This window comes from Accumulibacter sp. (assembly GCF_036625195.1).
In the GTDB taxonomy this organism is placed as follows: Bacteria; Pseudomonadota; Gammaproteobacteria; order Burkholderiales; family Rhodocyclaceae; genus Accumulibacter.
In genome coordinates this window covers 3430911-3545574 of record NZ_JAZKUG010000001.1, presented here as the reverse complement: position 1 = coordinate 3545574, position 114664 = coordinate 3430911, and the positions used below count along the sequence as shown (strand labels likewise).

At 68.1% G+C, this 114664-nt stretch carries 98 protein-coding genes and 2 pseudogenes (2 of these 100 only partly in view); 25 read left to right on the top strand and 75 right to left on the bottom strand.

Features of this window, described 5'->3' with window-relative positions; genetic code table 11:
• The 14 genes from V5B60_RS15630 to V5B60_RS15565 form a co-directional block, all read right to left on the bottom strand.
• Positions 1-1540, bottom strand: the 5' portion of a protein-coding gene (locus V5B60_RS15630; RefSeq protein WP_332347969.1) for a baseplate J/gp47 family protein. Its footprint begins 767 nt before the window's first position; only the first 1540 of its 2307 coding nucleotides appear in the window; the start codon lies at positions 1538-1540; its stop codon lies beyond the left edge, outside the window.
• Positions 1540-1938 carry a GPW/gp25 family protein gene (locus tag V5B60_RS15625; RefSeq protein WP_332347967.1) on the bottom strand — a complete coding sequence of 133 codons (399 nt, stop codon included), beginning with the start codon at positions 1936-1938 and terminating at the stop codon, positions 1540-1542. Before V5B60_RS15625 ends, V5B60_RS15630 begins: the two co-directional genes overlap by 1 nt.
• On the bottom strand, positions 1938-3716 hold the full coding sequence (locus V5B60_RS15620; protein WP_332347964.1) for a hypothetical protein: 1779 nt from the start codon (positions 3714-3716) through the stop codon (positions 1938-1940). The genes V5B60_RS15625 and V5B60_RS15620 overlap by 1 nt, the downstream gene beginning before the upstream one ends.
• Positions 3710-4396: a phage baseplate assembly protein V gene (locus tag V5B60_RS15615; protein ID WP_332347962.1), complete on the bottom strand. Its 687-nt coding sequence runs from the start codon at positions 4394-4396 to the stop codon at positions 3710-3712. The genes V5B60_RS15620 and V5B60_RS15615 overlap by 7 nt, the downstream gene beginning before the upstream one ends.
• Positions 4396-5487: a phage late control D family protein gene (locus V5B60_RS15610; RefSeq protein ID WP_332347961.1), complete on the bottom strand. Its 1092-nt coding sequence runs from the start codon at positions 5485-5487 to the stop codon at positions 4396-4398. Before V5B60_RS15610 ends, V5B60_RS15615 begins: the two co-directional genes overlap by 1 nt.
• Positions 5488-5500: 13 nt before the next feature.
• Positions 5501-5674, bottom strand: a complete 174-nt coding sequence (locus V5B60_RS15605) for a hypothetical protein (RefSeq protein WP_332347959.1) — start codon at positions 5672-5674, stop codon at positions 5501-5503.
• A 14-nt stretch (positions 5675-5688) separates the two neighbouring features.
• The gene (locus V5B60_RS15600) at positions 5689-6882 is read right to left on the bottom strand and encodes a hypothetical protein (protein WP_332347957.1); all 1194 of its coding nucleotides are present in this window, start codon (positions 6880-6882) and stop codon (positions 5689-5691) included.
• A gap of 8 nt (positions 6883-6890) precedes the next feature.
• Positions 6891-7355 carry a phage tail protein gene (locus V5B60_RS15595; protein ID WP_332347955.1) on the bottom strand — a complete coding sequence of 155 codons (465 nt, stop codon included), beginning with the start codon at positions 7353-7355 and terminating at the stop codon, positions 6891-6893.
• Entirely contained in the window at positions 7355-8917 is a 1563-nt protein-coding gene (locus V5B60_RS15590; RefSeq protein WP_332347953.1) for a phage tail protein, read from the bottom strand. Before V5B60_RS15590 ends, V5B60_RS15595 begins: the two co-directional genes overlap by 1 nt.
• A gap of 18 nt (positions 8918-8935) precedes the next feature.
• Entirely contained in the window at positions 8936-9379 is a 444-nt protein-coding gene (locus tag V5B60_RS15585; protein WP_034942934.1) for a phage tail protein, read from the bottom strand.
• A gap of 17 nt (positions 9380-9396) precedes the next feature.
• On the bottom strand, positions 9397-11154 hold the full coding sequence (locus V5B60_RS15580; RefSeq protein ID WP_332347950.1) for a phage tail sheath family protein: 1758 nt from the start codon (positions 11152-11154) through the stop codon (positions 9397-9399).
• A gap of 61 nt (positions 11155-11215) precedes the next feature.
• Positions 11216-12019 (bottom strand): hypothetical protein, encoded by an 804-nt coding sequence (locus V5B60_RS15575; RefSeq protein WP_332347947.1) that lies wholly within the window; start codon positions 12017-12019, stop codon positions 11216-11218.
• Positions 12016-12600, bottom strand: a complete 585-nt coding sequence (locus V5B60_RS15570) for a DUF4255 domain-containing protein (protein ID WP_332347945.1) — start codon at positions 12598-12600, stop codon at positions 12016-12018. The genes V5B60_RS15575 and V5B60_RS15570 overlap by 4 nt, the downstream gene beginning before the upstream one ends.
• A gap of 193 nt (positions 12601-12793) precedes the next feature.
• Positions 12794-13129, bottom strand: coding sequence for a hypothetical protein (locus tag V5B60_RS15565; RefSeq protein ID WP_332347943.1), 336 nt, complete (start codon positions 13127-13129; stop codon positions 12794-12796).
• Positions 13130-13277: 148 nt separating this feature from the next.
• On the opposite strand from V5B60_RS15565, the gene V5B60_RS15560 reads away from it, so the two are divergent.
• Together V5B60_RS15560 and V5B60_RS15555 are read left to right on the top strand one after the other, a co-directional pair.
• Positions 13278-13421, top strand: a complete 144-nt coding sequence (locus V5B60_RS15560; RefSeq protein ID WP_332347941.1) for a hypothetical protein — start codon at positions 13278-13280, stop codon at positions 13419-13421.
• Positions 13422-13568: 147 nt separating this feature from the next.
• Positions 13569-14660 carry a hypothetical protein gene (locus V5B60_RS15555; RefSeq protein WP_332347939.1) on the top strand — a complete coding sequence of 364 codons (1092 nt, stop codon included), beginning with the start codon at positions 13569-13571 and terminating at the stop codon, positions 14658-14660.
• Positions 14661-14727: 67 nt separating this feature from the next.
• On the opposite strand, the gene V5B60_RS15550 is transcribed toward V5B60_RS15555, so the two are convergent.
• Positions 14728-16659: a methyl-accepting chemotaxis protein gene (locus V5B60_RS15550; protein WP_332347937.1), complete on the bottom strand. Its 1932-nt coding sequence runs from the start codon at positions 16657-16659 to the stop codon at positions 14728-14730.
• 638 nt (positions 16660-17297) lie between these two features.
• The gene (locus V5B60_RS15545; protein ID WP_332347935.1) at positions 17298-18116 is read right to left on the bottom strand and encodes a fibro-slime domain-containing protein; all 819 of its coding nucleotides are present in this window, start codon (positions 18114-18116) and stop codon (positions 17298-17300) included.
• 329 nt (positions 18117-18445) lie between these two features.
• Here V5B60_RS15545 and V5B60_RS15540 point away from each other — a divergent pair, with 329 nt between their 5' ends.
• The 4 genes from V5B60_RS15540 (at position 18446) to V5B60_RS15525 (ending at position 25708) form a co-directional block, all read left to right on the top strand.
• Positions 18446-18814 (top strand): hypothetical protein, encoded by a 369-nt coding sequence (locus V5B60_RS15540; protein WP_332347933.1) that lies wholly within the window; start codon positions 18446-18448, stop codon positions 18812-18814.
• 544 nt (positions 18815-19358) lie between these two features.
• Positions 19359-20672: a hypothetical protein gene (locus V5B60_RS15535; protein ID WP_332347931.1), complete on the top strand. Its 1314-nt coding sequence runs from the start codon at positions 19359-19361 to the stop codon at positions 20670-20672.
• Positions 20650-23040, top strand: coding sequence for a tetratricopeptide repeat protein (locus V5B60_RS15530; RefSeq protein WP_332347929.1), 2391 nt, complete (start codon positions 20650-20652; stop codon positions 23038-23040). The genes V5B60_RS15535 and V5B60_RS15530 overlap by 23 nt, the downstream gene beginning before the upstream one ends.
• A 211-nt stretch (positions 23041-23251) precedes the next feature.
• A complete protein-coding gene (locus V5B60_RS15525; protein WP_332347927.1) occupies positions 23252-25708 on the top strand; it encodes a mechanosensitive ion channel domain-containing protein in 2457 nt (818 codons plus the stop codon).
• A gap of 45 nt (positions 25709-25753) precedes the next feature.
• Here the strand turns inward: V5B60_RS15525 and V5B60_RS15520 are convergent, their stop codons facing one another.
• The 12 genes from V5B60_RS15520 to V5B60_RS15465 all read right to left on the bottom strand — a co-directional run bounded on the left by V5B60_RS15520 (position 25754) and on the right by V5B60_RS15465 (position 34594).
• Positions 25754-26236, bottom strand: a complete 483-nt coding sequence (locus V5B60_RS15520) for an aminoacyl-tRNA deacylase (protein ID WP_332347925.1) — start codon at positions 26234-26236, stop codon at positions 25754-25756.
• Between the two features lie 24 nt (positions 26237-26260).
• Positions 26261-26710: a PilZ domain-containing protein gene (locus V5B60_RS15515; RefSeq protein ID WP_332347923.1), complete on the bottom strand. Its 450-nt coding sequence runs from the start codon at positions 26708-26710 to the stop codon at positions 26261-26263.
• A gap of 50 nt (positions 26711-26760) precedes the next feature.
• The gene (ahbB, locus tag V5B60_RS15510; protein WP_332347921.1) at positions 26761-27246 is read right to left on the bottom strand and encodes a siroheme decarboxylase subunit beta; all 486 of its coding nucleotides are present in this window, start codon (positions 27244-27246) and stop codon (positions 26761-26763) included.
• Positions 27243-27722, bottom strand: coding sequence for an Lrp/AsnC family transcriptional regulator (locus V5B60_RS15505; protein WP_332347919.1), 480 nt, complete (start codon positions 27720-27722; stop codon positions 27243-27245). The genes ahbB (V5B60_RS15510) and V5B60_RS15505 overlap by 4 nt, the downstream gene beginning before the upstream one ends.
• Complete coding sequence (gene ahbB / locus V5B60_RS15500; RefSeq protein ID WP_332347917.1) at positions 27715-28698, bottom strand: siroheme decarboxylase subunit beta; 984 nt, start codon at positions 28696-28698, stop codon at positions 27715-27717. Before ahbB (V5B60_RS15500) ends, V5B60_RS15505 begins: the two co-directional genes overlap by 8 nt.
• A 5-nt stretch (positions 28699-28703) precedes the next feature.
• Positions 28704-29867 carry a cytochrome D1 domain-containing protein gene (locus V5B60_RS15495; protein WP_332347915.1) on the bottom strand — a complete coding sequence of 388 codons (1164 nt, stop codon included), beginning with the start codon at positions 29865-29867 and terminating at the stop codon, positions 28704-28706.
• 140 nt (positions 29868-30007) lie between these two features.
• Positions 30008-30550 carry a TlpA family protein disulfide reductase gene (locus tag V5B60_RS15490; protein WP_332347913.1) on the bottom strand — a complete coding sequence of 181 codons (543 nt, stop codon included), beginning with the start codon at positions 30548-30550 and terminating at the stop codon, positions 30008-30010.
• A complete protein-coding gene (locus V5B60_RS15485; RefSeq protein ID WP_332347910.1) occupies positions 30537-31364 on the bottom strand; it encodes an ABC transporter permease in 828 nt (275 codons plus the stop codon). Before V5B60_RS15485 ends, V5B60_RS15490 begins: the two co-directional genes overlap by 14 nt.
• Positions 31365-31374: 10 nt before the next feature.
• Entirely contained in the window at positions 31375-31848 is a 474-nt protein-coding gene (locus V5B60_RS15480; protein WP_332347908.1) for a nitrous oxide reductase accessory protein NosL, read from the bottom strand.
• A complete protein-coding gene (locus V5B60_RS15475) occupies positions 31845-32717 on the bottom strand; it encodes an ABC transporter ATP-binding protein (protein ID WP_332347906.1) in 873 nt (290 codons plus the stop codon). The genes V5B60_RS15480 and V5B60_RS15475 overlap by 4 nt, the downstream gene beginning before the upstream one ends.
• Positions 32718-32729: 12 nt before the next feature.
• Positions 32730-33692 carry a NapH/MauN family ferredoxin-type protein gene (locus tag V5B60_RS15470; protein ID WP_332347904.1) on the bottom strand — a complete coding sequence of 321 codons (963 nt, stop codon included), beginning with the start codon at positions 33690-33692 and terminating at the stop codon, positions 32730-32732.
• On the bottom strand, positions 33692-34594 hold the full coding sequence (locus V5B60_RS15465) for a 4Fe-4S dicluster domain-containing protein (RefSeq protein WP_332347902.1): 903 nt from the start codon (positions 34592-34594) through the stop codon (positions 33692-33694). The genes V5B60_RS15470 and V5B60_RS15465 overlap by 1 nt, the downstream gene beginning before the upstream one ends.
• A gap of 495 nt (positions 34595-35089) precedes the next feature.
• On the opposite strand from V5B60_RS15465, the gene V5B60_RS15460 reads away from it, so the two are divergent.
• Positions 35090-49834, top strand: a complete 14745-nt coding sequence (locus V5B60_RS15460; protein WP_332347900.1) for a PKD domain-containing protein — start codon at positions 35090-35092, stop codon at positions 49832-49834.
• Positions 49835-49904: 70 nt separating this feature from the next.
• Positions 49905-50510: a cohesin domain-containing protein gene (locus tag V5B60_RS15455; protein ID WP_332347898.1), complete on the top strand. Its 606-nt coding sequence runs from the start codon at positions 49905-49907 to the stop codon at positions 50508-50510.
• 247 nt (positions 50511-50757) lie between these two features.
• On the opposite strand, the gene V5B60_RS15450 is transcribed toward V5B60_RS15455, so the two are convergent.
• From V5B60_RS15450 to V5B60_RS15435, 4 genes are all read right to left on the bottom strand, one after another.
• Positions 50758-51192, bottom strand: a complete 435-nt coding sequence (locus V5B60_RS15450; RefSeq protein WP_332347896.1) for a TA system VapC family ribonuclease toxin — start codon at positions 51190-51192, stop codon at positions 50758-50760.
• Positions 51193-51200: 8 nt separating this feature from the next.
• The gene (locus V5B60_RS15445; RefSeq protein WP_332347893.1) at positions 51201-51431 is read right to left on the bottom strand and encodes an antitoxin; all 231 of its coding nucleotides are present in this window, start codon (positions 51429-51431) and stop codon (positions 51201-51203) included.
• Between the two features lie 405 nt (positions 51432-51836).
• The gene (locus V5B60_RS15440; protein ID WP_332347891.1) at positions 51837-52601 is read right to left on the bottom strand and encodes an SIR2 family NAD-dependent protein deacylase; all 765 of its coding nucleotides are present in this window, start codon (positions 52599-52601) and stop codon (positions 51837-51839) included.
• Between the two features lie 120 nt (positions 52602-52721).
• Positions 52722-53081: a hypothetical protein gene (locus V5B60_RS15435; RefSeq protein WP_332347889.1), complete on the bottom strand. Its 360-nt coding sequence runs from the start codon at positions 53079-53081 to the stop codon at positions 52722-52724.
• Positions 53082-53356: 275 nt separating this feature from the next.
• Between V5B60_RS15435 and V5B60_RS15430 the strand changes: the two genes are divergently transcribed.
• Complete coding sequence (locus tag V5B60_RS15430; RefSeq protein WP_332347888.1) at positions 53357-55924, top strand: CHAT domain-containing protein; 2568 nt, start codon at positions 53357-53359, stop codon at positions 55922-55924.
• Positions 55925-55927: 3 nt separating this feature from the next.
• The gene (locus tag V5B60_RS15425) at positions 55928-57262 is read left to right on the top strand and encodes an alpha/beta hydrolase (RefSeq protein WP_332347885.1); all 1335 of its coding nucleotides are present in this window, start codon (positions 55928-55930) and stop codon (positions 57260-57262) included.
• Positions 57263-57482: 220 nt separating this feature from the next.
• Here V5B60_RS15425 and V5B60_RS15420 read toward each other — a convergent pair whose 3' ends face one another.
• The 10 genes from V5B60_RS15420 to V5B60_RS15375 all read right to left on the bottom strand — a co-directional run bounded on the left by V5B60_RS15420 (position 57483) and on the right by V5B60_RS15375 (position 66182).
• Positions 57483-58328 carry a PEP-CTERM sorting domain-containing protein gene (locus V5B60_RS15420; protein ID WP_332347883.1) on the bottom strand — a complete coding sequence of 282 codons (846 nt, stop codon included), beginning with the start codon at positions 58326-58328 and terminating at the stop codon, positions 57483-57485.
• Between the two features lie 292 nt (positions 58329-58620).
• Positions 58621-58827, bottom strand: coding sequence for a type II toxin-antitoxin system Phd/YefM family antitoxin (locus tag V5B60_RS15415; protein WP_332347881.1), 207 nt, complete (start codon positions 58825-58827; stop codon positions 58621-58623).
• Positions 58828-58953: 126 nt separating this feature from the next.
• Positions 58954-59970, bottom strand: a complete 1017-nt coding sequence (locus V5B60_RS15410; RefSeq protein WP_332347879.1) for an NADP-dependent oxidoreductase — start codon at positions 59968-59970, stop codon at positions 58954-58956.
• A 6-nt stretch (positions 59971-59976) separates the two neighbouring features.
• A complete protein-coding gene (locus V5B60_RS15405) occupies positions 59977-60654 on the bottom strand; it encodes an MBL fold metallo-hydrolase (protein ID WP_332347877.1) in 678 nt (225 codons plus the stop codon).
• Between the two features lie 7 nt (positions 60655-60661).
• A complete protein-coding gene (locus V5B60_RS15400; RefSeq protein WP_332347874.1) occupies positions 60662-60928 on the bottom strand; it encodes a hypothetical protein in 267 nt (88 codons plus the stop codon).
• Positions 60925-61722: a hypothetical protein gene (locus V5B60_RS15395; protein ID WP_332347872.1), complete on the bottom strand. Its 798-nt coding sequence runs from the start codon at positions 61720-61722 to the stop codon at positions 60925-60927. The genes V5B60_RS15400 and V5B60_RS15395 overlap by 4 nt, the downstream gene beginning before the upstream one ends.
• Positions 61719-62642, bottom strand: a complete 924-nt coding sequence (locus V5B60_RS15390) for an esterase/lipase family protein (protein WP_332347869.1) — start codon at positions 62640-62642, stop codon at positions 61719-61721. The genes V5B60_RS15395 and V5B60_RS15390 overlap by 4 nt, the downstream gene beginning before the upstream one ends.
• Positions 62643-62656: 14 nt before the next feature.
• Positions 62657-64264 (bottom strand): GMC family oxidoreductase, encoded by a 1608-nt coding sequence (locus tag V5B60_RS15385; protein WP_332347867.1) that lies wholly within the window; start codon positions 64262-64264, stop codon positions 62657-62659.
• Entirely contained in the window at positions 64264-64767 is a 504-nt protein-coding gene (locus tag V5B60_RS15380; RefSeq protein ID WP_332347866.1) for a hypothetical protein, read from the bottom strand. The genes V5B60_RS15385 and V5B60_RS15380 overlap by 1 nt, the downstream gene beginning before the upstream one ends.
• Positions 64764-66182, bottom strand: a complete 1419-nt coding sequence (locus tag V5B60_RS15375; RefSeq protein WP_332347865.1) for a coniferyl aldehyde dehydrogenase — start codon at positions 66180-66182, stop codon at positions 64764-64766. The genes V5B60_RS15380 and V5B60_RS15375 overlap by 4 nt, the downstream gene beginning before the upstream one ends.
• A gap of 111 nt (positions 66183-66293) precedes the next feature.
• Here V5B60_RS15375 and V5B60_RS15370 point away from each other — a divergent pair, with 111 nt between their 5' ends.
• Entirely contained in the window at positions 66294-67022 is a 729-nt protein-coding gene (locus tag V5B60_RS15370; RefSeq protein WP_332347864.1) for an FFLEELY motif protein, read from the top strand.
• A 511-nt stretch (positions 67023-67533) separates the two neighbouring features.
• On the opposite strand, the gene V5B60_RS15365 is transcribed toward V5B60_RS15370, so the two are convergent.
• Both V5B60_RS15365 and V5B60_RS15360 read right to left on the bottom strand, forming a co-directional pair.
• Entirely contained in the window at positions 67534-68259 is a 726-nt protein-coding gene (locus V5B60_RS15365; protein ID WP_332347863.1) for a lytic transglycosylase domain-containing protein, read from the bottom strand.
• On the bottom strand, positions 68249-69637 hold the full coding sequence (locus V5B60_RS15360) for an undecaprenyl-phosphate glucose phosphotransferase (protein ID WP_332347862.1): 1389 nt from the start codon (positions 69635-69637) through the stop codon (positions 68249-68251). The genes V5B60_RS15365 and V5B60_RS15360 overlap by 11 nt, the downstream gene beginning before the upstream one ends.
• A 411-nt stretch (positions 69638-70048) precedes the next feature.
• Here V5B60_RS15360 and epsA point away from each other — a divergent pair, with 411 nt between their 5' ends.
• The gene (gene epsA / locus V5B60_RS15355; RefSeq protein ID WP_332347861.1) at positions 70049-70852 is read left to right on the top strand and encodes an XrtB/PEP-CTERM-associated transcriptional regulator EpsA; all 804 of its coding nucleotides are present in this window, start codon (positions 70049-70051) and stop codon (positions 70850-70852) included.
• A 447-nt stretch (positions 70853-71299) separates the two neighbouring features.
• Here epsA and V5B60_RS15350 read toward each other — a convergent pair whose 3' ends face one another.
• Entirely contained in the window at positions 71300-71968 is a 669-nt protein-coding gene (locus tag V5B60_RS15350) for a PEP-CTERM sorting domain-containing protein (protein WP_332347860.1), read from the bottom strand.
• Positions 71969-72204: 236 nt separating this feature from the next.
• Between V5B60_RS15350 and V5B60_RS15345 the strand changes: the two genes are divergently transcribed.
• Complete coding sequence (locus V5B60_RS15345; protein WP_332347859.1) at positions 72205-73344, top strand: acyltransferase family protein; 1140 nt, start codon at positions 72205-72207, stop codon at positions 73342-73344.
• A gap of 198 nt (positions 73345-73542) precedes the next feature.
• On the opposite strand, the gene V5B60_RS15340 is transcribed toward V5B60_RS15345, so the two are convergent.
• The 21 genes and pseudogenes from V5B60_RS15340 to epsL all read right to left on the bottom strand — a co-directional run bounded on the left by V5B60_RS15340 (position 73543) and on the right by epsL (position 96737).
• Entirely contained in the window at positions 73543-73956 is a 414-nt protein-coding gene (locus V5B60_RS15340) for a serine acetyltransferase (protein WP_332347858.1), read from the bottom strand.
• Positions 73953-75311 (bottom strand): glycosyltransferase family 4 protein, encoded by a 1359-nt coding sequence (locus tag V5B60_RS15335; RefSeq protein WP_332347857.1) that lies wholly within the window; start codon positions 75309-75311, stop codon positions 73953-73955. The genes V5B60_RS15340 and V5B60_RS15335 overlap by 4 nt, the downstream gene beginning before the upstream one ends.
• A 150-nt stretch (positions 75312-75461) precedes the next feature.
• Positions 75462-76223, bottom strand: coding sequence for a WecB/TagA/CpsF family glycosyltransferase (locus V5B60_RS15330; protein ID WP_332347856.1), 762 nt, complete (start codon positions 76221-76223; stop codon positions 75462-75464).
• On the bottom strand, positions 76220-77380 hold the full coding sequence (locus V5B60_RS15325) for a glycosyltransferase (protein WP_332347855.1): 1161 nt from the start codon (positions 77378-77380) through the stop codon (positions 76220-76222). The genes V5B60_RS15330 and V5B60_RS15325 overlap by 4 nt, the downstream gene beginning before the upstream one ends.
• Before the next feature lie 37 nt (positions 77381-77417).
• Positions 77418-78683, bottom strand: a complete 1266-nt coding sequence (locus V5B60_RS15320; protein ID WP_332347854.1) for a phosphotransferase — start codon at positions 78681-78683, stop codon at positions 77418-77420.
• Positions 78680-79507 (bottom strand): glycosyltransferase family 2 protein, encoded by an 828-nt coding sequence (locus V5B60_RS15315; protein ID WP_332347853.1) that lies wholly within the window; start codon positions 79505-79507, stop codon positions 78680-78682. The genes V5B60_RS15320 and V5B60_RS15315 overlap by 4 nt, the downstream gene beginning before the upstream one ends.
• Before the next feature lie 163 nt (positions 79508-79670).
• Complete coding sequence (locus V5B60_RS15310) at positions 79671-80912, bottom strand: hypothetical protein (RefSeq protein WP_332347852.1); 1242 nt, start codon at positions 80910-80912, stop codon at positions 79671-79673.
• A 459-nt stretch (positions 80913-81371) separates the two neighbouring features.
• Positions 81372-82922 carry a right-handed parallel beta-helix repeat-containing protein gene (locus V5B60_RS15305; protein ID WP_332347851.1) on the bottom strand — a complete coding sequence of 517 codons (1551 nt, stop codon included), beginning with the start codon at positions 82920-82922 and terminating at the stop codon, positions 81372-81374.
• Positions 82923-83170: 248 nt separating this feature from the next.
• A complete protein-coding gene (locus tag V5B60_RS15300; protein ID WP_332347850.1) occupies positions 83171-84154 on the bottom strand; it encodes a hypothetical protein in 984 nt (327 codons plus the stop codon).
• Between the two features lie 9 nt (positions 84155-84163).
• Positions 84164-85540, bottom strand: coding sequence for an O-antigen ligase family protein (locus V5B60_RS15295; RefSeq protein WP_332347849.1), 1377 nt, complete (start codon positions 85538-85540; stop codon positions 84164-84166).
• A 67-nt stretch (positions 85541-85607) separates the two neighbouring features.
• Positions 85608-85763, bottom strand: a pseudogene (locus V5B60_RS22280) (DapH/DapD/GlmU-related protein); the annotation flags it as partial.
• Between the two features lie 355 nt (positions 85764-86118).
• Complete coding sequence (locus V5B60_RS15285) at positions 86119-87375, bottom strand: hypothetical protein (RefSeq protein ID WP_332347847.1); 1257 nt, start codon at positions 87373-87375, stop codon at positions 86119-86121.
• A complete protein-coding gene (locus V5B60_RS15280) occupies positions 87375-88760 on the bottom strand; it encodes a dTMP kinase (RefSeq protein ID WP_332347846.1) in 1386 nt (461 codons plus the stop codon). The genes V5B60_RS15285 and V5B60_RS15280 overlap by 1 nt, the downstream gene beginning before the upstream one ends.
• Positions 88761-88825: 65 nt before the next feature.
• Positions 88826-89566 carry a polysaccharide deacetylase family protein gene (locus tag V5B60_RS15275; protein ID WP_332347845.1) on the bottom strand — a complete coding sequence of 247 codons (741 nt, stop codon included), beginning with the start codon at positions 89564-89566 and terminating at the stop codon, positions 88826-88828.
• Between the two features lie 176 nt (positions 89567-89742).
• Positions 89743-90429 carry an exosortase-associated protein EpsI, B-type gene (epsI, locus tag V5B60_RS15270; RefSeq protein ID WP_332347844.1) on the bottom strand — a complete coding sequence of 229 codons (687 nt, stop codon included), beginning with the start codon at positions 90427-90429 and terminating at the stop codon, positions 89743-89745.
• Positions 90426-91337, bottom strand: coding sequence for an exosortase B (xrtB, locus tag V5B60_RS15265; RefSeq protein ID WP_332350585.1), 912 nt, complete (start codon positions 91335-91337; stop codon positions 90426-90428). The genes epsI and xrtB overlap by 4 nt, the downstream gene beginning before the upstream one ends.
• A 120-nt stretch (positions 91338-91457) precedes the next feature.
• The gene (gene epsG / locus V5B60_RS15260; RefSeq protein WP_332347843.1) at positions 91458-92327 is read right to left on the bottom strand and encodes a chain length determinant protein tyrosine kinase EpsG; all 870 of its coding nucleotides are present in this window, start codon (positions 92325-92327) and stop codon (positions 91458-91460) included.
• Between the two features lie 6 nt (positions 92328-92333).
• Positions 92334-93764 carry a chain length determinant protein EpsF gene (epsF, locus tag V5B60_RS15255; RefSeq protein ID WP_332347842.1) on the bottom strand — a complete coding sequence of 477 codons (1431 nt, stop codon included), beginning with the start codon at positions 93762-93764 and terminating at the stop codon, positions 92334-92336.
• A 26-nt stretch (positions 93765-93790) separates the two neighbouring features.
• The gene (gene epsE / locus V5B60_RS15250) at positions 93791-94597 is read right to left on the bottom strand and encodes a polysaccharide export protein EpsE (RefSeq protein WP_332347841.1); all 807 of its coding nucleotides are present in this window, start codon (positions 94595-94597) and stop codon (positions 93791-93793) included.
• Positions 94598-94611: 14 nt separating this feature from the next.
• The gene (locus tag V5B60_RS15245; RefSeq protein ID WP_332347840.1) at positions 94612-95529 is read right to left on the bottom strand and encodes an EpsD family peptidyl-prolyl cis-trans isomerase; all 918 of its coding nucleotides are present in this window, start codon (positions 95527-95529) and stop codon (positions 94612-94614) included.
• A gap of 44 nt (positions 95530-95573) precedes the next feature.
• A complete protein-coding gene (gene epsL, locus V5B60_RS15240; RefSeq protein WP_332347839.1) occupies positions 95574-96737 on the bottom strand; it encodes an XrtB/PEP-CTERM-associated polysaccharide biosynthesis outer membrane protein EpsL in 1164 nt (387 codons plus the stop codon).
• A gap of 619 nt (positions 96738-97356) precedes the next feature.
• On the opposite strand from epsL, the gene V5B60_RS15235 reads away from it, so the two are divergent.
• The 8 genes from V5B60_RS15235 to mnhG are packed head-to-tail and all read left to right on the top strand — an operon-like array spanning position 97357 to position 103933.
• Positions 97357-98442: a calcium/sodium antiporter gene (locus V5B60_RS15235; protein WP_332347838.1), complete on the top strand. Its 1086-nt coding sequence runs from the start codon at positions 97357-97359 to the stop codon at positions 98440-98442.
• Positions 98443-98446: 4 nt separating this feature from the next.
• Positions 98447-100720, top strand: a complete 2274-nt coding sequence (mbhE, locus tag V5B60_RS15230) for a hydrogen gas-evolving membrane-bound hydrogenase subunit E (RefSeq protein ID WP_332347837.1) — start codon at positions 98447-98449, stop codon at positions 100718-100720.
• Positions 100720-101151 carry an MnhB domain-containing protein gene (locus tag V5B60_RS15225; RefSeq protein ID WP_332347836.1) on the top strand — a complete coding sequence of 144 codons (432 nt, stop codon included), beginning with the start codon at positions 100720-100722 and terminating at the stop codon, positions 101149-101151. The genes mbhE and V5B60_RS15225 overlap by 1 nt, the downstream gene beginning before the upstream one ends.
• Positions 101148-101534: an NADH-quinone oxidoreductase subunit K gene (locus tag V5B60_RS15220; RefSeq protein ID WP_332347835.1), complete on the top strand. Its 387-nt coding sequence runs from the start codon at positions 101148-101150 to the stop codon at positions 101532-101534. Before V5B60_RS15225 ends, V5B60_RS15220 begins: the two co-directional genes overlap by 4 nt.
• A complete protein-coding gene (locus V5B60_RS15215) occupies positions 101534-102982 on the top strand; it encodes a proton-conducting transporter transmembrane domain-containing protein (protein ID WP_332347834.1) in 1449 nt (482 codons plus the stop codon). The genes V5B60_RS15220 and V5B60_RS15215 overlap by 1 nt, the downstream gene beginning before the upstream one ends.
• Complete coding sequence (locus V5B60_RS15210) at positions 102982-103320, top strand: Na+/H+ antiporter subunit E (RefSeq protein WP_332347833.1); 339 nt, start codon at positions 102982-102984, stop codon at positions 103318-103320. Before V5B60_RS15215 ends, V5B60_RS15210 begins: the two co-directional genes overlap by 1 nt.
• Positions 103317-103607: a monovalent cation/H+ antiporter complex subunit F gene (locus V5B60_RS15205; protein ID WP_332347832.1), complete on the top strand. Its 291-nt coding sequence runs from the start codon at positions 103317-103319 to the stop codon at positions 103605-103607. The genes V5B60_RS15210 and V5B60_RS15205 overlap by 4 nt, the downstream gene beginning before the upstream one ends.
• Positions 103604-103933 carry a monovalent cation/H(+) antiporter subunit G gene (gene mnhG, locus V5B60_RS15200; protein WP_332347831.1) on the top strand — a complete coding sequence of 110 codons (330 nt, stop codon included), beginning with the start codon at positions 103604-103606 and terminating at the stop codon, positions 103931-103933. Before V5B60_RS15205 ends, mnhG begins: the two co-directional genes overlap by 4 nt.
• A gap of 82 nt (positions 103934-104015) precedes the next feature.
• Here mnhG and V5B60_RS15195 read toward each other — a convergent pair whose 3' ends face one another.
• The 4 genes from V5B60_RS15195 to V5B60_RS15180 are packed head-to-tail and all read right to left on the bottom strand — an operon-like array spanning position 104016 to position 107851.
• Positions 104016-104522 carry a hypothetical protein gene (locus V5B60_RS15195; RefSeq protein ID WP_332347830.1) on the bottom strand — a complete coding sequence of 169 codons (507 nt, stop codon included), beginning with the start codon at positions 104520-104522 and terminating at the stop codon, positions 104016-104018.
• 12 nt (positions 104523-104534) lie between these two features.
• A complete protein-coding gene (locus V5B60_RS15190; protein ID WP_332347829.1) occupies positions 104535-105302 on the bottom strand; it encodes a DUF2092 domain-containing protein in 768 nt (255 codons plus the stop codon).
• Positions 105303-105333: 31 nt separating this feature from the next.
• Positions 105334-105858: a hypothetical protein gene (locus tag V5B60_RS15185; RefSeq protein ID WP_332347828.1), complete on the bottom strand. Its 525-nt coding sequence runs from the start codon at positions 105856-105858 to the stop codon at positions 105334-105336.
• 25 nt (positions 105859-105883) lie between these two features.
• Entirely contained in the window at positions 105884-107851 is a 1968-nt protein-coding gene (locus V5B60_RS15180) for an alkyl/aryl-sulfatase (RefSeq protein ID WP_332347827.1), read from the bottom strand.
• 151 nt (positions 107852-108002) lie between these two features.
• Between V5B60_RS15180 and V5B60_RS15175 the strand changes: the two genes are divergently transcribed.
• On the top strand, positions 108003-109061 hold the full coding sequence (locus tag V5B60_RS15175; protein ID WP_332347826.1) for a LysR family transcriptional regulator: 1059 nt from the start codon (positions 108003-108005) through the stop codon (positions 109059-109061).
• A gap of 70 nt (positions 109062-109131) precedes the next feature.
• Here V5B60_RS15175 and V5B60_RS15170 read toward each other — a convergent pair whose 3' ends face one another.
• From V5B60_RS15170 to V5B60_RS15155, 4 genes are all read right to left on the bottom strand, one after another.
• A complete protein-coding gene (locus V5B60_RS15170; RefSeq protein WP_332347825.1) occupies positions 109132-109443 on the bottom strand; it encodes a BrnT family toxin in 312 nt (103 codons plus the stop codon).
• Between the two features lie 193 nt (positions 109444-109636).
• Entirely contained in the window at positions 109637-110704 is a 1068-nt protein-coding gene (locus tag V5B60_RS15165; protein ID WP_332347824.1) for a metal-dependent hydrolase, read from the bottom strand.
• 343 nt (positions 110705-111047) lie between these two features.
• Positions 111048-111548 carry a GNAT family N-acetyltransferase gene (locus V5B60_RS15160; RefSeq protein WP_332347823.1) on the bottom strand — a complete coding sequence of 167 codons (501 nt, stop codon included), beginning with the start codon at positions 111546-111548 and terminating at the stop codon, positions 111048-111050.
• Positions 111545-111832, bottom strand: a complete 288-nt coding sequence (locus V5B60_RS15155; protein ID WP_332347822.1) for a DUF1778 domain-containing protein — start codon at positions 111830-111832, stop codon at positions 111545-111547. The genes V5B60_RS15160 and V5B60_RS15155 overlap by 4 nt, the downstream gene beginning before the upstream one ends.
• 53 nt (positions 111833-111885) lie before the next feature.
• Here V5B60_RS15155 and V5B60_RS15150 point away from each other — a divergent pair.
• The 3 genes and pseudogenes from V5B60_RS15150 to V5B60_RS15140 form a co-directional block, all read left to right on the top strand.
• Positions 111886-112209, top strand: a pseudogene (locus tag V5B60_RS15150) (DUF4172 domain-containing protein); the annotation flags it as partial.
• 339 nt (positions 112210-112548) lie between these two features.
• On the top strand, positions 112549-113505 hold the full coding sequence (locus tag V5B60_RS15145) for an N-acetylmuramoyl-L-alanine amidase (RefSeq protein ID WP_332347821.1): 957 nt from the start codon (positions 112549-112551) through the stop codon (positions 113503-113505).
• 374 nt (positions 113506-113879) lie between these two features.
• On the top strand, positions 113880-114041 hold the full coding sequence (locus V5B60_RS15140) for a hypothetical protein (protein WP_332347820.1): 162 nt from the start codon (positions 113880-113882) through the stop codon (positions 114039-114041).
• A 19-nt stretch (positions 114042-114060) separates the two neighbouring features.
• On the opposite strand, the gene V5B60_RS15135 is transcribed toward V5B60_RS15140, so the two are convergent.
• Positions 114061-114664 carry the 3' portion of a histidine phosphatase family protein gene (locus tag V5B60_RS15135; RefSeq protein WP_332347819.1) on the bottom strand. It continues 368 nt past the right edge of the window, so the window shows 604 of its 972 coding nt (coding positions 369-972); its start codon lies off the right edge, out of view; its stop codon occupies positions 114061-114063.

The window sequence follows — 114664 nt, the reverse complement described above, 5'->3', positions numbered from 1 at the left end:
CCAGCGTCTCGGCGTCCTCGCCGCCCTCGCTGGCGAGCGGCTGCAGGACCTTGATCGCCGGCAGCGGCCGCTGCGTGCCGACGAGGCGCGCCGTCGTCACCTCGCTCAGACTCGCCGGCGGCAGGTTGCCCGCGCGACCGCCCCCGAAGCGCCCGTGTGCGAGGCGGACCCGCATCTGCCGCTCGGGCACACGGCCGCGCACCCCGTCGCCGAAACGCAGGCTGCCGGCCTCGGCATCGACCTCGAACACCGCCGCCTCGCGCGCCACCAGCGGATCGGCAGCGATCGCGGCGAGGTCATCGACCCGCTGCCAGGGCTGGTAGCCACGACCCGGCTCCTCGACCTGGATCTGCAGCGTGTCGACATCGACCGAACCGGTCGGCAGACGGAAGACCTGGTCGGCGGCACCGGTCGACACGCCGAGCACGCGACTGCCGAGCGTGCTGCGCTGATCGACGGCAACGGCGTTGATGCCGACCCAGGCGAGGCGGAGGCTGGCGACGCCGCTTCCCGGCCGCGGCCGCAGGCGCAGCCAGCCGACCAGGCGCGCCGCCTTCTCCGGGTCGTCGATGCGCGGCGGATTGTCGCCGACACCGGCGCGCGGGTTCTCGCCGACGTCGTTGACCGGTGCCCAGAGCAGCGACTCGTCGGGCATCGGCAGGCGCAGCACGCCCGGCCGGGTCAGTCCTGCGGTCGTGTCGTTGACCTCGCCGGGCAGCGGCTCGACGCTGAGGTAATCGGCGTTGATGCCGTCGGCGGCGCGCGTCACCACTTCCCACAGCACCGGCACGCGGGCGCGCGGCCCGACTTCCTCGAACAGCGCCGGCGCCGCGATCGCCGGCACGACGCCGACCGACAGCAGTGCCGTCGCCCCGCTGTCACCGCCGCCGAGCGCCGCGCGCGCGGCGGCGTTGGTCGCCGCCTGCTGCTCGGGCCGCTGCGCGACCGGCGCCAGCAGCGCCAGCCAGAGCGCCCGGTCGACGCTGTCGGCGAAGACATCGACGCCGTCGCCGCTCGCCGCCTGGCCGCCGACGAAGAGCGGCGTCGCCAGGTAGCCCTTGGCGACCGTGTCGATGCGGTGCACCTTCTGCAGGCCGGCGATCACCGCCTCGAGACGCGCCGCCTCGACGTCGGCGAGCGGCTGCTTGCTCCACGCCTCGCCAGCCACCGGCAGCAGCGTCGTCTCGGCCAGCGTCTCGAAAGGCAGCGGCGCCTTGATGCGGGCGCCGGCGGCGAGCGTCAGCCCGCTCAGTTCGGTCGGCTGCGCGAACGCCAGGCTGACGATCGTCGCCGCCGGCCGCGCCGGCCGCAGGCCCTGGCCGAGCAGCTTGAGGAAAACCAGCCGCTGTCGTTCGGGAATCAGGTTGACGCGATAGAGCAGCGCATCGCCGAGCCAGGCGAAGAGCTCCAGCAGCGTCCGGCCGGGATCGCCGAGGCGCGGGTTGGTCCATTCCGGCGTGTGCGCCGGGATGCGTGCCAGCAGATCCTCGAGCAGATCGTCGAAGCTGCGGTCGTCGAGACGGGGTGGCAGGATCGGCATCAGCCCTCCTCCAGGCGAACGGTGACGGCCAGCGCCGCCGGTGTACCGGAACGGGCCAGTCGATAGGCGATCTCCAGCCGCAGTTCGGCGGGCTGTTCAGGTACCTCGAAAACCTCGACCCGGTCGAGCAGGATGCGGCGCTCCCAGCGAGCGAGCGAGTCCATCACCCAGTCGCGGACTTGGCGCCGCGTCGCCAGGTTGTTCGGGGCGTGCAGCAGGCGGTCGAGTCCGGCGCCAAATTCCGGGCGCATCAGTTGCTCGCCCGGACGGGTACTGAGGATGACGCGGATCGACTGCCGGACGCTCGCTTCCAGATCGGGCCAGTCGAGCCGCCCATGCTCGTCCGGCAGCGCGAACAGCGGCCAGCCGAGCAGCGGACGCGGCAACGGGCTGTTCATCACTCTCCCCCTCCCTTCTTCGGGAACGGGATGCAGATCTTGATGAACATCATCCAGCGGAAGAACAGGTCGAACAGCGAAAGGAAGATGTTCAGCACGATGAAGGCGCAGATGGTGATGATCGGGATGTTGAAGCTGCAGATCCAGCCCAGCTTGAGGCCGCTGTCGGCCGGCTTCTTGCCCTCCATGAGGTCGAGCGGATCGCCCGTCAGCAGGTTCTGCAGCGACGCCGGCACGGTGAAGGCGACGTTCGGCACCAGTTTCTTCAGCATCTCGCGATCGCTCGGGTCGGGCAGAGGCACCTGCACCGGCGGCGCGCCACCACCCTCGTACCACGGCGCGATGACGAACGGCGGGCTGTAGTCGCCCCACACCGTGCGTTGCGGGCAGTGCCCTTCGGGCTTGAGGCGAACGAAGGCGCGCAGGACATAGCGCGCAGCGGGGTCGTCGAAGCGGCCGGCGACACCGCTGACGGCGTCGAAGCGCCGCTGCAGGCAGGCCGACAGCGCGCCGGCCAGCGCCGCGCTGCGCGTGCCGTCGAGCCCCGGCCAGGCGGCCGGGATCGTCGGCGCTGGCGAGATCGACTCGCCATCGAGCAGGATGCGGCTCGCCGCCGCCAGAAAAACGCCCGCCGGCGTACTGCCCGGGATCGGCTTGCCGGCCGCATCGGCGAGCGGCAGCGCGATGCCGTCGAGCAGCGTCTGCAGCGCCTCGCCTTCGGCGTGGTCGCCGAAGGCGTCGAACTCCACCGCCAGCTGGCGCAGCAGCAGCAGCAGGCGCTTCATGCTGCTCTGGTCGCTGTCCGCGGGATTGCCGGCGATCGCCGCCAAGTCCGGCGTCAGCGAGCGCCCCGGCCGCGGCAGGCTGTCGGCGAGACCGCGCAGCGGGCCGACCAGGTGCGCCTTGAAGTCGCTGCTCGCCGCACCGAAGGCCTGCTCGTCGAAGCGCGGCGCACCGCCCTCCGCCTTCTCGCTGCTGGTGGTCGGCACCAGGCCGTAGAACAGCGTCGCGCCGGCGGCCGCGCAGACGTCGGGCGGCGCGAGGAACATCGGCACCACCGCTTCGTCGAGCAGCGCGTCCTCCTGCGCGGCGAGCAGCAGCCGCACCTCGTCGTCGAGCACCGGCTGCCCGGTGCCCGGCCGGTCCAGGCGGCGCAGCGCGGCGGGATCGTGCCGGTTGCCGCTGGCCGCGCCGTCGGCGGCGGCGCTGACGCGCGCCCAGCCGCGCAGGCTGTCGCCGGAACGCATCCAGCCCTGCTTCAGCTCGCGCCCGCCGGCGTCGCGCGCCAGGCGACGGATCACCAGGCCGGCGCCATCGACCCGTTGCGGATCGATGCGCGGTTCGCCCGGCGTATCGCAGCGCGCTTCCATCACCGCCAGGTGGAACTGCCTCTGGATTGGCTGGAACAGCTTCAGCACCTGCTCGCCGGCCGCCGCACGGCGGATCTCCTCGAGCCGCGCCGTCGCGTCCTGCGCGCTCGCCGCCGGCACGGCCGCCACCCGGCCGCCGGCGAGACCCAGCTTGCGGCTGGCGCCGCGCAGCGTGTTGAACAGGTCGCGGCCGCTCGCCTTGCTGCCGCGCGCTCGCGAATCGCTGCCGCTGGCGACGCTGGCGGGCTGTGCCAGGCTGGCACGCAGCGCGACACGACCGCCGGCGTCGCGCAGGCCGGCCAGCACCGCTTCGATGAAGTCCTCGTCGCTGCGCTGCAGGATCGCCGGCGCGCCGCCATCGGCGAGGTCGCGCGGCGCCGACAGGATCACCTCGTGATGCTTCACCATATGTTCCCCGCTCCGGGTGTGTAGCTGGTGGAAACCACCGAGGTCGCCTGCAGCACCTCGCACTTGACGATGCCCGAGAACTTGGCGAGTGCCGCATCGACCGTCACCATGCCGGCGCTGACCTTGACCTGCGGCGCATCGACCTTGACCTCGGCGCTGGCGGTGACGCTGATCCGCGCCGCCTCCATCACCACCTTGTTGCCGTTCGAGTCCTCGAGCGTGACCTTGCCGGGTCCGTCGGACAGGGTGAATTTCTGCCCGCCCGGCGTTTCGAGCTGCAGTTTCTCCTGTCCCTGCTGGTCGTCGAGGGTGATGGTGACGCCGTTCTTCGAGCGGATACGCTTGAAGCGGTTGCCCTCGTCGCCGAGATCGGCCGGCGACGCGCTGCTGCCGTTCCACAGCCCGCCGAGCACCAGCGGATGACGCACATCGCCCTGCACGAAGACCACCAGCACCTCGTCATCGACGTCCGGCATCAGGAAGGCGCCACGGTCGGCGCCGGCGAACGGACAGACGACGCGCGCCCAGAGCGGCGCGTCCTGCCCGTCGACACCGTCGAAGGCGAGCAGGCGAACCTGTACCCGGTTGCGCCGCTCGGGGTCGGAGAGGTCGACGACGCGCGCCAGTTGCGCGCCGTTGAGCCAACCGGCGGCGGGCTGGAAATGGCAGGCGCGGTCCATCAGCCGTCTCCCAGCCAGGCGCACTCGCCGACGAACTCGGTGCGATAGCCGGCGCGAACGTCGTAGAGGTGACGCGCTTCGACGACGTAGTAGCTGTTGTCCCAGCGGCCGGAGAGGCCGCTGACGCTGACCGTCGTGCCGACGCGCAACTGCGCATTGCCCTCGGCGACGCCTTCGAGGCGGACGAAGCGCCGCGCGCGCTGGTCGAAGGCCGCTTCGGCAACCGCCTGCGCCTCGGCGGCGCTCGCCAGGGCGAGGTTGGCGATGTGTTCGTGCCGCGGCGCCAGCGCCCGTCCGAGCCAGTCGGCGCCGCTGCTGCCGCTGCCCGGACCGCCGTGCGCCAGGCTGCTGGCCTCACCGCTGACCGCGCTGCCGCCGACCGGATCCCAGCCGGCGGTGCTGACGCTCGTCACCTGTTGCGCCAGGTCGGCCACGACGCGTGCGCGCGCCAGCTGGCCGTGCAGCTCGAGGTTCAGTTCGCCGCGCCGGACGTCGCCGCGCGGCGCCACCTGCAGCTCGTCGCCGACGATCTGCAGGTCGCCATCGAAACGGCCGAGCAGCCGCCGCAGGAAAGCGAGATCGCTCTCGTTGAGCTGTGCCCAGGTGCCGGTCGGTGCACTCAGTCCCTGCACCGAAGGCCGCAGTCCGAGTTCGCCGGCGACCGCGTTGACCACGTCGGCCGGCGACATGTCGCTGTAGACCTTGCTGCGGCGCGCCATGCGCGCCCGCCCGAGCGCGTCTTCGGCAAGCACCACCAGCTCCGGCGGCGCCCCCGGCGCGAAGTCGGCCTCGAGGCCGCTGACGACGCCACGGAAGAGCTCGCGCGGCTGGCTCTCGTCGCCGCTGTAGACCTCGATCGCCGTCCCGAGCGCGATCCGCGAACCATCCTCGAAGGCATACTCGGCGTTGCCGTCGGTGGTGCTCGCCCAGTTCGAGAAGCGCAGCTCGGCTCTCGTCATGCCGCCTTCGGACTCCTCGATGCGCATGCCGATGAGCAGTTCGGAGGCGCGCAGATCCTCCTGCCCGGCCAGCCGCAGCGTCGGCCGGGCACGATACACCGCAGCGCGGCTGACCGAGGTCTCGACCGGCATGCCGCCCTGCTCCCTAATCCGCCAGCCAGCGCCGCCGGCGCTCGTCGCGCAGCGCCAGTTCGCGCAGCAGGCCCGGCAGCAGCTCGTGCTCGCGCGCCGCCGCAGCCGCCGGCGCGCCGCTGTCCGCCGGTGCTTCCGGCCGCTCCGACCTGACTTCGGCCTGCATCTCTTCGATCCTGATCGGCATCCCCTTGCTCTCCGTTACTGACGCGCACCGATGACGAACTCGGCTTCACCACCGACATCGGCCTTCAGGCCGCTGCCACCGCCGTCGAGCAGGCGCCCGCCGACGGCCACCTTGCCGGCACTCGAGATGCTCGCCGACTCCTGCAGCAGCCGGCCGGGCGACAGGGCGCGCGCAGTCGGGTTGCTCTCGACCCGCAGCCCGGCAAAGGAGCCGCCGGCCGCGACGCCGGCTGCCGCACCGATGCTCAGGCTGGCGCCGCCGCCGATCCCCACCCCGATACCGCCACCGATCCCGACGCCGGCACCGCCACCGATTCCTGCCCCGGCCGAGGCACCGATTCCCACCCCGGCACCGCCACCAACGCTCAGTCCGGCGCCGCCACCGATGCTCAATCCGGCGCCGCCACCAGCGGCGAAGGCGGCCGCCGGCAGCAGGCTGACGCCGCCGCCCGCCGAGGCCGTCGCCCCGGCAGAAAAACCGGCCCCCGCCGAGGTGCCGATGCCGGCCGAAAAGCCGACGCCGACCGAGGCCCCGGCAGCGAAGCCGACGCTCGCGGAAGCGCCGACGGCGAGCCCGCCACCGCCGCCGAAGCGCAGGCTCGCGGCGCCATTGGCGGCAGCGATGCCGCGCGCGGCGCGCGGATCGCCGGCCCTGTTCGCCGCACCCTGCGGCCCGCCAAGCGGGCCCTCGTCGTCCGGCACGACGACCGGCTCGGCAGCGAGGTCGGCGTCGACCGAAGCCTGGTCGCCGCTCGTGCCGCCCTCGAAGCTGACCTCCTGGCTCGACAGCGTCAGGTTGATCGACGAGCGCAGCGGCAGACCACCGGCAGCGAAGAAGTCGATCGTCTCCTTGAACTGCTCGACCATGCCGGTAAAGGAATAGGCGCCCCAGCTGAACTTGACCAGCGGCGGCACCTTCTTGCTCTGCCCTTCCGGTACCGGCTGCAGCAGCTGCGCCATCTTGTTGGTCGTGATGCGCACGTCCTCGCCGGTGTCGGTGGTGTCGAAGATGACGTCCATCGTCAGCTTGGCGGTCGTCTGGCTGACGTACTGCTTCTTCTTCGCCCCCTGGCCCTCTTCCTTGAGCGTGTTCGACACCGTGTGCTGCAGGCTCGCCGGATTGAAATGCACCGGCACCGTCACCTTCGGGCCGGTCATCGTCTCGAAGGTGGCGGGCGTGTCGCTGAGGTCGTTGGGAAACTCGGGCATCGCCGGCCTCAGCTCACCAGGACCAGGCCCTCGTGGGCCAGGTGCAGTTCCTCGATGCCGATTTCGTTGCCCTTGGCATTGAGGTCGGCGGCCTTGAACTTGACCGGCATCGCGCGGCGCAGTGCCCAGCGCACCACCGCTTCGTCGGCGCTGTTGCGCATCTCGATCTCGACCTGCAGGCGATAGGCATAGGCGCCAGCGCCGACCTTGGAGAACCAGTTCCACAGGTCGCGCGTGTCACTCATGCCACGCTTGAGGACGACGGTGGCAAAGCTCACCGGGCCGGCACGCTGCACGGCGCCGTAGTTGCTGCCGCCGACCTTGATCACCTTCGGCTCCATCGTCGCCTCGAGTCCGGTGCACTCCGAGAACGCACCCTGGCAGAGCGGCACCGCGGCGCCGCTCGGGTTGGCCAGCGACTGCTGGCTGAAGCGGACATGGAAACGGAAGACGTGCAGCGGCAGGTCGTTCATCACGCCACCTCACGCAGCGGCTCGCTCGCCGCCGCGGCAACGCCACCGCCGGTGAGATCGAGAACGACCGTGATGCGCTCGACCGCCGCCAGCGGCAGGATGCTGATCTCGGCGCGCAGGCGGCCGCTGTCGAGATCGTTCTGGCTCATCGTGCTGCGGTCGCAGCGGACGCTGAAAGCCTCCTGCGGCGATGCGCCGCCGAGGCCACCCTCACGCCAGAAGGCGGTCAGCAACTGCCCGAGGCCCTGCTCGAGGCGCCGCCACAGCGCCGGCCCGCTGGCCTCGAAGAGCGCCGCCTCGCCGCTGCGCCGCGCGGCACGCAGCAGCGCGCCGAGCAGGCGGGTGACGCCACCGGCACGCCAGGCGAGGTCGCCGCTGGCGCTGACGTCGGAATGCAGCACCCAGCCATCGGGCGACGCAGCGACCAGGCAGACGCGTTGCGCCAGGCGGTCGGCCGGCGTCGCGGCGATGCCGCTGCACGAGAGTACCGGCTCGCTGCCGGAAACCGATGGCAGCCGGTTGCCGGCGACCGAGCGGAAGGTGCCGCGGGCGAGCGCGTTCGCCGCCAGCACGCCGGCGAACAGACCATCCGGCGGCTCGAGCGTCCCCGGCAGGTCGCTGCTGAAGCGGGTCCGCAGCCACGGCCAGGCGAGCTGGACGAAGGCGCTGCCGAGCGCGCGACCGCCGTTGCTGCTGTCGGGCGCGGCCAGCAGGCCGGCCGCGTCGAGATAGGCGAGGAAATCCGCCTGCGCCCAAGCGGCGGCATTGCGCGCATCGCGCAGCGGCAACGGCAACGCCGCCAGCAGCAGCATCTCGCGATGACGGCGCGCCAGTTGCTCGCGGGCGCTGCCGAGCGCATCGCGCCAGGCAACGAAACCGTCGTCGTCGGCACGCGGCGGCGCCAGGTCGCGCAGCCCGACGTCTTCCTCGACGGCCGGCGCCGTATCGACCGAGCACTCGACGAAGACCTCGGGCGAGTCCGGCGCTTCCACGGCGACATCGACGATCGCCGGTTCGGCGGCACAGATGTCGGCCAGATCCGGCAGGCAGACGAAGCTCACCTCGGGCACACCGGCGAGATGGCCGATGCCGCGCCAGGTCGTGGGGTCCAGCGGCGTCGCCGCCGGCGCCAGCAGATCGGACAGCCGTGCCGCGCGTTGCGCCGCGCGGCCACCGGCCGCTTCGAGGTAGGGCCAGGGATCGCCGCAGCGGACGACCACCGCCCGCCGCCCGCCGTTGGCGAAGAAACTGCGCACGGCGGCGCCGAGATAGCTCGCGCAGCGGCGAGTTCCGCTGCCCACCGGCCTCGCCGCCCAATCGTAGAGTGCGGCGAAGGCATTCCAGCTGTCGACCACCACCGGCACCTGCAACAAGCTTTCGATCTCCTCCGCCGGCCGCGCCCACGGTCCGCCGATCCAGCCGGCGGCCGCCAGCGCCGCCCGCACGCTGTCGGGAAGCGGCGTCGACCGCCGCCCGACGAAGCCGACGAAACAGGCGACGTCGACCCGGTTCGGGTCGGCTGCTGCCGCCGGCGGCGCGATTTCGAAGGAGAGCCCGTTCATCGTCTAGGCCACCCGGCCTCAGGCCTCGATCTCGAAGCCCTCGGCGGCGAGGACGATCTCCTCGAGGGCGACGTCGCCTCCGCCCTTGCCGGCCAGCGTCGGCCCGGTGTACTTCATCGGGATGCAGCCACGCAGCAGCCAGGTGCGCACCGGGTTGTGCGCCTCGTCGAGCAGGTTGATGGCGACGGTCTTCTGCGCCGCCGGGCCGGCGGTGCGGGTCTCGTTGATCCACGCCCAGAGGCTGTCGAAATTGACGATGCCGCGCTTCAGCGTCACGTCGCTGACCTTGTGCACCCCGGCCACCTTGCGCACGTGGTTTTCCTTGTCGTTGCCGGCACGGTACTCGGCGATGGTGACCTCGGTGCCGATTCCCGAGACGTCGGAGAAGCCGCCGAACTCCTCGCCGCCGTCGAAGCTGACGACGAAGTTGAAGGCGCCATAGGGTGTGATTCGCTCAGCCATTGTTCAGTCCCTCTCGCTCAGGCACGGGCATCGGCGGTCTTCTGGCCGATGCGGAAGATGACGAATTCGGCCGGCTTGATCACCGCCACGCCGATCAGGCAGACCAGACGACCGTTGTCGAGGTCGTTCTGGGTCATGGTGCTGCGGTCGCAGCGGACGAAATAGGCTTCCTCGGTCTTGCTGCCGAGCAGCGCACCGTTGCGCCACTCGTTGTAGAGGAAGTCGGCGATCGTCTGCCGCACGTTCGCCCACAGCCGCTCGCCGTTCGGTTCGAACACCGCCCACTGCGTGCCGCGGTCGATCGACGACTCGAGGTAGTTGAAGTAGCGACGCACGTTGACGTACTTCCACTCCGGATCGGACGACGCGAGGCGCGCGCCCCAGACGCGGAAACCGCGGCCGGAGAGATAGCGCAGGCAGTTCACGCCGAGCGGGTTGAGCATCTCCTGCTGCGCGAAGTTGACGTCGATCTCGAAGCGCAGCGCGCCGCGCACGACCTCGTTCGCCGGCGCCTTCCAGACGCCACGCTCGACGTCGTTGCGCGCATAGATGCCGCTGACGAAGCCCGATGGCGGCAGCGCCAGTTCGCGCGGGATGTCCTCGCGACCCGGCCGCGCCAGCGGGTTCGGCACCACCACCCAGGGGTAATACACGGCCGCGTAGCGCGAGTCGATCAGGCCCCGCAGCGTGCGCGCCTGGCCCGGCGTCTGGTCGCGCGGCAGGTCGAGCACCGCGATGCGGTAGGCGCGGCGCGACTCGGCGTGCGCGATCAGCAGGTTGTTGATCGCCTGCGTCTCGGCGTAGGCCGACGAACCCGGCGCGGCGACGATCGAGATGTCCTCGAGACCGGACAGTTCGCCGAGCGCCAGCGAGTAGTTCGCCGCCACCGGCGCCGCACCGTCGAGGCCGCCCGCGAGGGCGATGCTGCGCTCGAGCTGGCCGGCGGCGTTGGTCGTCGCACCGGTGAACAGCGCGGTGTGCAGTTCGAGTGCGCTGACGTTGCCGCCGATGGTGATGGCGAACATGTTCTGCAGATGATCGGCGCGGCGCGCCGGCGTCGCCGACATCACGTGCCCGACCCAGGCCGGATGACTGCGGTCGAAGCCGAGACCCTCGAAGCTCAGATCCTCGCCATCGGCATCGATCGCCACCACCAGCAGGCTGACGATGCGCGGCGTGTCGGCGGCGAGCGTCGCGGCGACTTCGGCGGCGGCCGCCGGATCGGTCGCCGGATGCCAGTCGTTGCCGACCTTGAGGTGAAAGGCGGTGGTGCCGCCGGTGCCGGTGACCAGCAGCGTGCCGGTCGGCGCGTTGGCCATCGCCGTCGCCGCGACCGGCGTCTGCACCTCGCGGACGACGACGACCCCGTTGCCGATGCTGCCCGGGAAGCGCGCGACGAAGGCCGCCGCCTCGGCCGCGGCCGTACCGGCCGGGGTGATCTCGCCGCTGGCTGTCGCTGCGCCAGCGCCGACGACGCGCGAGACGTAGAGCCGCGAACCGCCCTCGTTGAAGAAGGCGCGCACCGCGTGCGCCAGGAAGTTGGTGCCGGACGGACCGCCGGTCAGCGCCAGGTCCGAGATGCCACCGTAGATGCGCTCGAAGTCACCGAAGCTGGTGAGCATTTCGGGCACTTCCTGGGCATCCGTCGTGGCGCGGAACGGGCCCTTGCGGGTCGGCCCGACGAACGCGGTGGTGCTGGTACCGACGCCCTCGATTGACTTGGCGCGGAAGCTGGTTTCCTCGACATAGACGCCGGGAGCTAGGTACTCGGGCATGGCAGGTCTCCTTCGATCGAGCGTGCCGGGCGCTGTGCTGCCCGGATGACGGACTCGCTGCCTATGGCAGATCGAGCCCCAGGTTGAGATTCAGGGCGCCCCGCGCAGCGAGGCTGACGTTCTGCTGCGTCGTCGGCAGGGCGGCGCGACGTGCTTCGATGTCGGCCGGATCGACCAGCCGCAGCACCGCCGGCTGGCGGCCGGCGCGCACCTCGGCAGACGGCGTACGGCTACCGAGCGCCGGATCGAAATGGACCTCGACGGTGGCGGCGATGCTGCTCACCACCACCGCGTTCTCGTCCTCCGACCAGGTGGTGACCGGTACGCCGACCACCGGCACCAGCGCCTCGCCGCGCCAGTCGCTCATGCCGCGCGCGAGCACGCTGCCGCCAGCGACGACACGCAGCAGCGCGCCACCGAGCGCGGCCCCGTCGGCGTTGTCGCTGACGCGCACCCGCAGCTCGGTCCAGTTGGTGCCGAGCCCGGCGATGGCGCTCGGGTAGAGCGGCACATCGACCGCCGCGAAGAGCGAATCGGCGCCCGCCGCCAGCGGATCGCGCGGCAGGGCGATCGACACCAGTCGCGGCAGGTAGCGCCCGCTCGGGTCGCGCAGAGCGATCTCCAGCCGTTCGCTGCCGGCTGCCGGCAGCGACGGCGGCGCCGCGAAAGCGGCGGCATGGCTGGCGAGCCGCGTCCACTCGTGGATTACATAGAGTCCACTGCGGTTGCGGACGATGCGCGCACCGGCTGCGGAGACCTCGAGCGCGCCGCGCACGACGATGCCCGTGGTGCCGTCGACCGGCCGCAGCGCCCCGAGCACGCGCCATTCGACGCGTTCGAGCTCGTGCAGCGCCTGGTTGCTCACGCCGCGCCCCCGTAGGCGAAGCGCCCGGCGACCACCGGGCGGAACTGCGCGGCGTCGCTGTCGGGATCGACGCGCACGAGCCTTGCCACGTAGGACACCGACAGCCGGTACGAAGGCGTCAGCGCATCCCAGATGCGCATCACGTCCTCGGTCGCCAGTTCGGCCGGGATGATCTGGATCACCTCGTCGCTCGCCCAGCCGGCGTCGGGAGTCAGCGACGAGGCGTCGAGCACCGGGTACTCGTGCAACTGGCGCAGCGCCCAGGTCAGCGCCACCTGCTCGTCCTGCGCCGCCATCCCCCAGCTGCTCATCAGGTAGTGCAGGTCGAGCCCGAGCGGCCCGACGCCGTTGCCCGAGCCGCGCAGGTGGGCGCTCTGCCGCGAGTGCTCGTTTACCGTCAGGCGGTAGAGGAAGAGCGTGATGCGGTTGCGCTCCTCGCCCTCGCTGGCCATCTGGCCGCCGCTGACCAGCTCGAAGTCGCATTCGGGCAAGGCGCGGCCGCCGATCTCGGTCGGATAGGTGTTGCGCAGGAAGGTCACGATCGAACTGCCGACCGCGTGCACTGCGAACACATTTGCCATCAGCACCCTCCGGGAAAGCAGTCGCTACGCCCCCAGCACCGCGGGCACCAACTGCGCTGCAGCCATCGCCGGCTCCGCGGCCACCAACTGCCGGGCGTGGGGAGGCGCCAGATGGCACAGGCCGACGGGTTGCAAGCGGAAATCGATGAACCAACTCTATTTCCTGCGCCAGCGCACCGCAAGGCAAATCTTTTTATAAAGCAAGGCGCTGATCGCCAGGCGGCAGCCATACGGTGCCGTCGACATTCGACGCCGAGCGGGCAACTGACTGATTGGCAGATGGATTTCCGTCGCCTGGCCGGCCGACGGAAGAGCTGGTTCGCCGCTCTTCATTGATATCGCTTATGCCTGAAACCGGACGGGACGTGTTTTCGGCTGCGTCGGGCAGCATCTCATCAAATGCAAGCAATGGCTTGTCATCTTGTCTTCGAGGTCTTTCGAGATTTATTCGGCGCGTTGCCGTGCGACATCCATAGAGAAGGCTTTTCCATGCAAGCTTGAGCCCTTTCTCTGTTCTGTCATTCATCATGCTGTTTTGCATTGACTATTGACTCACTCAAAGAGGTCCGGACGAGGTCTCGCTGACGGCTCTGTCGGGCGGGTCGCTACGCCCGGCGGCCGGCCGCTGCGATCGCTGGCACGAGGAGCAAACGAGGGTCCGATCAGGAGTCCGGGCCATGTGTCATGCGCTGGTGCCGTTCGGCGACCGGATGGGTGGCGTGCTGGGCGGCCGGCGCGTCGGCGCTCCGCTGGCACGCAACGCGGCCTTGCGCGATGCCGTGCTGGCAGCGGCACTGCAGGCGGGCATCGACGCCGGCTGAACGACCACAGGCTGCCGGGGGCAGCGCAGCGGCGAGATGGCGGCCGGAATGCCGACCTCGCCCGCACGGAAGCGGCAGCGGCGATCGACGCGGCGGCCGCGCTGGCGTTAGAATGCCGGCCCTTGACCACCAGCCGGGAGTTCCACCGTGAGAAGCCTGCTCCGGAATCTGTTCTTCGCCACCGCCCTCTTCATCGGCGTGGCGCCTGCCATTGCCGCCGAACCAGACACGCCGGCCGACCTCAAGGCGCAGGCGGCGAAAATCGTCCGCGTCGAGAATCCGGATGTGCTGCCCTCGGTGAAGCGCGTCGTGATCACCAGCTTCATGGCCGACTTCGTCAGCGAACTGCGCTACAGCAAGTCGCTCAGCGGGCTCGAGGCACTGATCGGCGCCGACTCGGACGTCTCGATCCGGCTCGTCGGCAGCAGCAACGAGCAGTTGCAGGCGATCACCGACGCCTTCTACGAGCAGACGGTCGCGCAGTTGCGCGCGCGCGGCGTCGAGGTGGTCGAGCACGCCGAACTCGCCGCCCTGCCCGAGTATGCCGAACTCGCCGCCTCGGGCCTCAAGCCGCTGCCGAACGAGCAGGATGCGAAAGCCGGCAAGGGACTGTTCTTCACGGCGCTGGGTCTGCCGCTGCACCTGATCGACGAGACGCAGTTCATGCCGAGTTTCTCCTTCGGCCGCAAGAAGCAGGACGACTTCCTCACCTTCGGCACGCGTTTCTCGGGTGGCTTTGCCGCCGCGCAGACGCAGCAGATCGAGAACCGGATCGCGACCGGTCTCGGCGCGACGATTCTCAAGGTCCGTCTGACCGTTCTCGGCGGCCAGCTGACGCCGGACAGCAGCTTCTGGGGCAGCGGCAAGGTCAGCACGCGCGCCGCGGCGAGCTTCGTCGATACCGTCACCCGCTACGCCTTCATCACCCCGGACGGCAACAAGGCGCGCATCTCGCTGCAGGAGACCGTCGCCACCGACGAGATCGGCGAACTGGTCAACACCACCAGCGACGGCAGCAAGGCGACCGACACGGCGAAGAACGTCGCACTCGTCGCGCTCAACGTCGCCAGCCTGGCGGCGCGCCTCGGCGGGCTGAACACCGGCTACACCGGCGGCTTCTCGGCAACCAGCGAGTACGAATGCCGGGTGCGGCCGGAACTCTTCGAGAAGGCCCTGCTCAGCCATCATGAGACGATCGCCGGCCTGTTCGGCGATCATCTGCAGAAGCCGGCGCAGTAGGCGGGGCAAGCCGAACGGCCTGCGGCTTTCGTCCTCGCTGCCCGCCGGCCACCCTGCCCCCGAGCGATCAGGTGCGGAACCGCCGCACCGCCTCCTGCAGCCGGCCGGCAACGGCGGCAACCTCGGCCGCAGCCTTCGTGACCCTGCGCAGCGACTCGCCGTTGCGCTCGCTCACGCCAGCGACCTCGCGCACGCCGGCAGCGACCTCCTCGCTGGCAGCAGCCTGTCCGCGCAGGAGGTCGGAAATGCTGGCGATGGCTTCGGCCACCCGCGCCGTCCCGCTCTCGATCTGGCGGATCGAAGCACTTGCCCGGTGCGCCAGTGCAACGCCCTGGTCAACCTGCTCGACTTCGCGGTGCATCGACTCGAGCGCCGCCTGCGTGCTCTGCTGCACGAGCGAGATGATGCCGCTGATCTCCTGGGTCGACTTGCCGGTGCGCTCGGCGAGCTTGCGCACTTCGTCGGCGACGACCGCGAAACCGCGACCGGCCTCGCCCGCGCGCGCCGCCTCGATGGCGGCATTCAACGCCAGCAGGTTCGTCTGATCGGCGATCTCCTTGATCACCGCCGTCACCGCCGAGATTCGGTCCGACTGACGAACTAGTTCGTCGATCATCGCGGCCGACCGCTGCACCGTTTCGGCAATCCGCGACACCTCCGCCACCGAGCTGTCGATCACCTCTCCGCCCTGCCGCGAAAGCTCGCCCGACTGCAGAGCCGTCGCCCGTGCCTCGGCCGCGCTGGTGCTCAGCTGGCCGATGCGTCCGGTCACCTCGGCAACAGTCGCCGCGATGGCACGCGCCGAGCCCGCTTCGCTGGCCAGCGCACCCGCCGCCTCGCCGACCGAACGGGCGAGGGTCGACGCCTCCGTGGCAAGCAGCGACGCGCTGCGCTGGGTCTCGCCGACCATGGCGCGCAGCGCAGCCTGCATCTCGCGGACGGCAGCGAGGAGGGTATCGTCGCGCGAGGTCTCGGAACGGACCTCGACGCCCAGATTGCCGGCGGCGATCTCCCGCGTCACGGCGACGGCGTAGGCTGGATCACCACCCAGTTGCGCCACCGCACGGCCGACCACAGCGACGACGACTGCCGCACCGAGCAACATGATCACACCGATGAACAGCAGGCTGCGAAGGATGCCCGCATGCAGCCCACGACGCTCCGACTCGATGTCACGGAAAAACACGAGCAGTCCGGCGTTCTCGCCGGCGCCATCCCTGAACGGGAAAGTCATCAGTGCGTGGCTGCTCCCCATGCGCAGTCCCGAATCGGCCGCGTCAGCGCCAACACCAAACTCGCGTAGCCGTTCGAGTACAGCCTCGCGATTCGTTGCGTCGAGGAGCGTCAGTCCACGGAACTGCTCGCCCTTGATCTCGGTGCCCTTTTTCCGCATGTATTCGTCGTTCAGCAGCACCGCCACGTCATCGCCGGTGATCGCTTTCGTTGCCGGCAGTACGTGGTCGATCTCCTGGGCAAGCTCCCAGTAGCCAATCTTCCTGCCTTCGCGATGCACCGGACGCACCGCGCGCAAGGAGAAGAAGTTCTTGCCCATGTCCAGGCTACTCGCAAGCTTGTCGGCGCTGGCCGCCATGCGGAAACTGTTGCGCGTGTTTCGGTCGCCGTGCTGCTGCGGCTTGTGGACACGCAGGAACGTCGTCCCGTCCGGCGTGAAGAAGTAGAAATGGGTGATCCTCGATTGCGCCTTGAGTTCATCGAACAGCGGTTTGGCGCGCCGGAGAAGCTCCTCGCGACTGCCACTCTCGAACGCGTCGAGCAGACCGTCGATGCGCACCGTTGCCGTCAACGCTCGCCCCAGTCCCTCGGCGTCGCTGGCGATCTGGGTCAGGAACACCCTTTCGTCACCACGCATGCGCGTTTCCAGGGCGTCACGCAACTGGCCGACGTGCGTCACGTAGATCAGCGCGGCAGCCGTCGCCAGCATGGCGACGAACGTGACGGCGAGAGAAAGAACGATTTTCTTCCTGAACGAGACCTTCATCACCCCTCCCCTGGCAACGGTCGATCCCAGCGAGAACGACGACCCGTGAAGTCGGCGCCAGAACAACGGCTGCCCGCCTGCCCGGGATCGCTGCTCAACTGACTGCGGTATGTCTTACGGCGGCTGACTCATCAAGACTCCAGAGCTCCCCTCACCTCGAATTTCAGCTGCGGTCGCGCGCGGCGAGGCCGCAAACGAACGTTTCATCGCCTCCGGAAGCATCATACTACTTTGGGCGCTCCGGCAAGCAGGAATAGCGGCCTGGCCGCACGGGTTTTCCCGCCGCCCGCGAGCGCGGCGGCGTGAAAGTCGCGTCAGCGACTCATGAATCGGCCTTCTGCCGTGCGCGGGAGAACGATCGAGAAAACGGGAATGGCTTTCCTCATCAGGGAGGGCCGAACGGTCAGGGTCGTTGGCGCGCAGCCGGAGGAATGCTGACGGCTGGCGGATGGTTCCCCGCCGTCGCCGGCGGGATCAAGCAGCCGATCGCGGGCGCGGCAGGCGAGGCCCGCGCACCCGCACAGCAGGATGGCCGGCAGCAAGCGCGCGACCGGTACAGCTGCCGCAGTCCGCGCCGCGTGCCAGGCACAGTGCCAATCGCTGGCTGGGGAGCGCCAGCCAGCGAACCGGTCGCCCGCCTAGCTGCGCTGGCGCCGACGCGCAAAAAGGGCGCCGAGGGCGGACAGCGAGAGGAGCATCGTTGTCGGCTCCGGCACTCCCGATGGCGGTGCAGCAACCTCGAGAGTCGTCGTGATGGCAAAGCTCGACGCCGAGGTATGGCGTTCGGCGAAGAAGATGTCGAGATCGTACAGGGTTCCCGCGACGAGTCCCTGGGCCTTCAGGTCCTCCTCGGTGAAGCTGCCGCTGACTGCGCCATGCACACCGCCGAGGTCCATCATCAACTTGCCGTCGACGAAGATCCACAGATCGTCGTCACCGGTAAAGCTGAAGCTGCGATCGGCGCCGGCGGTAGGATCGCTGAAGGCGACCTGTCCTTCGAGGTGCATGGTGAAGTGATAATTGTGCGAGCGACCCTGGTCGCCGTACAGCTGTCCGTCGATCGGGAAGAAGGAGCCGTTGCTGTAGGTGTAGGTGCCAGGCGGCCCTTCAGTCAGCGTCAGCGACGTCGGGGTGGGCAGGTTGAAGCCGGGCGAGTCGACGAACCACTTGGCGAAATTCGCCGCCGACGACGCACCGGCGCCAATGTTGGCGCCTGCGGTCGGCAATCCCGAAGACAGGGTCGACCCGACCATGCCGGTCACCACGCCGGGGATCGCCCCCTCGAAGTCGGAAAGCTGGGTGCAGGCACTCGGCCCGGTGATCGACGGCGCGCAGAAATCGCGGATGGTTCCGGTGAGGGTCACGGTGCCGGCGACGCTCAGCGAACTGACACCCAGACCGATCAGCGCCAGGCTCGCGAGAGCCGTCTGTTTGCAGCGACTTTTCATCGATGTCATGGTTGTTCTCCAGGAGAAGACGAGGAAAGGAGGAAAAAGAAACATTCTTTTGGCGACCGTTGTATGACTGCTCGTCGGTCAGAAGCGATGTCGCCAGGCTTCGTGATCAACATAAGCAAGATTGATGCCATTAGGCTTTGTGCGGCTTGTGCATGCATGCAATCAGATACTTGGCGCGATCGGCCCGCATTTCCTGACCGCCGGCCCGCGACGAGCCACGCCGGATGTAAAGTTCCTCGACACGTGCCGAGGGCGCGGCCGAGGTTCGCCCTCGCCGATGAGGACACGCCGGCGGCGACAGCCCGCGCGCCCCGGACGAGGCGCAGTTCATGCCGAGCTTCTCCTTCGGCCACAAGAAGCAGGACGACTTCCTCACCTTCGGCACGCGTTTCTTGGGTGGCTTTGCCACCGCGCAGACGCAGCAGATCGAGAACCGGATCGCCACCGGTCTCGGCGCGACGATTCTCAAGGTCCGTCTGACCGTTCTCGGTGGCCAGCTGACGCCGGACAGCAGCTTCTGGGGCAGCGGCAAGGTCAGCACGCGCGCCGCGGCGAGCTTCGTCGATACCGTCACCCGCTACGCCTGCATCACCCCGGACGGCAACAAGGCGCGCATCTCGCTACAGGAGACCGTCGCCACCGACGAGATCGGCGGACTGGTCGGAACTCTTCGAGAAAGCCCTGCTCAGCCATCATGAGACGATCGCCGGCCCGTTCGGCGATCGGCTGCAGAATCCGGGGCAGTAGGAAAGGCAGCCGGGAACGCTGTCGTCCTGGCCCGCTGGGCGCGGCCGCCCGGCGCGCCGCCCACGGGCGATCAGGGCGTGGACCGCCGACCCACTTCCTGCAACCGGCCGGCAACAGCGGCGACCTCGCCCGCAGCGTTCGTGACCTTGCGCAAGGACTCGCCATTTCCTTCGCTGACTCCCGCCACCTGCAAACACGCAACACTTCATCAGCACCAGCTACCGGGCAGTGGATTTGCTGGAGATTGGCCAGACCCAAGGGCGTGGCCGAGAGGATCGCAGCAACGGGAACGCGAAAAGGGCAGCGATCATGCCTGTTGATGGACCGCCGTTGACAGGCTACAAGCGACCGAAGATACTTCTTTGCCTACTGCTGAAGTTCCCTTTGCTTTGCGTTTACCCAAGGCACCATTGGGTCGAGGGCTCAGGTTGCAGGGCTGCGGTGGCTGTGCGACCCACGGTCAGCGGTCTTGGGCCACGCCACGGAGACTGATCGATGCCCCTTAGCGCCCACACTCGCGAACAGCTCAAGACGCTGTACAACGCGCTTGCCGATCGTGTGCTCGAGCCCGGTGATCCGGTCTATGTGGCGCAAGTCAACTGCCAGGGCTTCAGCGATGCGATCGAGGAGATCGCCACCGAGATCGAATGGCAGGATGGCGGTGGCGTCTGCCTGTTTACCGGTCAGCGCGGCACCGGCAAGAGCACCGAACTCAAGCGCCTCAAGAAGCGCCTCGAGGATGGCGGCACGGTGGTCTTCTACGCCGACCTGTCGGAGTTCCTGTTGCTCACCAAGGAGGTCGAGATCAGCGATTTCCTGGTCTCGGTGGCAGGCGCGATGTCGGAGAGGGTGCAGGATGAGTACGGTGCGTCACCGGGGAATCGCAGCTACTGGGACCGCTTCCGTGAGTTCATGCAGACCAAAGTCGAGATCAGGGAATTCGCCGCCCGATTGCCGGGCGTGGACGTCAAGGCAGCCCTGAAGAGCGATCCGGATTTCAAGCACCGCGTGCAGGAAGCAGCACGCGGTCATGTGGCGCAACTGGCGCGCGAGGCGCACGACTTCCTTGCCGAGGCCGTGCTTTTCGTTCGCGAGAGAGAGTCTGACCCGGCGCGCAAGGTGGTCCTGCTGATCGATTCGGTCGAGCGGATTCGCGGCGTCGGCAGCGAGGCCATGGCCGTCTACGAGAGCGTCCGCGATCTCTTCTTCGGCCACGCCGAACTCTTGCGCGTGCCCTTGCTGCACATCGTCTATACGATTCCACCTTACCTGTCGGTACTCGGCCCCGGCGCCGGCGCTCTGATGGGCGGTGCGGTACCGCGCCGGCTGGTCAGCACGCACGTCTTCAAGGACCGCAGCCGCGATCCCGATCCCGAGGGGTTGGCCGTGTTGCGCACCGTCGTCGAAAGGCGCCATCCCGACTGGTCACGCCTGTTTGCCCAGGAGGCACTCGACCGGTTGGCGATCAGCTCCGGCGGTGACCTGCGCGAATTCTTCCGCCTGATCCGGCTTTGTCTCCCGGCGGTGCGCGACGATTCGCAACTGCCGCTGTCACCCATTGCCATCCAAGCGGCCGAGAATGCGGCGCGCAGCGAGATGCTGCCGATCCCGGGCGAGCACCTGCTCTGGTTGCAGCGCATCGCCAGGACCCACGACACCTGTCTCGAGAAGGACCGCGAACTGCCGACGCTGGCCCACTTCCTCGACAACCGGCTGGTGCTGAACTACCGCAACGGCAGTGACTGGTACGACGTGCATCCGCTGTTGCGTGAGCTGGTCGACGCCCATGTTGCCCGCACTGGCGCTTGACGCGCCGACCGAACGCGTTGCCGTCAATCTGCTGCGTCACCTCGAGTGGCAGTACGATGGCTTCTCGCTGATTTTCCTGTTCGCCGACGTCGGTCCCTCGCTGCAACTCGCCGACTGGCTGGATCAGCGGCTGGCAATGCAGGGCCGCGCGCTGCATCGCCACGAGGCGAAGGACAGCTTCGTTCGTCATCCGGAGGCGGCCGTCGACCTGCTGGTCGACCGCCTTGCCGATCTCTCGGCGCAGCCGGGCGGTGTGTGGTATGCGATTCAGCGCCATCCCGGCGACGTGCAGTGGAACCGCGCCCGCACGCTGTTCCTCGCGCGCCTCAACGAACGCCGCTTCCTCCTCGAGCGCGACCTGAAGCGGCCGCTGGTGCTGGTCCTGCCGGCGCATTTCCGTGCCGAGACGCGCGCCATGGCCCCGGACATCTGGCACAAGCGCGACCTCAGCGAAGAGTTGCGCTGGCTGCCCGACACGGCGCCGACGTCTGTGCAGGTTTCCATGGAGCCGTTGGCGACACTGGTGGCAGCGGACGGTTCCCTGCCGGCGTTTGCCGAATGGCAACGGATGGCGTCAGCATCGGCAGCCGAGCAAGCGTTCCTGCCGACTGCCTGGACAGCCAGCAACGAACTGCTCGCCGCCGGACGGCCCGGCGACGCCGAGCACGTTGCCCGCAGCGCACTGTCGCTGGTCCGGCGCCGTGCCCAGGCGAAACCCGATGGGTCGAGCGACCGCGACCTGTCAATCTCGCTCAACAACCTCGGCCGCGTGGCAGAGGCGCAGGGCGACTGGACGCAGGCCGAGGCGGTGTACCGCGAAAGCCTGGCGCTCAGACGCCAGCTGGTCGAGCGGCTGGGCGGCACGCCCGAGTCGCTGCGCGACCTGTCGGTGTCGCTCAACAACCTCGGCCGCGTGGCACAGGCGCAGGGCGACTGGACCCAGGCCGAGGCGGTGTACCGCGAAAGCCTGGCGCTCAGTCGCCAGCTGGTCGAGCGGCTGGGCGGCACGCCCGAGTCGCTGCGCGACCTGTCGGTGTCGCTCGACAACCTCGGCCGCGTGGCACAGGCGCGGGGCGACTGGACCCAGGCCGAGGCGGTGTACCGCGAAAGCCTGGCGCTCAGTCGCCAGCTCGTCGAGCGGCTGGGCGGCACGCCCGGGTCGCTGCGCGACCTGTCGGTGTCGCTCGACAACCTCGGCCGCGTGGCAGAGGCGCAGGGCGACTGGACGCAGGCCGAGGCGGTGTACCGCGAGAGCCTGGCGCTCAGGCGCCAGCTGGTCGAGCGGCTGGGCGGCACGCCCGAGTCGCTGCGCGACCTGTCGGTGTCGCTCAACAACCAGGGCCGCGTGGCGCAGGCGCAGGGCGACTGGACGCAGGCCGAGGCGGTGTATCGCGAAAGCCTGGCGCTCAGACGCCAGCTCGTCGAGCGGCTGGGCGGCACGCCCGAGTCGCTGCGCGACCTGTCGGTGTCGCTCGACAACCTCGGCCGCGTGGCGCAGGCGCAGGGCGACTGGACGCAGGCCGAGGCGGTGTATCGCGAAAGCCTGGCGCTCAGTCGCCAGCTGGTCGAGCGGCTGGGCGGCACGCCCGAGTCGCTGCGCGACCTGTCGGTGTCGCTCAACAACCAGGGCCGCGTGGCGCAGGCGCAGGGCGACTGGACGCAGGCCGAGGCGGTGTATCGCGAAAGCTTGGCGCTCAGACGCCAGCTCGTCGAGCGGCTGGGCGGCACGCCCGGGTCGCTGCGCGACCTATCGGTGTCGCTCGACAACCTGGGCCGCGTGGCAGAGGCGCAGGGCGACTGGACGCAGGCCGAGGCGGTGTACCGCGAGAGCCTGGCGCTCAGGCGCCAGCTCGTCGAGCGGCTGGGCGGCACACCCGAGTCGCTGCGCGACCTATCGGTGTCGCTCGACAACCTGGGCCGCGTGGCGCAGGCGCAGGGCGACTGGACGCAGGCCGAGGCGGTGTATCGCGAAAGCCTGGCGCTCAGTCGCCAGCTCGTCGAGCGGCTGGGCGGCACGCCCGAATCGCTGCGCGACCTGTCGGTGTCGCTCAACAACCAAGGCCGCGTGGCGCAGGCGCAGGGCGACTGGACGCAGGCCGAGGCGGTGTATCGCGAAAGCCTGGCGCTCAGTCGCCAGCTGGTCGAGCGGCTGGGCGGCACGCCCGAGTCGCTGGATGATCTGGCGGTGTCTCTGCTCAACGTCGCCGCCATTCCTCCCGGCGATTCTGCAGCGCGCGCGGAAGCGGTCGATATCTACCGTCGCCTGCGCACGCGCTTTCCCGACACGGCGCGCTATGGCCAGTGCCTGCAGGCGCTGTCGGATGAGAGTCGTGCGCCCCAGGGAAGCGCGACGATGCCCGCAGGTTGACGACCGAGACAGCGGTGGGGTGGACCAGCAATGCGACGCGGCAGGGAGGATGGGAAATCCAACGCTGGCAACGAGAGAATGTGAGCCTTCACCAAGCAGCGGCAATGTCGAGTCTGAACCATTCGGTACGGCAATCACGGTGTGCAGGACTCTCGCACAACCGCAGCGTACCCGCATGCGGGGTCCGCTTTGCGCTACCATCGACCGCCATATGATGAGAACCCCCGCCAACGGCTTTCCTGCTCCCCTCGCCGGTGCTACAGCCATCTGCGCATCGCGTTCGCCCGGTCGTCGGCGCGACCGTTCGCCGCCCTGGCACAGCCGCCTGCTGCCTGCTGCACCTGCTGCCTGCTGGCGGTCGCTGCTCGCCTGGCAGCCACTCCTCGCCCTCCTCCTCCTGCTCGTCGGCACGCCGGCCGAGGCACAGTTCCCCTGGCCGAAGGCGAAGAGCGAGCCACCGGCGGCGGCGGCCGAGCCGGCCGAGAAGCCGCGCGACAAGGCGGCGCGCAACCTGGCCGAGGCGCGCCGGCAGCAGGAGGCGTTCCGGATCGAGCAAGGGGTTGCGCGGCCCACCGAGGATCCGCTGGTCAGCGAGCGCCGTCGGCTGCTCGACCGCCTTGTCGTCTCCTACGGCGAACAGATCAAGCTGCTCGACGACATCGACAACCTCGCCCGGCCACGACCGCCCGACCTGCAGCAGCAGGAACTGCTCGCCAGCTTCAGCGGGGCGGGACCGTACTCGGCGGTGCGGGTCGATGCGTTGCGCGACGCCCAGCACGCCGTGCGCCACCTGATGCAGCGACTGGCGGCAGCCGACCGCGCCCTGGACACGCTGCAGACCGGGCAGCTCGATGAGCAGCGCAAGGCGAGCGAAGCGGTTCGTCTGGCCGAGGACCGGCTGAGCCGCGCGCGCGGCAACGAGGAGAAGGAGCGCGAGCGGGACAACCGGGACACCAACCTGCTGCGCCGCAAGCTGGCCGAGGCCCAGCTGCTGACCATCGGACTGGCGAAGGACAAGATCGCCAGCGAAAGAAAGGCGCTGCAGGCACGCGACGGCGAGATGGAACGAGTTCTGGCGCGCGTGCTGCCGGCGCAGGAACTGAGCAAGGACGAACTCGAGCAGCAGCAGGTGCTGTTGCGCAGGGAGCTGAAGCAGCTGCAATCGGAAGCCGAGAAGCTGCTTGCCGAGAACAGCCGCCGCACGGCCGAGCGCGAACGCCTGGTCGCCGGCGCCGACGCCGGCCGCGCCACGGCGCAATCGGCACAGCGCCTGCAGTTGCTCGATGCGCGACTGGAGAGCGACCGCATCCGCCTGCTGGCGCTGAACTGGGCGCAGACGCTGGCGCAGGCGAGCATCGACGCCTGGGCGCAGCGTTACGTCGGCTTGCAGGCGCCCGACGCGGCGACCCGGCAGACCGTCGTCACCTGGCTGACCCGCGCCCGCGATGAACTCGAAAACCGCCGCCAGCTCGTGCAGCAGCTGGCGCAGGAAGCGCGCGCCGACCTCCGCGAACAGGAGGCCCGCATCGAGGCGGGTACTGCCGGCCCGGCGACGGCGGCGCAGCAGGCGGAACTGCTGGCCGCCCTGCGCGAGCGCAGCGTCGCTTTCGAGCGGGTCGAACGGATGGGTACCACCCTGCTGCGGCAGCTCGAACGCTGGTTGGCGGATTTCGGCTTCAGCGGCGACGGGGCGCACCACGGCGACTGGAAACTGGCCGCCGCACAGGTCAGCGAGACGCTGAAGGGGATCTGGAACTTCGAGATGTTCGCCGTCGACGAGTCGACGATCATCGATGGCAAGAGCGTCACCGTCAGTTACGGCGTCACCATTGGCAAGAGCATCGGCGCGCTGCTCCTCTTCCTGCTCGGCTACTGGCTGTTCGCGGCGCTGTCACGGCGCCTGCAACGGCTGATGGTGCAGCGCTTCGGCGTCGACCAGCAGCTCGCCAGCGTCATCCGCCGCTGGGCGATGATTGCGCTCGGCGTGCTGCTGGTGGTCTTCATCCTCAACTTGGCGCGCATCCCGCTGACCGTCTTCGCCTTTCTCGGCGGCGCGCTGGCGATCGGCGTCGGCTTCGGCACGCAGACGATCATCAAGAACGTCATCAGCGGCATCATCGTCCTCTTCGAGCGCAAGATCCGCGTCGGCGACATCATCCAGCTCGGTGGAACGACCGGCCACGTCGTCGCCGTCGACCTGCGCGCGTCGACGGTGCGCGGCTTCGACGGCGTCGAGGCGCTGATCCCGAATTCGAGCTTTCTCGAGAACCAGGTGGTCAACTGGACCTACTCGAATCCACGCATCCGGCGCGAAATCCGCATCGGCATCGCCTACGGCTCGCCGACCCGCCGCGCCGCCGAGATCATCGCCGGCTGCGCCGCCGACCATGGCGAGGTGCTCAAGGATCCGCCGCCGGAGGTCTTCTTCGAGGACTTCGCCGACAGCGCGCTGCTCCTGGTGCTGGTCTTCTGGGTCGAACTCGGGCCGCAGCGGCCACCGGGGCGCCGCGTGGACAGCGACCTGCGCTACGCGATCGAGAAGAGACTGGGAACCGCCGGCATCGCCATCCCGTTCCCGCAGCGCGACCTGCACCTCGACAGCTCGCAGCCGCTCGCCGTCCGCATCACGCCGCCGGCAGCTGCGGCCGGCGATGCCGGCGGCAGCTGAGAGCGCGGGTCGCGCCGCACCGGCGCTGGCGGCAACCGGCAGGCTTCAGACCGCGACTTCGACCAGCTCGGGCCGCAACAGGTCGACGAGCACCGCGGGCGCGATGCCGACCAGGTAGCCCCGCCGGCCGGCGTTGATGAAAATCCGATCGAGGCCGAGAATGCTGCGCTCGACATACACCGGCATCGGCTTGCGCGTGGCGAAGGGGCTGGTGCCGCCGACGAGATAGCCCGAGTGGCGGCTGGCGACCTCCGGCCGGCAGGGAACGATCGATTTGACCGCCAGGCGGCGCGCGAGCTTCTGCGTCGACACCTCGCGGTCACCGTGCATGAGGACGATCAGCGGCTGCCGGTGCTCGTCCTCCATGATCAGCGTCTTGATCACCGCGTGCTCGTCGACGCCGAGCTCACGGCTGCTGGCCGCGGTTCCGCCGCGCTCCTCATAGTCGTAGGGATGATCGGAAAAGACGACGCCGGCGGCGCGCAGCAGGCGGATCGCCGGCGTCACCGGCAGTCGCTCCTTCGCCATCCGTCCCGCCCGCGCGCCTGCCCGTCAGTGCGGACGGCCGTTGCCGAGCGCCGGAAAACTCGCGGCATGACGCTCGATCCATTCGCGTGCCGCTGCTTCGGCGTCGAGCAGCCGACCCTCGTCACGACGGACCTGCTGCCGATAGTGCTCGATCTGGCACACCTGCTCGACCATGCGCGCGGCGAAGAGGTCGTCGGCGTCGGCGAAACGGATGCCGACCTCGTAGGCACCCCCCTGCCGCTGGCACCAGACGACCACCCCGGCAGCGCGAAACGGCGGCTGCACGAGCGGGATGGAGAGCACCACCGCCGAACCGACGCTCAGCGGTCGTCGACTCAGGCACGCCAGGCCGCCCTCGCTGACGTCCTTGAGCCGCGGTGCCGAACGGCGGTGCGCGCCGTCTACGGCGATGGCGAGCGGGATGTCCGCCGGATGGCGGATGAAGCTGCGCCTGTGCGCCTGCATCGAAGCCATGTTCCACTCCTTCTGCCACTTGCCGGCGGCCGGCGGCGACGCCCGCCGCCTCAACTGCCGATGCGCAGGCCGGTCTTCTTCAGGATCTCGGTCGAGAACAGCACGTCGTGCGCGCGGCAGGCCGAACCGAGCAGGCGGGCGATCTCGTCCACCTGGTGCAACACCTCGACGCGCGAACCACCATGCACCATGGCGAAGAGGTTGTACGGCCACTCCGGCAGCCGGCGCGGTCGATGGTAGCAGTGCGTGACGAAGTCGAGTTCGCCGACGCGCACGCCGAGTTCGTCGATCGCCTCGTCCGGAACGTCCCAGACACTCATGCCATTGGCGGTATAGCCGATGGCGTAGTGGTTGGGGACGGCGCCGATGCGCCGGATGACGCCGCGCGCAAGCATGCGCAGCAGCCGTTCCATCACTTCCGACGGCTCGATCCCGAGCCGCGCCGCCAGCTGGTGATACGGGCGGGGCACCAGCGGCAGACCGTCCTGCGTCGCCAGCACGAGACGGCGGTCGATGTCGTCGAGTCGCCAGCTCATCGCCGCACCTCGAGTTTCATCTCGACGAAGTACTCGCGCCGCTTCGGGAAAGCGAAAACCGGCAAGCCGCTGCCCTCCTCGATCCGCCGCAGGGCGGCGGCGATTCCTTCCTCGCTCTCGGTGGCGAGGACGAACCACATGTTGAACGGCGTGTGGCGCTCGCTTTCGCGGCGGTAGTTGTGGGCGACCTCGGGCAGCGAATCAACCAGCGCCCGCACCCGCCGCCAGTCGGCATCGGGCACCGCCATCGCCGCCAGGACGAAGGCGCCACCCATCTGCTCGACCTGGAACATCGGCCCGAAGCGGGTGAGGACGCGCGTCGCGAGCAGGCGTTCGATGCGCTCGAGCAACTCCGCCTCGCCGATTCCCAGCCAGCCGGCGACCTCGGCGTAGGGTTCCTCGCAGATCGGAAAGCCGCCCTGCAGGTGGTCGATGAGGGCGCGGTCCACCTCGTCGATGAGCACCGGCTCAGGCATAGCGGGCTCCACTCTGCTTGAAGCGGGTCAGCGAGAAGAGTATTTCGTGCGCGTAATTCCCCAGCCCGAGCCGCTGGCGCAAGTCGGCGATGGTCGTCGCCACCTCGCTGCGGGCCTGGCCGTGGATCATGCAGAACAGGTTGTAGGGCCACTGTGGCAGAGTCCGCGGCCGCTGATAGCAGAGATTGACGCCTTCGGCGCGCGCCAGACGCTCGCCGACCGCGTCGACCTCGCCGTCGGGGACGTCGTGCACCAACATCGCGTTCGCCGTGTAGCCGAGTTCGTGATGCCGGACGATGACGCCGAAGCGCTTGATGATCCCGTCGGCGCACCAGCGGCGGATGCGCTCGAGGACTTCGCCCTCGTCGCAGCCGATGCGGCTGGCGAGCACGGAGAACGGCCGGATGAACAGCGGCAAGCCTTCCTGCAGGGCGCTGACCAGGCGACGTTCGCGCTCGTCGAGCGCCTGCGGCGGCACGAAGGGCTGCCGCGGCGGCACGCTCCGGTCGCTAGCCCGGCTGTTGCCGCCCAGCGCGAAGCCGAGGTCGATGTGGTACTCCTGCAGCATCGGCAGGCGCAGCAGCGGCTGGCCGGCGAGTTGCTCGATGGCGCCAAGGGCCGCCTGCAGCCGCCCCTCCGAGCCGGCGGTGACGACGAACCAGAGGTTGTAGCGGTGCTCGCGCTCGTAGTTGTGGTTGACCTCGGGGAAGCGATTCACCGCCTCCGCCACCGCGGCCAGCTGCTCCGACGGCACCGCCAGCGCCGCCAGCGTGCTGGCGCCGATCCGCTTCGGGGCGAAAACGGCGCCGACGCGGGCGACCTTGCCCTCACGGCGCAGCGCTTCGAGCCCCTGCAGCACGCGCGCTTCGCCGACGCCAAGGCGCGAAGCCAGTTCGGCGAAGGGCGCCGGGCAGAGCGGGAAATCGCGCTGGAAGTCGTTGAGCAGGCGGAAGTCGAGGGCGCCGCTGTCGATCATCGCCGTCAGAATCCGGTACGCGCCGCGCGGCTGGTGAAGAAGATGCCGCTCGGTGCCTGTGCGGGGAATTCGCCGATCTTTTCGAAGCGCGCGGTATCGTAGATCAGCACCTTGTTGTCGTCACGCGCGGAGAGCCAGACGTGCTCGCCGCGCGGGGTGAACTCCATGTGCAGGATCGCCCGCCCGGGTGCAAGGGTCTGCACCACCTTGCCGCTCAGCGTATCGATCACCTCCACCCAGCCGTTGTCGGGGAAGGCGTAGTTGACCCAGACCTGGCGGCCATCCGGACGCGCCATGACGAACACCGGCTGCCCCTTGACCGGGATGCGACCGACCTCCTGCCACGTGCCGCCATCGACCACCAGCACCTCGTGCCGGCCGACCGCCGGCAGGTAGGCACGGCCCTGCGCCATCGACCAGCCGCGCAGATGCGGCATCTTGAATACCGGCAGCTTCTCCTGGCCGCGCCCGTAGCCCTGCAGGATGCGGCGACTGCCCTGCTCCGGCAGCCAGGTGTCGAGCAGCGCGACGCCGTCCTCACCGAACAGGCCGGCAAGGTAGAAGCGGCCATCTGGCGTCACCAGCCCGTCGTAGGGCTGCAGGCCGGCGGCAAAGCGCTGCGTCTGCGGCCTTCTCGGGTCGGAGAGGTCGCTGACCCAGATCTCGCCGCCCTCGAACAGCGCGTAGGCGAAGCGGTTGCCGCTGAGGTCGGCGAGGCCGACGACCTTCGAGAAGCTGCCCGGCGCATACTCGGCGGGCACCTCCGACAGCAGCTCGAGCGTGCCGGCGTCGAAGGCCTTGATGCCGCCCGGGGTGTAGTTCTGCGCGACGACGATGCGTCCGTCCTGCGAGATCGAGCCGCCGATCGCGTTGCCCGATTGCAGCACGCGGCGGACGATCGTCGCCTGCAGCAGGTCGATCTTGGTCAGCCCGCCGTCACGGCCGAAGACGTAGGCATGGCGCCCGTCGCGCGAGAACACCACCGACGCGTGCGACAGGTCGCCGAGGCCGCCGATGCGCGCGTACGGCTGCCGCTGCGTGGTGTCGACGAGGGTCACGTGGCCGCTGCCGCGTTCGATGACGACACCGAGGTCGCCGGTACCGCGCAGGGTCGGCGCGGCGCAGCCGGCGAGCAGCAGGAACGACAGCAGGAACAGCAGTCTCTTCATCTTGATCCTTCACGAGGTGCTGCCGGAGCAGGTTCCGGCAACGCCGATGCGCGATCGCAGCCGCCAATTATCGCCACAGCCGGCCCCGGCTGGCAACGAGCATCAACAGCGGTGGTCGCCATTGCCGCGCCGTCTGCCGCTCAGAACAGCGAGCGCACGGCCGCGTCCATCTCCGCCCCGCTCATGGCGCCCAACCGCGCCTGCTGCAGTTGCCCGTCACGGCCGATGAAGACGGTGAACGGCAGTCCGGACTTGCTGTTGCCGAGCGCCCGCATCAGCTCGATGCTGCGTTCGGTGCCACCGATCAGCCAGCGATAGTCGAGCTCATGCGCCCGCGCGAACTCGGCCAGCGCCACGCGCTTGTCGGCCTCCTCGACGGCGATGCCGACGACGACCAGCCCGCGGCCGGCGTAGCGCCTCTGCAGCTCGGCGAGCTCGGGAATCTCCTTGCGACAGGGAGCGCACCAGCGGGCCCAGAAGTTGACCAGCAGCGGCTGGCCGCGCAGCGACGCCAGCGGCAGCGGCCGGTTGTCGGCATCGGCGAGCGTCAGCGCGAAGAACGGCGCCGTCGATGGCGGCTCGGCGGCGCTCGCGGTCGCCAGCGGCAGCACGCAGAGGGCCGTGGCGAGCAGGCGCGACAGCGGACGCCACGGTCGGCGCGACAGTCGGCTACGGCAGGTCACTGCGCCGGAAGCTCAGGTAACCGGCAACGGCAGCAAGCGTGCCGACGGCGGTCGGATAGAGCAGCGCATAGATGCGGAAGCCGCTGCTGCCGAAGAGATCAAGGATGACGTAGGCCGACGGCCCGAGGACGATCAGTTGCGGGTCGAACATCGCCAGCGCCGCGGTGCGGAAAACCTGCAGCGGGTTGAGCAGGGCGATGCCGACCGCCACCTCGGGTGTCACCCGCCCCTGGATCATCACCCCGAGGAGGATCAGGTCGAGGAAGAGCAGCATCGTCAGCCAGACCATGAAGGCCGCACCCTGGGCGACATCGGTGCCGCGCGCCAGCGTCGAGATCAGCATGCCGATGCCGAGGAAGCAGCACGCCATCGCCGCCAGCAGGCCGGTGTAGTAGAAGAACATCGCCCACGGCACCTCGATCGAGCGGAACAGCGACCAGAGGACGGCAGCCAGCATGGCGACGAACACCGGCAGGAAGATGACCACGTAACGGCCGAGGATCTTGCCCCAGAACCAGGCCGACAGCGATACCGGCAGCGACAGCAGGTATTCGAAGACGCCCGCCTCGCGGTCGCCGGCCACCGAACGGACGGTGGTGATGAGGACGAAGACCGGCAGGATCGCCATCGTCAGCTGGATGTAGGTCACCAGCAGCCGCGACAGGCCGATGAATCCGAGCACGCGCGACTCGGTCAGGCCGAAGGCGAAGAGCAGCGCGACGATGCCGCCGAAGACCAGGCTGTAGATCAGGAACCAGCGGGCGCGCAGCGACTCGACGATGTCCAGGCGGGCGGTGAGGAGGAGCGGGTTCATCGCCGGCGCCTCACTTGCCGCGCGCGACGATGCGCGCCTTCATCTCGGGGTAGGCGATCGTCCCCTCCTCGGCGACGGCGAGGGCGGCGAAGTGATAGCCCATCGGGCTCTTCTTCCCCGCCAGGTAGTGCGCCCGCCGGGCATCGATCCAGGCGCCGCTGCGGTAGTCGGCGACCCAGTACTCGAGCTGCGGCGTCTGCTCGTCGAAGGGTTGCTGCGCGAGCCAGAAGACGGCGCAGCCGATGTCGTCGAACTTCGCCACCTTGCCGCCGGGCGCGCGGATCTGCGCCGCGAAGCGCCGGTCGCTGATCACCATGCCGCAGCGTGGGTCGACCTCGCGGTCCCACTTGATGTCGACCGGACCGCTCGCCGGCTCGCCGATGCAGCCGCCGAGCCCCGCCGCCATGCCGCCGCCGAGCACGCTGCGGCAGCAAGGACCGGCGACGGCGGCCGGGACGATCGCGAGGAATCGGCGTCGCTTCATTGCAGGACGACCGCCGCGTCGACTTCGTGCATCTCGATGCGCGACAGCAGGCCGACGTAGCGCGAAACCATGCCGAAGAAGCGCAGGCGATCGGCGCCGGACACCGTCCCGTGCCACTCGACGCCGGCCCGCCGGTCGGCAAACTGCCAGCTGCCGAGGGTGCGGGCGATCGCCGCGTCGGCGCGCGCGAGCGTCAGATGGACCTCGAACAGGGTCGACAGGCGCGACTCCTCGGCGACGCGGTCGTCGAGGACGATGCGGCCGGTGTCCATCTCGATCACCCGGTTGACCAGCGGCGCGACTTCGTCCAGGCGGTGGCTGGAGATGATCATCGTCGTGCTGTCCAGGCGCTCGGCGAGCAGGCTGAAGAAGATGTGGCGCGCCTCGGGGTCGAGGTTGGCGGCCGGCTCGTCCATCACCAGCAGTTCAGTATCGCGGCCCAGCGCGATGGCGATCAGCAGCTTCTGCTTCATGCCGCCGGACAGGCGATTGAACGGCCGCGCCAGGATACCGCCGACGTCGAGGCCGAGACGGCGCGCCAGCGCGTGCATGCGCTCGGCGTCGGTGGCGCAGACGGCGGCGGCGAAGCCGAGCAGCTGGCCGACCGGCATCTTCAGCGGCGGCGGCAGTTGCGGCACGAAACCGACCTTGCCGAGCACCTGCGTGCGCTCGCCGCGCGGTGCCAGGCCAGCGATCGTCACCTCGCCCTGATGCGTGTACTCGCCGAGCAGGCAGCGGATCAAGGTCGTCTTGCCGGCGCCGTTCGATCCGATCAGTGCGATCCGCTCGCCCGGGGCGATCTCGAGGTTGACCCCGTCGAGCACACGCTGCTTCCGGAAATCCTTGCCGACGTTGGTGAGACGGATCATGCGCAACCCTGTTCAGAGCAGCCTGTTGAGGCCCTTGACGTCGAAGACCAGCGCACCGCTCGGGCAGACATCGACACACAGCCCGCAGCGGGTGCAATCCGGTCCGATCGGCGTCTTCAGCTCGGCGGCGCGCCCCTTGATGACGACGTCGAGGACGTGCGGCACCAGGCAGACCTTGCGGCAATCGCCTTCGTGGAAGCAGTGCTCGAGCCGGTACTCGACGCGCAGCGGTGAAATGGCTCCGACCATACCATAGGTCAGACCGATCGGGCAGACGTAGCGGCACCAGGCGCGGCGTGAGTAGAGCACCTCGAAAACCAGTAGCAGCAGCACCCAGCCGAGCGCCAGCGACGGTCCGTAGATCAGCGCCCGCGACAGGATGCCGGTCGGCGAGATGGTCTCGAAGACGGTGTAGCCGCTGAGCAGCGCGAGCAGTGCGAAAGCGAGCCAGAAGATGCTGCGCGCGCCACGATGGAACTCGTGGTCGCTGACCAGTTTTTTCGCCACCAGCTTCAGGTGCAGCCACTCGAACCATTCGGCGACGAGGTGGTACGGGCAGACCCAGGAGCAGAAGGAGCGGCCGCCGAGCGCCACCCAGAGGACGAAGACCGTCGCCGTGCCGATGAACAGATTGACGATGACGTGCCGGTGCGCCAGCATCACCTGCAGCGCAGAGTTGAGGTCGATCAGGTGGAAGCCGACGAAGCGCGACGCGGTCAGCGAGCCCTCGAGCATCTGGATGTCGAGCCAGAAGGAGAAGGTGAACAGGAGGTTGACGAGGATCAGAACCGCCCAGCGGCGGTTGCGCCACTTGTGGTTGACCAGTTGGTGGTCGTGCGCATGCTGCTTGAGCGCCGCGAAGTCGGCCTTGGTCATCCGCTTCAGCTGGTGCACCTGCTGCGCTGCCGGTGTGATCCGCTCCGGCTTCTGCGGCGCGGCGCCGAACATGACACGCAGGCGTTCGCTGGCGCTCATCAGCCCTCCCACGGCTGGCGGGCAGCGATGACGATCGCTGCCGGATCGACCGGGCAGATCATCTCGCAGACGCCGCAACCGACACACTGCTCGAGCACCTGCGGCCGGTACTGCCGGCTGCCGTCGGCAGCCACCGTCACCCGCATCGTGATCGCCTCGCCGATCGGGCACTCGCTGACGCACAGGTTGCACAGATCGCGCTCGTAGGGGTGGTCGCGAACGGCCACCGGGCGCCAGCGGTCGCGTTCGACGTAACGCAGCCTGCCGCGGAAGTCGGCGCCGCGAGCCTGGCCGCGAAAACCCTTGCCCTGTACCGCCAGGCACGAGTCGGGGCGCGACAGGCGGGCAATCCCCATGCGCTCGGGCAGATTCAGCGTCGGCTCCGGGTCCTTCGCCTTCGCCTTGAGCAGCGGCGCCCGCGCCAGCGGCATGCCGGGACGGGTGAGCAGCGCGGCCGGCTTGCGATAGGTCAGCGAGCCCGTCGGACAGGCGAGGACGCACTGCACCGCATCACAGGAGAAATCGCAGGCCTGCGCGCGCGCATCGATCCACGGCACACCGACGCCGAAGCCGCTGTCGATGTCGTCGAGCCGGATCGCCGCCACCGGGCAGACCTGCACGCACTGTCCGCACTTGATGCACGAGGCGAGGAAGTCGCTTTCCTCGAGCGCACCGGGCGGCCGCAGGCGCGTCCGGTGGGCGCCGGCGACCGGCACGTAGCCGAGCATCGCCAGCCCGAGAACGCCGCCGATGAGGAACGCCGAGCGCAGGAAGCGGCGCCGGCTCGACAGCCGGCGCACCGGCGCCTGTGGCCGCCGGCTGCCGGTGGCCGCCGGCAGGCCGGCCTCGGGCGGCGGCTGCGGGGTTGCCGCGGGGCGCTCGTCGCCGCTCTTGCCGCTCATCCGGCAGGCTTCCTGCGGTCGATCGCGCGCGACCCGCCGGCATCCTGCCACTGGCCGCGGAACCGCTGCTTCAGCGCCGACGCCGCGCGCCACGCGATCTGCGATCCGCGGCAACAACCCGGCCGTTGCAACACCATCTCCATCCGTTCGTCCCGAATCTCCCTGAACCGGGTTCCACGCCGGCGTCTTCGTTCCCGAGGAGCACTGCGGCAACCCGTCGCACATTGTCGGCACATGCGCAGAACGATGTTTTGAGCTGGATTAAATTCCGTTGACTGCGCTGCGGGGCAACCGGCCCCCGATGGTGCCGTGCCGCGAGGTTTCCCGTTTTTTCCAGCGCCCGGTGGCACACCGGACGCGGGCGGAGGGAGCATGGATCCATCCGCATGGCGGGCAGCGAAAAACACCGGCAAAGCAAAGACATTTGTACTAACATGGTTTGGCATCCTGTTCCCGGATGAAAGCAGATCGCCCTCTCCTTTGGCGGAGCGAGTCGTGAGCAGTAGCGGCAACGAAGAGAAGCGCCAGCAAGCCGGCCCGCGTGCCTCGTGGTCTGGCGACGCCTTGATCGGCCGGCTGGGTCGCATGTTGCGCCGACTACGGCGGCAAGCCCGGCAAGCGGATCCGCAGCCAGCGCCACGAGCACAGCGTCGCGAGGGCCTGATCTTCGAGTCCCTCGAGCCCCGGATGTTGCTGTCGGCTGATCTCGCTGTCGTCGACGCGGCTGGCCTTACGGGTTATTTCGATGCCGTGCAGTCGCGCCTGGAGAGCGACGTATTCAGCGCACCCATCCCGCTCATCGGCACCCAACTGGTCACGATCGAGTCCGGTGACATCGCCGGCCACATCGCCGATGCACTGCGCAACTTCTCGCTGCCGACGCCACCCGGCGAACGGGTGACGCCCGACGCGGTCAAGGAGGGCCTCGAGGCCGCACTGGGCGATCTGATCGAAGACGGCCGCATCGACGTCACGACGAACGCCGAGCACAGCCACTACGACTTCTCGCTGACGCTTGCCGGCAGCGCGAACGAGCGCATCGACCTCGACCTCGCGCTCGGCGAGGATCCGCTGATCTCGGCACGACTCGGCACACACGACGAGGTCGACCTCGGTTTCGATTGGCGCTTCGAACTCGTTTTCGGAGTCGACGAGGATGCACAGGGCCGCTCGTCGTTCTACATCGATTCGACGTCGGCGAACGAACTGCAGCTCACGGATGTCGTTGCCGTGCTCGACGGCGGTGACGATGGCGTGCTCGCTGCCAAGGGGACGGCGGGCGTCTTCGGCGCGCTGATCCGGAAGGACCAGGGCCAGCCGGACGCAGACGGCGGCCCCGAAGCGCCCCTGCCGAGCCGTTTCAGCGGCCGCTTCGACATCGACGTCGCCGGTGGCGGCGCCGACCGCCGCCTGAGCCCGGCCGAGATCCCGGCCCTCGTCGTCGGCGCGACGGTGACCGGCGCGTCCGACATCCACCTCGACATCGATGCGGCGATGGTGCCGGACTTCGCGGTCGTCGCCGAGTCCGACCGGGTCTTCAACCTCGCGGTCGAGGCCGATGTCCATATCACGCAGCTGTTCAGCGCTGCCGACACCCGCGCCGACTCCTTCGGCGCTCCGATCGACATCGATTACGAGGGCGTGCGCCTCGATCTCGGCACCTTCTTCTCCGAGTTCTTCGACCCGACGGTCCAGTCGATCCAGTCCGCGCTGGCGCCATTGAAGCCGATCGTCGACTTCCTCACCTTCCCGATCCCGGTGCTCAGCGAGATCGGCGAGGCGATCGGCTACGGATCGGTGACGCCGATCGACCTCGGCGTCACCGCCACCTATCTCGACCCGACCCTGACGCAGCAGCAGAAGGACGTGCAGCTCGCCCGGCTGGTTGCCGCCAAGGAGGTGCTCGGCGTCGTCGACGTCTTCCTTGACCTGAAGCCCATCGGCGAAGGACTGCCGCAGACGGTCGACCTGGGCAACTTCCGGATGCAGTTGACGCAGTCCGGCCGGGCCGACGATGACCCGGCGGATGTCGAACGCCAGATCAAGCTGACCAAGGAGAATCCCTATCCCGATGCGCTGAAGAAGGTCCAGGACAGCAACCAGACCTTCGACAATGTGTTCTCGGACATCAGTGGCAACCTCTCGTTCCCGTTCCTGAACGACCCGACCGCCGTGCTCGGGATGCTGCAGGGCAAGACGACCGCGTCACTCGTCGAAGCCGGTTTCGAGTTCAACCTCGGCTACACGTTCAAGAAGCAGTTCCCGATCCCGGCACTGCCGCTCCTCGAAGTCGAACTGGCGCTGACCTTCCTGGCAACACTCGATTTCGACGTCGGCTACGACCTCTTCGGCGCCAACCTGCTGACCAGGAACCTCGATTTCTCGAGCGACGCAGCGCTGCAGCAAAGCGTGCGCGAGCAGGTTCATCGCCTGCGCGACGGTCTCTACTTTGACGACCACATTGGCGCCGATCCCAACGACCTCGGCGCCGGAACGCCGCCGGCGCAGGTCGCCGACGGCGATCACGAGTTCGACCAGCCCGAACTCAAGCTGTCGGCCAAGATGACCGCGGGCGCAGCGATCGGACCCGATCTCTACGTCGCCGAGCTGCAGGCCGGCGTGCGCGTGTTCTTTGATACACAGGTCCGGATCGACCTCAACGACCTGCCGGAACCGCAGTCGCCTGTGCAGTTCGACTATGTCAACGGCCTGCTCGAGGGCTACTACGTTCCCGAGGTACCGCAGGCTCCCTTCACCTACGACGGACGGGTGCGGCTGAACGAGCTGACACTGGCCTACGACGCCAACCCGGCGGGCGTCACCAACTCGTCCGGTGCCCTCTATGCCGGGCTCGAGGCCTTCGTCTTCATGGCGGTTGGTTTCTGGCCGTTCAAGATCGTCCTCGTCGACGAAACCTGGACGCTGCTGCAGGCCAACATCTACGACTTCAACATCTACCAGTTGAGCGACGCGCAGGTGCTCGCCGGCGTACGGGTGAACCCGCCCGTGCTCGGCGAGGTGACTGGCGACGGCACCCTGAACCTCTTCATGGGCGATACCGCCCACCGGCGGGTCAACACCGGCGTCAACCGTGCCGGCACCGACAGCGTCATCGACGAAGGCTTCGACATCCGGTCGAACGGCCTGACGGACGCCAGTGATCCCAATGGCGGCGAGACGATCGTCGTCAAGTTCCTGGTGCCCGATGGATCCGGCAATCGCGTCGAGCGTGCGCAGCAGAGCTTCCGCGGCGTCAAGCGAATCATCGGGAGTGGCGGCAGCGGTGACGACTCGATCGTCGTCGACCGGACGGTCTGCTCGCCGGTCGAGTTGATCGGTGGCACCGGCAGCGACGAATTGTCCCACGCTGGCAGCGGCGCCGCGACGCTGCGCGGCGGCGCTGGCAACGACCGCCTCACCGGCGGCACGGGCGACGACCTGCTCGACGGTGGCGACGGCGACGACCGTCTCAGCGGCGGTGCCGGCCGCGACACGCTGCGCGGTGGCGCCGGCGACGACCGGCTCGCCGGCGGCAGCGGCGACGACGACCTCGCCGGCGATGGCGGCAGTGACACCTACGACTGGACCCCTGGCCAGGGCAGCGACCTCATCTCCGAGACGCCCGACGCGGGTGCCAGCGACGCGTTCACCGTCACGGGTACGACGCGCAGTGACGTGCTGGCCATCGACAGGATCGACGACGGCGGCAAGTGGACGCTGCGCCTGCAGGTTGGCGACGGTCAGGCGCCGGTCGACACCCTGCGGCTCGGCGACATCGAGCGCCTGGCGGTCAACGCCGGCCGCGGCTCAGACTTGGTGACCGTCGGTGACATCGATGGCACCGGCCTGGCGCTGCTGGCAATCGACCTCAAAGCGGCCGACGAGCCAATCACCAGCCTCGACAGCGACCGCGTCGTCTTCGCCGGCACGGCCGCTGACGACAGGCTGAGCATCGAAGGCGTGTACGCCACCTTCAATCGCACCGACCTCGGCGCCGACCCGACCGGCGGCGGCAGCGTCGAGATCGCCAAGCCGATCCTGCAACTCCGCGACCAGTCGGCCGGCCGCGACAACCGCTTCTTCATCATGAACAGCCGGCCGGCGCGCGACACCCTGCTCGTCCAGGGTCTCGGCGGCAATGACCTGCTGACCCTCGCCGCCGGCAGCGCCGGCATCGACGTCGCCGATCTGATCGGCGTGACGCTCGCGGGCGGCGCCGGCGACGATACGCTCGCAGCGGTCTACGACGACGTCCTGCTCGCTGGCGGCGACGGCGTCGACAGCGTGCGCATCACGGGCGATGGCAGGCTGGTCGATGGCGTGACGACGCTGCAACTCTTCGCTGGCGACCTGCTGGTCGAGCGCACCGCAGCAACTGGCGGCACGATCGACGACCGCCTGCGCCTGGCTGAGGTCGAAGCGCTGCGGCTCGAGCTCGGATCCGACTTCGGCGGCAATTCCTTGCACGTCGCCGGCACGATCAGCGGACCGGTCGACATCGTCGCCGGCACGCGTCCCGACACGATTGCGCTGCAGGGGCTGGCAGGACCGACGACGGTCCGCCTCGCCGGTGACGACGACAGTGTCACCATCGGCAAGGATGGCACGCTGGCCGGCATCACTGCGGGGATCGAGGTTCTCGGCAGCGACGGCGGCGACCAACGCTTGCTCGTCGACGCCGGCGCCGAAGTCGCCGATGTGGTCGTGACCGTCGCCGGAGGGATGATCACCGGGCTGGGCGGCGGCGGAGCCATCCGCTGCGACGCTGCTGTCGACAGCGTCGGGCTGCGGCTCGGCCGCGGCAATGACCGCCTCGAGGCACCGGCGCTGGCGCAGCACCTCGTTGTCGACACCGGCGCCGGCAGTGACCTCGTCGTCGCCAGCCTCGACGGCAACGCGGCCACTGCGGCCGCAGGAGCGAGCCTGGTGACGACGGCAGCCGAACGGGTCGTCTTCGCAAGTTCGGCCAACACCGTCGCCACCGACTGGCGACTCGCCGACGATGCGCTGCACGCGGGCGCGCCGGGCGCCAATGGGACGCTCGTCCTGCAGACGATCGCCGCCAGCCAGGTGGATCTGGCACTCGGCGATGGCGCCGACACGCTGCGCGTGGGCGCCCTGCGGACAGCGACCACGGTCGACCTGCGCGGCGGCGCCGACCGCGTGACGATCGGCGACTCGCGACCAGCCGACGCCGATGCGCGGCGCGACCTGACCGACATCACGGCGACGCTGCAACTGCAGGGCAGCAGCGGCGACGACGCACTGCTGATCGACGACGCCGCCCACCTGGCGATGGCTGCGCCCGGGGTCGTCGACGTCGGCCGTATCCGTGGCCTGGGCATGGGCGCTGCAGCCGGGCTCGATTTCAGCGGCTTCGAATCGCTCGACCTCACGCTGGGCGACGGCGCCGACGAACTGACGCTGGTCGACACCGCGATCACGACGACGCTGCGCACCGACGCTACGGCAGCCGGACGCGCGGACCGGGTCCTGGTGCGCAATGCGGCGGCGGGTGCAACGATCGACCTCGGCGCCGGCGACGACGAGGTCACGGTCCTCGCCGGTACGGCCCTGACACTCGCCGCCGGCGCGGGTGTCGATACCGTCAGTTTCGACGTCAGCGGCAGCACGGCGGCCGTCACGGGGGCCGTGCTCGGCGGCAGCGGCGGCAGCGGCCAGGTCAGCGGCATCGGCCCGGTGATCGATGCGACCTTCGTCGGCTTCGACGCCGCCCGGCTGCGCTTCGGCAGCGGCAGCGACGGACTGCTCATCGACGACGCGCTCGACGCCGTCGCCCTGACCGCGGACATGGGCAGTGGCGACGACCAGGTGACGATCAGCCGGATCGGATCGGCGACCGAGATCGTCGGCGGCAGTGGTCAGGACCAAGTGCGCCTCGACATCCCCGCCGCCCCCGAATCTCCGCTGCATGCCGGCCTGATCGACGATCTCGGCCTCTCCGGAGTCGAGACCCTCGAGGTCGACAACCACGCGCACGACGGCGCCGTCGACTGGCAGCTCATCGACGGCCGGCTGCTCGGCAACGGCGCGCCGATCGCCTACGCCGATGCGGCCGGCCAACTGCTGTTGCGTGCCGGCAGCGCCGCGGGCGACCTGCTGACGGTGCAGACGAGCAGCAACCCGGTCGAAGCGACGATCAATGGCAACCGCATCGACGTCCTCGCCGAACCGGTGGTCTTGTTGCGCGACGACGTCGCCACCGAGCTGCGCGGGCTGCGAAGCGTCGTCGATTTCGACGATCTGATCGCCGGTGCTGCGAGCTACCGCGAAGATGGCTTCGTTTGCAGCGCCAGCGCCGGCACGCTGGCCCGCGAGCCGGCGGGCAGCCCGAGCCCGGCATTGCTGATTGGCAGCGGCAGCCTGCGCAGCGCGGTCGCCGGCGGGAAGTTCAGTGTTCAGGGCATCGACCTGTCGGCGCTGACCAGCGACGTGCGGACGGTCCGCTTCATCGCTTACGACGAGAACGACCAGCCGGTCGCCGGACCGTTCGACGTCGCGCTCGACCCCGCGGCTGGCAGCGCGCGCCGCAGCGTCACCTTCGACGCGACCCTCTTCGGCAGCCTGGCGCGGCTCGACTGGCTGGCCGACGGCGCCGTGCTGATGGACAACGTCGGGCTCGGCGCCGAACTCGTCGCACGCAGCGAACCGCTGCTGTCGATCCCGCAATCCACCCTGCTCGCCAACGGGGGCGGCGTGGTCACGATCGACACGACGAACGCGACGATCAACGGCCGGCTTTCCGGCGCGAGGCTCGACGCCACCGGCCAAAGGAATCCGCTGTTCACGACATCACTGGTCGACGGCGTGCGCCAATTCCTTTTCGCGGGCGACCTGCTGCTGCCGGCAGACACGACGATCGACGTCAGCGGCCAGTTCGGATTGTCGCTGGCGGCGACGAACGACATCATCGTCGGCGAGCGGGTCGTCGTCGATGCCTCGGCCGGCGGGGGGTTCCGGCCAGAGGGTTCGCTCACGGCCTTCGACAACCAGGGCACCGCCGGAGCCTGGACCCTGCTGGTCCAGGACGACGCCTACGGTGATGCCGGCTGGTTGAACGACTGGGCGTTGACGATCACGCTCAGCACCGGTGAAGTGTTCACGCAGCGCGGAGGCGGCGGCACGATTCCCGACCGGCCGCTGATTGGTTCCTCTGGCTCGCTGAACTCGTCGATCAGCGTCAGCGACCTCGGCGCGGTCAAGGACGTCAACGTCACCGTCGATATCAGCCACCCGCTGACCCGCGACCTCGACGTCTATCTGATCCATGGCGGCAGGACGGTCGAACTGTTTACCGACATCGATCGACCGGGCAACCGGTTCTTCAACGATACGGTGCTCGACGACGAGGGCGCGCTGTCGATCACACAGGTGGCGACCTCTTCGATGCTCGTCGGCCCCGTTGCGGGGCCTGGCGGCGGCGCTGGCGGCGGCGCGGGCACTGGTGGCAGCGGTGGCACCGGCGGCGACGGCGGCGGCGGCGGCGCCGGGGGGTCCGGTGGCATCGGTGGCGGCAGCTACTACTCCGGGACGATCGAGTGGGGTGAGGCCGGAGATTGGGGCGCGCACGGCGGCAACGGCAGTGGCGGCAGCGGTGGCAGCTATGGGAACCCGGGGTTGGCCGGCTCGGCTGGAGTCAATGCGGCTGGCAGTTCGGGACTCGGCGGCAGCGGCGGTGCCGGCGGCAGCCCGAGCGGGCCGGGACTGGGCAGCGACGATGACGCCCACTATGGCGGTGGCGGCGCGCCGAGCAGCGGCAGTGGTGGCGATGGTGGCGCAGGCGGCGACGGCGGCAGCGGGCGGGCCGGCGAGAGCGTGCCCGGAAATCCCGGCAGCGCTGGCAGCGGCGGCCTGGCCGGCAGCAACACGGGAGCGGGCGCGCTGATCTCGGGTGGCGGTGGCGGTGGCGGTGGCGGCGGCGGCGGAGCAGGCTCCGGCGGCAGTGGTGGTGGCGGCGGCTCCAGTGGCGGCGGTGGTGGCGGCGGCGGCGAAGGCTACAACGCTTTTCTCGGTGACGAGGTGCATGGCGGTCGCGGTGGCGATGGTGGCGACGGCGGTCGCGGCGGTGACGGCGGCGACGGCGGCGATGGCGGTGCCGGCGGAGCGGGCGGTGGTGGTGGCGGCGCCGTCGAAATGGTTGCCCTTGGCCGCATCGTCGTCGGCGCCGCGTCGCGCCTGCAGGCCCAAGGGGCTGCCGGTGCGGCAGCGACCAACCAGGGCTACAACGCCGGGGTGAACGAAGGGCGCGATGCCTTGCTCAATAGTGGCCAGAACGCGGGGCTCAACGACTACATCCACAGCGGCCGCGAGTCGAGCTGGTTCTTCGGCACCTGGTATGGTGGGGTCGGAGGCAGTGGCGGCGCCGGTGGCAGCGGCGGACCGGGCGGCGTCGGTGGCAGCGGTGGCTCCGGCGCGGCAGGCGCGGCAGGCGCCGGCGGCACGATCAAGCTCTCCGGATCGGTCATCACGGCGAGCGGTGCGGTCACCGTGGACACTTCGGGCGGCGCCGGTGCCGCGGCGAGCGGCGAAGCGGGCCGCCATCTGCTCGAGGCCAACGCCAGCACCCTCAATGCCGCACTCGTCGGGACGGTGCTCGAAGCGTACGACCCGCTGCGGCAACTGCGGCCCAACCCGTTCGTCGCGGGCACGCCGGCCACACCACTGATCGCCGGGCTGCGCGGCGGCGCCGAGGCCTATGGCCTGCTCGAGGGCGTCACCGCAGCCGATTTCACCGCGCTCACTGCCGCTGCGCCGGCCGCCGCCGTCGCCGCCGTCGTCCGGCTCGACCGCGGACCGGCCGCCTACGGCGCCGACTACGACCACTTTGACATGCTGCTGTTCATCAACCTCGGCAACGAGGAGCTGCGCACACCGATGCTGGGCGTCGCAGCAGCCGGTTCAGCCGCATCGTCCGTCCAGGATCTGCGCATCGGCGGTCTCGGCCCCGACGTCCGGCTCGGCGTGCTCAACGGGCACGAGGTCTGGGCCACGCTGATCCCGGATGTCGCGATCGAGCTCGACGCGACGGTCGGGGGACCGATCGGCAGCGTGCAGGGCCTGCAGAGACGCAGTCTCGCCGATGGCGAGGTGGCGTACATCGAGGCCAGACCCGCCGAGCCGACGATGGTCGGACTGAACGCGCTGGCTGTCGCCGGCGGCCAAATCTACGCGCTCAGCCCGACGCAGGACGCGCTGCTCGTCGTGAACTCGGCCGACTTCAGCGTCCGCCAGCACTTCAGCGACGGCACCGACGCCGTCACGACGCTGGCTGGCGCGAGCGCAGTCGCCGCCAGTGCAGATGGCGCCAACGTCTACGTCGCCAGCCGCGACGATGCGACGGTTTCGGTCTTCGCGCGCGACGCGAGTGGCAACCTGAGCTTCGTACACGCGATCGATCCAGGCGCCGGCCTCGACGTCTTCGACCGCATCGCGCTGCAGCCGGGCGACGGCGGCCAGCTCGTCGTCGCCGGCCCGGACGCCATCGTGCAATTCCTGCGCCAGACCGACGGCGCCGGAATTGGCCGGCTGGTCGCGGGCAAGACCGAGCCGCTCAGCGGCACGAGCGACCTCGCGTACAGCAGTGACGGCCTGCTGCTCTACGTCGCGTGCGCCGACGAACTGCAACTGCGCTCCGCGAGTGACCTGTCGCCGGCGAGCGGGCAGAGCGGCATCACTGGCGCCCGCGTCCTCGGTGTCGCGGCGAGCAGCGACGGGCAGCACGAGCAGGTCTATGTCGCCGGCGCAGGCGGCCGCCTGCAGGTGTTCCAACGGACCTTCGGCAGCACCACGCTGACGCTGCTGCAGACTCTGCAGGAGAATGCGGACGGCGTCCGCGGCCTGGCAGGCGCTGCCGACCTGCTGATCAGCGCCGACGGCACGCGACTTTACGTGCTGACCAGCGGCCGCGCCAGCAACACGCTGACGACCTTCTTCCGCGACCCGGCGACCGGCACGCTGCGCTTCGCGCAAGTCCTGCGCGGCGGGCCGGGACTGGCGGCGCCGGCGGCGATCGCGCAGGACGCCGCCGGAACCGTTTACGTCGCCGCCGAGCACGGCTTCGGCACGATACCCGGCGGACTCGCCGCCTTCGTCCCGGTCAACAGCGCCACCCCGCAGGCGGAGCGCTTCAGCGTACGCTTCGCTGGCGTCGAGGGCTTGGCGCTCACCAGCGGGGTGTACGACGATGCGATCCACCAGATCGATCCGCCGCTGGTGACCACGCTGGCGATCGACACCGGCGACGGCTTCGACCGCGTCGACCTGCTGAACCTTGGCGTGGCGACGACGGTCGACGGCGGGAGCGGCGACGACCGCATCAGCGTCCGCTCTGATACCGCCGGGGCGCTGACTCTGGCCGTAGACTGCGGCGCGGGCGACGACCAACTCGTCGTCCGCGAGTTGGCGGACGACAACGTTTTCACGCTGCGGCTCGGTGCGGGCGACGACGCCGCGCAGGTCGCCGGCGAGAAGTTCCCGGCAACGGCGATGATCGCGCTTGACGGCGGAACCGGCGCAGACACGCTGCGCTTCGGCGCCGCCGGCGGCGCCATCGATCCATCGGTGCCACTGACCCCCGACGGATCGATCCGCGTCGACGGCGTGGACTTCGGGACACTCGCCTATGTGGCGATCGAGTCGATTCCGGGCTTTCAGCCATCGACAGCAGACACCGGCGGTCCCTACGCGATCGTCGAGGGCGCGGCGCTGACACTGGCCGGCAGCAGCACCGCCGCCACCGGTACGAACATCGTCAGCGAGCGCTGGGATGTGAACGGTGACGGCGTCTTCGACGACGCGCTGGGCCGCTCGCCGACACTGAGCTGGGAGGCGCTGCGGGCGCTCGGTCTGGACGATGACGGCAATTACGAAATCAGCTTCGAAGTCAGCGACACGGCCGGCCATGCGGTCACCGACACCGCTTGGCTGCAAATCATCAACACGCCGCCGACGCTGGCGGTGGCAAGCGGCGAGGCGAGCGCCACGGCCGAGCTCGGACAGCCGTTCGAGCTTGGATTCGCCGCCAGCGACCCGGGTGACGACCTGATCGCCGGCTGGTCGATCGACTGGGGCGACGGCACGACGACCGGGCCGCTGCCGAGCGACGCCGCGCAGGCCAGTCATGTCTATCTCGTCCCGGGCCGCTACACGCCGATCGTCGTCGCCAGCGACGACGATGGCAGCCGTGCGTTCGCAGACGTGCCGTCGACACCGGGCTACGCCGCTCGCGGCCCCGAAGTGACGGTATCCCCGAGCGTACCGAGCATCACCAGCGTGGGCACCGCGGTTGCGCTGCAGACCGTCGAGGGACTGGGCGTGCGGCTGCACGCTGCCGTTGCCGGCAGCCCGACGACACTGCGCTGGGACCTCGATGGCGATGGCGTCTTTGGCGATGAAAGCCGGCATGGGCAAGGCGCGGACGGCGACCTGACGCTCACCGCGGCCGACCTGGAAGCCCTCGGCTTCGACGACGGCAGCAGCAGCCGTCCGATCGCCGTGCAGGTCGTCTACGGCGACGGCAGCGGCGGCCCGGGCATCGACACGATGACCGGCAGTGCGCTGCTGACGCTGCTCAACGCGGCGCCGACCGGCCGCCTGATCCATACGACACCGGCACCCGGCACGGCCATCGACGAAGGCGGCACGGCCAGCGTCCGCTTCATCGACGCCGACGACCCGTCGGCTGCTGACCGCGCCGCCGGCTACAGCGTCGCCTTCGACTTCGACAACGACGGCCAACTCGATACGGCCATCGCGCCACTCACGCCGGTCGGAATCGAGGTGCCGGCCAGCTACCTGCGCGAAGCCGGTGTGCGCACGGTACGCGGCGTCCTCTACGACAAGGACGGTGCCTCGTGCGAAGCCTGGACCGGAGTGCTTGTGCGCGAGGTCGCACCGACGCTGACGCTGGACGGCGCCGCCGTCGCCAGCGAAGGCCAGCCCTACCGTTTCACGCTGGCCGCCAGCGACCCGGGCAGCGACACCATCCGCCGCTGGAACATCGACTGGGGCGACGGCACGCAGGAAGTCGTCGACGCGCCGACCGCCGATCTGACCCACGTCTTTGCCGACGACGGCGCGCTGACGATCAGTGTCACCGCGCAGGACGAGGATGGCCTGTACCAGGCGAGCAAGCCGCTCGCCGTCGCCAACGCGGCACCCGAACTGATCGTGTCGGGACCAGTGACGGTTGACGAGGGTGCCCCGTTCACGCTGACGCTCGCCGCCAGCGACCCCGGCGCCGACACGCTGACCGGCTGGCAGATCGACTGGGGCGATGGCAGCAGCGAGACCCTGCGCGGCAATGCCAGGAGCGCTGCGCACCGCTACGCCGACGACAGCGGCGGCACGGCGCTGCAGATCGTCGCCACGGCGACCGACGAGGACGGCGCCCATGCCGTGACGCATGCCGTGACCGTGCGCAACGTCGCGCCGAGAACCACGCTCGGCGGCGTCGGTACCGCGGCCGATCTGCTCGCCGGTCCGCCGCCGGCCGCGACCGTCCTGGCAGTCAACGAGGGCGCCAACTTCGTGCTGCGCATCGCCCCGCCGGACGACCCGGGCGACGACACCGTCACCGCCTACGGCATCGACTGGGGTGACGGCTCGGCCGTGCAGATCGTGAGCGCCCCGCCGGCGTCCGCCAGCGGCCTCGTGCCCACGCTCAGCGTCACGCACGCCTACGACGACGGTGCTGCCCTGCGCCGCATCAGCGTGATGCTCACCGATGAGGATGGCAGCTTCGTCAATCAAGCGACCCTCGACGTCGACGTGCGCAACGTGGCACCGCTGGCGCAACTCGGCAATTCGACCGAGGGCGCCAGCGGCCCGGTCGCGCCGGGCGGCACGGCGACGGTGAGCTTCACGGCGCCCAGCGACCCGTCAGCGGCGGACGCAGCCGCCGGCTTCACGTACGCCTACGATTTCGACAACGACGGCGATTTCGAGATCAGCGGCTCGCCCGCGGCGACGGTCGAAGTGCCGCCGGCACTGCTCGACACGGCAGGCATCCTGACCGTGCGCGGCGTCCTCACCGACAAGGATGGTGGGGCCTCAGAGTTCTTCTCGGGCGTGCGGGTGCTGCCAGCGATCGAACCCCTGCTGGCGGCCGACGACAGCGCCAGCGTGGCCGAAGACGGCCAGGTGGCGATCGACCTGCTCGACAATGATGCGAATCCCGGCGGCGGTCCGTTCGACCTCGAGTTGCTCGCGGTGCCGGCGCACGGCAACGTGACGATCGAAGCGGACCGGCGCGTCACCTACAGGCCGTTCGCCGACTGGTTCGGCAGCGACAGCTTCAGCTATGGCCTCTACAATACCAGCGGCACGAGCAACCGGGCGACGGTCTACCTGATGGTGACGCCGGTCAACGATGCGCCAGAGCTCGACGCGATCGCTTCGCAGGCGGTGGACGAAGGAGAACTGCTGCGCGTCGTCGCCACCGCCAGCGACGTAGATGGCGATGCGAGGCAACTGCGTTACAGCCTCGACGCGGGTGCCCCGGCGGGCGCCGGCATCGACCCGGTGACGGGGGTATTCACCTGGACACCGTCGGCAGCCGACGGCCCCGGCAGCTTCACGCTGACGGTGCGGGTGACGGACAATGGCCAGCCGCCACTCGAAGACGCCGAGACGTTCACGATCACGGTGGCCGATGTCGTACCGGCGAGCTTGCAGGTGCTTTCGCTGACACCGACGGACAGCGGCTTCGACCTGTCGTTCAACCGCGCGCTCGACGCGTCGGCGCTCAACCTGTACGACGCCGCAACAGCGGGTTACGGCCCGGCCGACGTGGTACTGCGGGGTGCCGCGAGTGGCGTCGTCAGGGGGTCGATCGCCGTCGACGCGGCCAGCGGCGTTCTTCGCTTCGTCGCCACCGGCGGACCGCTGGCCGCCGACACCTACAGCGTGACGCTGCGCAGCGGCGCCGACGCCTTCAAGGATGTGCAGGGCGTGCCGCTCGACGGCAACGGCGACGGTACGCCTGGTGACGACGCCTCGCGGCAATTCAGCATCGCTGCGCCGGCTGACCGGACGCTGCGGATGCCCGACTTCGCCCGTGGACCGGCGCAGCCGGTAGACGTGCCGGCAACGCAGGGTGGCCTGCCGATCACGCTTTCCGAAGGCAGCGGCGTCGACACGGTGGAATTCGACATCGACTACGACCCGACACTGCTCGTGATCGACAGCGTGCGGCGCGGTACCGGCCTGAACGGTGCCGCGGTGCTCGACGTCACGAACGCGGCCGGGCGTCTGCACGTGCACATCACCGGGGCCGATCTGGCCGCCGGTCCGGTACAGTTGCTCGCGCTCACCGCCCGCGTTCCGGCGACGGCCCCGCATGCCGCCAGCCACGTCATCGACCTCCGCAACCTGAGGCTGAACGGCGGTGCGCTGGCGGCTCGCGCCGACGACGCGCTCGCGGTCGTCGCCTGTTTCGGCGACACCGACGGCGACGGCACGATCAGCAACGCCGATGTGAGCACGCTCGGCAATGTGGTGGTCGGTCGCGACAGCGGGCTGGCTGCCTACTGCAATGTGGACCCGCGGCTGGTCGGCGACATCACCGGCGACGGTCTGATCAACGTCCTCGACACGGCACGCATCCTGTCCGAGGCGAAATGGATCCAGGGGGGCGCAGCCACTCTCGATCGGCCGGAGATCCCTGCGATCCCGGCGATCCCGGCGATTTCCGCCCCCTTCGCAGCGCTGCTCGTCGACGAGCCAGCCCCCTCGCTCAACCCGGGCAACGCGCAGGTGCTGCAGTCGCCGCAGGCCGACTTCAGCGCACCGGCCGCGGTTCCTTCGCTGCCGACCCAGCAGCCTCCTCCGCCGGCTGACGGCGATGCCGCAGCCACGCCCGAAGCGGTGGCGGAGGACGACGCCCGCGCCGCGGGGGTGGCGATCGCCGCTGCCCCGCCGGTCGCCGCGGCCGCACCGGCGGCACCCGCCAGCAGCGACTGGTTGCGCGGTTTCCTGAGCGCTCCGGCCGCGCAGGGCATCAGCGTCACGCTGCCGGCAGCCGCAGCCGCGCCGGTGGTGGCCCAGACCGCCTCACTGGCGGCCAGCCGGCCGTACTGGGACGGCCTCGGCATTGCGCCGCAGAAAGCCGCGCCACAGGCGCCGGGCCGTTCCGCGAACTGGGTCAGAGCCTTCGTGACCAACCTCGCCAGGCCCGCCGACGCATCTCCGAACGCATCACTGCGCATCACGCTGCTGTGAGAACGACCTTGCCCCCCGCTCGCGTCGCCCACACGGCAGGCTTCCATCGACCATCCGGGAACCCCGCCCCATGAGCCCTCGCATCATCCTTGCCTCGCTGGCGGCTGCCACAGCCGTTGGCCTTTCGGCACCCGCTGCGGCTGCCTATGCCCTCTCGCTGCACGCCACGCCATCCAGCGGGACGGTGGGTGGGCAAGTGGTCGTCGATGTCAATCTCACGCTCGACGGCGGCGATACCCTGCTGGGAATGGACTTCGTGTTGAACTATGACCCGGCCGTGCTGCAATACCTTGCCACCGCCGAGGGTTCGCTGACCCCAGGCTGGGCCTCGGTGCCGCCCTTCGAAAGCCCCGCAGGCCGGATCAGCGCGACCTTCCTCGACCCGACCTTCACCGGCCTGGACAGCACGGCGGGGCCACTCGCAGGCAGCATCGCCAGCCTGACTTTCGTGCTCCAGGCACCGGGATTCAGTACCCTGACCCTGTCCGACATCGTTCTCGCCGACACCCAGGGCGACCAGCAGCCACCGAGTGGGACGCCAGGGGCCGCCCGCGTCGAAGTGCAGCCGGGCGGCAACATCCCCGAACCGGCTTCGCTGCCGCTGCTCGGGCTCGCTCTGGCATTGCTCTGCTGTCCGCACGAGAATCAGGGAAGCGCGCGTCGCACCGGCTCATAGCCGACCCGGGCTCGCTGCTGGCGGCGACTGACCAGCAGATCGGCTTCTTCCGGAAATTCCCGCAGACACCCCGTTCCCGGGGCCGTCGAGACCGGCGGCCCAGGACTTCCCAAGTGAAAGCTCCAATGGTCGACCTTGCGTCGATGTGGGCACCGCATGTCTGGTCGCATCGGAGTTCCCGGCACGCCAGCGTCGCAACCGACAAACCCAATTCTTATACTGTCACCGTTTTTCGACGACCCCGGAACTACACCAGCGGATCGATGGCCCGCAAGAAGTCGAACTTCCGGAAGTCGCGGTCGTGCGTGTAGAGCGTGACCACGCCGTGTTGACGCAGGACAGCGGCCAAGTGTGCGTCCGGGACGAGATTGCCACGGACGGAAAAGGCGCGCGTCACCTGACGATAGACCTCCCAAAACCCCTCGTCCTCCCCCAGCGCGCGACAGTGTGGAAGCGCCAACAGAGCTTCCACATTGCCGGCTGCCTCGTCGGCTGACAAGGGCTGGGCGAAGATCGATCCGTGCGTGGCCATGCGCAGATAGCTCAGGGCGGTCACCCAGGCGATGCAGAACACCTCGCTTCCCGCCGCGCACCGTTGCAGGAAGGCCGACGCCTTCTCGTGCCACGGACTGCTTCGGTCGGACGCGTAGAGCAGGATGTTGACGTCGATTCCGAAGCTCACGGCCGCCGCTAATCCATGGCGTCGAGCAGAGCGTTCTTGTCGGACAATTCGACCTTCGCCTGCATGTCCTTGCTGCACCAGGCGAAGACCGGTGCCGTCGCGTCACGCTTCGAGGCGGCAGTCGCCAGCGACTGCGCCAGCAGGTCCGACACCAAGCGCCCGAGCGACTTGCCCTCGCGCTGCTGCAGGCGCTTCAGGTCCTTGAGTACCGGGTCGTCGATGTCGATCGTGGTGCGCATGATGCGCGATGCTATTCCTCGTCGCATCAGATGTCAACGCCCCGGATCATGGCCACCAAAGTGGCGGTATCGAGGCGATCGGGGCAAGAGGCAGGACTTGCCCCCGTCAGTCGCTCCTCTTGTGAGGCAAGAGTCGAGACCCCGCCGCCTTGTGACCCCGCCGCCTTGAGAGGTGGCGCCGGAAATTCGGACAGCAGGATAAGTGGTAGCCTTGCCCCATTGAACGGCTGCGGAGTAACCGGCAACTCTGCGGCGTTCTCCCCTGCACCGGCAGGCTCCGTAGGCGGGGCGAACGCCGCCCAGTTACCGGTTACAGTTCGGCTTCCTCGGACCTTACACTGTCACCGTTTTTCAGCCCGTCACCGTTTTTCAGCCCGAATCGCCCGCGCTGGGGCGGCCGCCGGCTCAGGTGACGCCAGCCTGGACGGCAAGCTCGCTCAGGAACTCGTCAGCATCGGCGCGGATGGCCTCGATCTGCCGGCTCGCCAGGAGCTTCGTCCGCACCTCGTCGAAAAAGCCGACGGCGTACGCCTTGCGCGTCCACTGTTGTCGCTTGCCACGAATCCGCGACAGCAGGCGCCGCACATGCTCGTCGCGCAGCCCGTAGCCGACGAACAGGACGGTGTTGTTCTGCAGCAGCTCGGCGACCCTGTCGAGCAGCCTGGCATGCGTCTCGGCGTAGTTCTCGTAGTCATCCGTCGTCGCCACCAGCGACAGCGGTCTATCGCCGGAGCCGTGGATCTTCAGCAGATTGTGCTGGTCGTAATTGAACATCGGCGCGTCCGCATCCTGCGAAAGCACCTGGTAATGCTGGTTGATCTTCCGGTAGGCGGCTTCAAACAGGAGATCCCAATTGGTCGTGACGATGAAGCGGAACGCCTTCACGGCCGCCAGATGGCTCTCCTGCGGCTCCCTGTCCTGGGGAACCAGCGCCGCCAGACGGTCTACCAGAGTGATCTGGTCATTGAGCGCGACATACTCGTCACAGACGTCTTCCAGCGAGCGGGCGCCGTAGTCGTAGTCCGGGTAGTCGCGCTTGATCTGCATGCCGAGCTGATCCCGGATGTACGCCCCACCAAAGCCGATGGCTTTCCACGAAATTCCGGCGCCAGCAAAGAGCACGGCTTGCCGATTCCTCACTGCGTCAACGAGGGCTCCCTTGATCTGCATGTCTTCCTCCGGTCTCCGGTTACCGTTGAGCGCGCCGCGGTACGCGGTCCGCCAACCGTCGATGTGCAAGTCGCGGCAGCGACTGGCGAACCGCTCTTGTCGCTGCCGTTGTCCTCATCGTCAAACATAGTGTCTGATGAACTCGTAGTAGGCGCGCGGACCGTCCTTCGAGTGTCGCCGGACGGAGCGGATGATCCTGTCGACGCGGGCATTGAACTCCCTGAGCGTCAGCGCATCGACCCTGTCGACGCGCGCGCGGGCAACCTCTACGCAGCCGTCGACGATGCCAGCGGTCAGCGGGTTGCGAGCGACCTGCTCGTTCCTGCCGTAGCCGAATGCCTGCTTGACCGCCACCTTGGCGTTCTCCAGGGCGAAGATGCACAGGGTATCGGTCAAGTTGGGGTGCCGCTCATACTCGGCCTTCAGGCCGTTCTCGATGTCTTGCAGCAAGTCGATGTGGGGGTCGTCGCTGGGGTCCATGGCTGCTCAACTCGCAAGGGTGAGTGCGTTGGGAAATCTTCGCTCGTCGTCGTTCCGGTCGCGGTGCACGGCATCAGTGTAACCATGCCGGGACAGCAGCGGCAAGCAGATGATCGATGCCGGGCGGTCCCGCCCGCCCGGCGGCTCGACGCGGCGTGCGACACCAGTCGATGGGCGCATTGGCGAACGCGTCGGCAGAGTACTTGCGCTGCGCCGACCGCATTGCCTATCCTGAAGGCAGGGTGACCCGGCCTTTCCAGCCGGGTCGAGAGGTGGTGAGTCGGGGTGGGCAGGACATGGGTGATGGCACGGCAGCGGTTGGCGTGACGAGCGACCCGGAGGATCGGCGGCGGCGACTGCAATCGCTGCTTGCCGAACTGGCGGCGCTCGACCTGGAGCGCGACGCGGAGCGCGGGCGCGAGTTGCTGGCGGAAGCCGCGCAGAGCGTCGACCGGATGGCGGATCCGCGCCGCTGGGCGGCGTTGCGCAGCCGCTACGCTGCGCTGTCGGAGGAGATCGACCCGCCGGCCGCCGCCGCGGCCTACCGCGACGCGCTCGAGGTCTGGGATCCGGCCAGCGAACGCGACAGCTGGCTGGCGTGCCACGAAGGCATCGGCTGGCTGCTGGCGCGACAGGCGCCACTGACGCCGGCGCAGCAGCAGGAGGCGATCGAGCACCTCGAGTGTGCGGTCGGCGAGCGTCCGTACCTCGCGGCGATCCTGGCGCCGCTGTATCAGTTCCACACGCTGGGTGACCCCTGGGCCAACTGGCACAAGCGGGTCGCCTACCTCGAGCAGGGAGCGGCGCTCATCGATCGCGACAGCGAGCCCGAGCGCTGGGCGGCGGCGATGAATGCGCTCGCGGTCGCCTGCCAGGAGGAGCCCGACGCCGACTTCGGCGCCGCGCTCGAACGACGGCTCGCACGGCACGCACAGGTGCTCGCCGCGTTGCCTGCCGCGGCAACGGGTGCGCGCGTCGAGACCTGGCTCGCGCTCAGCGAGTGCTTCCGCTTCCGCTGCCTGGGCGACGCCGCGGCCAACCTCGCCACGGCCGAGAGCTACGCCCGCGATGCGCTGGCTGCCTGCCCGCCGGCCGCCGGCTGGCGCCTGCGCGCCGAGGCGCTGCTCGCGCTGGCGCGCGTGCTCCTGCGGCCCGGTCGCAGCGACGCCGCAGCCCTGGCCGAGGCGCGCGCGCTCTGCGACGAGGCGGCACCGCTCATCGACCCGGCGCTCAGTCCGGCACTGCGGGCGACGGTCGAGAGCTTCCACACCGACATCTGCCTCGAGGGCATCGCCGCCGGCGACCTGGCGCAGGTCGAGCCGCTGCTGGCGCACGGCCAGGCCGCGCTGGCGCTGTTGTCGGCGCCGGAAGCGTTGCGCGACCGCCGCGTCGTGCGCCAGGTGATCGCCGACGGCCTGTTGCTGGCGGGGCGATTCGAGCAGGCCGCAGCGACGCTGCGCGACGCGCTGGCCGAGGCGACGACTGCCCTCGCCGAGGCGAGCAGCATCGCCGGACGCATGGAGCGGATTTGGGAGTTCCGCGATTCCGCCGCCCTGCTCGCCCACTGCCTGCTGCGCCTCGGGCGTAGCGACGAAGCGCTGCTCGAACTCGACCGCGGCAAGGCCCTCTTCTGGCGGACGGATAACCGCGACTGGACGAGCGCCGATCTCGCCGGCCTGGTGCCGGCCGGCGGTGCACTGCTCTGCGCCAACTTCGCGGCCGAGCCCGGCGCCGTCACCATCGTCGCCGCGGGTGGCAGCGAGACGGTGTGGCTGCCCCAGTTCGGGCGCCAGCGCCTGCTGCAACTGCAACGCGGTGATGCGCATGCGACGGCGCTCGGCGGCTGGCTGCTCGCCTACCATCGGCAGCATGCGCAGGCGGCGGCGTGGCGGCAGACGATCGACGAGACCGGCCGCGTCCTCTTCGAAGAGCTCTGGCAGCCGCTTCTGCAGCGGCTGCCGGCGCTCGGCGTCGCCGCGGACGGTGAACTGCTGTGGTTGCACCAGGGCGGCAGCAGCGTCTTTCCGCTGCACGCGGCGTGGTACGCGGACGATCGAGGCGAGCGACACTGGCTGCTCGACGAGCATGTGATCCGCTACGCGCCGTCGATTCGCGCCCTCCTCGCGGCACGCCCGGCGAACGACGGTCGCGCGTCGGCGCTGCTGGTCGCAGATCCGCTGCGCGACCTGCCCTTTGCCGCCGTCGAGTGCGCCTGGGTGCAGCAGGCGCTCGCCACGCCAGCCACGCTGCTCGGCAACGACGAGGCGACACCGGCGGCAGTGGTCGCGGCGCTCGGCCGCGTCGACATCCTGCATCTCGCGACGCACGCGCGCTTCGACCTCGAGCGCCCGCTGCAATCGTGCGTCTTCCTCGCCGGCGGCGAGCGGCTGACGATCGAATCGCTGCTGCCCGCGCTCGCCGGCCGGCCGCCGGCGCTGCTCGCCCTGTCGGCCTGCGAGACGGCGATGGCGCGCGTCGCCTCGACCCCCGACGAGTCGCTCGGCTTTCCCGCCGCCTTCCTGCACGCCGGTACGCGCAGCGTGCTCGCCTCGCTCTGGCCGGTGGATGACGTCGCGTCGGCCTTCCTCGTCGGCCGCTTCTACCGCGAACTGGCCGGCGGCGCGAAGCCGCCGGCATGCGCGTTGCGCGATGCGCAGCGCTGGCTGCGGACGGTGAGCGTCGCCGAACTGATGGCGCTCCTGCGCGCGGCGAAGGAGCTGCCGCCGCCGGCTGGTCCGCTCGCGGCGGCCACGCGCAGTGCCTTGCGCAGTCACGCCGCGGACCACCGTCCGTACGCGGCGCCGTGGTTCTGGGCGGCATTCATCATTTGTGGAAGGGAATGAGAAATGAATGAGGACCTGCAACAGCTCGCCTTGCTCGACGCACTGCTCGGCAACTGGGACAGTATCCACATCCGCCTGGGCGATCCCACTCCGGCGCTGCAGGCGTCGCTGGCGGCGCTGGCCGGGCGCCTGGCGACCGCTGCGAACGCCGACGCCGTGGCGCTGATCCTGGACGACCTGCTCGACCTGCTCGAGGGGACGCCGGCCTACGCCTTCGTCCGCGAGCTGATCGTCCGCAGTCAGCTGGCTCTCGGCAAGACCCGCGCACTCGGCAGCGCCGGTGCCGTCTGCGCGCCGCTGGCCAGCGCCGAGGCCGCTGCCCTGGCCGGCGACGGCAGCGCGCGGCTGGCCACCGCCATCAGCGCCGAGGCCGAGCCGTGCACGATCGACATCCATTTCGCCACCAACCGGCAGCTCGCGAGGGCCGGTGAGGAGCGCTTCACGGCCGACCCTGCCGGGCAGCTGGCGTACGGACTGGCACGCGTCACCATCCCGATCGATCGCCACCGTCTCGGTCATGTCGAGCAGCGCGCGTGGTGGAACCGGCTCGGCGACGCGAAGGACAAGCGGCGGTACGTCGTACTCGGCGAAGTCGAGGCATTGTCGGGCGACGCGTTCCTCAGCCGGCTCGCGGCCGAGCCCGAGGCCGCCAACGGCCTGTTGGTGTTCACCCACGGTTACAACGTCAGTTTCGAGGAAGCCGCGCGGCGGGCGGCGCAACTGGCTTTCGATCTCCGCTTTCGCGGCCGCGTCGTGCTCTTCAGCTGGCCGTCCTGCGGCTCGCTGCTCGGCTATGGCGCCGACGAGGAGCGCGCGCTGCTCTCGGCGCACACCTTCCGCGGCTTCCTCGAATCGCTCGCCGACGGCCCGTGGAGCCAGGTCCACCTGCTGGCACACAGCATGGGCAACCGCGTGCTGCTGCACGGGCTGGCCGGCGACGCCTGGCCGAACGGCAAGCTCGCACAGGTGCTGTTCGTCGCCGCCGATGTCTATGTGGATCTCTTCCGGCAGCAGTTTCCGCGCATCCGCGACGCCGGCGCGAACTACACCTCCTACGCTTCGCAACGCGACCGGGCGCTGTTCTTCTCTTCGCTGCTGCACCGGGGCGAGCGCGTCGGTGCGATCGACGGCACACCGTTCATCACCGACGGCCTCGAGACGATCGACGCGACGGCGGTGGGTACGAGCGTGCTCGGGCTGGGGCTGGGGCACAGCTACTTCTCTGACCGGCGCAGCCTGCTGACGGACATCGGCGTCCTCGTCGGCGCAGGGCTGCCGGCGTCGCAGCGCGGTCTCGCGCAGTCCGACCGGCCGCGCTACTGGTACTTTCCGCGCTGAAGCCGGCGTCATCAGGTCGTCCGCCGCAGCCTCCTGCGCGTCGACGGCGGTCGCCGCCTGCAGGCTCAGCTGCCAGTCGGGCAGCCTCCTGCCCATTCCTCATTCCGGGCTCTGTCCATGCCGCATCGGCGAAGGCCATTCGCGGTGGACGGACGCCGCAAACGAAAGCGGCCGGGTCGGAAGCCGACCCGGCCTGCTCAATCGCGACGCAGAAGCACGCTTACTGGCGGCGACGGCTGGCGGCAAGACCGGCCATCGTCAGGCCCAGCAGGAGCATGGTGCCGGGCTCCGGGACCTCGTTCGATACGGTCGTCCTCGTGTCCAGGCCGAGTGCGATTGATCCCGCGCCGCCGGGAACCTCGTTCTTGACGACCAGCGCGAGCGAGTTGAATTCGCCCGCGATCGGAGCGAATGCCAGCGCGATGTTGGTCAGGCCCGTGCCATCGGCAGAAGACCAGATCCAGTCGCCGACGTCGACACTGTTGACCAGCACGTCCCAGACTACCGACTGCCCGGACGACAGTACATTCCGCGTCACGTTGAGATCCATCGACAGCGAGCTCGGGTTGAACAGGCCCGTGCCGGGGTAGTTCTCCGAGACGAGGTCGCCGCGTGCAGCAGACCAGAACCAGCCGACCTCGGTCGGGGACAGGGAGCCAACCGAGGCCACGACCGTTGCCGAACTCGTCGGGAACTGGACGGTTACACTCGCCGCGGTCGCCGCTCCGGCGACGGTAAGCAGCGCGGCGGCCAGGATGGTTTTGCGGAAGGACATCATTTTCTTCTCCATGGTAGTTGGTTGGGCAATCGCGTCTGGATTGCGGCACAACAACCCTAGCATGTTCCGTGCCAGCAGCTGAAAAACGAATTCAAGTGCTTGTTGCAATTGAATTGTGCGATCGCTTTCGTGGCACGACCGAGCCACCGTTCGGCACCAGCCTGTAAATTTCTTCGACAGACTCGAGCCCGCGGGAAGGTCGATCCCGCGGACACGGCTGGCGCGGTACAAGCGGCAGGATGTCGCGCGCCTGGCCGTGGATTCGCGGCTTGCCGCACTCGTGATCATCCACGGCGCCGGTCACCGCGCTGCGTGCGGCACAATTGGCTTTCGATCTCCACTTTCGCGGCCGCATCGTGCTCTTCAGCTGTTCGTCGCCGCCCATGTCTACGTCGATCTCTTCCGGCAGCAGTTTCCGCGCATCCGCGATGCCGGCGCGAACTACATCTCCTATGCTTCGCAACGTGACCGGGTGTCCGAAGCAGGCGCGAAGAGCCGAGGCCGATCGCCGCCCTCTTCCTGCCATGCGCGGTTCGCCGATCGTGCCGGCGAACGATGCCCCCTGCTTCGCTGGCCGGCGCTATTCGTAGTGCGTCCACATCGAGTCGCGGAGTCCGGGAACGGAAAGCAGGAACAGTGTTTCATGAATCGCCTGCCAATCCTCTGCAGAAACCAGCACGGCGCTGGTTCTCCTGCCCGAAATGAAGATCGGCTGATGTGACTCCGAGGTTTGATCGATCAGGCGATACAGATTCGCACGCGCTTCGCGGGCGGTCAGGATGGTCATGTGTGGCTCCTCATCTCCGCAAAGCGTACGAAAACAGGCACACCAGGTCCAGCGGCGGGACCGCCACTCAGCAAAGCTCGGCTGCGGTGTGGAACGACGACGAAGAGGTCAATTGTGGCCCCGGAATCAGCTCAGCCGCACCAGCTGCTTGCCGAAGTTCTGCCCGTGCAGCAGGCCGATGAATGCCGCCGGCGCGTTCTCGATTCCGTGCACGATGCTCTCACGATGGCGCAACCGTCCGCTGGCGACGAGTTCGCCGAGTTCGCGCAGCGCCGGTGGCCAGAAGTCGAGGTGCTCGCTGACGATGAAACCCTGCAGTTTCAGCCGCCGCAGCAGGATCAGTTGCGGTTCGCGAAGCGGTATCGCCTGGCCATCGTAGCCGGCGATCAGGCCGCAGATGGCGATGCGGGCGAAGGGGTTGCAGCGCCGCAGGACGGCGTCGAGGATTCTGCCGCCGACGTTCTCGAAGTGGCCGTCGACGCCGTCCGGGCAGGCGGCGGCGAGGGCATCGGCGAGCGAGCGGGTGTCGCCATGCAGGCGGTGGTCGATGCAGGCGTCGAAGCCGAACTCCTCGACCACGGCGCGGCATTTCTCCGGCCCGCCGGCGATGCCGACGACGCGGCAGCCGCGCAGCCTGGCGAGTTGGCCGACGACGCTGCCGACGGCACCGCTGGCGGCCGAGACGACGATCGTCTCGCCGCTCTGCGGCGCGATCAGTTGCAACAGCCCGTACCAGGCGGTGACGCCCGGCATGCCGACGGCGCCGAGGTGGGCCGAGAGCGGGATTGCCGTACCGTCGACCCGGCGCAGCGCGCCGGCGCACTCGCCATCGACGATCTGGTATTCCTGCCAGCCGCCCATGCCGACGACCTGGTCGCCGACGCGGTAGCGGTTGCTGCGCGAGGCGACGATCTCGCCGACGGTGCCGCCGATCATCACCTCGCCGAGCGCCTGCGGCTCGGCGTAGCTCTCGCCGCCGTTCATGCGGCCGCGCATGTAGGGGTCGAGGCTGAGGTAATGGTGGCGCACCAGCACCTGTCTGTCGGCGAGCGCGGGTATCTCGGTCTCGACGAGCCGGAAGTTGTCCGCTGCGGCTGCACCGCGCGGGCGCGCAACGAGGAGGACCTGCCGGTTGCGCGTCACGCTCGCTCAGCCATCGATGAAGCGCTCGATGAAGCTGGCGACTTTCGCCTTGCCGACGAAGATGCCATAGTGGCCCTCGCAGAGGATGTCGGCTTCGAGCGCCAGCAGCTTGCGCAGCGATGCCCGGTAGTCCCTGACGCTGGAGCGCAGCGCGGCGTGGATCGGCCCGTGCACGTCCTGCGCGAAGACGACGCGGCGATCGTCCGAGTCGACGACGAAAGCGACCGATCCGGGCGAGTGGCCGGGGATATGGACCACCTCGAGCGGGCGGCCGGCGAGGAGGATGCGGTCGCCGCCGGCGAGGCGGCGGTCGACCGGGCACGGAGTCAGGTGGTCGCCATACCAGCAGGCGGCGCTGACCTGGCTGTCGCCGGCTTCGAGCCAGGCGGCCTCGAGCTCATGAATCGCCACCTGCCAGCCGAACCGCCGGCGGAACTCGGACGCGCCGCCGCTGTGGTCATAGTGGCAGTGCGTCAGCAGCAGCGCCTCGACCTGCTCCGGCTGTACGCCGGCGGCCTCGATGTTCATCAGCACGCGCTCGCCGGCGCGCCCGCTGCCGGCGTCGATCAGTACGGCGGTGTCGGCGAAGTGGACGAGATAGATCGCCGCGTCGCTCTGGTCGGTCTGCCCGGGACCGCCGACCTGGCAGATCTCGGAGGTGATGAAGCGTGTTTGTGGTCCCATCGGTTGACTATTCCCTGTCGGCCTCGGCCAGCGCGGCGAGGAGTTCGCTGCGGGCGTCGGCGTGGTCCTGGTATTGGTGGCCGCGGCTGCGCTCGTACCAATAGCGGCTGTTCCAGGCATCGCCCTCGATCTTGTGCAGGATCGCATGGATCCAGCACGCCAGCGGGTCGTCCAGATCCTGGACGATGACGTGCGCCTGCTCCCAGTCGCCGGTGAGGGCCGCCCGGATGGCGCGCGTGCAGTTGCGGCGCGCCGCGTCGTCGCCGGACGTCATCGTGACGGCCAGCCGGTTTGCGGCATCGGCGGCGGCAGGCCGGGATCCACCACCGCCGATGGCGGCGGCGCCGGCCTGGTCGCGAGTGGTGGCGCCGAGGGCATCGGCGGCGGCAGGCCGGGATGCACCAGCGGCGATGGCAGCGGCGGCGACGGCTGCAGCCCCGCCGGTGGCCGCGGCTTCACTTCGACTGGCGGCTGCGGCCGCTGCCATGGCCGCCGCGGCGCGATGGACGCATGCCGCAGCTGGAAGCTCACCGGCCGCGCGCGCAGCAGAACCCGCCCGGAGGGGTCGACGATCGCCGCGTCGAGCTGATGGAACTGGTTGGGTGGTGGCAGCGTGTCACCCCAGAACTCAGGCGGAATCATGAACTCGCTGGCGGTGAAGCGCTGTTCGACCTGCCGCCCGTTGATCGCGACGACGAAGGCGTGCCCTTCGCCAAGCTGCAGGCGCGGTTCGACCGCCAGGCGGACCTCGAACAGCACAGTATTGGCGACGACGGCGCCGCCATCCTCGGGAAAGGTGATCGCCAGGCGGCGGTAGCTCGCGGCCGCCGCTTCGCGCTTGCCGGCTGCTTCGCCGGGCGTGGCGCTGGCCGGCGCCGGCGCTCGGCTGACCGGCACGGGTTCGACCACGTTGGGCGGTGGCAGGGTCACCGGCCGGGCGCCAGGCTGTGGTCTGTCGGAAAATACCGGCCCGTTGGCGCCGCGGGTCACGAACACCTCGTCGGCGACCAGCGCCGCCGGCAGCGCAAACGGCAGACAGCAGCCAGCGAGCAGCAGGCGGGCGTTCATCGCTGGCTGCCGGCAGCCGCAGGGTCCACGGCGAGTGCAGCGAGCAGCGTGCTGGCGACGCGTGGCGAGTAGAGCATCGCCAGGTGTCCGAGACCGTCGATCGCGCGATGGGTCGCGCCGGGCAGCTCGAGATTGGCTTGCGGCATCACGAAGTTGTCATGCGGACTGTAGATGACCACAGTATCGAGCAGCGACGCCGGGTTGGCAAGGGCCCGCAGCCAGTCGCCGTGCGGACGCATCTGGCGCGCGTTGTCGCCGGCGCCGATGTAGGCGAGCTGGCTGCCCTGGTGGGGCGTGCCGAGCGTCACCAGCTTCGCCACCCGCGCGCTGCCGCAGCGCTGCAGGTAGCGGCGCGCCACCAGCCCACCCATGCTGTGGCCGACGAGCAGCAGGCGCTCGGCGCCGGTCTGCGCCAGCACGGCGTCGATCCGCCGCGCCAGCGGAACGACGTAATGCTCGATGCTCGCGTAGACCGGTTCGAGGCTGATCGTCGCCACGCTCCAACCGGCCGCCTCGAGCCGCCGCCGCAGCCACCACCAGGCGGCGCGCGAACAACCGTAGCCGTGCACCAGCAGGACCGGGTCTCGCCGCCGGCCAGCCGCGGCGGTGCCGGCAGGCAGGCGGTCAGCACCCATCCACCAGCGTTCGACGGGAAAGATGAGGACGAAGCTGAGGACGAAGGCGGCGTATTCGGCGAGCACCATGCGCAACGCCCGCACCATGCCCAGCCGCGGTGCCGGCGAGTGCCAGGCGAGGGCAAAGGCGTAGCTCGTCGCGACGAGCAGCGCCCGCAAGGCGAGAACCCCGGCAACGGCGGCGACCGCCGCGGTTGCCGGCGAGGCATCGCCGAGCTGCGTCGCGATGGCCACGTAGAGCGCCACCTCGAGCAGCAGCGACAGGCAGAGGGCACGGGCGAGCATGATACGGCTCCGGGTCAGGGAATCAGCGGCGGCGGCCGCCCCGACAGCTCGGCGGCGAGCAGGCTGGCGTTGCGTGCCACGAGGCCATAGATCGAAAGTTGCGGATTGGCGCCGAGACTGGTCGGAAACAGCGATCCGTCGTGAATCGACAGGTTGCCGAGCCAGAAGTGCCGGCCACGGTGGTCGGCGACGCCGCGCTGCGGCACGTCGGCCATGCCGCAGCCGCCCATGACGTGCGCGCTGACGACGCGGCACAGGAGGGGCTTCAGCGGCAGCTCGGCGATCCCCTTCTTCGCCTGCGCCCAGCTCGAGTAGAGGGGCGCGGTCTCGTGCACCGGCGTCACCGCGCGCGCGCCGGCGGCGAACTGAATCTCGGCCATCGCCAGCAGAGCGCGCCGGGCCGCTTCCCAGATCACTTCGCCGAGCGGGTAGTCGAGGACCGGCAAGCCGTCGCGGCCCAGCCGCACCTGGCCGCCCTGGCTCTCGGGATGGAAGCCGTCGCGCAGCAGCGCGAGGACGACATTGACCCGGGTGAACTCGCGCATCAGTGCGGCGTGCGCGGCGCCGAAGCCCTGCAGCGTCGTCGCGTACAGTACCGGATGCAGCGGCGGCGTTTCCAGCTTGAAGCCGAGTGGACCGTCGATCGCCGTCTGGTGCAGGAAGAAGTCCGAGTACAGGGTCTGCGGCGCACCGGCGTAGGCGTCGACCCGCTCCGGCATCACCGCCGACGAGATGATCACAGGGTGCAGGAAGGTGCGCTTGCCGAGCAGCCGATGCGGATCGGGAACGCCGCTGCGCAGCAGCAGCGCCGGGCTGCCGATGGCACCGGCGGCGGCGACGAAGTGCCGCGCGCGCAGTTGCAGCCGCTTGCCGGAGGGATGGATGCCATCGGGCCGCAGCGCCAGGCAGTCGAGGGCGCTGATGCGGCCACCGCTGAAGCGCAGGCGCTCGGCGCGCAGCCGGGTGTACAGCGTCGCGCCGCGGTTCAGCGCCGCCGGGATGGTCGTCAGCAACATCGACTGCTTGGCATTCGTCGGGCAGCCCATACCGCAGTAGCCGAGGTTCCAGCAGCCCTTGACGTTACGTTTGATGGCGCCGATCGGGATGCCGAGTTTCTCCGCTCCGGCGGCGAGCACCTTGTTGTTCGGGTTCGGTGGCGTCTCCCAGGCGCGCACCCAGAGCTTGTGCTCCATCACCGCGAACCACGAACTCATCGCTTCGGCACTCAACTGACGCAGGCCGTAGTGGCGCTGCCAGAAGGCGAAGACTTCCGGTGGCGTCCGGAAGCTGCTCGTCCAGTTGACCGTCGTCGAGCCACCGACGCAGCGCCCCTGCAGGATGTTGATCGCCTTGTCCATGGTCTTGCGCGCCGCCGAATCCTGGTAGAGCTCCGGATAGGCCTCGGACTCGAGCATCCGGAAGTCGCTCGACGAGCGCAGCGGCCCCTCCTCGACGAGGATGACGCGCAGGCCGCTGGCGCTGAGGATGTCCGCCGTCACGCCACCACCGGCGCCGCTGCCGACGATGACGACGTCGGCCTCGACCGTCTGCCCCTTGCCGAGGGTGGCGGCGTCGATGTGCTTCCAGCCGGCAGCCAGGCCGGCGCGGATCGGGTCCTGCATCAGAAGTAGCCTCGCGGTGGACCAGGGTAGGCAATCGCCTCCCAGGTGTCGGGACGCGCGTACCAGGCGCCGAAAGTCAGGTCGTGCAGCGCCGCGTAGGCCCCCTGCAGCAGGGCCAGACGGCTCGTCCGCCAGGACTCGAGGAACGCGCTGACGTCGTCGACGCTGGCCTCGCGCCATGGCTTGCCGACCCCGGCGAGGACCATTCGCCCGGGCGCCAGCACCAGCAGCCCGAACAGTTCGCCGACTTCGCGCTGGCTGGCGACCGACAGGCCGGCGATCGTACGCGCGATGCCATCGACGGTGAGGGCGACCAGCCGCGATCGCTCGTCGCCAGCCGGCGGCAGCGCGCCGTCGAGCAGCGCGCCGGCGATCGCCGCCAGCATCGCGCGCTCGTCACTGCTCAGTCGCCGCTCGCCGGCAGCGTTGAGCCAGCCGGAGAAGGCGAGCAGCAGGCTGCCGGCGACGCCGGTGCGGATGAACTGGCGACGGCTGACGATCATCGCAACAGGATACGCGTCAGGCGGTCGAACAGCACACCGTAGGGCGGCTTGAAAAGGCCGATCGCCGACAGCCGCGACTGCCGGAAGACCGCCTTGCGCACCGAGAAGGTCTCGAAGCCGGCGAAACCGTGATAGCAGCCCATGCCGCTCGGACCGACACCACCGAAGGGCAGTTCCTCCTGCGCAATGTGCAGGATCGTGTCGTTGATCGTCACCCCGCCGGACACCGTTTCGTCGAGGACGCGCTCGATGTTGCCGCGGTCGTTGTCGAAGTAGTAGAGCGCCAGCGGCCGCGGTCGCTCGTTGACGTGGTGGATCGCCTGGCCGAGGTCACGGTAGGGGATGATCGGCAGCAGCGGCCCGAAGATTTCCTCCTGCATGACGCGCAGCCCGTCGTTGGCACCGAGCAGCGCCAGCGGCGGCAGGTGGCGCCGTGCCGGATCGGCTGTCGCGCCCGGCAGCAGGTCGACGATCGTCGCGCCGGCGGCGCGCGCCTCGTCGACGTAGCCCGCGAGGCGGGCATACTGCCGCTGATCGACGATCGCCGAGTAGTCGGCGTTGTCGTCGATGTGAGGGTAGCAGCGGGCAAGCACCGCGCGCGCGTGCTGCACGAAGGAATCCTCCAGACCTGCCGGCAGCAGGACATGGTCGGGCGCGATGCAGGTCTGGCCGGCGTTCAGGCACTTGCCGATGATGATCCTCTCGACGGCATGCGCGAAAGCCGGGCTGCCGACCAGCGTCGGACCGATGATCGCCGGCGACTTGCCGCCGAGTTCGAGGGTGACCGGCGTCAGGTTGGCGGCGGCCGCCTGCATGACCTGCCGGCCGACCGGCGTCGAGCCGGTGAACAGCAGGTGGTCGAAGGGCAGCGCGGCGAACTCGCGCGCCACGGTCACGTCGCCCTCGACCACCGACAGCTCGTCGTCGGCGAAGTGACGGCCGACGAGTTCGGCGAACAAAGCGGCGGTGGCCGGGGTACTCTCCGACATCTTGACCAGCGCCCGGTTGCCCGCCGCCAGCGCCGCCGCCAGCGGTGCCGCGGCGAGGAAGACCGGGTAGTTCCAGGGGACGATGATGCCGACGGCGCCGAGCGGCTGATGGCGCACTTCCGCCCTGCCGGGCTGGAACCACAGCGACACCGGCCGCGCCTGCGGCTGCATCCAGCGTCGCAGGTGGCGCCGGGCGTGCCGGACCGCCTCGTGGCTCGGGAAGATCTCGAGCAGCCTCGTCTCGGCCGGCGAACGGTGGCCGAAGTCCTGGCGCACGGCATCGGCGATCGCCCGCTCGTGGTCGAGCAGCAGGCGGCCGAGCGTTCGCAACCGACGTTCGCGCAGTGCGCGCGGCGGATTCGGGTCGCTGCGCGCCGCTGCCTGCAGGCGGGCAAAGCGGTTGGCCAACGACTCGGGATGGGGCATGGCTTGCTCCTGGCAGAGGTTCGGTCAGCGGCCAGTGTAGTCGCTGCCGCTGCCGCCGGTTAGGCGATGGCCTCTAAACAGCGCCGATCAGGCAAGGCATAATCCGCCGCCATGGACGATGCAAGCGTCTCGATCGAGAAACGGCAGTGCACAGCAGCGTTGCGGCAGCACCTGCAGACGGCCAAGCGCCTGCGCCTGCAGGCGAACAGCGAGCCGGCGGCAGCGGCGAAGCGCCTGCGCCTGCGCGAGTGGCAGGCGGGGCGCCTGGCGCGCACCCATGCCGATCTGCTGGCCAGCCCCCGTTTCGGCGCTGCCGCCCGCTTCTTCCTCTCCGATCTCTACGGCCCGAAGGATTTCAGCAGCCGTGACGAGGAGGTCGAGCGCATCCTGCCCCTGTTGATCCGCATGTTGCCGACTTCGGCCCTGCAAAGCGTTGCCCTGGCGGTCGAGGTCGACGCGCTGTCCGAGGAACTCGACTCGGCGATGGTGGCCGAACTCGAGCGCGCCGGGATGATCGAGCGTATCGACGAGGAGGCCTATGCCGCCGCCTACCGCGCCGTCGGCTGCCGGCCGGAGCGGGAGCGCCAGGTGATGCTGATCCGGCAGACCGGCGAAGCCCTCGACCGCGTCGCCGGCAAGCCGCTGCTCGGCACCATGCTGCGGCTGATGCGCGCTCCGGCGCAGCTCGCCGGTCTCGCCGAGCTGCACGAGTTCCTCGACCGCGGCCTCAACGCTTTTCGTTGCATGGGCCCGGCCGGCGAGTTCCTCGACTCGATCGACGGCAAGGAGCGTGCGCTGCTCGCGCAGCTGTTCGCCGCTGCCGCCGATCCCTTCGCCTGAGCATTCGCTACACGTTGTGACACAAAAGGCCAACTACTTCACAGATCCCGGGACTTCAAGTCTGTAGCATTCGTTCTGTCGCCGGGGCACTTCCCTCCCCCTCCCCCCTCCCCCCAAGTGGTCCGGCGACTGCTTCACCCGGCCCGCTCAGTCCCCCCCTGGCGGGCCGTTTCTTTTTCCGGCGTCGCGCGCCGGCATCTCCCCTGCGCATTACGTCACAGATCCCGCCGCCTCGAGTCGGTAGCATTCGTTCTGTCGCCGGAGCACTCACCTCCCTCTCTTCCTCCCCCCAAAGTGGCTCGGCGACTGCTTCACCCGGCCCGCCCAGTCCCCGCTTGGCGGGCCATTTTTTTTCTGGCGTCGCGCGCGGGCAGTTCGTCCGGCAAACGGCATCTTGCGGCCCGCTGGCCGCAGGTCGCTGCTGCGGCGCGCGTTGCAGCCCGCATGGTCCAGCGACGAGGTGAGAGGCAGGCTTTTCGGGATGGCCGGGGCGCGCGGTGCGCCCGGCGGGTCAGCGCGAGCGAGTCCGGATCAGGCGATACGGCGCCAGCTCGGCGTCGGCCAGCCGCAGCCCTGTGGCATAGGGATGCGGCAACGGAACCGGCGCGATCGGCGTGTCACCGTAGTCACGGAGGATGCGCGCCACATAACCCCTGGTTTCGGCATAGGGGGGGATCTGGTTGCCATGGCGCATGACGGCCCCCTCGCCGGCGTTGTAGGCGGCCAGCGCCAGGGGCACGCTGTTGAAGCGGTCGAGAAGCAGCCGCAGGTACGCCGTCCCGGCACTGACGTTGCTCTCGGGATGCTCGCGATCGACGACACCGAAGCGCCTTGCGGTGGCCGGCATCAGCTGCATCAGTCCGACGGCACCCTTCGGCGAGATGGCGTCCGCCCGGTACGCCGATTCGGCACGGATCACCGCGTGCACCAGCTCCGGATCGACCCCTTTCGCACGCGCCTGACGTTCGATCAGCGGCGCGAAGGGGCCCGGGGTCGCCACCCGCCGCTGCCGGCTCGTCCCGGCACTGCCGGAAAGGCCAGCGTGGTTGCCCTGCAGGACATACTGCGAGCGCTCGATGCTCAGACGAAACGGATCCGGCCGCTTTGACAGCCGGGGTGGCGCCTCCTGCGCCCGCGCCTCGGCAGCCGCCGCTACGCCTGCGACGGCGGGCGTCAGCCCGAGCAGCATCGCCGTCCAGAGCGGCCGTAGCCGGCAAGACCAGCCCTCAGTACGCACCGGCATCCTTGAAGACGAGGGCGATGGTGCGGAAGATGATGTACAGGTCGAGCTTCAGCGACCAGTTGCGCAGGTACTCGAGGTCGTACGCTACGCGGCCCTCCATTTTGTCTAGTGTCTGCGTCTCGCCGCGATAGCCATTGACCTGCGCCCAGCCGGTGATTCCCGGCTTCACCTTGTGGCGCACCATGTAACCCTTGATCAGCTTGCGGTAGGTCTCGTTGTGCGCGACCGCATGCGGCCGTGGGCCGACGATGCTCATCCTGCCCTGCAGGACGTTGAAGAACTGCGGCAGCTCGTCGAGCGAGGTCCTGCGCAGGATCGCGCCGGCGCGCGTCACGCGGGTGTCGCCGCGGCAGGCCTGCGCGACCAGCGGCCCGTCCTCGCAGACCGACATCGAGCGGAACTTGTAGACGATGATCTCCTTGCCGTCGAGTCCGTAGCGGCGCTGTTTGAAGATGATCGGCCCGGCCGAGTCCAGCTTCACCAGCAATGCCACCAGAAGCAGGATCGGCGAAATAAGGACGAGAATCAGCAACGAGATGATGATGTCGCTGCAGCGCTTGACGATCCCGTTCAGCCCGGCAAAGGGCGTGTCGCGCACGACCATCACCGGCACCCGCCCGACCGCATCCATGCGCGCCTGGATGAGGTCCGTGACGAAAACGTCGGGGACGAAATAGAGCGAAGCCGTCGTATCGCGCAGCGCATCGAGCAGTGCGAGGATTCGCGGTTGCGTCGCCATCGGCAACGCCAGGTAGATCACATCGACAGCCTCCTTCTTCGCGTATTCGGCGACATCGGCCAGCCTTCCCTTCAGCTGGTCGGCAGCAATGCCGAGACGCTCGACTTCACGGTCATCGAAATAGCCGTCCAGCCTGATTCCCAGCATGGGATGCGCCGCGATCTGGGCCGCCAGGTGTTTTCCGAGGCTGTTGCAACCGACGATGACTCCCCGCCGTGCCGGGCCGCCCGCGCGCAGCAGCAGTGGCATCAGCTGCCGGAGGAGCAAATGACCAACGAGTTGCAAGAGGGGAGTCAACCACAGCAGACCGAGCAGGACCTCCCGCGGAAAAATCTTGTAGAGACTCGTCGCCCAGCCGAAGAAAATCAGCAACGAGGCGCTCGCCAGCCAGTTGAGAAATACTTCACGGATCACATGCCGCAGCCGCAACTGAATCAGGCTTCTTCCCGGAAAGCTGAGCGCAAAGAGGAGCACGCCAAGGACCAGATAATGATTGTAGGCATCATCGCCGGACCAGGACATCAGCAGGAGCAGCGCACCGATCTGAGCCGTCGGGTCGACCATCGACTCGACGAACTGGAACAGGGAGCCGCCTACCCTATTGACACCGAAAAATGGTCTGTTTCTGGCCATCGCCATCGCTTCCCGCAAGAAAAAGCGCGTCTCGTCACACCACCCGACGCGTATCGTCCCGCGCCAAACGGCCGGGCCGATGAGTCTGTCATCACGCCGCCATTCTATCGGCCGAAGGCGCTGTCACCGTGACGTAGTTCTCACGATGGAAATCTCGCGCATGGCAAGCTTCGCTCCGTCGGAAACGTGAAAGCCGACCCGTCAGCGGCTGACGACATGCGGTTGTCGACCGCCGTCGGTTGCTCCACGGACGACGGCGCCCACTGACTGCGCGAGCCGCTGGCAAGTGCATGAGGGAGAGTGCCGAGCGACAAGAGAAGGCACGCTGTCGCGCTGGCCTGTGGCCCGAAGATGATTATCGACGAGCCCGGTTGCCGCCAGGCAAGCGTGTTCCAGAAACAGAGAGACCAGATGATCCTGACTGCATCGGCAAACGACTTCGACAGCACCCTGCTGGTGAGGACGATGCGCGCTTCACTGGCGGTGGAAAGCCACTTGAGCCTCCTGTTGTGGTTGCAGGGGGATGTCCGCCGCATGATCCCGCACGACGTGCTGTTCTCCTGCAATGGCTCGCTCGGGAATGAGGCCTATCAATACGATGTCGTTTCCGCGATTCCGGGAATGCGCACCTCGCTGCTGCCGCCGCAGACGCTGCAAATGATTGGCGAGCGGATGCACGAAGATTGGGTTGCAGCAGCCGACAGCGCCGGACCGGCCGCGCTTTGCCGCGATTTCGCGCGTTACCTTGCCGGGAGCGAGCCGCACGCCGCCCTGGCGACGATGAAGCACGCCCTCTGCCACGCCATCTCGGATACGCGCGTCCGCGTCGATCACCTGTACATCCTGCTGCGGCAGCGACAGCCCTTCAGCAACGAGGAGCGACGGCTGTTCGAGCTGCTCCTGCCGCATGTCGACGCCGCGGTGAGCAAGATCGAAGCCCTGCCCACTCAGGCAAGGGCGCGCGCCGGCCAGCCGGCAACGTTCGATTCGCTTGGCGTCAACAGCCTCAGCAACCGTGAGCGCGAGATCCTGGAATGGGTTCGCTGCGGCAAGACCAACATCGAGATCGGCATGATCCTCGGCATCAGTGGTTTCACGGTCAAGAACCACCTGAAGAGCATTTTCCAGAAGATCAACGTCAGCAACCGGGCGCAGGCGGTTGGCAAGCTCGACACAATGAGCACTTCCGGCAGTCGCGCCCTCGCCGCGGGCTGAACCCCGCTGGTTGATCAGCCGCTGCCGCACTTCACCCGTCGATGGTTCACCCAGCGCCGCGAGGATGTCGCCGCTTCGTGCCGACGAGCCAAAGTCGATGGCGGATCAGACAGGCTTGAGCGCGGGCGTCCCGCAACCGTGATCCGGTTCGCAGGACCCTGTCGAAAAGGGCAGGCCGACAGCTGACCGTGGTCCTCGTCTGGTCCGCGTCCGACGCATTCGCCGCACGCCAACCGAAGGGGTCGGGGAATTGATTGATTCGTGCGCTACCGCCGAAGGCGGCCTTCTGCCATCAGCCCCCGACTGCCATAAATCGATCCAGTGAGTCGCCTCGGCGCCATGAGATGACCCCGGCCGCTGGCATTATCCAAGAATCTGGCGCATCCGCGCCATCATGTTCGCGATTCGCTTCCCATAATGGCGCGGATAATGCACTCACGCAGTCGATCAGACGCCCGAGCGGCTGCGACGGCGGGCAATCGCTCCAACCAGTCCGAGTCCAGCCAGCATCATCGCGAAAGCCTCCGGCTCCGGAACCGGGGTCGTCAACAGGAAATCCTGACGCTCGGGGTTGACCAGCTTGTCTGCGAAAAGCGTCGGCAGGGTCGTGTTGATATTGCCCCACTGCGCGTTCAGGTTGTTGATCGCAGTTTGCGTGCTGCCGGTTCCGCTGGTCGCCGTAAACGTGCCGCCGGCCAGATTGTAGGTGCCGCTCGTTTCGTAGATCACCTCCCACACCGCCGACTGCATGGCGGCCGACTTGTCGGCGCTGTTGTTGAACGTCGGATTGGCCGCAAGCCACGTCACCAGGCGGCTCAGCCCCAGATAGACGGGGTTGGTCCACGCCGTCGTGCCGGAAACGATCGAGTACGTGTAGTTGGTATTGAAGTTGAAGCTCTGCGTCAGCTCGGCGCAGAAAGTAGTGAACGCGTTGCCGTCGAGAGTGCCCGAGAACTGGCCGGCTCCCCCGCTATAAGCCGGGGCGGCGACGCTGACACTCGACGGACCGCCATTGGTGTAGCCACTGATGTTGACCGTAGCGGCAGACGCAGGAGCAGCAATAGCGGCCGCGAGGCCCAGGGCGGCAATACCCCTGGCGATGTTTTTCAGTTCCATGGTTGGTTTCCTTTCCTTAATTATTCATAAAATCATGGTCTGTGATCAGGAAACTGGTTCTTCAGTCCCTATTCCACGGTTCCCAATTTACCGTCGCCCCTCCCGGCGGGCAATGACCCGATCGGACTAGTCCTGATGGATCAACGAAGTGCCAATTAAGTCTGCGACTTCTGAAGGCGAGTCCGCCATACTGCCGGGACGTCTCGATCCATATTTTTGAACAATCATATTTAGCAATGAGTTGGGCTTCTTTCCTGATTCCGTTTCCCGTTGCCGAACGACCTCCGGAGCAGGCGCGGCTGCACAGCCTGCAGGCGTTGCGCGGCGTCGCCGCACTGCTCGTGATGCTCTACCACACCGGGACTCTGTACGCGGTCCATACGGGCGAGGTCCTGTGGCAGAACGTCTTCAGGGCGGGCTTTGCCGGCGTCGACGTCTTCTTCGTGCTCAGCGGCGTCGTGATCTGCAGTGCCCATGCAGGCGATATCGGCAGACCCGAGCGTGCGCTGCGCTTCGCCATCCGACGCGCCTTCCGCCTGCTGCCGGTGTACTGGCTGGTGGTGGCGATGAAGGTGCTCAAGGATGGCGCCAGCGTGCCGCTGGCGACGCTCGTCGGCGCGATCCTGCTGCTGCCAGTGCCGAAGCCGTACATCACGGTCGCATGGACCCTGTCGTACGAGATCCTCTTCTACACGCTCTTCCTCGTCTGCATCCTGTTGCCATGGGGCCGCTACGCCGCACTCCCGCTTCTCGCCCTGGTCGTGCTGCCGCTGCTGCCACTCACGGGGCCAGCCGACAGTCCGGCGCTGCAACAGGCTGCCCGCTTCCTGTCCAGCGCGCACTGGCTGGAGTTCGCCTTCGGCGTCGTCGCTTATGGCCTGCTGCGCCGCTGTGGGCCACCCTCGCCAGCGGTGAGCGCCCTGCTGGCCGCCGCCGGCATCGGCGCCTTCGGTGTCGCCGCCGTCCTGGGAACCTGCATCAGCCAGTCGCTCATCGGCCAGGCCGGACTCAGCGCCCACGACGTGGCCGAGCTGCAGGGAAACGCGGTCCTGGAACACGCGGTGTTCAGCTTCGGTCTCCCCGCCGCGGTGGCGATCGTCGGGCTGCTCGGGCTCGAGCGCCATGGTCGCCTGTGGCTGCCCTGGCAGAGGGGGCTGGTGTGGAGTGGCGACGTTTCCTATTCGCTCTACCTGACGCACGGCTTCGTCATCAACACGCTGCTCGGCGTCGGCTGGGCGCGCGACTGGCTCGTGCGCCAGCCCTTGCTGCTCGTCGTCGTCTGGGGAGCCGCGCTGCTCCTCGCCTCGCTCCTCCATCGGCTCGTCGAGATACCGGCGCTGCGCCTCGGCGGGAAGCTCAGCGGTCGTCGGCGATGAGAGCGACTGACGACGAGGCGGCCTGCAAGGAAGGCCCTGGACGCAGCCGGCGCCACGATGCGCCGCGTCGCAGCCGCGACCTCCGTCTGGCGTCGACGCGTCGGCGGGGCGCTGCAACTACTGCACCCCGCCGAGTCCAGGTGGTTTCAGTGCCCTGACGCAGGTATCAAGGCCCGCGGCAGGGCATGGCAGCGGTCGTCAGCGGATCAGGATCTTGTTCGCGCCAACGACCACACAACCGTCGGGCGCATCTCGCGTGACGACCGCGTTGGCGCCGATCGTGACGTGGTCGCCAATCCTTACCGGACCGAGAATCCGGGCACCGGCACCGACATAGCAGCCCCGCCCGATCGTAGGCGCCCCATCCGGCTCGCTCAGGCTCTTGCCGCCGATGGTGACCTGCTGCATCACGGTCGTGTTTTCGCCGATGACCGCCTCGCTGTGGATCATCACACCATAGGGATGGGGAAACTGGATGCCTGCGGGAAGATCGCAGTAGACGTCGCTGTTGAGGAGGACGCACACCAAGCGGTGCAGCCGCGGGCGACTCTTCTTTCCCCGGGTGGCCCAGATGAGCAGCTTTGCCGCTGCCGGATTCTCGACTTCCATCATTCACTTCCTCTGCCTGTTCGTCCGCAGGAACCCGCTTGGCGGAGCTCGCGGTGCGCCATGCTGGACAAGTCACGAAACGAAAGAACCTGATCCTGGGACACGACCCGGCCCATCGTCGCCAGCCGCGAGGCCTGCGCCTCGACCGGCGCATACACGGCATTCACCCGGTCGTCCCAGGAGGCGGCGAGCGCCTTCCTGCATGCCCCTTTGCGCAAGCGAAGCAGCAAGCCCGGAGAACGGGCAAACTCGACCAGGGACGCAGCCAGGCTGCTCACGATGGCCTCCTGGCTGACACCTCGCGCCGGGACCGCCCGACCGCAGTTCTCGTCCACCATCTCGGCTGGACCACCGAGATCCAGGCAGAGGACGGGCAGGCTGCTGGCAAAGGCCTCGAGGACGACATTGCCGCTCGAGTCGTGCAGACTGGGAAACACGAGCAGGTCGTGCTCACGGTACTTGGCAAGCAACTCCGTCTGGCTCAGCTGGCCGCAGAAAGTGACCCTCGACTGGATACCGAGCGCCGTCGCCATCGCCTGCAGAACGCCATCCAGCGGTCCGCTGCCGACGACGGCAAAGCTGATGTCAATGCCGGCAGCAGCGGCCTGGGCCACCGCTGCGAGAGCCAGATGGATCCCTTTCAGATCGATCAGCCGGCCAGCGTAAAGACAGCTCAGCCGGCCGGGCGCAGGCAATCGCGAGCCCTGCACGATGCGTTCGCGGCTGATGCCGATCTCCAGCGAAACCACCGCGCTGCCGCCAGCACTGGCGATCCAGTCGGCAGTCTCGCGCGTCTTGGCGATGACCCGATGCGACTCCCTGAGACAGCGGCGCAGTGCGGGATTCCAGCGTGACGCGAGATTGACCGCATAGCGCAGGAACTCGCCAACGCGCGACCAGCGCTGCGGCATCCCGCGAACCAGCGGCCAAGGGGCCATTTCACCACCGCCGACCGGACCGAAGATGCACGGGATGCCGAGGCGATGGAGCCGTGTCGGCTGCCTCCAGACGCCGAAAGTGAGATGGTGGGCGACGTCGAAGTGCTGCTGCCGGTGAGCGGCGCGAGCGACGTCAAGGATGCCGCGTTGCCAAAGCGCATAATAAAGATGGACGCCGCGCCCGCCGCGCTTCCACCACGCGGCCCAGCGCGGCAGATCGTAGTAGAGAAAGTGGAGCCGTGAGCGGTAAGGTTCGCCAAGCTGGCCAAGCGCTGCGCTGATCGCGGCGCAGTTGTTGCTCCGCGTCAGAACCCATACCTCATGCCCGCGCCGGGCGAGAGCAAGCGCCCAGTTCCAGCCGACTCCCGGCTCCGAACCCTTGTCCGGTTCACAGGCATAGGCAGACAGGAGGATCTTCACGCTGCGCTCCTCATTCGCAGGAGTCTCGGCTGGGTCGATGTGCGCCGCTTCACCACGATTTCCTCCACACGTTCTGCGCCAGTCATGGGCGAATCCTAGTGCGCTCGCCGCGAGCCGACCGTGAGCAAATGCTCAGGCTGCAACCGGAGGTCATCGATTGCTCGCCAGTTGCCAGCATGCGCGCACCAGAAAGATCGAATTGGTCACCAGATAACGCCGCCACAGGCGGCGCGGCTCCGAGAGCAGTCGATGCAGCCACTCGAGGCCCGCTTGCTGCATCCAGATCGGCGCCCGCTTGATCGTTCCGGCATGGTAATCAAAGGCGGCGCCGACACCGATCATCACCGCCTCGATCCGGCCGCGATGCGCAGCCATCCACCGCTCCTGCTTGGGGCACCCAAGGCTGACCCATACCGTGCCGGCGCCGCTGCCATTGATCATGTCGACGATTGCCGCATCCTCGGTGGCGGAAAGCGTTCCGAAGGGCGGCGAGTAGGCACCCGCGATCTGCAGCCCGGGAAAGGCGGCGAGCAGGCGCGCCTCGAGTGCGTCGAGGGTCTGGCTGCTACCACCGTAGAGGAAGACGGCTTCGTTCCGTTGCGCTGCCTGCCGGCAATATCGCCACATCAGGTCTGGCCCGTTGATGCGTGCCTGGTCGCGATGGCCCGCCTGGCGCAGCATCCAGGCTACCGGCGCGCCGTCGGGTGTCGCCATGTCGGCACCACTGATGACCCGTTCGAACTCCGCCGACTGGGTCGTCATCACCACCGAGTGCACATTGGTGATGCACACATAGCGGCTCTCCCTGCGATCCGCCCAACGCTGGATGCGATCAACCGCTTCGTCCCAGTCGACGGCGTCGACCGCCGCCGAAAGGACTCGCTCCGTCCGGCGCGCAACTGCTGCTGTCATGCCATGCCTCCCTTCGCCTGAGCAATAGCTTCGCTGTAGATGGCCATCAGTTCCTGATAATTGCCGTCGGCAGTAAAGTGGGCTTCATAATGCGCACGCGCGGCGCCGCCCATGCGCGCCATCTCTGCCGGATGGGCATGCGCCCAGCGCAGCCTCCTGGCCAGGTCATCCGCGTCGCCCGGTTCGAACAGGAAGCCGGTCACCCCATCCTCGATGAGTTCGGCCAGTGCGCCGATCCGGCTGGCGATCACCGGCAAGCCACAGCCAAAGGCTTCGACCAGCGTGCGCGGGAAGTTCTCGTACCAGATGCTCGGCAGAACGAGTGCTTTGGCCGCCACCATCCTCTCCCGCACCGCCGCCGGTGGCAGGGCACCAAGCCCGCGAATGTTCGCTGCGCCAGCCAGAAGCCTCGCCTCCGGTCCCGACCCGGCGACGACCACGGGTACCTCGGGGACTTTCGACGCGGCATCGACCAGGGTCCGGATGCCCTTCTCCGCCGAGAGACGACCGACGAAGAGGAAGTCGCTGCGCGCACCGGCTGGCGGGGGTGCAAAGTCGACGAAATTCGGTTTGACGACCACCCGCTCCGCAGGCAGACCGCCTTCAACAAACTTCCGGCGGCAGAACTCGTTCAACGCGATGTATCGAGTCACCTTGTCGCGCCACGTGCCGAGCGCCCGATGCGTCATCACCATACCCGCCAGGACCGCACTCTGCGCCACTGACCCGCGATAGCAGGCCCGGGTGATCCCGCGCCAGGGTGCACGCCCGAGACAGTCCTCGCAAACCGTCTCCTGGCGGAGGAACATGGCCTGCGGGCAGAACAGGCGAAAATTGTGCAATGTCTGTACCACCGGGATCGCAGCCCGCTCCGCGGCCCAATACAGCGAGGGGGAGATCAGCGGGAAGGTGTTGTGGACATGAATGACATCCGGACGGTTTTGGGCGAGGATCCCCTGCAGGTCGGCAGTCGTCTGCCTCGACCAGATGGTCCTGGTCAGCAGGCCCAGGCGGGAGAGGTCGGCGATGTCGCGATTGTCCTTCTGATAGAGCTCGACAGTGTGCCCGTGGGCCCGCAGCAACTCGGTCTCCGCCTCGACCACACTGTCTTCGCCCCCTCTCTGCTGGTAGGCGTTGTGGACCATCAGGATGCGCATCTGGGAGCCCTGTCGGTCGGGTGCAGGAGAAGACATCTCAGCGCGTCCCGGTCGATACCGTCGCGTCGCCGTTCGCGCCATTGGGCAGTGGCCAACGGGCGCTGGCCGCGCCGACTCCGGTCGCTCGCTCCGACAGGGGCCGACGCAGCAGACGAAGCGTGCCGAGGCTGTGAACGCAGTCGGCCACGACTCGGTCGCGTGCATCGACCCCGCCGCTGGACTCGACGTACATGCTCAGGGTGTCCAACAGATACAGGCCGAACATCCTGGCGACCTGGTCAATGGACGCATCGGCAGTGGCGAGGACGGCCTGCAGGTGAGTGCGCCCGTCCTGCAGCAGGGCCATGAGCGCCTGCGGCCGCAGCCTGGATCGCCGTACCAGGATGCGCTGGATGGAATGGAAGTGGAAGAAGTCGTGCAGTGGCGTCGCGCTGTCCTGCGCGTACTCCCAGTCGAAGACGGTGATCCCCCGCGCGTCCTGGTTGATGTTCCACGGCGCGAAGTCGCCATGTCCGATGCAGGTCGTGATGACCTGCCCGCGCAGTTCGGAGTCGATCCACCGCCACGCTTCCGGCGTTCCCGCCAGCAGCGGCGAAGCAAGGTCGCGCGAAAGGCGAAGAAAGCGATCATGCAACCGCCCTCGCAGTGGCGCCTCCTCCCACACCCAGTCGCGGCGGCTGGTGCGGCACAAGTGCGCGAGAAAGGCACGGTGCAAGGGCCCCAGCCGGGCCGGTGATGGCAGCACGGTCGCCGCCGGCATGGTCAGAAAACGCCGTCCGCTGCTCAGACACCCGGCGCGAGCAAGCTCCGGCACGGAAGCCTTCAACTCGGCGACCTGCCCAAGGCGAGCCAACCAGGATGCTTCGCCGGCCAGCAACTCATCCGCCCCGGGGCGGAACGCGATCTTGCTCACCCAGGCCCGACCGGATGTTGAGAGGCTCAGCACGACGACCTTCTGGAAGGGCCCGGGCGAACCGAACTGGATCAACACCGGCGATGCTCCGCTGTCTGCCGGCAGGATCTGCTGCAGCAGATCGGCCTGCTCGCGCGCCATGCACACCTCGCTACGCGGCCAGGTCAGACCGACGCGACCAGCGTGCCAGGCCGTGCGCGCCAGCCATCGTCGCGCCGGCGAGCGCACCAGATAGGCCAGTTCCGGCAGACGCTCGAGGTCACGCCGGCAATAGAGCTGGCGTGCCTTGACCGGCAGCAGCGAGTGCCAGCCGAGCCCACCCTGCGGCTCTGCCGTCTGCTCCTGAAGCGACAGCGCGAGCCACTCGCGCCACTCACGGGCCGCGTTCATTCTGTTGCCGACACCAGGTGATAGGGTTCCAGAGCGGCAACGACCGACTCATCGACGACCGCGCCATAGCCACCGGCGAGGAGCTTCGCGCCGACGCGCAGTGCCGTACCGGTCAGCCGGTACAGCGGCAGTCCCGGCCATCCGGACAAGCGGCTGCGACTGCGAATCTCCGCGTCCTCGAGACGACCCTGCGGCCGCAGCGAGCGGGTCTTCTGCTGCGGGTAGAAGCGCATGCAGGACAGGTAGTGCGGGATGTGCGCGATGCGCGCATGACGGGAGAAACGCTCCCAGAGATCGCTGTCCATCGCCAGGTTGAAACGCGGATCAAGGCCGCCGACTTTCTCGTACAGGCTGCGCCGCCAGAACATCGACGGTTGCGGGATGAAGTTGTGATCGAAGAGGAAAGCATGGCGGAAAAAGGGGCCCTCCTTCTTCGGCCGCAGGAAGCGACCGTGCGCATCGATCCACAGCGAATCACCATACACCGCCTGGACGCCCGGATGGGCGGCGAAGAATGCGCCGATCCGGTGCAGCGCACCGGGCAACAGCAGATCGTCCGAACACAGCCAGCCCTGAACTTCGCCGCTGGCGCGCGCGAAGCCCTTGATCAGCGCGTCCGTTTGCCCTTGGTCGCGTTCGCTGACCCAATGGGCCAGCGAGCCCTGATGCCGCTCGATCACGGACAGGCTGTCATCGGTCGAGCCGCCGTCAACGACGATGTACTCGAGTCCTGGGTAGCTCTGGTCGAGCACCGAACGCATGGTCGCATCGAGGTAGGCGCCCTGCTGATAGGAACAGGTGACGATTGAGATGGAGATGGTCATGTACTTGCGACCCGAAAAATGATCGGCCTGATCCGGACATCCGGCGCCGTGAAGGATCCCCGATCTCGGCCGTGACGGCCATCGGGCCCCGGAAACCGGATGCTCGAAGCCCCGGGTGCGGCTTGGCTCATGCTGCCAGCCGGCAGGCAAGCGCAGACATCGATCATGCGCTCGTCCTGCGCAGTCGATGCAGCACGAACATGGCCTGCAGCGACATCGCCGTCGCCAGGCTCAGCGATGTCCCGAGCGCCGCGCCCTGCATCGCATGATTGCCGATCAGCCAGAGACCGACCGTGAACGTCATCACGGTCGCTCCCAGATTGCTGAACAGACCTGATCGCGAGTCGTGGAGCGCCAGCGCATAAGCCCCAAACACGGTTCCCATCAACGAACAGGCGGCGCCGATCGAGAGCGTTCGGAGGATGTCGGCAGCCGTGTCGTAGCGGCCGCCGTAGAGGAAATGCAGGACCGGCTCGGCGAACCAGCCAACCGCGACGACGAAAAGACCGCCGGCGCATCCGGCAAACAGGCTCGTCCGCAGGAGGTCACGACGAAAGGCTGCCCGGCCATGACGTTGCAGGATCGTCGCCGCATTGGCGGGAACACAATTGGCCACGCTCTGTGTGATCAACCCGAGCAGATTCAGCAGATTGAGGCAGACGGAGAAGGTGGCGACGGCAACGGGACCGAGAGGGACGAGCAGGAACGGGTACAACTGGCCGGCGCCCCAGATGGCGAGAACGGTCGCCAGCAGCCATTTCGACAGCGGCCACTGCTCCTCGATCACTTCCGTCACCGAGAGCTCTACCGCCGGCTCCGGGTGTGTCCGCTCGATCCATCGCAATGCCAGAACGAAGGCCAGCAGCGACGAAGCAGCCATGGCCAGGAAAGCGCTCGCCCCGCTCAGGAGGCCGAGTACCGCGAGCGGCAGCAGCACGACGAGTTGTCCGACATAGCTGATGATGTCATTCAACAGTGCCCGTTCGTGGGCTCCGGAAGCGTAGAAGAAGCGGCGCGCCGTCTCCTGCAGGAACAGGCAGGCCAGGAAGACGACGGCCGAGGCAACGAGGAAGAAATCGGCGTGGAGAAAGACGCCGGCGATGACCACCAGCAAACCGGCAACCGGAATCGCAACCCAGTGCGCCGCAAGAAGCGCGCGGGCGCGTGCCAGCTGCAGCCAAGGCCTGTCGCGATCCTGCAGCACCGCCATCGGCTGCGTGAACACGGCCCGATGCAAGCCGGAAAGGAAGAGGCACACCAGGAACGCGAGGCTGTAATGGCCGAACGAATCGCTGTCCAGCGTGCGTGCGAGGAACAAGGCGGTCAGGAAATTGCAGCCAGAGACGACGACCTGGTCCGCCAGCGCCAAGAGCCCGGGCCGGATGGCGACGCTTGTCGCGCTCATGGCAAGTCCGACGCCAGCCGGGTGCCCGCGGCACACCACGGCCTTTCAACCGGGTCTGTCGTACGGTTGCCGGTGGGGGTCCGTGTCCTGATCACCTGCGACTCATCGCGGCTGGGAGTGCGCCTGACCGAGCCGTTGCGGGAGCGAGCCATGGTCGGCCAGTTGCCGAGTCCGTCCACCACTGCAACCCGTCCAGCCGTCGACGACGAAGTCCGGTTGCGCCCGGAGCCGCGGGACAGGGAGCGCACCAATCGATTTCGGGTTCAAGCGTGCACCTGCAAGGAAGGGTCAGCGGCGAAACATCTCTGGCCGACGCTGGCGGTCGTTTCAATCGACCGGATCCTGCGTCCTAGCCCGCTTCCGGCGCGTGTGCTAAGTCACAGGTCGCCAGTGATCGATCCGACGGCTACGGTCGCGCCCCGTCCATGGCGGCAGAGCAACGTGGCGACCCGCCGTGGCTCACCGTGGCAGCCAGGTGCTCACGGCGGGCCCGGGGCGCGCACCGGCACCCACCTTCAGCGCCGGTGCCCTCTGCGCGAGTGCAGCCAGCGGCCCGGCGGCGACCGCACCCATCCGCGTGCGTGACGCGCCGTACCATGCCAGCTGTCCAGCGAGCGGCTGCCGGACATCAGCCTCGCGGCGTCGCCCCACTGGCAACATGAGCCATTCACTGTTGGCATCGAGACCGGACTCGATCCATTCGGCCTTGCCGAGATTCCGGGTCCAGCCGATCCGCAAGGCGCTTGCCTTGTCATCGGCTGCGAACAGGTTGCCGTCGCTGCGGTTGTCTGCCAGCGGCGACGGCATGGTCAACGCGATCTCGTTGCCTGCGATCACGTTCCCCATCACCCAGTTGTTCCGCACCGAGAAATCCATTTCGCCGCGCGGATCGCGCTGACCCTCATCGACGATGGCTATGCCGTCGAGCCCGTTGTGGGCGACCAGGTTGAACACCAGGGTACTGAACGAGGTCTGGCGCAGGTAGATTCCGCGCTGGCGATTGCCGACGACGATGTTGTTGTCCACCAGGAAACCCTGACACATCTCCAGATGCAGGCCGAATCCGGAGTTGAAGGCGAGCAACGAGTCGGTGACGCGGTTGTTGCGGTTCTTCCAGTCGAACCAGAGGCCATCGCCGTGGTTGTTCGTTGCCTTGAAGCGCGTGATCGTCGAGTTGTTCAGGCCACCGTCGCCGACAAACTTGGCACCACCTGCCTCCCACCACTTGTTGAAGCCGCGGGTGTTGTTCCGGCTGACGGTGACGTCGACGATCTTCCAGCCCGAACCTCGGCCGCCGAGGCCGGTCTGGCCACATTCGCTGAAGTTGCTGCTGATGATCTCGTGATCGGCTCCGTTCAGCCCCAGGCAGGTGCCGTCGGCGCGACGAATCTGGACGTTCTCGATGCGGATGCTCCTGCCGTCCAGCTGTACGGCGCCGCCACGGGTGGTGGCGGTGGTATTCGAGTGCTCGAAGCTGAGGTTTTTCAGTGACAATCGCTCGACACCGGTTGCCGAGGCGAGGCGTTGCAGGGCGGCCACCTCCACGGTGTGACCCGCGAGGCTGTCGGCAGGCACGCGGATCATCACGTTGCCCAGAACCCGGTCGTAGTGGAAGCTGTTGACCGGCATGCTCTCGCGATCACCGTCGACGCGCCCGGGCCAGATGCCACCGTTACCCGCGTGCAGGGCCGCCAGGGGGTGGTCGGGGCGCCCCGGATAGCCGTCAAATACGCTGCCGCCGATCTGCTGCAGCGGCTGGTCGTCGACATGCACCTGTTCGGGTTCGTGACCCATCGGGGCGACGAAGCGACCCGGACCGGCTGCCTGCCACAGGCGCACGACGGTCGATCCCTTGATCAGTGTTCGTCCCTGCGCGTCCCCCTCGATCAGCGTGCGCGCACTCCCGGACCAGGATCGGGCCGGCAACAGTATCGGCTCCCGATAGACGCCAGCTGCGATGAGGACATGGTCACCGGGCTGCAGGCGGTTCATCGCTGCGGCAATCGTCATCAGCGGCTGCGAACTGGTGCCGGCGCCCGAATCGGAGGCAGCAGGGTGCCCTGGGTTGACCACCAGGGTCGCTCCCAGGAGCGAACTGCAGAAGATGCCTGGAGCAACCAATCCGAGCATCCGTAGCCGCAGAAAAGGCCGCAGCACTGGGCGTAGGAGCCGACGCTTGGGCCCTTTTCCGGCACCGGAGGCAGACACGAGCATCCGATCGGCGGGTCGCAGCGCTGGCGAAGTGGCAGAACGCCGGTTCAACGCCATGCGGCATGAATCCGGGAACGGATGCGGCTCAACCAGCCGACGGCCCGCGCCCGCAGACGCGACGCGGCCAGTCTGCTCCTGAACTTCAGCGAGGGCGATGCGAGGTTGGCGAGGCAGCACTCCCTGCTCGAATCCGCGCCAATGACATCGATCCGCGAGCGGCTGCCGCGCGATCGCAGACCGTGCACGGGTGCCAGGAGGACCCATGAGTCGGGAACGTACAGCCAGCGTTCGAAGCAGTCTTCCTGCGGCATGGGTACGACTCCCCGCTTTTTCAGGGTCAGACTCCACAAAGCCTGGTCGTGGCGGTGCCCGCAGAACAACGGATGCTGCCGTTCCGGCGCGTGCGCGTCGGTGATCAACTCGCCTTCGATTGCCCAGGACGCCCATTCGGCGATGTGCTCCCGTACGGCGGCCGAGTTGCGCAGACCGAACCAGGTGGCCTGGATCTGACGGGAGCTCATCACCGACTCGTGCCAGCGCCCCAGTATCGCCTCGGCGGCCTCACGTTTGCACCAGCCGTGCTCGGGAAAATCGATCTCGAAGCATAGAACACCACGCGCGCCCAGTTCGCGATCAAGCGCCATGAATCGCTCGCCACCGATGCTCGATAGTTCACAGCCGGCATCCAGATAGTAGAGATGCGCGCCCTCGGGAAGCGAAGACAGCACGGCCTGTACCAGGAGAGGCTTCCATCGCCAGTAGCCATAACCGCGTGGATGCCTGCCGGCAAATTCCGCCAGCTGGCTCGCGAACGCGTGCATTGCGGGATGGTCAGCGGTTGGGTGCAGGATGGTGACGGAATCGAACCAGCCCGTCGCTCGTGCCTGGCGACCGAGACGGTCGGCGGCCAGCGAAAACGGGGGGCCGGAGTGAAAGCTGACGAGATGGCGCTCTACGGGCAGCCAGGTCGCTGCAGACGGCTGAGACATGAATTCCGGTGGCGAGTCGATGTAGATCTTCTCCGTTCTCATGCCATGTCCTCATCCAGACCGTACCGTGTCCCGAACCGCAGCCCGACTACGCGGTACGGATGTCGGTCGCTGCATCGCTTCGTCTGCCAGCGGCGAGCCCGTGGCCACCGACGACGCGGCTGGCTGCCCATCCGGGGACAGCAGCGCGCACATCATCGCCGAACACATCCAGTAGACGTAACTGCTGCTCGCGCTGTTCAGTACGGGATTGAATGCCATGACCGTCAGGCCGCTGCTCATGATCAGGAAATACATGGCCAGCTGGGCTCTGGCGAAGCCCTGATCCCGCTCGCCCGAAACCCAGTTCCTTGTCAGCATCTTCCAGGCCGCATGCAGGATCGACAGCAGCCCGAGAACGAAAGGAATGGCTCCGAGCAGGCCGCCGTTGGCCAGGATGTCCAGAGGATCGGAGTGCGTCGGCAATGATTGCGTACTCGTATTGACCACGAACAGGTCGAAATGGTCGACCGCCGATGCGGCGAATGCACGCCCCCATAACCACGAATCGAGAAAGCGGTCGATCGCCATCTGGTAGGTGTGCAGGCGGTAGACCGTGTTGCCGTCCGGCAGGTGGGATTTGGTCGCCTGATAGAGGAACACCACTCCGAGGATGCCGAGCATGCCGAGGAAAGCACCCAGGATCCGCTGCAAGCCGCCGCGGATGCGATCCGGGTCCCCGGCAGTCCGGATCATCAAGTCGTCTACGAACACCCAGGCAAAGACCATCAGCAGGACGATGTATCCGGTGATCTTGTTTGGCGCCACGGCTGCGAGTATGCACAGGAAGGCACCGCTCAGCCGGACGAGCGGCTTGCGGCCGGCGATGAGCGGCATCGCTACCGCAACCAGAACCACATGCTCCAATGCGTGGTAGAGCATGCGGCCAAAATGGATGGTGTTCATGAGCACGCCGAGCAAGGAAACACCGATCACGGCAACGGTGACGCTGCGAACGAGCGTTGCCGGTGTGCGCGACGTCCTGATCAACCACAGGTTGACCGGGCCGCCGAGAATCACTGACATCCCCATGAGGAGGAACGAGCTGTCGATGGCGAGGGCGAACCTGGCGTACAGGCTGCCGCCAATCACGAAGGCGCCGAAAAGGAGCAACCAGCGGTAGGTGCGGACGACTGAGCCCAGTTCTGGTCGCAGTTCGGGCCGGAACAGCACGCGACCCGCCACACAAAGCAGTGTCGCGGCGATGGCCAGGACGGTCGGCAAGTGGCGTGTGAAGGAGCGTCTCCAGAGCTCGGCGGCGAAGGGATCGACGGCCCACAGCAACTGCAGCGCGATGGCGACGACAACCATCCCATCGGTGAAGTCGAGCGCCGGCTTGTTCGAGGCCGCAACGACGGGTTGTGTCGCCAGGAAGGACATGCGGGTCATCAGGCCTCCGTGCACCAGTTCATTGGCAAATGCGTCACGACCGGTGTTCATTTTCCTGCGGGCGAGTGCGAAACTTGAGGACCCGCGCCGGCACTCCGGCGACCACCGCGTATGGCGGCACGCTGCGAGTGACGACACTGCCGGCAGCGATGATCGCCCCGTCGTCGATGTGAACACCCGGCAGTATGATGGCACGCGTGCCGATCCAGACGTCGTTGCCAATGCGCACCGGGCGGCGCGCTGCAGCGCCTTGGGCGATCATCGGGATATCGAGGCGACTGATCTCGTGCGAGTTCGACATGACGACCACGTCTGGCCCCATCATCACGTCGTCACCAATCTCGACATCATGATCGATGCGGCAAGCGTGTCCGAGTTGCGAGCGGTGACCAAGCTTGATGTGCGTTCCGCTGCCGAAGTAGGCGCGGCGCTTGATGATCACGTCGTCGCCACAGTGGCTGAAGATGCGTCGCACGAGTTGTCGCCGCAACCAATAGCCGAAGCGCCAGCCGGGCATCGGCTGCGTTGGCCAGTGCCACGCAAACAGGTAGTAGACCAGTCGCGAAAGGTTCTTCATTTCAGCCTCGCCGAATTTCGTCGACCATACCAAAGACCAGGTAGAGCAACGCGCAGAGCGCCCCGAGGACGGTACTCCAGACCAGCCCGATGGCGCCGAATTCGCGCGCCATCACGATCACCAGAAGCGTTGACACGGCGGTTCCGACCAGTGCCGAAACGGCAATGCGCTTCGTCTGCAAACGCGCACGCTCATGGTAGTTGGCGACTCTGCTGGCGTAGAGGACGAACACGTAGAGCGCCTGTGCCCAGAGGATTTCCGAGTAGCCGCTGTAGGCGTCTCCCAGCAAGAGGCGAACGATCGGCTCGGCGAAGAAGACCAGCGGCAGAAGCAGCAGAGCCGGCAGGCCGAGCACCGCGACAGAGAAGCGCGCGGTGTATCCGCGCAACGCGGTGCTGCCCCGAGTCCGATAGACCTCGGCAAAACGGATCGGCATCATGTTGTCGAGGGTGGCGCCAATGGCGTTGGTGAATCCGAGCAGTCCGGCGATCGAGCGATAGGCGCCGATCCCGGCAGGTCCGACCACCGGCACGGCAAGATACACCATGCCCTGCGAACCGAGCCACTGCGCCTGGAACGGCACGATGAAATCCCTCGCGAGGCGCCAGTTCTGCATCATGAACGAGCGGGCAGCGGCGATGTCGCAAGGGAGCCGCAGCCGCATTGCTGCAGCAATCGCGACCAGAATGCTGGTTGCCCCCCAGAGCAGCACACCGAGGTCAAGCGTCAGCGAACCGGACTGTGCCAGCAGAAAGGCCGCAATCAGGATCGGCAGATACGTCAGCGCGTCGACCGAGAGCAGCGCCACACCATCCCGGTCGAGAAAGCAGAGCTTGCGGCACCACTCGAGCAGTGGAAGCGCGAACGACGAGGCTGCCAGACCAAGCACGGTCACTCCCGAGATGCCGGCAGTGCCGCTTGCCAGATAGAGCGACAGACCCCCGACCACAAGCAGCGCCAGGGCAGCGCTGACCACGAGCTGGGCCGAGAGGCTGCCCGCGATCAGTCGGACCCTTTCTTGCCTGTCCTCGACATGCGGCGCCCGGGTCACCAGTGGGTTGGCGACCAGCGATACGCCGACGCTGACGAAGTACTGCTGCGCGACGGTAAGCAGCGCGTAGATGCCAAAAGTGGTCGGGCCGAGGGCGCGCGCATAGATGATGGCGAGAACGAAATTGCAGCCGCTGACCAGGACCTGGTCAGCAAGAACCCAGTGCACATGGCTTAGCCGCAGCCGTGCGTCGCTGGCATGCCGCATCACAGCAACCGCCGCAGGGTGCTTTGCGCACGAACGCCAAGGTGCTCGCGCACTGCACGGACGGCAGCCTGCAGAGTCTCGTCGAGCGACACGCCCGAGTCGATGATCACGGCGTTCGGCAAGCGCCGGGCCAGTGTGGCGTAGTCGGCGCCCAGGCAGCGGGCCGATTCGAGCGATATCTCGCCCTTGCGCGCGACGAGATTCTCCGCCGGAGCGTCCAGAACCAGCCACAGGTCCGGTTGCGGTATCAGAGGCGATAGCCACCGCGCCAGGGCAAAGCGCGCGGGCAAGCGGTACCGCCGCTGATCAACGAGCAGGTCGTGGTAGTAGCGGTCGAAGACGATCAGCGTCGAGCGGATTTTCGACGGCATGACGTGGCGCAGCCAACTCGACCAGTAGTCGGCGACGAACATGCCGATTTTCAGGCAACTGGCGAGTCGGCCGCGAGGCTCCTGTGCGTGCGGATCCCTGACCGTCGTTCCACCTGACGTGCGGCCGAAGTGGGGACGCAGGTGGAAGCGCCGGACGCCACGGAAGGCGCTCGCGAATTCCGTCTCGAGGTGTTCGATCACCGTCGTCTTGCCGCTTCCGTCGGGCCCCAGGATGGCGACGATGAAGCCGCTGGGATTGGTCACGCGGCGGAAGATTCGCCGCGACTCCTGAAGCCTGCTGCGCATCCGGCCCGGCAACGACTCCCTGGGAAGGTTCCCGCGCAAGCATCCCGCCAGCGACTGGCGCCGCGTGCGGAACCAGGCGACATCCATGCGCGCGATCGCGCAGCTCATTTCCTGCACGAGTTCGGCAGGAAACATGCGCTGCAGCGACTCGCGGCAGCCGCTGGCATCCTCATCGAACAGGGCGCGGAGCTGCTCCAAATGACGCTCTTCGACGCACTCCTTTTCCACCCGCTTGAACAGATAGTACTCAAACTCGACTGCCGCCGATGGAATCCAGAAGCCGGCCGGCGAGCGCCGCCGCGTCGCGAGAACGGACTCGCTGCGCAACCACAGACGGGCGTCGAGGCGATAGCTGGCTGCCGAATCGGGGTGCAGGTAGGCGATCCGCTCACCCTCCTGGCGCGCGAGGACGAAATACCGCGCCGATATTTCATGCTCGAGAACCTGGACGATCTGCGCACCGCTGACGCACTCCGGCGTGTTGAGAATCGCCGGGAGCCTGGCGAAATCACGCTCGCAGACCATGAAATCGACATCGGAAGCGATCCTTTCCGGATAGTCCCGATGTCCGGCGAGGATCACGTACGGGATCGCGTGCGCTTCCAGCGCAGCGCAGAAGTCGATGAACATCTGCTTGCGCACGGCCGCGAGGCGCCCGGGTGTCGTCGGGGCATGTTCCGTCTGATCGCGTTTCGTCGTGCTTGCCATCCTCACTCCCAACTCAACTCCAGTGCCTTCTCGCCCACCCTGCATGACGTGTAGCCTCGCAGCCATCAGCGAAGCCATTGCCGCAAGCCGCGGTAGGCTCCTTCCGGAAGCAGCGCTCTGACCACCTGCTTCGTGGTGAAGACGGCCTGACGGGCGTACAGGGAGTCGGATCGAATCAGCCGGAGAAAATCCTTGTCCGACGTGCCACAAAGGATGTTGTTGCGTCGGAGCATTCTTGATGCCTGGAAGGGCGGACGGTTGACCCCCCAGTCGGTCGTCAGCAGGTAGTCAAAGCCGGCATCGCGCGCCGCCCGCACCACGGCCTCGCTATAGCCACCACCGGGAAAGGCGAGCGCATCCACCCGATGCCCGAGGACGTTCTCGAGAATCTCCTTGCTGACGAAGATCTGCCGACGGGACTCATCGACGCTCAGGATATCCAGCTTGACGTGATCGTGCGAATGCGAGCCCACCTTCATCCCGAGGCGCTCGAGTTCGCGAATCTCATGCTGATCGAGGTAACCCGCTCTGCCGATGTTCGCCGTCGAGACGAAGAACCAACCCGTAAGGCCTTTTCTCGCGAGACACTCCGCGTTGATGAGGTCACTCTTGTAGCCATCGTCGAAGGTGATGCCGATGCGGTACCTGTCGTCGGTGAAATCCAGAGTGTGCGAACGCAGGACCGATAGCCCGGACTGGGCGATGAGGTCGACCTGATGGCTGAATTCGTCGTGCGTCAGCACATAGACGTCCCTGCCGGAGGCCGACATTTCCGTGCGGTGATAGGTTATGAACTGCAGTGGCATGGCTCACTCTCGACTATGGTTTCGCTGCTTGCTGCTGGTGGTGGTGGGGCGCCTGCGTCCACGCCCTGAGCGCCAGTGCCGCCCCGGCGTGGCTGCCCGTGACGGTCGCTCGGCACGGCATACCGCTGGGCCATTGGCGTGCTGACGGCCTTTCTCTTCATGGCCTGGCGATGACGCTAGCGGGTCGCACGGCCTGCCAGCCGAATCCGGTCCTCCGCCGTGGTCGCGGCGAGGAGGTCCCTGATGAACTCATCGTGCAGCGCGTAGGCGCTGGCCTGCTGGTCACTGATCGACGACACGCGGACGAGCATCCCGTCCGGCACCTTGCCCGTGATGCCATAACGGATCTGCAGCAGCTTGCGGCTGATTCCCGGCAGCGTGACCTGGTCACCCACGGTGATCCAGTAAGTGATCGGCTCGTTCCTCTTCCCCTGTGCGGCAACGAGTCGGCGAACGGGAAGCATGCCGACAGTCATCGCCACTTCATTCTCGACGCTCTTCGAGAGCTGGAAGCCCTGTGCCGCGTAGCAGAATTCCGGGCGGTGCACCTGCGTCTTGTCGCTGCCCTGATCCCCGCCGTAAGCAATCGAGAGCATGACCCGCTGCCCCTGGCTGTTGATGTAGGTTCGCGCCAGGGTCTGGTCGTAGATGGCGTCAAGCCTTTCCTGGACGTCCGGGCTCACCGTTACCGGAATCAGCATGGGGTCGATCGTCCAGTCACCAAAGCGTTGCGGAATCGATGCCGCGAGATCGATCCGCGGTCCGTGCTCGGCGATTCGCTGCGTCGGCTTGAGGGCGATGGCCAGCCCCGACGCGGCCAGCATCAGCAACAGCAGAATGACATGGCGCAGGCAAGGCTTCATGGCGTCATCGCCCGCCTGCGCATCGCCGCACCGTCGATTCGGCGCTCACCCCAGTGAATCAGCGAATCGACGGCAATGATCAGCAACAGCGCCGAAAGGAACAACACCATGCCGGCGAAGCCGTGCAGGAAGCCCTGCCCCGCCTCGTCGCCGAAGTGGTAGGTGATCAGCGTCAGCACCATCACGCGGATGACGTTGGCAGAAAAGGAAATCGGCACGATCAGCACAGCCAGTGTCACATTGCGCAACAGCGAGTCGCGACGGACGATGTTGAGGTAGAGCAGGCCGAGCGCCTCGAGGGTGAACAGGGTGTGCAGGCCGGCACATGCATCGGCCACGAGCAGCTTGTACTGGCCGATCTGCAGGATCACGCCCATGCGCGAGATGGGATAGCCGGCCCAGAACAGAATGTGCTCGGCGACGTAGGAGACGGCCGCCTTCATCGGCATGGTCAGCGTCTCGACGATCGAACCGGGCAGCGGGATCATGAACAACATGAAGAACAGCGGGAACCACTGGGCCTTGAGCGCCGCCACGCCGCGGGTGAGCAGCAGAATCGCAGCCAGCAGCCAGATCATCGAGGCGATCTCCAGGAGCACGATCTCCTGCGAGCGACCGACGACGTAGAGCAGCAGGCCGATGCCCAGGGTGGGCCAACCCCACGCGCTGGGGCTGCCGGCTTCGCTTGCCTGCCACATGCCCGGCCACTTCCGCCAGGCAAGCCAGCAGGCGATCGACAGGACGATCGGGCCATGTTTCTGCTCGTCGCTCGCCCAAGTGGTCCGCGACAGGTCGAGCAGGCTGGGCAGATAGAGCGCCAGCAGGCCGACGACGATCGGCAGCCAGCTCAGCCACTGCCCGGTCGCCGGTGCTGTCGTCGGCGCGATCGCCCGCGTGCCCATGCCCATGGCCATGCCGATCCTAGTCCCCGTACGCCGGCGGCCGTTGCCTGCCGCCGTACAGCCAGGCTGGCAATGGGACCAGCGAGTTGCCCTTGTCGAGCTGGAATGCGCCGGGAGACATTCGCTTCAGCCTTGGTTGAGGACCGAGCCGACGACCACCGTGCCGCTCTCCTGCAACGAACGGACGAGGGCCTGCAGGCGCTGGGCCGAGCTGAGATGCTTGCGGGCGACGACGATGGCCCCGCGCGCACGACTGGCAATGGGCTGGTGATCGGCCGTTCTCGCGGCCGGCGGGGTATCGACGATGACCACGTCGTAACTGCCGCAGAGTGCGCTGAGCATGGCAGCGAACTGCGGCCGGCTCAACAGCTCCTGAGGATTGGGCGGCACCGCGCCGGCGGGCAGGAGCGAGAGATTCTTCAGGCGCGTGACGCTGCCGATGCACTCCGCCAGCTCGGCGCGGCCGGCGAGGATGCTCGACAGTCCGTGCTTGTCGGGGATCCGGAACAGCCGATGCTGGCAGGGGCGCCGCAGATCGGCATCGACGAGGAGCGTGCGCTGACCGAGCTGGGCAAAGACGACCGCCAGGTTGGCCGCGACGAAGCTGCGGCCCTCGCCCGCATCCGGACTGAGTACCGCGAGTGCGCGGCCGCCGGAGTCGACGTCGAACCAGCGCAGCAGCAACTGGCTGCGCAGCAGGCGCAGTTGCTCGACGACCGGGCTGAACGGCTTGAAGGCCGCCACCACCTCGCTGCTCATGCTGTCGTCGTCGGCTGCGAGGTAGGTGTAATCATACTGGCGGGAGAGCACCTGCTGGATGTCGTCCTCGCCGAGCAGGCCGAGTTGCAGCGCCGCGTCACCGAAGCGCATGCCCTCTTTCTGCTGCAGGCGCAGGATTCTTTCGGCGGCGTCGATCGTCAGCCGGCCGCTGTCGATCAGGATGGCACCGATCGACGGACCGGCACCGCTCTGGAGTTGTTCGGTCATGGCGTTCATTGCGCGTCAAGCCTCGGAAACCTTCATTTGCACACCCCGTCCGTCTCGCCAAGCCCGCAGGCGGCGCCAGAAGCGCCACTTGCCATCGGTCGGCGGCCTGGTAGCCGGGTCGAGGACGGCGAGAACTGGGACGGACATCGCCAGCGCCAAGTCGGCCGCGGAACGAACGCGGGGTTGCGCCAACTCGACGGCAAGTGCCACCGCGACGGCCAGCACCAGCCCGGCAGCGAAGGAGACGAGCACGTTGAGGAAGACCTTCGGAGCGGACGGGCCGAGCGGTTCGAAAGCCGGCGTCAGCACCGAGACGTTGGTCTGCAGCGACTGCGCCTCGAGCGTGCTCTGCGTCATGCGCTGGCCGATCGCGTCGAAACCACGTTGCGCCGTTTCCACCTCGCGCACCAGAACGCTGATCTCGTCACGCTGCCTCTTGAGATCGAGCACCTTCCTGCGCTGCGCCTCGATGGCCGCCTGCAGCTCGACTTCCTTGGCCTGGCTGACCCGACCGGCGGTGCCGATGGAGCTGGTGACCTTCAGCGTCTCGCTCTTCAGGCGCGCCTTGAGCTCATTGACTTCCGCCAGCGTGCGCTGGTGTTGCGGATGGTTCTCGCCGAGGTTGCCCGACAGCTCCTTGAGCCGTGACTCCAGGCGCGCGACATCGGCCTTCAGCTGGTTGATCAACGGGTTCGTCATGACCTCCGGCAACGTGTCCGAACTGCCCAGCTTCTGCTTGCTGGTCGAATCGGCGCCTTGCGCCTCGGCTTGCGTGAGCTGTGACGAGAGCTCGTTGTACTTCTGCATTTCGTAATCGAGTCGCTCGTCGGTGGCGATGATGCCGCTCTCCTGCTGGAAGTCGGACAGCGCCTTCTGTGCCGCCTCCAGGCGCTCGCGCTGGGCCTTCACCTGGCTGTCGAACCAGGTGGCGTACTGCCTGGCCGGTTCGACACGCAGCTCGATCGTCGTGTCGATGTACGCCTGCGCGAAGGCATTGGCAACCGCCGCCGTGAAGGCCGGCTCCTGACCGGTGAAGGCGATGTTGATGACGTTGCTTTCGCGTGACGGCTGGACGCTGAGCTTCTTCTGCAGCAGCTCCGCGAGCCAGTGTGTGATCTCGCCCTTGCCCTGCGTCGCCTCGAGCCACTGCTCCCTGATCTGCGTGCTTTCGTCCATGCGCAGGAGCTTCACCACCCGCTGTGCCGTCCGGTCACTGGTGACGATGTCGACCTGCGTCGCCATGTAGCCCGGCGCCATCATCCCCGGCAGCACCATGCCGGCGATCGGGTCGGGCGACTTGACATCGACGACCACCGCCGTCGATGCCTTGTACTGCTTCGGCAGCATCAGGCTGACGACCAGCGTCGCCAGGACCGTCAGGGCCAGAACGGCCAGCGCCGGCTTGCGTCGCGCCCAGAGAATCAGGAGGAGTTGATGCAGTGTCATGGATATCTTTCAGTCGCCGAAGGTGATCAGAAGAGGCTTTCCTGCACCTGGATGACGTCGTCGGCACGCACCAGATCGGACTTCTCGGGAGCGATCTCGCTCACCCTGCCATCCGCTCCGCGGCGATGGATGCGCATGCTGCGCTCGGTGCCACGAACCGTCAGGCCGCCGCCCTGGACCAGCGCCTGCAGCACCGTCATGTCGCGCTCGATGCGGTAGGGACCGGGACGCTGCACCTCGCCGTAGATGTAGAAGACCGGCGCGCGATGGACGTAGATGACGTCGCCACCGGCGACGAGGACATCCTCGGTGTTGCGCTCGGGGCCGAACAGCGCGGGCACGTCGATCTCGCGGCGAAACGGCTTGCCTTCGCGGATACCCGACAGGATGACGACGTCGGAACCGCCCGGTGACGCCCCACCCGCGGTCGCCAGCATGTCGGACAGTCGCGTGTTGCCGGTCTCGATCGGGTAGCGCCCGGGGCGGCTGACCAGCCCGAGCACCGACACCTGGTTGCCACGAACCTGGATCAGCAGGATATTCACCTGCGGCTTCTGCACGAAACCGCCCTCGCGCAGTTTGTCCGCGATCGCCCTCTCCGCTTCCGGAATGGTGTTGCCGCCGAGTTGCACGGCGCCGATCAGCGGATAGGTGATGATGCCGCTGTCGGCAACCCGTGTCTCGACGGTCAGGTCCGGGTTCTGGAAGACGCTGATCTTGATCGCATCGCCCGCTCCGAGGCGATAGTCCGCCTGTCTCTCCTGTGCCTGCACCGCGACGATCAGGCCCAGCGTGAAGAGGATGCCCAGCAGCAGTTTCTGGCAGTGGTTCATGGTTCTCTCGCTTCTCACTTGAGGCCGGCAACGCCCTTGTTGATGGCCGCTTCGCTGGCAGTCGGTGCGGCCTTCTCTGCCACCGCCATGACCGGCTTGCTGCCGGCAAAGTCTCCGGCGTATTCGACCTTCGCCTTGGCCCGCAACTGCTTCATGGCCTCGGTTGCGCGTTCGGACTTCTGCTTGTTGCTGAGGTAGCTTTCGATGTAGGACAGCGCCCTGCTCTCCTCCATCGGCTCCGACTTCGTCGCCAGCACGGTGACGATCGCCGCCTTGCCGGCGTCCTCAAACAGCTGCGGCTGTCCCTCCTTCGCCGCCGCGAGGCGCGGCAGTGCGTCGAGGGAGATCTGCTCGGCAGCCTTCACCGCGACACCACCGCTGACGACGACACCGTCGGCGCGCAGGGCCGCCAGCACGTCGGCCGAGGTCTTGCCTCTGGCGAGTTGTTCCTTCACCCTGCCGACGAGTTCGGGTGTGCCGGCAAAGTTGATCTCCTCCAGGCGATAGACCTTGCGCTTGGCGAAGAGATCCGGATGGTCGTTGTAGTAGGCCCGGACTTCGGTCGCCGAAGGCTTGGCGCCGCCGCCACCGACCTGCTCGAGATAGGCGCGCGCCAAAACCTCGCGGCGCGAAGCCTCGAGCATCTGCATGACGTTCGGCGTGCGATCGAGTTTCATCTCGACGGCCTGTTGCACCGCCAGTTCCTGGTCGATCAACCCTTCAAGGACCTGCCGCCTGGCGCCATCAACCTGGTCCGCCGGGATCGAAGGCGTGCGCTGCAGGATGAAATTGATCTGGTGCACGGAGACCTCGCCGCCATTGACCTTCGCCGCCACCTGTGTGGCGGGCTTCTTCTCCGATGAACCGTTGCCGCAGGCCGTGACGGCGAGCGCCGAGACAAGCAGGGTGAGGATCGTTTTCGGGGCGTTCACGTGCATCCTTTCTGAACTGATGGTGGAAGGTGTCGGCTGGGCTTCTAATACAGAAGCGTGGCCGACACGAAAGCGGTGCGGTCCCGGTACTCATAGAGTTCGTAATTCGAGTCGCGCTTCTGCAGGGTGACGCCAGCCTTGAACTGCAGCCAGCGCGCCGCCTGGTACGCGACATCGACAGCAATTCGTGCGGTCTTGTCCTCACGCTGCGGGACACCGGCCGGCAGCGGGACGATGGCGCCACGATAATCCTGACGGCCGTAACCCAGCAGGCCATTGACGGTGATCTTGCTGGTCGCCAGCCACTGCGCCGACAACGCGACATCGTCGAGGACGTAATAACTGGTGGTGAGCTGCTGATAAGCCTCGAGGGCCCGGATATAAGCCAGTGTCAGGGTGCTCTTGCCGCTGATCGCATAGGCGTACTGCAGGTTTGCCGCCACACCTGAATAATCCCGCTGCGAGAAATGCTGATATTCGCGGTCGAGATACTCGATTCGCCCGCGCAACTGACTGAGCCCGCTCAGGCGCCAAGAGAAGTCGAGTTGGTAATTGTCCTGCGTGAAACCGTTGTCGAACTGGAAAACGCTGTTGAAGGGCCGCTTCGAGTAATTGCCCTCGAGGTGGACGGCGCGTGCGGTCAGCGAATTTCCGGCGGCGCCGAGATAACGCAGGCCGAGGTTGTAGCCATCCGCATCATAATCGCCGTCGACACTGGTCTGGACCTGATTGTCCAGGCTCGTCGACAGCACCCCGGCGATCGCTGCCCAGCTCGAATGGAACCAGTAATTGGCCTCGAAGCGGTTGAGCTCGTAGGTCTGTACGTTCCGTCGGCCGAGAGTGCGGTCATTGGCATAATCGTTGGGCAACTGGCTGCGCTGGAATGCCAGCTCGCCCGTCCAGCGTGTGCCCGCGGCCCACAACCATTTGGCGTCGTAGTTGAGTGCGGTGAAGTCGAGGTAATCGTTGCGCCGGTAGCGGTAATCGATCACGTTCACGTTGGCGATGACACGCTGCAGACCGATTGCCTTGTCCAGGTTGAGACCAAGCGTCGTCGTCGTGATCGTATCCGACTTCGGGTCGGCCGACGAAGGCAGCCGGAACAGGTTGTCATCCGACAGAACGGAGACACTCGCATTCAGGTTGATCACGTCGCCCTGCTCCGCCCACAGCAGGGACGGATGGATCAGGGCGCAACAAGAAACCATGGTCAGAAGCTTTCCACAAGAAGTCGTCATCAATGCATGCCACCAGTGGCGCGAGAAGCTCTCGGGACTGCGGCCGGGCGCACGTCTGCCAAACCGGCGCGGAGCATTTACCGCGCTCTCCACGCTGCCGGGAAGCAGGTCCCGGCAAGCCTTCGCGAAAAGGTGCTGCCTGTCGATCCAATGCCACATATCTTCCATTGTTCCCCTTTGCACGGCCGTGCGCTAAGTCACAGCTCGATATCGATTCATCGACCGTCATGTCGCGGCAGACAGCCGCAGCTGCCCCTTTGCAGCGCCGGACACCCCATCCCGCGCACAGTCTACAATGCATGCACTGATATATTGCGGAAATGGCCCAATCGACGAGTGGCCCTCCCCGGCGACCGCAAGGCGATGGCGCGCGGGGTCGGCGATGCATCACCTGCGATGGTGATGCATCGGGCGGCCGTCGAGCGAGCGGCAGAACGGGAACCTTTGTTCCCGGCGACCGTCAGTGTGCGAACGCTGCAGGTCGCAGCGGTCCGACCCGATTCGAGGCACCGCAGCAACGACCGCAAGAGCTGCCGATCGCGCGGCCGCGTGGTCGCCGGACGAACGGCAACGACAAGGAAATGGACACATGATGCTTCTGCTCTTCGGTCTCGGTCTCGCGGCACTGATCGCCGGCGCCCAGGTTCTGGTCCGCGGCGCCTCGAAACTGGCGCTGTCCTTCGGCATTTCGCCGCTCGTCGTCGGCCTCACGGTCGTCGCCTTCGGCACCAGCGCACCCGAGTTCGCCGTCTCGCTGCGTTCGTCCTTTGCCGGCCAGGTGGACATCGCGCTCGGCAACGTCGTCGGCAGCAACATCTTCAACGTTCTCTTCATCCTCGGCGTATCGGCGCTGATCACGCCGCTGGTGGTCGCGCCGCAACTGATCCGGCAGGAGGTGCCGATCATGATCGGGGCCTCGCTCCTCGTCCTGGCGCTGGCGTTCGACGGCCAGGTCGGACGCTTCGATGGCGGGTTGCTCTTCGGCCTCCTGCTGGCGTACACGGTGTTCCTGGTCCGCCAGAGCCGCCGCGAGAGCCGCGAGACGCAGGAGGAATACGGCGAGCAGGCCGTGGTCAGCGACAGCGCAGGCTGGGACCGGCACTGGGGCGTCCAGCTGCTGCTGATCGCCGGCGGATTGGCGCTGCTCGTCGTCGGTGCCGGCTGGCTGGTCGATGCCGCGGTCAGCTTTGCCCGCATCCTCGGTTTGAGCGAAGCCGTCATCGGGCTGACGATCGTCGCCGCCGGCACTTCGCTGCCAGAGGTCGCGACCTCGCTGGTCGCGACCTGGCGCGGCGAGCGCGACATCGCGGTCGGCAACGTCATCGGCAGTAATACCTTCAACCTGCTCGGCGTCCTCGGTCTCTCGGCCGCGCTGGCGCCGGCCGGGCTGCCGGTGGGCGCGGCAATGATCGCCTTCGACCTGCCGGTGATGATCGCCGTCGCCCTCGCCTGCCTGCCGATCTTCTTCAGCGGGCACCTGATCGCGCGCTGGGAAGGCGCGCTCTTCCTCGCCTATTACGTCGCCTACACCGCCTGGCTACTGCTTGCGGCACAGCAGCACGCGGCAACGGCAGCCTACGGCAAGGTGATGATCAGCTTCGTCCTGCCGCTGACGGCGGTGACGCTGGGTGTCGTTGCCTGGCGCGAGTGGCGGGCGCGCCACGGCGCGCCATGAGCACATGAGCGCTGCCCGCAGCGACTCGCCGCTGGCGCAGGCAACGGGCGCGTCGGCGCTGCCCTGCGCACTGCTGCCGGCGAGCCTGTTCGCCTTGCTGGTCGGCGGACTGATCAGCGTGCCGCTGCCGTGGAGTGTTTCCTGGCGCTGGATCCCGGCGCTCGACCTGCAGTTCGCCCTGTACGTCGACGGGCTCGCGGCGCAGTTCCTCTTGCTCATCACCGGCATCGGTACGCTGGTCGCCGTATACGGCGCCGGCTATCTGGCCGGCGATGGACGACGCTGGCGCGTCTTCACCCTGCTGCTGCTGTTCATGCTGGCGATGATCGGCGCCGTCTGCAGCGACCACCTGCTCCTCCTCTTCGTCTTCTGGGAGCTGACCAGCGTCCTCTCGTTCCTCCTCGTCGGTTTCGACCACGCGCGCGAGAGCAGCCGCAAGTCGGCGCAACAGGCGCTGCTGATCACGGGCACGGGCGGGCTGTTCCTCCTCGCTGGAATCATCCTGCTGGCCGAGATTGGCGGCGGTTACTCACTGCGACAACTGATCGCCAGCGCACCGGCATTCGCCGACGATGTGCGCCTGCCTGCGGCGCTGACGCTGCTCTTCGTCGGTGCGTTCAGCAAGTCGGCGCAGTTCCCCTTCCACTTCTGGCTGCCCAACGCCATGGCGGCGCCGACCCCGGTCAGCGCCTACCTGCATTCGGCGACCCTCGTCAAGCTGGGCATCTACCTGCTGGCCCGGCTCGACGCCGCGTTCAGCGACCTGCTGTTCTGGGAGTACTCGCTGGTCGGCGTCGGCACGCTCACCGCCGTCCTCGCCGCCGTGCAGACGGTGCGCGAGCGCGACCTGAAGCGCATCCTGGCGTGGTCGACGGTGGCCACCCTGGGCACGCTGACGATGCTCGTCGGCCTGCCGGGCCACGGCGCCGCACTCGCCGTCGCAGCGCTGTTCTTTGCCCATGCCCTGTACAAGGCGCCACTGTTCTTCGTCGCCGGCAATCTCGACCACGGCGCCGGCACGCGCGACATCAACCGCCTGACCGGCATGCGCCGCCACCTGCCGTGGACCGCCGGGGCCGCCCTGCTCGCCGCGCTGTCGATGGCCGGTCTGCCGCTCTCCTTCGGTTTCGTCGCCAAGGACGCGATGACGCTCGCCAAGGTCGAGGCGGGCGTTTTCGCCCTGGTCAGCCATGCGACGCTGTTCGTCGGCAGCGTCTCGGTGGCGGTGGCGGCGGTCGCGGCGATCCACATCTTCTGGGGCCGTGACACCGTCCATAGCGCCACCCACCCGCACGAAGCGCCGCTGCCGATGCTCCTGCCGCCGCTGCTGCTCGTCGCGTTGGGGCTGCTGTTCGGGTTGCGCCCGACCCTCGTCGACCCTCTTCTCGGCGCCGCGGCGCAGGCGATCGCGCCTGGCTTCGACCCGTTGCAGGTCGACTCGTCCTACGACGCCTGGCCGGTCGCCGAGGCGAGCATCGCCACCCTCTTTTTCGGGCTCCTCATCTACTTCGGCTGGGATCGCCTGCACGCGCTGCTCGAGCGGGCGAGGGATCTCGATGAACTCGGGCCGGAAAGCTGGTACTGGCGCAAGCTGAAGTTCGTACCCAGGTTGGCATCCTGGGTGACGCGGCGTCTGCAGCACGGAGTCTTGCCGGGCTACCTGCTGACCCTGGCCGGCACCGTCGCAGTCGCCCTGCTGGCGGCGCAGCTCGCCACTCGACCGGGTCTCGAGTTGCCGTCGCTCGCACCGCTGCCGCTGCCGGTCGTCGGCTGTGCGCTGCTCATCGCCGGCGGCGCGCTGGCCGCGCTGCTGGTGCGCGATCACCTGATCCTGCTGCTGGTCAGCGGTCTGGTCGGCTACGGCAGCGCGCTGCTCTTCCTGTTCACCGGCGCGCCAGACCTGGCATTCACCCAGTTCGCGGTCGAGACGGTCTTCGTCGTCGTCGCCGCCACGGTCCTCCGCCGGCTGCGCCAGATGCCGGCGCCGCTGCAGGTGGCGGTCGGCGAAGCGCGCTGGCGGCCGCTGGCGCTGCCCGTCGCACTCGGCTTCAGCCTCACCCTGAGCGCCTTGCTGTTGCTGGTGACGAGCCTGCCGTTCGACGCGCAGCTGTCGGACTTCTTCGCCGCCGAAAGTCTGCCGGCAGCGCATGGCCGCAATGTCGTCAATGTGATCATCGTCGACTTCCGGGCGCTCGACACACTGGGCGAGATCGCCGTCGTCACCCTGGCGTTCGTCGCCGCGCTGCCGCTGCTGCAGCTCGCGCGGGGGAGGAACTGATGGGCCCGCGCGCACTGCTCGCCGAGGTCTTCCTGCGCGTCCTCCATCCGGCGCTGCTGCTGGCCTCGCTGTGGATCCTGCTGCGCGGCCACAATGCGCCGGGCGGCGGCTTCATCGGCGGTCTGCTGGCGGTGGCGGCGAGCGCCGCCGTCGCGCTCGCCGTCAGCGCCGCCGAAGCGCGCCGCCGACTGCCGCTGCCGCCGGAGCGGCTGACTGCGCTCGGCGTCCTCGCCGCGCTGCTCAGCGGCCTGCCAGGCGTGATCGCCGGGCAGCCGTTCCTGACCCACCTGTGGTTCAGCGTGCCGCTGGCGGTGACCGAACTGCCGCTGTCGACCGTGATCGTCTTCGACCTCGGCGTTTACCTTGCCGTCTGGGGCGCCGTCGGCGGCTTCTGCCTGTCGCTGCTGGCCGCCGTCGAGGAGCCGCGATGATCTGGGCCGTCGCCCTGGCCGTCACTGCGGTGGTCGCCGCCGGCACCTACCTCGCCTTGTCCCGCGACCTGCTGCGCTGCCTGATCGGTCTCGCGATGGTCGGCAACGGGATCAACCTGCTGGTCTTCTGCAGCGGCCGACTGCTCAGCCAGATGCCGCCCTTCGTTGCCGGCGGCGCGCAGCCGCTGCTGGGCGCGGCGAATCCGTTGCCGCAGGCGCTGGTGCTGACGGCGATCGTCATCGGCTTCATCCTCCTGTGCTTCTCGCTGGTGCTCGCGATCCGCCTGCTGCAGACTGCCGGCAACGCCGATACCGCACAGCTGAGGGCAGCCGAGCCGGTCGCCGTCGATGCCGTCAAGCCGGCGCTCGAGGAGATGAGCTGATGCTCGTGCTGACACCGCTCCTGGTGCCGCTCGCCACCGCGCTGCTCTGCCTGCTGGTGCCGCCGGGCTGGCAACAGCGCGTCAGCCTGGCGGGCGCGCTGTTGCTGCTCGTCTGCGCCCTCACCCTCGCCGGCCAGGTCGTCGGCATCGGCACGCAGGCGGTCGTCGCCGGGGGCTGGCCGCTGCCCTTCGGCATCGAGTTCGCCGCCGACCGGCTGAGCGCGGCGCTGGTCCTGGTCGCCGCGCTGATGGTGAACGTCGTCCTGCTCTGGCAGGCCGGCGGCAGCGCCGATGCGGCGCCCGCCGCACCGACCCTGCACCCGCTGCTGCACGGCCTGGTGGCCGGTGCCGGCGCCGCATTCGTCACCGCCGACCTGTTCAACCTCTACGTCTGGTTCGAGCTGACGCTGATCTGCGCACTCGGCCTGCTCGCCCTCGGCGGCGGCCTGCGCCAGCTCGACGCGACACTCAAGTATTTCGTCCTCAACGTCTTCGGAACCCTGCTCCTGCTCACGGCGATCGCGCTGCTCTACGCCGCCACCGGCCAGCTCAATTTCCGCGCCTTGGGCGCGGCAGCAGCACATCTGCCGGCGTCCATCGCACTGCCGCTGCTGACCCTGCTCTCGCTTGCCTTCCTGATCAAGGCAGCAGCTTTTCCCTTCTTCGCCTGGCTGCCGGCTTCCTACCACACCCTGCCGGCGCCACTGCTGGCGCTCTTTTCGGCGCTGCTGGCGAAAATCGGCATCTACGCCCTGATCCGCAGCCTCGGCGCCGTCTTCCAGGCGGCGCCGGAGCTGCTCTTCGCCGTGCTCGGCTGGATTGCCGTCGTGTCGATGATCAGCGGCGCCCTCGGCGCCGCCTACCACTGGGACCTGCGGCGCATCCTGGCCTTCCACAGCATCAGCCAGATCGGCTACATCCTGCTCGCCATCGCGCTCGCTTCGCCCGCCGGCGACGCCGCGGCGATCCTGTTCATGCTGCACCACAGCCTGGTCAAGGCGGCGCTGATCCTGACCGCGGCCCTGATCTTCCACGCCTGCGGCCACTACGACCTGCGGCGCATCGGCGGCCTTTACGCCGGCAGACCCTGGCTGAGCCTGGTGTTCCTGCTGCTGGCACTGTCGCTGGTCGGAATTCCGCCGTCGAGCGGCTTCTGGAGCAAGTTCCTGGTCGTTCGCCAGAGCCTTGTCCAGGGCGAGTATCTGTGGGCGGCGGTGGCTCTCGGCGTCGGTGCGGTGACCCTCTATTCGATGCTCAAGATCTGGCTTGAAGCGTTCTGGAAACCGCACCCGGACGAGTCGTGGCAGGCCCCGGCGCGCCACCACCTGCTGCCGGCGCACGCCGCGCTCGGCGGACTGGTGGTCCTGATCGTTTCGTTCGGGCTGCTGCCGGAAGCGCTGATCGCCTACGTCATGGCAGCCGCCGACAGCCTGCGTGGGGGAAGCTGATGCGCCGCCCTGCCGCCATCGTCCGCCTGTCGCTGCACTTCATCGCCCACTGCGTGCTGTCGGGAATCGCGACCGCACGCATCATCCTGCGCCGCCGGCCGGCGCGCGCCGGGCTGGTGCGCCTGCGCATCGCGCCGATGAGCGAAACGGGTGCCGCGGTCCTCGCCGCGATGGTGACGCTGGCGCCCGGCAGCAGCGTCATCGACATCGATCCCGAGCGCCGTGAGATGCTCCTGCATCTGCTCGACCTCGATGGTGCCGACGGCACCGTCGCCGGCATCCGGCGCGACTTCGAGCCCGACGTGGCACGGCTCTTTCCGGCCGGAGTGCAGCGATGAGCAGCTCATCGATCGACCTGCTGGTCGCCGTCGTGCTCGTCGCCGTCGCCCTCGCGGTGCTGCGTTTCGTGCGCGGCCCGCGCGACGCCGATCGCCTGATCGCACTCGACATCCTCTTCGCTGCCGCCATCGCGCTGTGCAGCGCAGCGGCGCTGTCTTCCGGCCAGGTGCTGTTTCTCGACGTCGCGATCGGCGTCGCCCTGATCGGCTTCGTCGCGACACTGGCCTGGGCGCGACTGATCTCCCGCCGACGTGCCGCGGATTCCTCCGCCGACGGCGAGCCATGACCCTCGCCGGCAACCTGTTGATCGCCCTCGGCGCCCTCTTGCTGCTGCTCGCCAGCATCGGCCTGTTCAGCCTGCGCGATGCCCTGTCGCGCCAGCATGCGGCGACCAAGGCGGGATCGCTGGCCGTCGCCTGCATCGTCCTCGGCGCCGGACTTGTCGGTGGTGACGGCGCCTGGATTGGCCGCGCGCTCGCCATCGTCGCCATCGTCTGGCTGACCCTGCCGGTCGCCTCGCACGTCCTCGCCCGCGCCGCGCTGCGCGAGCAGGCGGAGACGATCGACCGCGAGCGGTTGCCGCTGTTCGAACGCGACGACGGTGAAGCCTGACTGTGCTCGCGCGGCCGTCGCCGGCGGCCGATGAAGGACAGCCGACGGCGGCTGCTTGCCTTGCAGGTGACCGCCCGGCGTCTCAGTAGGGCGGGTTGATCACCACGTACTGGCCACCCTGCGGCTGGTACCAGGTGTTGCCGCACTGCTGGTAGATGATCCCGCCGTAATTCACCGGCACGCAGTTGGCGGGCACGGAACGTACGATCGAGCCGACCACGGCCGAGGTGACGGCTACCGTCGCGGTGACCGCGGCGGCGGTGGCGACCGGATGGTAGTCGTTGTCCCAGCCCCCGCAGCAACCGCGGCGGTCGACGTCGACATTGACGTTCCGGTTCACATTGACGTTGGTGTTGCGGCTGCTGACGTTGTTGACGCTGGTGTTGCGCACGTCGTTGCTGCGCACGTCGCGCCGGCTGTTGTCGATCTGGCGAGCGCCACCGCCAACGCCGCCGGCTTGCGCCGCGGCCCGCTGGCCGCCGCCCGCCGGCCCGCGCTCACGCGCTTCGGCAATTGGCGCCAGGGCGAGGCTGGCAAGAGAGAGCACCGCGAGCGGGATCGCGACACGGCTGGCAAATGTCCTGTTCATGCGGGTTCTCCCTTATTTCCCGTCGAGCGCGCGCAGCTCGACCGATTTGCTGCCCTTGGGCGGAACGAAAGTGAAAATCGAGTCCGGGAAGCCGGGTTTGAGTTGCCATTCGATCAGCGAAACCGACTGCGGACGGGCCTCGTCGGCGCGGTTCGTGATGACGAGCTTGCGCGGCAGCGGTTTGCCGCCGGCCGCAATCCAGATCTGCCAGTCCAGCTTGCCCTGACGGAAGGCGAAGTGGTCGCAAAGCTCGCCGCCGATGAAGTCCTGTCCGGCGTTCATCGCCGACTCGATGCCATCGGCCGGCGCGGCTGCGGTGCCCCACAGGAAAAGGTCGGCAAGCGGTATCTCGACGCCATAACGCTGCTCGAGCCGGTCGATCAGCTCGGCCAGCGAACCGCTGAATTCGACCGTCGAGTAGAACTTTTGCGCTGGGGAATAGAGGGTCGCTTGCCGGCCATCGTAGAACAGCTCGCGCACACTGCGCGCACTCGACATGCGGGCGTGCAGCCTGTTGGGGCGGGCGACGTCGATGACCGCCGATGCCGTGTGCTGCAGCTTCTGGCCGTCGGCGAGGACACGTTCGCCGGTGAGTTGGGTGCTGACGCGGAAGCGGTTCAGCCCCTGCAGGTAGGCGCCCATGTCCTTGAGCGCCTGGATCGCCGCCGGATCGACTGCAGTGGAACCCATCGAGGGTGGCGGCGCGGCGGCCTGCGCGCGAGCGAGTGGTGGCGCCAGGGCAATGGCCAGCAAGAGCGATGCGAGCAATCCTTGTTTCACGCGGGATCTCCAGAAATGGACAGGTTGGGCTTCAGACGCCGGCGGCCAGAGCCGTCAGCAGGCTTTCGCCGAGCGCCGCCGGCGGCGCGTTGCCGGCCCAGCGAACGACGCCAGACCGCTCGGCCGCAGCGGCCGCGAGGTGGCCGTCGAGCAGCGCGGCGAGCGCGGGTTCGCTGGTCAGCAGGACCGGATCGTCGATCATCGGCGTCGCATGCGTGACCATCCGAACCCTGTTCGCGCTTGCCGCGAAGCGCGTCCAGTGGCCGAACTCTACCACGAGCAGCGCGAATCCACCGCGGAGACCGGCCTTCTCGAGGCGGGCACGCAGCTGCTGCAGCCGTTCATCGAGTCGCCTGCTGGCGGTCTCGGCGTCGACCTCGGGCAGGGCGGCCAGTTGCCCGTCGACGACCGCCTGTCGGGTGCCGAGGGCGACGCCGAGGCTGCCCGGATAGCTGATCGTGAACGGGTTGTCGATGGTGCCGTGCAGCCCACAGGCACCGGCCGGGGCGACGGCGAGGACGGCGACGAGTGCGGCGGCGAGGACTGACTTGCGCATGCGGACTCTCCCGTCGTCCCGCCGCTCAAGGCGTGACGATGTTGAACCAGAAGTCGAAGCTGTCGAGCGAGGCCATGAAGTCCTCGAAGACGGCGGCGTTGCCGGTGATCTTCAGCTTGCCGTCGGCGACCGCCTTCTCGAGCGACGTTTCCTTCAGCTGGATGGCGTTCAGCGTCGCCTTGTCCATGCTCAGCGAGACATCGGCCTGCGGCCACTGCTTGCGCGTGTGATTGAGCACGGCGTTCTCCACCGACAGCGTGTAGGCCTGCTGCAGATCGGGGAAGTCGATGTTGATCGCGTACTTCTTGCCGGCCGCCCTGCCGGCGTTCAGGCGCACCGCCAGATAGTCGAAGAGCATTGCCGGCGACATCGCGCGGATGGTGTCGGGTGTCGCCGTCTGCGTGCCGCCGGCCGAAGGCACGCCATTGCGCAACTCGTAGGCGCCCTGCAGGTAGACCGAGCGGCACGGGCCGGATTCGGCCTGGTAGCCAAGTTGCTCGAGGGTGTCGGCGAGCAGTTCCCTGGCTTCGGCATTCTTCGGGTTGGCGAAGACGGCATGCTTCAGGACTTCCGCGACCCAGCGGTATTCGCCCTTGTCGAACGAAGCGCGCGCCTTCTTGAGCAATACGGCCTCGCCGCCCATGAACTCGACGTACTTCGGGCCGACCATTTCCGGCGGCAGGTTGTTCAGGTTGGACGGGTTGCCGTTGTACCAGCCCATGTAGCGCTGGTAGACGGCGCGGCTGTTGTGGCGCAGCGTGCCGTAGTAGCCGCGGTTCGGCCAGAAATTGCTGAGCTCGGCCGGCAGCCTGATCATTTCCGAGATTTCCTCGCCGGTGTAGCCCTGGTTCATCAGGCGCACCGACTGGTCGTGCGTGTACTTGTAGAGATCGCGCTGCTTCTTGAAGTAGTCAACGACGTTGGCGTTGCCCCAGCGCGGCCAGTGGTGCGACTGGAACTTCACCTCGACGTCGCCGCCCCAAGTCTCGATCGTTTCGTTCAGGTAGCCGGCCCACTTCAGTGCGTCGCGCACCTGGGCGCCGCGCAGGGTCAGGATGTTGTGCATCGTGTTGGTCGCGTTCTCGGCCATCCACAGCGCCTTGAACTGCGGGAACCAGGTGTTCATCTCGGCCGGCGCCTCGGTGCCCGGGGTCATCTGGAACACCATCCTGACGCCGTCGATGGCCACTTCCTCGCCGGTCTTCCTGATCTCGCGCGTGGGCAGGATGAGGCCGGCGAGGCCGGTCGAGGTGGTCATGCCGAGGCCGCCATTGACGCCACCCCGGGCGTTGCGCGGCAGGAGCGCGCCGTACATGTACACCGCCCGGCGCGCCATCGCGTTGCCGGCGATCACGTTCTCGGAAACCGCATGCTCGGTGAAGTGCTCGGGCGCCAGGATCTGCACCTTGCCGGCTGCGACCTCGACGGCATCGACGATGCCACGCACGCCGCCGTAATGGTCGACGTGCGAGTGGCTGTAGACGACGGCGACCACCGGCCGCTTGCCGAGTTGCCTGTTGATCAGATCGAGGCCGGCACGTGCGGTCTCGGGGGAGATCAGCGGATCGAATACGATCCAGCCGGTGTCGCCCTGCACGAAGCTGATGTTTGACAGGTCGTAGCCGCGCACCTGGTAGATGCGGTCGGTGACCTTGAACAGGCCGTTGAGCATGCCCAACTGCGCATTGCGCCAGAGACTGGGATTCACCGTGTCCGGCGCCGCCTTGTCGAGACTGATGTATTTCTTGTACTGCTCGAGATCCCAGACGACGTTGCCCCTGGCGTCCTTGATCGTCACCACGTCCTCGCTGGCGATCAGGCCGCGCTGCGCATCCTCGAAGTCCTGCCTGTCGGCGAACGGCAGTTCCTGCAGGACCTGCTGGTTGGCCTGCCGGGTGAACGGCGTCGCCGGCTTGGATGGCGTCGCGGCGATGGCCTGAGTGGTGACGCAAAGGGCGGCAACAGCAGTGGGGATGAGGCGCGTTCGGGTCATCGTGGGTCCTCGGGTGATCGGTGGTCGTTGCGCTGCAATCCCGCAGTCCGGCGCTTGAGCTCGATCGTCAGTGCGGTCGGTCGGCGTAGTGGAGCACGGGATTTGCCATGCGTCCAGTGACAATATCTCATGATGGCGATAACATCGGCGCATGGATATCGACATCCGCCTGATCCGGCACGTGCTGGCGCTCGCCCGCCAGCGCAATTTCGCGCGCGCCGCCGAGCAGTTGCACCTGTCACAACCGGCCCTGTCGCGCAGCATCGCCCGCCTCGAAGAGACGCTCGGTGTCGCGCTGTTCGACCGTACGCCCGAGGGGGCGATCCCGACCGCCTACGGTCGCGTCGTCATCGAGCGCGGGCAGGACATCCTGCGCCGCGGGCAGGAGCTGCAGCGCGAACTGGATCTGCTGCAGGGCCTCGAGAGCGGCGCGGTGTCGATCGTTGCCGGCCCGTTCCCGCACGCCATCTCGGCCGGCATCGCCGTATCGCGTTTGCTCGCCGCGCACGGCGGGCTGCGTGTCCGGCTGGCGCAACAGAGCCCGCGCGGTGCGGTCGCGCCGGTACTCGACGGCTCGGTCGACCTCGGCATCGCCGACCTGCGCGAATGGGGCGACGATCCGCGCCTGCAGACCGAGCCGTTGCCGCCCCACGTCGGCATCTGGGTGGCACGCGCCGACCACCCGCTGGCCGGACGACGCGATCTCGCGCTCGCCGATGTGCTCGCCTACCGCCTGATCTGCGCCGTGCTGCCGAGCCAACTCGCCGAGCATTTCGGCGACTGTCCGGCAGCGGGGCAGGCCGATCCGGAGCAAGGGGTCTTCTACCCGGCGGTGACGCTCGACACGGTGAGCTTCGGGCCGCTGATCGCCGCTGCGTCGGACGCGATCATGCTGACCACCGTCGGCATCGCCGCGCAGGGGCTGCAACGGGGCGAACTGGCGATCCTCGACCTGCACCTGCCGTGGCAGCGAACTGCCTACGGGTTCCTGACCCGCAGCGGCCGCACGCCGTCGCCGGCGACGCTGGCGTACATGGACTGCGTGCGCGCCGTCGAGGCGGAGGCGATGGACGAGGAGCGCCGCCTCCTCGCCCACCACCTCGGGCCCGGTTTTCCGGCGACCGGCCGATGGACACGAGCACTCGTCAAGCCGCGTCAACCTCGGATTGGGTCCGAGAAACAAGGGGCCAAAACAAGAGGCGGTCCATAACCCGCCTCCCCCCACCGCAGGAGATACCGCTTACGCTGGCCTCTCACCGCGCTTGCCGGTGGCTTGTACTTCATTGCTCGCCATTGAAGTCCTCTTCGAGCCAGTCATGGTAGGCGCTCCTTTCCTCTTCGCTCGCCGGTCGGAAACTGACAATTCGCCAGGCATTCCCGCGAGTGGTATGCACCACCGTCAGTACCGTCAGTACCGTCAGCACATCGCAAACATACGCGAACGACTGCATCCGTGGTTCGCCACCACGTACGCTTCTCGCGTCAAGGCGATATGGGCTTTCCAGTACCATCGGCTGATCTGCGAAATCAAGCCCGTGCTTGTCAAGATTGGCTTCCCGCTTGGCGTCGTCCCAAAGCAAGTGCGTGCTCATTGGCAATATGGTTGTAACGACACATCCGGAAGCCAACAATTATCGTTACTACGCTTCTTGACTCCGTCGGCGTCTCGTTGCTTCTGCCGGCACGAACGACGATTCTCCTGTTCACGGGAAGACGGTCAGCCAGGCCGGGCCCGCGGCGGCCGGCAAGCAACCGCGCCGAGGGGATCGACCGGCAACGCGGGCGTCAGCCACTGCTGTCCCGCGCGACCGCCACGGCATCGACCCTGCCCGGCGCCGGCAGGCCGCGGTAACCGTCGGCGGTGCCGCGAATCTCGCGCCAGAGCTCGCCCACCGGCACGCGATTGCGCCCCGTCTGGTCGACCCACTCGGTCGGCGTCGCGCTGCCGGGGTGGAAACGGATTCCCCAGATCGGCTCGAAGGAATCGCGCGAGAGCGAGTAGCGCGCGTCACCGATCACGCTCGCATCGCTGTCGGACAGCGCGGTCCAGCCGCTGGAAAAATAGCTGAAGCGGGCGAAGTCCCGCCGCACGCGCGCATCGGCCGCTGCCGCCGGCGGCAGATCCGCTGCGAGCAGCAATTCCAGTGTGCTGCCCGGCTTCCACAGGCTGCCCGCACTGTCGAGAACGCGCAGGCGGTCGCTGTACAGCGTCGTCCCCGACTGATACACCGATCGCCAGACGACCGGATTGCCAACGCTCGGAAACATCTCGGCGCGCACCACCGGGTGGCCGCGCGCTGCGGCGATCAGCTCCTGCAGATCGAGCGCGCGCTCGCGCTGCCAGGCCGCAACGCCGACATAGCCGAGAGCGAACAACAAGGACAGCACCGCCGGCAGGCGCGACCGCCGGCGGACGGCGACCAGCAACCCGGCGAGCAGCGCCAGCGTCAGCAGGGGCCCGATCGTCGTCAGCCAGTGCCAGGCGACGCGCAGCGTCGAGAACGGCCAGAGCAGGTGCGTCCCGTAGTTCGTGCAGGCGTCGAGCAGCCCATGCGTCGCGCAACCGATGGTCGCCGCGGCAAGCAGCGGCCGCCAGTCGGCACGGTAGCGCCGCTGCACGAGCCATGGTGAAGCGGCGACGACACCGCCGACCGGGATGAAGGCGAAGGCGTGCGTGAAGTGGCGGTGATACTCGATCGCCAGCAACGGGTCGGCGGTGCTGCGGATGAGGATGTCGGCGTCGGGCAGCAGACCGCCCAGGGCGCCGGGCAGCCAGGCTTGGCGGCCGAGCCGGTGGCCGAGAGCCGCCTGCGCGGCTGTCGCGCCGAGCAGCGCGTGCGTCAGTGGGTCCATTGCAGCTCCAGGGGCAGAGGAATCGGCTGCCGCACGGGACCGGTCACGACGCACCGCCGACGCCCGGCGATTGCAGCCGCGCCCGCGACGCCGGCAGCGCGCGGATTATCGCCGAAGACGGCGCAAAGGTCCGCAAGGCACGACCAGTCTCTCGCGAAAGCGTAACCGTCAGACGGGTGGCCTCTTCGTTTGGCAACTCTTGCCCTCTCCGTATGCACATCCATCACCTTATCAGCTTGGCAGTTCATACGCCTTGCCGCCAGAACGTTTTCTCCCCCGCTCCGTTCATGGCGGATGCAGGCGCACGGATCGAGGATCATCGCGGGCGAAGCACGGGAAAACCTCAGATACGAGAACGGAAGCTGGCCAGGGGCAAGAAGAGCTGCAGCGCCTGGTCAGCGCAAGGGATGAATCCGTGATGACGGTAAAAGGCGGCGGCACCATCGTCCTTCTTGGCATCAACCACCAGGGCAAAGGCGGCCAGGGAGGAAGCAAGGGCACGCTGCGCGGCATCCCAGAGAAGAGCCGGGCCAAGTTGTTGGCCGGTGAAGCGCCGATCGACGGCCAATCGGCCCAAGCGAGCGACGGGCACGGCGGGGTATCGTGGTAGCTTCTTCGCCATGGCCTCGGGCAAATCCGAGACCACGACACTGCCGGCCGCCAGAGTGTAGAAGCCCGCGACAAGGACCGTATCCAAAGGCATCGCCACGTAGCAGGCGGTCACCAATCGGCGCACGTCCTGAGTTGCCTGCTCACGAAAATACCGATCGAGGATCGGAGAGGTGCTTTCAAAGGAGCTTCGGTCGTGCTCGTCGGATAGCGAAATGATGGAAAAACGGGTCACGACTCCTTGCTCACCAATCGAGCGTGCGCCAGCGCGGCCCGCACCAGACCGGCCGGCAAGGCCGGCGGATCGAGCAAGGCGGCCGCAAAACGCTCTTGATCGGCAAGAGACAAGCGAATGAGCTGGGCATCGGAGATCGCTCGGTACGCCGCTTCCTGAGCCGCTGAAACGACGAAATCGCTGACACTGCGCCCTTGCATTTCAGCGGCGCGGCGAACGACCGCCAAGACCTCGGGCGCGATGCGCGTTTCCAGGCGGGACGTGCGAGGAACTTCAGCAGACATGGGCAAACCTCCTCCTTGTAATGTACGGCACAACAACGTACATGGTCAAACAAAACATCGGCGCCCTGGCCCCGGCCGATCGCCACGTCGAAGGCGTCGTCGAGATGGCGCTCGACGCCATCGCCAACCGCAGCGCTGTGGTCACCCGAGAGCGCTTGTTCGGATGGCACGCTGCCTTGTTCGCCACGGGCCATTCGGGCCCGGTCCGGATCAACGTCGGCGGCTGGCGCGACGATGTCAGCGGTCCGATGCAGGTGGTTTCTTGGCGGCGAGGGCGGCAACGGGTGCATTTCGAGACGCCGCCTGCCCACCGGCTGGAGTCGGAAACTGCCCGGTTTCTGGCCTGGGCCAACAGTGCGTCAGACCAGCCACCACTGAACGCGTTTCCAGGACTGGACGCGGAACAGGCCCGGCAGTTCAACGCCATGCTCGACGCGTTGCCGCATGCCGAAAAGGGCTCGAGCCACTGACTTGGCTGCAGCGCCGAACAGCGTTCTCGTTCGTTCGCTGCCCCCGCGTTCTGACGCCAATCAGTGGAGCCGATTCGCCGCCGCTCGTGCGCGGCCGCAAGACCCCGGCGGCGCTGCGGCAACAGCCCGCGAATGCTGGCCCTGGGCGGCATTGGTGCTAGCATTGACCCCTGCCCGCCTGGCGTCCCGCGGGCATTTCCGTGATGCCCGGCATCGCGGACCACACAAACTGGCGAGGAGACACCCATGACCCTGAGAATCGAAAACCACAAACTGGTCGGCGACCAGGTCAGCCATCGCGACACCCCGAACCGCGGTGGCGCCATGACCCCGAGCTATCTGGTGCTGCACTACACCGCCGGCCGCTCGCTCGAAAGCTCGGTCGAATCGCTGTGCACGCGGAAACCGCAGGGCAACGCTTCGGCGCACCTCGTCCTCGGACGCGACGGGCGAATCGTCCAGCTCGCTCCCTTCAACATCGTCACCTGGCATGCCGGCGTCAGCCAGTGGGCGGGCCTGGTCGGCCTCAACAGCCATTCGATCGGCATCGAGATGGACAATGCCGGCCTGCTGAAGCGGGTTGGCAGCCAGTATCAGGCCTGGTTCGGCAAGGCCTACCCGGAGGATGAGGTCCTCATGGCGGCGCACCGCAACGGCGGCCCGGTCTCTCCGTGGCACGCCTACAGCGAGGTGCAGATCGAGCGCGCGATCGAATTGGCCGACCTGCTGGTCGAGCACTACGGGTTGAAGGACGTCCTCGGGCACGAGGACATCGCTCCAGGTCGCAAGACCGACCCCGGTCCCGCCTTCCCGCTCGCCGCACTCAAGAGCCGCGTCCTCGGCCGCGAGGACGATGCACCGCCGCGCTACGTCGTCACCGCCAGCAGCCTCAACATCCGCAAGGGCCCGGACGCCAGCTTCGAGCCGGTGGCGGCGGCGCTGCGCAAGGGCACCGAAGTCTTCCTGCTCGAGGCGCGTGACCGCTGGAGCCTGGTCGAGGTGGTCAGCAACGCCGAGGTCGAGGGCTGGGTGAGCAACTCCTTCATCGCCGCCGTCGCCGCCCCGCGGGCGGCACACGCCAGCCCGCCGGAGGCGGCCGCAGGCGAAGCGGCGAGCGGCCGATCGGCGCGGTCCGCGGCCCGGGAGCCGGCGGAGAAGAAGGCTCGGCGGGCGAAGAAGCACCGCCCGGCGAAGGACGCCTGACGCCGCCGCGACCGGCGGCTGCGGAACGTGGCCGATGTGGCGCGCCAATCGCACGGCTGTTCATCGGCCAGCGCACGACGGACGGTCGCGAGAAGTCAACGGCGCTGGCGCGCGACTTGGGCCAGCTCAACCGGCGACCGCTGCGGGCCTGCAACCGGCGGTACGAGTTGCAGCGCCTGCCTGGACAGCCGGCAGGCCGCCAACTACCCCGGGAGTTGCCGCCGGCAAACCGCCGCAAGCGGCACACCGACGCCGGCTCGCGACCCCGTGCCTCCCCCGCCCTGGGGGAACCGCCGGCAGCGCTCACCGGTCCCAGACGTGCCGCTCGCCCGCCGTCGGCAGCGTCAGGCGGGCAAGCAATGAAGGAGGAAGAGATGACCGAGCAACTGTTCTTTGTGGCTCCCGGCTGGGAGGAGATTCCCCTGCTGCTCTTCCTGCTGGCGCTGGTGCTGGTCTTCTTCCTGATCATCCGCCAGAACGGCAAGGACTATCACGAAATCGAGGCCTGGCTGGCCGAGGAAGGACTCGACCGCTAGCCAGCGGATGGGCGCCGCATCAGCCCTTGCCGACGCCCTTTTCCAGCTTGCCGACCATCTTCTGCAACTCGCGTTCGTCGAGCAGCCGCTTCGCTTCCTTCGGCTCGACCCAGCGCCGTTCGCGGTGGCTCTCCTCCCATTCGGTTTCCGGGATGCTCTCGGTCACTTCCATCGGGAATACGGTGACCGCGCAGACGCCGCCCCACTTCTTGTACTTGTAGTTGCCGATCGGCTCCTCGGCGACGCTGCCGCGCACACCGGCTTCCTCCAGCGCCTCCTTGGCAGCTGAATCGCGCAACGAGAGATCCTGCTCCTTGACGCCCTTCGGCACCACCCAGCGGGTGCCCTTGCGCGACGCGATCAGCATGATCTCGAGTTGGCCATCGACCAGCCGGTACGGCAGCACCGCCGACTGGGTGAAGAAGTAATCCGGCACCGGACCCAGGTTTGGCTCATCGGCGACATCGGTCACCGGCGGTTCGGGTACCTGACCCGGCCGCGTCAGCGAGATCAGGCGGCCGCAGCCGCGCGTCAGCTCCGACCAGCCCTCGACCATCTCCAGCCGCGCCAGCGCCGAGGTCGGCAGCAGTTTGCCATCGTCCGGAACCGCGAGCTGCTCGCGA

Coding starts and splice junctions, on each gene's coding strand:
- V5B60_RS15445 (WP_332347893.1), bottom strand. CDS start 51,431: ATGCGCACCACGATCGACATCGACGACCCGGTACTCAAGGACCTGAAG.
- V5B60_RS15545 (WP_332347935.1), bottom strand. CDS start 18,116: ATGACATCGATGAAAAGTCGCTGCAAACAGACGGCTCTCGCGAGCCTG.
- V5B60_RS15610 (WP_332347961.1), bottom strand. CDS start 5,487: ATGCCGGTCGAGACCTCGGTCAGCCGCGCTGCGGTGTATCGTGCCCGG.
- V5B60_RS15420 (WP_332347883.1), bottom strand. CDS start 58,328: ATGATCACGAGTGCGGCAAGCCGCGAATCCACGGCCAGGCGCGCGACA.
- V5B60_RS15140 (WP_332347820.1), top strand. CDS start 113,880: ATGACCGAGCAACTGTTCTTTGTGGCTCCCGGCTGGGAGGAGATTCCC.
- V5B60_RS15455 (WP_332347898.1), top strand. CDS start 49,905: ATGAGCCCTCGCATCATCCTTGCCTCGCTGGCGGCTGCCACAGCCGTT.
- epsL (WP_332347839.1), bottom strand. CDS start 96,737: ATGGTTTCTTGTTGCGCCCTGATCCATCCGTCCCTGCTGTGGGCGGAG.
- V5B60_RS15550 (WP_332347937.1), bottom strand. CDS start 16,659: ATGAAGGTCTCGTTCAGGAAGAAAATCGTTCTTTCTCTCGCCGTCACG.
- V5B60_RS15620 (WP_332347964.1), bottom strand. CDS start 3,716: ATGGTGAAGCATCACGAGGTGATCCTGTCGGCGCCGCGCGACCTCGCC.
- V5B60_RS15275 (WP_332347845.1), bottom strand. CDS start 89,566: ATGCCACTGCAGTTCATAACCTATCACCGCACGGAAATGTCGGCCTCC.
- epsI (WP_332347844.1), bottom strand. CDS start 90,429: ATGAAGCCTTGCCTGCGCCATGTCATTCTGCTGTTGCTGATGCTGGCC.
- V5B60_RS15390 (WP_332347869.1), bottom strand. CDS start 62,642: ATGCTCGCCCGTGCCCTCTGCCTGTCGCTGCTGCTCGAGGTGGCGCTC.
- V5B60_RS15485 (WP_332347910.1), bottom strand. CDS start 31,364: ATGAACCCGCTCCTCCTCACCGCCCGCCTGGACATCGTCGAGTCGCTG.
- mnhG (WP_332347831.1), top strand. CDS start 103,604: ATGACCCTCGCCGGCAACCTGTTGATCGCCCTCGGCGCCCTCTTGCTG.
- ahbB (WP_332347917.1), bottom strand. CDS start 28,698: ATGATCGACAGCGGCGCCCTCGACTTCCGCCTGCTCAACGACTTCCAG.
- V5B60_RS15325 (WP_332347855.1), bottom strand. CDS start 77,380: ATGCGCATCCTGATGGTCCACAACGCCTACCAGCAGAGAGGGGGCGAA.
- V5B60_RS15590 (WP_332347953.1), bottom strand. CDS start 8,917: ATGAACGGGCTCTCCTTCGAAATCGCGCCGCCGGCGGCAGCAGCCGAC.
- V5B60_RS15385 (WP_332347867.1), bottom strand. CDS start 64,264: ATGCAGGACCCGATCCGCGCCGGCCTGGCTGCCGGCTGGAAGCACATC.
- V5B60_RS15360 (WP_332347862.1), bottom strand. CDS start 69,637: ATGGCCAGAAACAGACCATTTTTCGGTGTCAATAGGGTAGGCGGCTCC.
- V5B60_RS15330 (WP_332347856.1), bottom strand. CDS start 76,223: ATGACAGCAGCAGTTGCGCGCCGGACGGAGCGAGTCCTTTCGGCGGCG.
- V5B60_RS15505 (WP_332347919.1), bottom strand. CDS start 27,722: ATGCCTGAGCCGGTGCTCATCGACGAGGTGGACCGCGCCCTCATCGAC.
- epsF (WP_332347842.1), bottom strand. CDS start 93,764: ATGACACTGCATCAACTCCTCCTGATTCTCTGGGCGCGACGCAAGCCG.
- V5B60_RS15530 (WP_332347929.1), top strand. CDS start 20,650: ATGTTGCCCGCACTGGCGCTTGACGCGCCGACCGAACGCGTTGCCGTC.
- V5B60_RS15425 (WP_332347885.1), top strand. CDS start 55,928: ATGAATGAGGACCTGCAACAGCTCGCCTTGCTCGACGCACTGCTCGGC.
- V5B60_RS15215 (WP_332347834.1), top strand. CDS start 101,534: ATGCTCGTGCTGACACCGCTCCTGGTGCCGCTCGCCACCGCGCTGCTC.
- V5B60_RS15310 (WP_332347852.1), bottom strand. CDS start 80,912: ATGAGCGCGACAAGCGTCGCCATCCGGCCCGGGCTCTTGGCGCTGGCG.
- V5B60_RS15180 (WP_332347827.1), bottom strand. CDS start 107,851: ATGACCCGAACGCGCCTCATCCCCACTGCTGTTGCCGCCCTTTGCGTC.
- V5B60_RS15305 (WP_332347851.1), bottom strand. CDS start 82,922: ATGACGATTGCCGCAGCGATGAACCGCCTGCAGCCCGGTGACCATGTC.
- epsG (WP_332347843.1), bottom strand. CDS start 92,327: ATGAACGCCATGACCGAACAACTCCAGAGCGGTGCCGGTCCGTCGATC.
- V5B60_RS15525 (WP_332347927.1), top strand. CDS start 23,252: ATGATGAGAACCCCCGCCAACGGCTTTCCTGCTCCCCTCGCCGGTGCT.
- V5B60_RS15220 (WP_332347835.1), top strand. CDS start 101,148: ATGATCTGGGCCGTCGCCCTGGCCGTCACTGCGGTGGTCGCCGCCGGC.
- V5B60_RS15560 (WP_332347941.1), top strand. CDS start 13,278: ATGTGTCATGCGCTGGTGCCGTTCGGCGACCGGATGGGTGGCGTGCTG.
- V5B60_RS15435 (WP_332347889.1), bottom strand. CDS start 53,081: ATGGACCCCAGCGACGACCCCCACATCGACTTGCTGCAAGACATCGAG.
- V5B60_RS15380 (WP_332347866.1), bottom strand. CDS start 64,767: ATGATCGTCAGCCGTCGCCAGTTCATCCGCACCGGCGTCGCCGGCAGC.
- V5B60_RS15440 (WP_332347891.1), bottom strand. CDS start 52,601: ATGCAGATCAAGGGAGCCCTCGTTGACGCAGTGAGGAATCGGCAAGCC.
- V5B60_RS15400 (WP_332347874.1), bottom strand. CDS start 60,928: ATGACGTCCGGCGACGACGCGGCGCGCCGCAACTGCACGCGCGCCATC.
- epsA (WP_332347861.1), top strand. CDS start 70,049: ATGATCCTGACTGCATCGGCAAACGACTTCGACAGCACCCTGCTGGTG.
- ahbB (WP_332347921.1), bottom strand. CDS start 27,246: ATGAGCTGGCGACTCGACGACATCGACCGCCGTCTCGTGCTGGCGACG.
- V5B60_RS15225 (WP_332347836.1), top strand. CDS start 100,720: ATGGGCCCGCGCGCACTGCTCGCCGAGGTCTTCCTGCGCGTCCTCCAT.
- V5B60_RS15280 (WP_332347846.1), bottom strand. CDS start 88,760: ATGGCAAGCACGACGAAACGCGATCAGACGGAACATGCCCCGACGACA.
- V5B60_RS15155 (WP_332347822.1), bottom strand. CDS start 111,832: ATGTCTGCTGAAGTTCCTCGCACGTCCCGCCTGGAAACGCGCATCGCG.
- V5B60_RS15570 (WP_332347945.1), bottom strand. CDS start 12,600: ATGGCAAATGTGTTCGCAGTGCACGCGGTCGGCAGTTCGATCGTGACC.
- V5B60_RS15145 (WP_332347821.1), top strand. CDS start 112,549: ATGACCCTGAGAATCGAAAACCACAAACTGGTCGGCGACCAGGTCAGC.
- V5B60_RS15595 (WP_332347955.1), bottom strand. CDS start 7,355: ATGAACGACCTGCCGCTGCACGTCTTCCGTTTCCATGTCCGCTTCAGC.
- V5B60_RS15165 (WP_332347824.1), bottom strand. CDS start 110,704: ATGGACCCACTGACGCACGCGCTGCTCGGCGCGACAGCCGCGCAGGCG.
- xrtB (WP_332350585.1), bottom strand. CDS start 91,337: ATGGGCATGGGCACGCGGGCGATCGCGCCGACGACAGCACCGGCGACC.
- V5B60_RS15625 (WP_332347967.1), bottom strand. CDS start 1,938: ATGAACAGCCCGTTGCCGCGTCCGCTGCTCGGCTGGCCGCTGTTCGCG.
- V5B60_RS15475 (WP_332347906.1), bottom strand. CDS start 32,717: ATGATCCGTCTCACCAACGTCGGCAAGGATTTCCGGAAGCAGCGTGTG.
- V5B60_RS15470 (WP_332347904.1), bottom strand. CDS start 33,692: ATGAGCGCCAGCGAACGCCTGCGTGTCATGTTCGGCGCCGCGCCGCAG.
- V5B60_RS15565 (WP_332347943.1), bottom strand. CDS start 13,129: ATGATGAATGACAGAACAGAGAAAGGGCTCAAGCTTGCATGGAAAAGC.
- V5B60_RS15480 (WP_332347908.1), bottom strand. CDS start 31,848: ATGAAGCGACGCCGATTCCTCGCGATCGTCCCGGCCGCCGTCGCCGGT.
- V5B60_RS15615 (WP_332347962.1), bottom strand. CDS start 4,396: ATGGACCGCGCCTGCCATTTCCAGCCCGCCGCCGGTTGGCTCAACGGC.
- V5B60_RS15170 (WP_332347825.1), bottom strand. CDS start 109,443: ATGAGCACGCACTTGCTTTGGGACGACGCCAAGCGGGAAGCCAATCTT.
- V5B60_RS15415 (WP_332347881.1), bottom strand. CDS start 58,827: ATGACCATCCTGACCGCCCGCGAAGCGCGTGCGAATCTGTATCGCCTG.
- epsE (WP_332347841.1), bottom strand. CDS start 94,597: ATGAACCACTGCCAGAAACTGCTGCTGGGCATCCTCTTCACGCTGGGC.
- V5B60_RS15315 (WP_332347853.1), bottom strand. CDS start 79,507: ATGACCATCTCCATCTCAATCGTCACCTGTTCCTATCAGCAGGGCGCC.
- V5B60_RS15320 (WP_332347854.1), bottom strand. CDS start 78,683: ATGAACGCGGCCCGTGAGTGGCGCGAGTGGCTCGCGCTGTCGCTTCAG.
- V5B60_RS15235 (WP_332347838.1), top strand. CDS start 97,357: ATGATGCTTCTGCTCTTCGGTCTCGGTCTCGCGGCACTGATCGCCGGC.
- V5B60_RS15300 (WP_332347850.1), bottom strand. CDS start 84,154: ATGAGAACGGAGAAGATCTACATCGACTCGCCACCGGAATTCATGTCT.
- V5B60_RS15340 (WP_332347858.1), bottom strand. CDS start 73,956: ATGATGGAAGTCGAGAATCCGGCAGCGGCAAAGCTGCTCATCTGGGCC.
- V5B60_RS15540 (WP_332347933.1), top strand. CDS start 18,446: ATGCCGAGCTTCTCCTTCGGCCACAAGAAGCAGGACGACTTCCTCACC.
- V5B60_RS15375 (WP_332347865.1), bottom strand. CDS start 66,182: ATGCCCCATCCCGAGTCGTTGGCCAACCGCTTTGCCCGCCTGCAGGCA.
- V5B60_RS15350 (WP_332347860.1), bottom strand. CDS start 71,968: ATGGAACTGAAAAACATCGCCAGGGGTATTGCCGCCCTGGGCCTCGCG.
- V5B60_RS15535 (WP_332347931.1), top strand. CDS start 19,359: ATGCCCCTTAGCGCCCACACTCGCGAACAGCTCAAGACGCTGTACAAC.
- V5B60_RS15285 (WP_332347847.1), bottom strand. CDS start 87,375: ATGCGGCATGCCAGCGACGCACGGCTGCGGCTAAGCCATGTGCACTGG.
- V5B60_RS15520 (WP_332347925.1), bottom strand. CDS start 26,236: ATGGCGAAGGAGCGACTGCCGGTGACGCCGGCGATCCGCCTGCTGCGC.
- V5B60_RS15605 (WP_332347959.1), bottom strand. CDS start 5,674: ATGCCGATCAGGATCGAAGAGATGCAGGCCGAAGTCAGGTCGGAGCGG.
- V5B60_RS15175 (WP_332347826.1), top strand. CDS start 108,003: ATGGATATCGACATCCGCCTGATCCGGCACGTGCTGGCGCTCGCCCGC.
- V5B60_RS15465 (WP_332347902.1), bottom strand. CDS start 34,594: ATGAGCGGCAAGAGCGGCGACGAGCGCCCCGCGGCAACCCCGCAGCCG.
- V5B60_RS15210 (WP_332347833.1), top strand. CDS start 102,982: ATGCGCCGCCCTGCCGCCATCGTCCGCCTGTCGCTGCACTTCATCGCC.
- V5B60_RS15205 (WP_332347832.1), top strand. CDS start 103,317: ATGAGCAGCTCATCGATCGACCTGCTGGTCGCCGTCGTGCTCGTCGCC.
- V5B60_RS15495 (WP_332347915.1), bottom strand. CDS start 29,867: ATGAAGAGACTGCTGTTCCTGCTGTCGTTCCTGCTGCTCGCCGGCTGC.
- V5B60_RS15195 (WP_332347830.1), bottom strand. CDS start 104,522: ATGAACAGGACATTTGCCAGCCGTGTCGCGATCCCGCTCGCGGTGCTC.
- V5B60_RS15185 (WP_332347828.1), bottom strand. CDS start 105,858: ATGCGCAAGTCAGTCCTCGCCGCCGCACTCGTCGCCGTCCTCGCCGTC.
- V5B60_RS15345 (WP_332347859.1), top strand. CDS start 72,205: ATGAGTTGGGCTTCTTTCCTGATTCCGTTTCCCGTTGCCGAACGACCT.
- V5B60_RS15600 (WP_332347957.1), bottom strand. CDS start 6,882: ATGCCCGAGTTTCCCAACGACCTCAGCGACACGCCCGCCACCTTCGAG.
- V5B60_RS15370 (WP_332347864.1), top strand. CDS start 66,294: ATGGACGATGCAAGCGTCTCGATCGAGAAACGGCAGTGCACAGCAGCG.
- mbhE (WP_332347837.1), top strand. CDS start 98,447: ATGAGCGCTGCCCGCAGCGACTCGCCGCTGGCGCAGGCAACGGGCGCG.
- V5B60_RS15515 (WP_332347923.1), bottom strand. CDS start 26,710: ATGGCTTCGATGCAGGCGCACAGGCGCAGCTTCATCCGCCATCCGGCG.
- V5B60_RS15585 (WP_034942934.1), bottom strand. CDS start 9,379: ATGGCTGAGCGAATCACACCCTATGGCGCCTTCAACTTCGTCGTCAGC.
- V5B60_RS15295 (WP_332347849.1), bottom strand. CDS start 85,540: ATGACCCGCATGTCCTTCCTGGCGACACAACCCGTCGTTGCGGCCTCG.
- V5B60_RS15405 (WP_332347877.1), bottom strand. CDS start 60,654: ATGGGACCACAAACACGCTTCATCACCTCCGAGATCTGCCAGGTCGGC.
- V5B60_RS15395 (WP_332347872.1), bottom strand. CDS start 61,722: ATGAACGCCCGCCTGCTGCTCGCTGGCTGCTGTCTGCCGTTTGCGCTG.
- V5B60_RS15580 (WP_332347950.1), bottom strand. CDS start 11,154: ATGCCCGAGTACCTAGCTCCCGGCGTCTATGTCGAGGAAACCAGCTTC.